At 61.3% G+C, this 89,167-nt stretch carries 85 protein-coding genes, 3 pseudogenes and 1 riboswitch (1 of these 89 cut by a window edge); of the genes and pseudogenes, 51 read left to right on the top strand and 37 right to left on the bottom strand.

The genetic code is table 11. From position 1 onward, the window contains the following. Nucleotides 1-21: 21 nt before the first annotated feature. On the bottom strand, nucleotides 22-1,083 hold the full coding sequence (gene hisC, locus ABDB87_RS01500; protein ID WP_345923441.1) for a histidinol-phosphate transaminase: 1,062 nt from the start codon (nucleotides 1,081-1,083) through the stop codon (nucleotides 22-24). 136 nt (nucleotides 1,084-1,219) lie between these two features. Here hisC and hisB point away from each other — a divergent pair, with 136 nt between their 5' ends. The 10 genes from hisB (at nucleotide 1,220) to tatC (ending at nucleotide 6,794) form a co-directional block, all read left to right on the top strand. Further along, nucleotides 1,220-1,807: an imidazoleglycerol-phosphate dehydratase HisB gene (hisB, locus tag ABDB87_RS01495; protein WP_345923440.1), complete on the top strand. Its 588-nt coding sequence runs from the start codon at nucleotides 1,220-1,222 to the stop codon at nucleotides 1,805-1,807. Nucleotides 1,808-1,912: 105 nt separating this feature from the next. After that, the gene (gene hisH / locus ABDB87_RS01490) at nucleotides 1,913-2,551 is read left to right on the top strand and encodes an imidazole glycerol phosphate synthase subunit HisH (RefSeq protein WP_345924657.1); all 639 of its coding nucleotides are present in this window, start codon (nucleotides 1,913-1,915) and stop codon (nucleotides 2,549-2,551) included. 79 nt (nucleotides 2,552-2,630) lie between these two features. Beyond that, entirely contained in the window at nucleotides 2,631-3,380 is a 750-nt protein-coding gene (gene hisA / locus ABDB87_RS01485; protein WP_345923439.1) for a 1-(5-phosphoribosyl)-5-[(5-phosphoribosylamino)methylideneamino]imidazole-4-carboxamide isomerase, read from the top strand. Nucleotides 3,381-3,383: 3 nt separating this feature from the next. Beyond that, nucleotides 3,384-4,142, top strand: a complete 759-nt coding sequence (hisF, locus tag ABDB87_RS01480) for an imidazole glycerol phosphate synthase subunit HisF (protein WP_345923438.1) — start codon at nucleotides 3,384-3,386, stop codon at nucleotides 4,140-4,142. Beyond that, nucleotides 4,139-4,543: a phosphoribosyl-AMP cyclohydrolase gene (gene hisI, locus ABDB87_RS01475; protein ID WP_345923437.1), complete on the top strand. Its 405-nt coding sequence runs from the start codon at nucleotides 4,139-4,141 to the stop codon at nucleotides 4,541-4,543. The genes hisF and hisI overlap by 4 nt, the downstream gene beginning before the upstream one ends. Nucleotides 4,544-4,557: 14 nt before the next feature. Beyond that, entirely contained in the window at nucleotides 4,558-4,881 is a 324-nt protein-coding gene (locus ABDB87_RS01470; RefSeq protein WP_345923436.1) for a phosphoribosyl-ATP diphosphatase, read from the top strand. Then, the gene (locus ABDB87_RS01465) at nucleotides 4,878-5,222 is read left to right on the top strand and encodes a histidine triad nucleotide-binding protein (protein ID WP_345923435.1); all 345 of its coding nucleotides are present in this window, start codon (nucleotides 4,878-4,880) and stop codon (nucleotides 5,220-5,222) included. Before ABDB87_RS01470 ends, ABDB87_RS01465 begins: the two co-directional genes overlap by 4 nt. 12 nt (nucleotides 5,223-5,234) lie before the next feature. Next, complete coding sequence (gene tatA, locus ABDB87_RS01460) at nucleotides 5,235-5,447, top strand: Sec-independent protein translocase subunit TatA (protein ID WP_345923433.1); 213 nt, start codon at nucleotides 5,235-5,237, stop codon at nucleotides 5,445-5,447. Between the two features lie 82 nt (nucleotides 5,448-5,529). After that, the gene (tatB, locus tag ABDB87_RS01455; protein ID WP_345923432.1) at nucleotides 5,530-6,069 is read left to right on the top strand and encodes a Sec-independent protein translocase protein TatB; all 540 of its coding nucleotides are present in this window, start codon (nucleotides 5,530-5,532) and stop codon (nucleotides 6,067-6,069) included. 5 nt (nucleotides 6,070-6,074) lie between these two features. Continuing rightward, nucleotides 6,075-6,794, top strand: coding sequence for a twin-arginine translocase subunit TatC (gene tatC / locus ABDB87_RS01450; protein ID WP_345923430.1), 720 nt, complete (start codon nucleotides 6,075-6,077; stop codon nucleotides 6,792-6,794). A gap of 16 nt (nucleotides 6,795-6,810) precedes the next feature. Here the strand turns inward: tatC and ABDB87_RS01445 are convergent, their stop codons facing one another. Then, on the bottom strand, nucleotides 6,811-7,983 hold the full coding sequence (locus tag ABDB87_RS01445) for a trypsin-like peptidase domain-containing protein (protein ID WP_345923428.1): 1,173 nt from the start codon (nucleotides 7,981-7,983) through the stop codon (nucleotides 6,811-6,813). 54 nt (nucleotides 7,984-8,037) lie between these two features. Here ABDB87_RS01445 and ABDB87_RS01440 point away from each other — a divergent pair, with 54 nt between their 5' ends. Further along, on the top strand, nucleotides 8,038-8,784 hold the full coding sequence (locus tag ABDB87_RS01440; RefSeq protein WP_345923426.1) for a Nif3-like dinuclear metal center hexameric protein: 747 nt from the start codon (nucleotides 8,038-8,040) through the stop codon (nucleotides 8,782-8,784). A 16-nt stretch (nucleotides 8,785-8,800) separates the two neighbouring features. Here the strand turns inward: ABDB87_RS01440 and ABDB87_RS01435 are convergent, their stop codons facing one another. Then, entirely contained in the window at nucleotides 8,801-10,951 is a 2,151-nt protein-coding gene (locus tag ABDB87_RS01435) for a type IV pilus assembly protein FimV (protein WP_345923424.1), read from the bottom strand. Nucleotides 10,952-11,392: 441 nt separating this feature from the next. On the opposite strand from ABDB87_RS01435, the gene sucC reads away from it, so the two are divergent. The 5 genes from sucC to ABDB87_RS01410 all read left to right on the top strand — a co-directional run bounded on the left by sucC (nucleotide 11,393) and on the right by ABDB87_RS01410 (nucleotide 15,992). Next, nucleotides 11,393-12,553 (top strand): ADP-forming succinate--CoA ligase subunit beta, encoded by a 1,161-nt coding sequence (sucC, locus tag ABDB87_RS01430; RefSeq protein WP_345923422.1) that lies wholly within the window; start codon nucleotides 11,393-11,395, stop codon nucleotides 12,551-12,553. Between the two features lie 23 nt (nucleotides 12,554-12,576). Continuing rightward, entirely contained in the window at nucleotides 12,577-13,470 is an 894-nt protein-coding gene (gene sucD / locus ABDB87_RS01425) for a succinate--CoA ligase subunit alpha (protein ID WP_345923420.1), read from the top strand. A gap of 132 nt (nucleotides 13,471-13,602) precedes the next feature. After that, the gene (locus ABDB87_RS01420) at nucleotides 13,603-14,328 is read left to right on the top strand and encodes a TerC family protein (protein ID WP_345923418.1); all 726 of its coding nucleotides are present in this window, start codon (nucleotides 13,603-13,605) and stop codon (nucleotides 14,326-14,328) included. 121 nt (nucleotides 14,329-14,449) lie between these two features. Further along, nucleotides 14,450-15,208 (top strand): FHA domain-containing protein, encoded by a 759-nt coding sequence (locus ABDB87_RS01415; RefSeq protein WP_345923416.1) that lies wholly within the window; start codon nucleotides 14,450-14,452, stop codon nucleotides 15,206-15,208. Between the two features lie 4 nt (nucleotides 15,209-15,212). Next, the gene (locus ABDB87_RS01410) at nucleotides 15,213-15,992 is read left to right on the top strand and encodes a 3',5'-cyclic-nucleotide phosphodiesterase (protein WP_345923414.1); all 780 of its coding nucleotides are present in this window, start codon (nucleotides 15,213-15,215) and stop codon (nucleotides 15,990-15,992) included. Nucleotides 15,993-16,057: 65 nt separating this feature from the next. Here ABDB87_RS01410 and ABDB87_RS01405 read toward each other — a convergent pair whose 3' ends face one another. Next, complete coding sequence (locus ABDB87_RS01405; RefSeq protein ID WP_345923412.1) at nucleotides 16,058-17,233, bottom strand: branched-chain amino acid ABC transporter substrate-binding protein; 1,176 nt, start codon at nucleotides 17,231-17,233, stop codon at nucleotides 16,058-16,060. A 199-nt stretch (nucleotides 17,234-17,432) separates the two neighbouring features. Here ABDB87_RS01405 and ABDB87_RS01400 point away from each other — a divergent pair, with 199 nt between their 5' ends. Next, complete coding sequence (locus ABDB87_RS01400) at nucleotides 17,433-18,359, top strand: malate dehydrogenase (RefSeq protein WP_345923410.1); 927 nt, start codon at nucleotides 17,433-17,435, stop codon at nucleotides 18,357-18,359. Between the two features lie 73 nt (nucleotides 18,360-18,432). Here the strand turns inward: ABDB87_RS01400 and gcvP are convergent, their stop codons facing one another. From gcvP to ABDB87_RS01375, 5 genes are all read right to left on the bottom strand, one after another. Further along, the gene (gene gcvP / locus ABDB87_RS01395) at nucleotides 18,433-21,315 is read right to left on the bottom strand and encodes an aminomethyl-transferring glycine dehydrogenase (protein WP_345923408.1); all 2,883 of its coding nucleotides are present in this window, start codon (nucleotides 21,313-21,315) and stop codon (nucleotides 18,433-18,435) included. 26 nt (nucleotides 21,316-21,341) lie between these two features. Next, a complete protein-coding gene (locus ABDB87_RS01390; RefSeq protein WP_345923407.1) occupies nucleotides 21,342-21,524 on the bottom strand; it encodes a hypothetical protein in 183 nt (60 codons plus the stop codon). A 58-nt stretch (nucleotides 21,525-21,582) separates the two neighbouring features. Further along, on the bottom strand, nucleotides 21,583-21,966 hold the full coding sequence (gcvH, locus tag ABDB87_RS01385) for a glycine cleavage system protein GcvH (RefSeq protein ID WP_345923405.1): 384 nt from the start codon (nucleotides 21,964-21,966) through the stop codon (nucleotides 21,583-21,585). Nucleotides 21,967-22,012: 46 nt separating this feature from the next. After that, on the bottom strand, nucleotides 22,013-23,098 hold the full coding sequence (gene gcvT / locus ABDB87_RS01380; RefSeq protein ID WP_345923403.1) for a glycine cleavage system aminomethyltransferase GcvT: 1,086 nt from the start codon (nucleotides 23,096-23,098) through the stop codon (nucleotides 22,013-22,015). A gap of 192 nt (nucleotides 23,099-23,290) precedes the next feature. Continuing rightward, a riboswitch (glycine riboswitch) is annotated at nucleotides 23,291-23,376 on the bottom strand. A 64-nt stretch (nucleotides 23,377-23,440) separates the two neighbouring features. Further along, on the bottom strand, nucleotides 23,441-24,271 hold the full coding sequence (locus ABDB87_RS01375) for a CPBP family intramembrane glutamic endopeptidase (protein ID WP_345923401.1): 831 nt from the start codon (nucleotides 24,269-24,271) through the stop codon (nucleotides 23,441-23,443). Between the two features lie 57 nt (nucleotides 24,272-24,328). Here ABDB87_RS01375 and ABDB87_RS01370 point away from each other — a divergent pair, with 57 nt between their 5' ends. The 13 genes and pseudogenes from ABDB87_RS01370 to pnp all read left to right on the top strand — a co-directional run bounded on the left by ABDB87_RS01370 (nucleotide 24,329) and on the right by pnp (nucleotide 38,254). Beyond that, a complete protein-coding gene (locus ABDB87_RS01370; RefSeq protein ID WP_345923399.1) occupies nucleotides 24,329-25,171 on the top strand; it encodes a 3',5'-nucleoside bisphosphate phosphatase in 843 nt (280 codons plus the stop codon). A 33-nt stretch (nucleotides 25,172-25,204) separates the two neighbouring features. After that, nucleotides 25,205-25,828 (top strand): L-threonylcarbamoyladenylate synthase, encoded by a 624-nt coding sequence (locus ABDB87_RS01365; RefSeq protein ID WP_345923397.1) that lies wholly within the window; start codon nucleotides 25,205-25,207, stop codon nucleotides 25,826-25,828. A 9-nt stretch (nucleotides 25,829-25,837) separates the two neighbouring features. After that, the gene (locus ABDB87_RS01360; protein WP_345923395.1) at nucleotides 25,838-26,491 is read left to right on the top strand and encodes a site-2 protease family protein; all 654 of its coding nucleotides are present in this window, start codon (nucleotides 25,838-25,840) and stop codon (nucleotides 26,489-26,491) included. 41 nt (nucleotides 26,492-26,532) lie between these two features. Next, a complete protein-coding gene (locus ABDB87_RS01355; protein WP_345923393.1) occupies nucleotides 26,533-27,354 on the top strand; it encodes a segregation and condensation protein A in 822 nt (273 codons plus the stop codon). A 79-nt stretch (nucleotides 27,355-27,433) separates the two neighbouring features. After that, a complete protein-coding gene (scpB, locus tag ABDB87_RS01350; RefSeq protein ID WP_345924655.1) occupies nucleotides 27,434-28,063 on the top strand; it encodes an SMC-Scp complex subunit ScpB in 630 nt (209 codons plus the stop codon). A gap of 52 nt (nucleotides 28,064-28,115) precedes the next feature. Then, nucleotides 28,116-28,997, top strand: a pseudogene (rluB, locus tag ABDB87_RS01345) (23S rRNA pseudouridine(2605) synthase RluB); the annotation flags it as partial. A 452-nt stretch (nucleotides 28,998-29,449) separates the two neighbouring features. Next, entirely contained in the window at nucleotides 29,450-29,878 is a 429-nt protein-coding gene (rimP, locus tag ABDB87_RS01340) for a ribosome maturation factor RimP (RefSeq protein WP_345924653.1), read from the top strand. Nucleotides 29,879-29,905: 27 nt separating this feature from the next. Then, the gene (nusA, locus tag ABDB87_RS01335; RefSeq protein WP_345923391.1) at nucleotides 29,906-31,378 is read left to right on the top strand and encodes a transcription termination factor NusA; all 1,473 of its coding nucleotides are present in this window, start codon (nucleotides 29,906-29,908) and stop codon (nucleotides 31,376-31,378) included. Nucleotides 31,379-31,396: 18 nt separating this feature from the next. After that, entirely contained in the window at nucleotides 31,397-34,192 is a 2,796-nt protein-coding gene (gene infB / locus ABDB87_RS01330; RefSeq protein ID WP_345923389.1) for a translation initiation factor IF-2, read from the top strand. Between the two features lie 62 nt (nucleotides 34,193-34,254). Further along, the gene (gene rbfA / locus ABDB87_RS01325; RefSeq protein ID WP_345923387.1) at nucleotides 34,255-34,653 is read left to right on the top strand and encodes a 30S ribosome-binding factor RbfA; all 399 of its coding nucleotides are present in this window, start codon (nucleotides 34,255-34,257) and stop codon (nucleotides 34,651-34,653) included. After that, nucleotides 34,650-35,570, top strand: coding sequence for a tRNA pseudouridine(55) synthase TruB (gene truB, locus ABDB87_RS01320; RefSeq protein ID WP_345923385.1), 921 nt, complete (start codon nucleotides 34,650-34,652; stop codon nucleotides 35,568-35,570). The genes rbfA and truB overlap by 4 nt, the downstream gene beginning before the upstream one ends. Before the next feature lie 58 nt (nucleotides 35,571-35,628). Beyond that, nucleotides 35,629-35,898: a 30S ribosomal protein S15 gene (rpsO, locus tag ABDB87_RS01315; RefSeq protein ID WP_345923383.1), complete on the top strand. Its 270-nt coding sequence runs from the start codon at nucleotides 35,629-35,631 to the stop codon at nucleotides 35,896-35,898. 232 nt (nucleotides 35,899-36,130) lie between these two features. Further along, nucleotides 36,131-38,254 (top strand): polyribonucleotide nucleotidyltransferase, encoded by a 2,124-nt coding sequence (gene pnp / locus ABDB87_RS01310; RefSeq protein WP_345923382.1) that lies wholly within the window; start codon nucleotides 36,131-36,133, stop codon nucleotides 38,252-38,254. Nucleotides 38,255-38,402: 148 nt separating this feature from the next. Here pnp and ABDB87_RS01305 read toward each other — a convergent pair whose 3' ends face one another. Further along, complete coding sequence (locus ABDB87_RS01305) at nucleotides 38,403-39,179, bottom strand: SDR family NAD(P)-dependent oxidoreductase (RefSeq protein WP_345923380.1); 777 nt, start codon at nucleotides 39,177-39,179, stop codon at nucleotides 38,403-38,405. 111 nt (nucleotides 39,180-39,290) lie between these two features. On the opposite strand from ABDB87_RS01305, the gene ABDB87_RS01300 reads away from it, so the two are divergent. Genes ABDB87_RS01300 through ABDB87_RS01285 form a run of 4 tightly spaced genes read left to right on the top strand, consistent with a single transcriptional unit; the run spans nucleotide 39,291 to nucleotide 43,062 of the window. Then, complete coding sequence (locus ABDB87_RS01300) at nucleotides 39,291-40,661, top strand: MATE family efflux transporter (RefSeq protein WP_345923377.1); 1,371 nt, start codon at nucleotides 39,291-39,293, stop codon at nucleotides 40,659-40,661. A gap of 51 nt (nucleotides 40,662-40,712) precedes the next feature. Then, on the top strand, nucleotides 40,713-41,360 hold the full coding sequence (locus ABDB87_RS01295; protein WP_345923375.1) for a DedA family protein: 648 nt from the start codon (nucleotides 40,713-40,715) through the stop codon (nucleotides 41,358-41,360). Then, nucleotides 41,360-42,001 (top strand): phosphoribosylglycinamide formyltransferase, encoded by a 642-nt coding sequence (gene purN / locus ABDB87_RS01290; protein ID WP_345923373.1) that lies wholly within the window; start codon nucleotides 41,360-41,362, stop codon nucleotides 41,999-42,001. The genes ABDB87_RS01295 and purN overlap by 1 nt, the downstream gene beginning before the upstream one ends. 8 nt (nucleotides 42,002-42,009) lie before the next feature. Beyond that, a complete protein-coding gene (locus ABDB87_RS01285; protein WP_345923371.1) occupies nucleotides 42,010-43,062 on the top strand; it encodes a hypothetical protein in 1,053 nt (350 codons plus the stop codon). 2 nt (nucleotides 43,063-43,064) lie between these two features. On the opposite strand, the gene trhA is transcribed toward ABDB87_RS01285, so the two are convergent. Continuing rightward, nucleotides 43,065-43,718 (bottom strand): PAQR family membrane homeostasis protein TrhA, encoded by a 654-nt coding sequence (gene trhA, locus ABDB87_RS01280; protein WP_345923369.1) that lies wholly within the window; start codon nucleotides 43,716-43,718, stop codon nucleotides 43,065-43,067. A 463-nt stretch (nucleotides 43,719-44,181) separates the two neighbouring features. After that, nucleotides 44,182-45,552 (bottom strand): chloride channel protein, encoded by a 1,371-nt coding sequence (locus ABDB87_RS01275; RefSeq protein ID WP_345923367.1) that lies wholly within the window; start codon nucleotides 45,550-45,552, stop codon nucleotides 44,182-44,184. A gap of 186 nt (nucleotides 45,553-45,738) precedes the next feature. Here ABDB87_RS01275 and ABDB87_RS01270 point away from each other — a divergent pair, with 186 nt between their 5' ends. Genes ABDB87_RS01270 through ABDB87_RS01255 form a run of 4 tightly spaced genes read left to right on the top strand, consistent with a single transcriptional unit; the run spans nucleotide 45,739 to nucleotide 49,460 of the window. Further along, a complete protein-coding gene (locus tag ABDB87_RS01270) occupies nucleotides 45,739-46,446 on the top strand; it encodes a TetR/AcrR family transcriptional regulator (protein ID WP_345923365.1) in 708 nt (235 codons plus the stop codon). Continuing rightward, the gene (locus ABDB87_RS01265; protein WP_345923363.1) at nucleotides 46,433-47,380 is read left to right on the top strand and encodes an HlyD family secretion protein; all 948 of its coding nucleotides are present in this window, start codon (nucleotides 46,433-46,435) and stop codon (nucleotides 47,378-47,380) included. The genes ABDB87_RS01270 and ABDB87_RS01265 overlap by 14 nt, the downstream gene beginning before the upstream one ends. After that, nucleotides 47,377-48,324, top strand: coding sequence for an ABC transporter ATP-binding protein (locus ABDB87_RS01260; protein WP_345923361.1), 948 nt, complete (start codon nucleotides 47,377-47,379; stop codon nucleotides 48,322-48,324). Before ABDB87_RS01265 ends, ABDB87_RS01260 begins: the two co-directional genes overlap by 4 nt. Beyond that, the gene (locus ABDB87_RS01255; protein WP_345923359.1) at nucleotides 48,321-49,460 is read left to right on the top strand and encodes an ABC transporter permease; all 1,140 of its coding nucleotides are present in this window, start codon (nucleotides 48,321-48,323) and stop codon (nucleotides 49,458-49,460) included. The genes ABDB87_RS01260 and ABDB87_RS01255 overlap by 4 nt, the downstream gene beginning before the upstream one ends. 3 nt (nucleotides 49,461-49,463) lie before the next feature. Here the strand turns inward: ABDB87_RS01255 and ABDB87_RS01250 are convergent, their stop codons facing one another. The 10 genes from ABDB87_RS01250 to ABDB87_RS01205 all read right to left on the bottom strand — a co-directional run bounded on the left by ABDB87_RS01250 (nucleotide 49,464) and on the right by ABDB87_RS01205 (nucleotide 56,557). Beyond that, complete coding sequence (locus ABDB87_RS01250) at nucleotides 49,464-50,192, bottom strand: SDR family oxidoreductase (RefSeq protein WP_345923357.1); 729 nt, start codon at nucleotides 50,190-50,192, stop codon at nucleotides 49,464-49,466. A 16-nt stretch (nucleotides 50,193-50,208) separates the two neighbouring features. Continuing rightward, nucleotides 50,209-50,649, bottom strand: a complete 441-nt coding sequence (locus tag ABDB87_RS01245; RefSeq protein WP_345923355.1) for a GlcG/HbpS family heme-binding protein — start codon at nucleotides 50,647-50,649, stop codon at nucleotides 50,209-50,211. A 15-nt stretch (nucleotides 50,650-50,664) separates the two neighbouring features. Further along, entirely contained in the window at nucleotides 50,665-51,108 is a 444-nt protein-coding gene (locus tag ABDB87_RS01240) for a pyridoxamine 5'-phosphate oxidase family protein (protein WP_345923353.1), read from the bottom strand. A gap of 54 nt (nucleotides 51,109-51,162) precedes the next feature. Next, nucleotides 51,163-51,882: a DUF554 domain-containing protein gene (locus ABDB87_RS01235; RefSeq protein WP_345923351.1), complete on the bottom strand. Its 720-nt coding sequence runs from the start codon at nucleotides 51,880-51,882 to the stop codon at nucleotides 51,163-51,165. 60 nt (nucleotides 51,883-51,942) lie between these two features. After that, entirely contained in the window at nucleotides 51,943-52,557 is a 615-nt protein-coding gene (locus tag ABDB87_RS01230) for a UbiX family flavin prenyltransferase (protein WP_345923349.1), read from the bottom strand. Between the two features lie 10 nt (nucleotides 52,558-52,567). After that, on the bottom strand, nucleotides 52,568-54,067 hold the full coding sequence (locus ABDB87_RS01225; RefSeq protein WP_345923347.1) for a UbiD family decarboxylase: 1,500 nt from the start codon (nucleotides 54,065-54,067) through the stop codon (nucleotides 52,568-52,570). Nucleotides 54,068-54,331: 264 nt separating this feature from the next. Further along, nucleotides 54,332-55,228 carry a LysR family transcriptional regulator gene (locus ABDB87_RS01220; RefSeq protein WP_345923345.1) on the bottom strand — a complete coding sequence of 299 codons (897 nt, stop codon included), beginning with the start codon at nucleotides 55,226-55,228 and terminating at the stop codon, nucleotides 54,332-54,334. 120 nt (nucleotides 55,229-55,348) lie between these two features. Beyond that, nucleotides 55,349-55,777: a Fur family transcriptional regulator gene (locus ABDB87_RS01215; protein ID WP_345923343.1), complete on the bottom strand. Its 429-nt coding sequence runs from the start codon at nucleotides 55,775-55,777 to the stop codon at nucleotides 55,349-55,351. 10 nt (nucleotides 55,778-55,787) lie between these two features. Beyond that, complete coding sequence (locus tag ABDB87_RS01210) at nucleotides 55,788-56,075, bottom strand: DUF3861 domain-containing protein (protein WP_345923341.1); 288 nt, start codon at nucleotides 56,073-56,075, stop codon at nucleotides 55,788-55,790. Between the two features lie 17 nt (nucleotides 56,076-56,092). Then, nucleotides 56,093-56,557 (bottom strand): PadR family transcriptional regulator, encoded by a 465-nt coding sequence (locus tag ABDB87_RS01205; RefSeq protein WP_345923339.1) that lies wholly within the window; start codon nucleotides 56,555-56,557, stop codon nucleotides 56,093-56,095. 413 nt (nucleotides 56,558-56,970) lie between these two features. On the opposite strand from ABDB87_RS01205, the gene ABDB87_RS01200 reads away from it, so the two are divergent. Further along, nucleotides 56,971-57,849 carry an NAD-binding protein gene (locus tag ABDB87_RS01200; RefSeq protein WP_345923337.1) on the top strand — a complete coding sequence of 293 codons (879 nt, stop codon included), beginning with the start codon at nucleotides 56,971-56,973 and terminating at the stop codon, nucleotides 57,847-57,849. Between the two features lie 4 nt (nucleotides 57,850-57,853). Here the strand turns inward: ABDB87_RS01200 and ABDB87_RS01195 are convergent. From ABDB87_RS01195 to ABDB87_RS01125, 15 genes and pseudogenes are all read right to left on the bottom strand, one after another. Beyond that, nucleotides 57,854-58,540, bottom strand: a pseudogene (locus ABDB87_RS01195) (IS5 family transposase); the annotation flags it as partial. An 851-nt stretch (nucleotides 58,541-59,391) separates the two neighbouring features. Then, nucleotides 59,392-59,686: pseudogene (locus ABDB87_RS01190) on the bottom strand (transposase); the annotation flags it as partial. Between the two features lie 431 nt (nucleotides 59,687-60,117). Beyond that, the gene (locus tag ABDB87_RS01185; protein WP_345923335.1) at nucleotides 60,118-61,071 is read right to left on the bottom strand and encodes a hypothetical protein; all 954 of its coding nucleotides are present in this window, start codon (nucleotides 61,069-61,071) and stop codon (nucleotides 60,118-60,120) included. After that, nucleotides 61,037-61,408, bottom strand: a complete 372-nt coding sequence (locus tag ABDB87_RS01180) for a hypothetical protein (RefSeq protein ID WP_345923333.1) — start codon at nucleotides 61,406-61,408, stop codon at nucleotides 61,037-61,039. Before ABDB87_RS01180 ends, ABDB87_RS01185 begins: the two co-directional genes overlap by 35 nt. A gap of 32 nt (nucleotides 61,409-61,440) precedes the next feature. Continuing rightward, the gene (locus ABDB87_RS01175) at nucleotides 61,441-61,926 is read right to left on the bottom strand and encodes a hypothetical protein (RefSeq protein ID WP_345923331.1); all 486 of its coding nucleotides are present in this window, start codon (nucleotides 61,924-61,926) and stop codon (nucleotides 61,441-61,443) included. Continuing rightward, complete coding sequence (locus tag ABDB87_RS01170; protein WP_345923329.1) at nucleotides 61,910-63,730, bottom strand: LysM peptidoglycan-binding domain-containing protein; 1,821 nt, start codon at nucleotides 63,728-63,730, stop codon at nucleotides 61,910-61,912. The genes ABDB87_RS01175 and ABDB87_RS01170 overlap by 17 nt, the downstream gene beginning before the upstream one ends. Nucleotides 63,731-63,747: 17 nt before the next feature. After that, entirely contained in the window at nucleotides 63,748-66,954 is a 3,207-nt protein-coding gene (locus ABDB87_RS01165) for a type VI secretion system Vgr family protein (RefSeq protein ID WP_345923327.1), read from the bottom strand. 142 nt (nucleotides 66,955-67,096) lie between these two features. Then, complete coding sequence (tssH, locus tag ABDB87_RS01160) at nucleotides 67,097-69,793, bottom strand: type VI secretion system ATPase TssH (protein WP_345923326.1); 2,697 nt, start codon at nucleotides 69,791-69,793, stop codon at nucleotides 67,097-67,099. 31 nt (nucleotides 69,794-69,824) lie between these two features. Then, nucleotides 69,825-70,886: a type VI secretion system baseplate subunit TssG gene (gene tssG / locus ABDB87_RS01155; protein ID WP_345923324.1), complete on the bottom strand. Its 1,062-nt coding sequence runs from the start codon at nucleotides 70,884-70,886 to the stop codon at nucleotides 69,825-69,827. Next, a complete protein-coding gene (tssF, locus tag ABDB87_RS01150; protein ID WP_345923322.1) occupies nucleotides 70,883-72,724 on the bottom strand; it encodes a type VI secretion system baseplate subunit TssF in 1,842 nt (613 codons plus the stop codon). The genes tssG and tssF overlap by 4 nt, the downstream gene beginning before the upstream one ends. Before the next feature lie 3 nt (nucleotides 72,725-72,727). Continuing rightward, nucleotides 72,728-73,219: a type VI secretion system baseplate subunit TssE gene (gene tssE / locus ABDB87_RS01145; RefSeq protein WP_345923321.1), complete on the bottom strand. Its 492-nt coding sequence runs from the start codon at nucleotides 73,217-73,219 to the stop codon at nucleotides 72,728-72,730. A 66-nt stretch (nucleotides 73,220-73,285) separates the two neighbouring features. After that, nucleotides 73,286-73,786: an Hcp family type VI secretion system effector gene (locus tag ABDB87_RS01140; RefSeq protein WP_345923318.1), complete on the bottom strand. Its 501-nt coding sequence runs from the start codon at nucleotides 73,784-73,786 to the stop codon at nucleotides 73,286-73,288. A gap of 26 nt (nucleotides 73,787-73,812) precedes the next feature. After that, nucleotides 73,813-75,303, bottom strand: coding sequence for a type VI secretion system contractile sheath large subunit (tssC, locus tag ABDB87_RS01135; protein ID WP_345923316.1), 1,491 nt, complete (start codon nucleotides 75,301-75,303; stop codon nucleotides 73,813-73,815). A 3-nt stretch (nucleotides 75,304-75,306) separates the two neighbouring features. Then, entirely contained in the window at nucleotides 75,307-75,813 is a 507-nt protein-coding gene (gene tssB / locus ABDB87_RS01130) for a type VI secretion system contractile sheath small subunit (protein ID WP_345923314.1), read from the bottom strand. 36 nt (nucleotides 75,814-75,849) lie between these two features. Beyond that, nucleotides 75,850-76,389: a tetratricopeptide repeat protein gene (locus ABDB87_RS01125; protein WP_345923312.1), complete on the bottom strand. Its 540-nt coding sequence runs from the start codon at nucleotides 76,387-76,389 to the stop codon at nucleotides 75,850-75,852. A 508-nt stretch (nucleotides 76,390-76,897) separates the two neighbouring features. On the opposite strand from ABDB87_RS01125, the gene tssJ reads away from it, so the two are divergent. The 12 genes from tssJ to ABDB87_RS01065 all read left to right on the top strand — a co-directional run. Beyond that, nucleotides 76,898-77,488 (top strand): type VI secretion system lipoprotein TssJ, encoded by a 591-nt coding sequence (gene tssJ, locus ABDB87_RS01120; protein WP_345923310.1) that lies wholly within the window; start codon nucleotides 76,898-76,900, stop codon nucleotides 77,486-77,488. Between the two features lie 24 nt (nucleotides 77,489-77,512). Next, entirely contained in the window at nucleotides 77,513-78,862 is a 1,350-nt protein-coding gene (tssK, locus tag ABDB87_RS01115; protein ID WP_345923308.1) for a type VI secretion system baseplate subunit TssK, read from the top strand. After that, nucleotides 78,859-79,629, top strand: coding sequence for a type IVB secretion system protein IcmH/DotU (icmH, locus tag ABDB87_RS01110; RefSeq protein WP_345923306.1), 771 nt, complete (start codon nucleotides 78,859-78,861; stop codon nucleotides 79,627-79,629). The genes tssK and icmH overlap by 4 nt, the downstream gene beginning before the upstream one ends. Nucleotides 79,630-79,650: 21 nt before the next feature. Next, nucleotides 79,651-82,428, top strand: coding sequence for a type VI secretion system Vgr family protein (locus ABDB87_RS01105; RefSeq protein ID WP_345923304.1), 2,778 nt, complete (start codon nucleotides 79,651-79,653; stop codon nucleotides 82,426-82,428). Nucleotides 82,429-82,461: 33 nt separating this feature from the next. After that, nucleotides 82,462-84,162 (top strand): esterase/lipase family protein, encoded by a 1,701-nt coding sequence (locus tag ABDB87_RS01100; protein WP_345923301.1) that lies wholly within the window; start codon nucleotides 82,462-82,464, stop codon nucleotides 84,160-84,162. 68 nt (nucleotides 84,163-84,230) lie between these two features. Then, complete coding sequence (locus ABDB87_RS01095; protein WP_345923299.1) at nucleotides 84,231-85,190, top strand: T6SS immunity protein Tli4 family protein; 960 nt, start codon at nucleotides 84,231-84,233, stop codon at nucleotides 85,188-85,190. Between the two features lie 41 nt (nucleotides 85,191-85,231). Then, nucleotides 85,232-85,477: a hypothetical protein gene (locus ABDB87_RS01090; RefSeq protein WP_345923297.1), complete on the top strand. Its 246-nt coding sequence runs from the start codon at nucleotides 85,232-85,234 to the stop codon at nucleotides 85,475-85,477. A gap of 68 nt (nucleotides 85,478-85,545) precedes the next feature. Beyond that, the gene (locus tag ABDB87_RS01085; RefSeq protein WP_345923296.1) at nucleotides 85,546-86,511 is read left to right on the top strand and encodes a T6SS immunity protein Tli4 family protein; all 966 of its coding nucleotides are present in this window, start codon (nucleotides 85,546-85,548) and stop codon (nucleotides 86,509-86,511) included. A gap of 41 nt (nucleotides 86,512-86,552) precedes the next feature. Next, nucleotides 86,553-86,798 (top strand): hypothetical protein, encoded by a 246-nt coding sequence (locus ABDB87_RS01080; protein ID WP_345923294.1) that lies wholly within the window; start codon nucleotides 86,553-86,555, stop codon nucleotides 86,796-86,798. 68 nt (nucleotides 86,799-86,866) lie between these two features. Next, nucleotides 86,867-87,832, top strand: a complete 966-nt coding sequence (locus ABDB87_RS01075) for a T6SS immunity protein Tli4 family protein (protein ID WP_345923292.1) — start codon at nucleotides 86,867-86,869, stop codon at nucleotides 87,830-87,832. 250 nt (nucleotides 87,833-88,082) lie between these two features. Further along, complete coding sequence (locus ABDB87_RS01070) at nucleotides 88,083-88,637, top strand: hypothetical protein (protein ID WP_345923290.1); 555 nt, start codon at nucleotides 88,083-88,085, stop codon at nucleotides 88,635-88,637. Nucleotides 88,638-88,708: 71 nt separating this feature from the next. Continuing rightward, on the top strand, nucleotides 88,709-89,167 hold the 5' portion of the coding sequence (locus ABDB87_RS01065; RefSeq protein ID WP_345923288.1) for a hypothetical protein. The gene runs 426 nt beyond the window's last position; the window shows 459 of its 885 coding nt (coding positions 1-459); the start codon lies at nucleotides 88,709-88,711; its stop codon lies beyond the right edge, outside the window.

The following is an 89,167-nucleotide window of genomic DNA, read 5'->3' as shown; positions in this document are numbered from 1 at the left end:
TTTCATTGATCCGGGCGGTCTTCAGCCAAGGATCTCCTCGAGCGCCGAGAGCAGTGCGTCGCATTGCTCGTCAGTGCCGATCGTGATTCTCAGGAACTGGTCGATGCGCGGTACGCGGAAGTGACGCACGATGATGCCCCGTTCGCGCAGGGCGGACGCCAGTTGGCCGCCTTCTCGCGCGGGATGCCGGGCGAAGATGAAGTTGGCGGCTGAGGGCAGGACCTCGAAGCCTGCCGACTGCATGCGGGCTACCAGCCGCTCGCGGCTGGCCATGACCTTCTGCCGCGTGGCATCGAACCACTCCGTGTCGTCCATGGCTGCTGCCGCACCGGCGATGGTCATGCGATCAAGCGGGTAGGAGTTGAAGCTGTTCTTGACGCGTTCGAGCGCCTCGATGAGGTCCGGATGTCCGATCGCGAAGCCTGCACGCAAGCCTGCGAGCGAGCGGCTCTTGGACAAGGTCTGGATCACGAGCAGGTTCGGATGGCGTTGGGTAAGCGATACGGCACTCTCGCCGCCAAAGTCGATATAGGCCTCGTCGATGACCACGACGATTTCCGGTTTTCCGGCGACCAGACGCTCGATTTCATCGAGCGGCAGCAGTCGGGAGGTGGGGGCGTTCGGATTCGGGAAGATGATCGCGCCGGCGTCGGCTGCGAGGTAGTCATCCACCCGGATGCGAAACTGTTCATCCAGCGGAATCGTGCGGTAGTCGATTTCGTAGAGGCCGCAATAGACCGGATAAAAACTGTAGGAGATGTCGGGAAACAGCAGCGGCTTGTCATGCCGGAGCAGGCCGAGGAAGGCGTGCGCCAGGACTTCGTCCGACCCGTTGCCGACAAACACCGAACGTGCTTCGATGCCGAAATGTCGCGCTACGGCCTGCCGGAACAGGTCGGAGTTCGGATCCGGATAGAGCTTGAGTGCCTCGCCGGTTTCCGCGGCAATGGCGGCAAGCGCTTTGGGCGAAGGGCCGTAGGGGTTCTCGTTGGTGTTGAGCTTGATCAGCCGGGCGATCTTGGGTTGCTCGCCGGGCACGTAAGGAGTCAGGCGACTGACGACGTCGCTCCAATAGACACTCATCGGGATGCTCTCAGAATACGGGGAGGGGCTCGAAACGCGTCTGGACGGTCGTTCCGGGCATTGCCAATGCTATCATAGGCCCCGCCTCCGGCTGCTTGCACGGCAGGCCAATCCATCATCCCTACAGGGTCATGCCATGAGGCAAGCCGAAGTCAGTCGCAATACGCTTGAAACGCAGGTTACCGTCAGCATCAACCTCGATGGTTCCGGCAAAGCCCGTCTCGAGACAGGCGTGCCATTCCTGGATCACATGCTGGACCAGATCGCGCGGCACGGTCTGTTCGACCTCGATATCGTGGCGAAGGGCGACCTGCATATCGATGCACACCATACGGTGGAGGATGTCGGTATCACGCTGGGTCAGGCCTTTGCAAAAGCGGTGGGCGACAAGAAAGGGCTGGTGCGCTATGGCCACAGCTATGTCCCCCTGGATGAAGCGCTCTCACGTGTCGTAATCGATCTTTCCGGCCGGCCCGGGCTGGTCTTCAATGTGGATTTCACCCGCGCCCGGATCGGAGACTTCGACGTCGACCTGACCCGCGAATTCTTCCAGGGCTTCGTCAATCATGCATTGGCCACCCTGCATGTCGACAATCTGCGCGGCATCAACGCCCATCATCAGTGCGAGACAGTCTTCAAGGCATTCGGACGTGCGCTCCGCGCTGCATGCACGATCGATGAACGCGCAGCAGGCGCCATGCCCTCCACCAAGGGCAGTCTTTAACCCGCGGACCGAGTTGCCCGGCGGGCGCTTGAGGCGCAGCATCAGGCTGGTGATGTCAGCCCGAGCGACTCCCCGGTTTCAGTCCCCAGTCTTCGCTATCGTCTGATCATGAAAATCGTTGTTGTCGATTACGGCATGGGCAACCTGCGCTCGGTTGCCAAAGCCATTGAGAAGGTGGCTCCTGCAGGGGCCTCCGTCCGCATTTCGAGCGAAGCCGGCGAGATCACCGCGGCCGACCGCGTGGTGGTACCTGGCCAGGGCGCGATGCATGATTGCATGCGGGAGTTTCTCTCCCGTGACCTGCGCGAAGCCGTTCATCAGGCCGCACGGAGCAAACCCTTTCTGGGGATCTGTGTCGGCATGCAGATGCTGTTCGATCACAGCGAGGAGGGCGATACGGCCGGGCTCGGGTTCATTCCCGGCCGGGTTCGCCGCTTCGCGGACGGCATGCTTGGGCCGGACGGTGTTCGCCTGAAGGTGCCCCACATGGGCTGGAACGAAGTCCGGCCAGTGTCGGATCATCCGGTCTGGCAGGGCATTGGCGAGGGTGAGCGCTTCTACTTCGTGCACAGCTATTACTGCGAGCCTGCCGATCCGGTCGCTACGGCGGCGAGTACCGAGTACGGACTGCGCTTTACCTCGGCTGCGGCCCAAGCTAACATTTTTTCAGTACAGTTCCACCCGGAGAAGAGTGCTGCAGCAGGTTTGCGACTGCTGTCGAACTTCCTGAACTGGCAACCCTGATCTTTCACCCAAGCATCCGCCAATGGCCGGATGAATTCTTTTTTTGTGCGCTTTGCACGCCTGATCCCCTCATACCATCATGCTGCTCATTCCTGCGATTGACCTCAAAGACGGCCACTGTGTTCGCCTGCGTCAAGGCGAAATGGACGATGCCACGGTTTTTTCCGAAGACCCGCGTGCCATGGCCCGCATCTGGCTCGACAAGGGCGCCCGCCGCCTGCATCTGGTAGACCTCAATGGAGCATTTGCCGGCAAGCCCCGGAATGAAGCCGTCATCAAGGCGATCTGCGAGGAGGTCGGCAATGACATCCCCGTGCAGCTCGGCGGCGGAATCCGGGATCTCGATACCATCGAACGTTATCTGGATGACGGCATCAGCTACGTGATCATCGGTACGGCTGCCGTGAAGAACCCCGGCTTCCTGCATGACGCCTGCAGTGCCTTTCCCGGCCACATCATCGTCGGTCTGGACGCCAAGGACGGCAAGGTGGCGGTCGACGGCTGGTCCAAACTGACCGGACATGACGTGATCGACCTGGCAAAGAAATTCGAGGACTACGGCGTGGAGTCGGTGATCTACACCGACATCGGTCGTGACGGCATGCTCTCCGGCGTGAATATCGAGGCCACGGTCAAGCTTGCCCAGGCTTTGCGCATCCCGGTGATTGCCAGCGGCGGCGTGACCGATCTGAAGGATATCGACGCGCTCTGTGCGGTCGAATCCGAAGGCATCATGGGCGCGATTACCGGCCGGGCCATCTATGAAGGCACGCTGGACTTCGAAGCGGCCCAGGCGCGCGCTGACGAACTCAATGGCGAGGCTGACTGATCAATGCTCGCCAAACGCATCATTCCCTGTCTCGATGTCACGGCGGGCCGTGTCGTCAAGGGGGTCAATTTCCTTGAGCTGCGTGACGCAGGCGATCCGGTCGAGATTGCCCGTCGTTACGACGACCAGGGAGCTGACGAGCTCACCTTTCTGGATATCACCGCGAGTTCGGACGAGCGCGACATCATCCTGAATATCGTGGAGCAGGTTGCCAACCAGGTTTTCATTCCGCTGACCGTGGGCGGCGGCGTTCGCAGTGTGGCGGACGTGCGCAGGCTGCTCAATGCCGGCGCGGACAAGGTGAGCATCAACAGTGCGGCGGTCAATAACCCCGAGCTCGTCGCTGAAGCGTCTGGCAGGGTCGGCAATCAATGCATCGTCGTCGCGATCGATGCCAAGCAGACCGCGCCCGGGCAGTGGGGCGTGTTCACCCATGGCGGGCGCAAGCCTGCCGGGCTTGATGCCATCGAGTGGGCCCGCAAGGTGGAGTCTCTTGGTGCAGGTGAAATCCTGCTGACCAGCATGGATCGGGACGGAACAAGGATCGGATTCGATCTTGCGCTGACCCGGGCCATTTCCGATGCAGTGAATATCCCGGTCATCGCGAGTGGCGGTGTCGGTAACCTGGACCATCTTGCCGAGGGTGTGATTGAAGGCCGCGCTGATGCGGTGCTGGCCGCCAGCATCTTTCACTACGGCGAATATACGGTCCGGCAGGCCAAGGAAGTCATGCGTGCGCGTGGCGTGGAGGTCAGGCTGTGAGCAGCACGAAGTGGTTGAACGAGGTGGTGTGGGACGAGCAGGGACTCGTGCCGGCCATCGCACAGGATGCGGAAACCGGCGAGGTGCTGATGTTCGCCTGGATGAACCGTGAAGCGCTGGCCTTGACTGCCGAGCGCGGCGAAGCCGTGTACTGGTCACGCTCGCGTCGCAAGCTGTGGCACAAGGGTGAAGAGTCCGGCCATACCCAGAAAGTGCGCGAGATCCGCATGGATTGCGATGGTGATGTCATCCTGCTGCGCATCGAGCAGGTCGGCGGCATCGCGTGTCATACCGGGCGTCGCAGCTGTTTCTTCAACCGCCATGTTGCGCAGGGCGGGTGGGAAGCGGTGGATCCCGTCATCAAGGATCCCGCCGATATCTATACCAGGAAGCAATCCTGAAACAGGAGTCTGTCATGATCGACCCGGAAGTGCTGCAAAGGCTTTCCGCTACGCTGGCGCAGAGGAAGTCTGCTGCGCCGGAATCGTCTTACGTTTCCAGCCTGTACGCAAAAGGCACCGATGCGATCTGCAAGAAGGTGGCGGAGGAGGCTGCAGAAACCATCATGGCTGCGAAGGATGGAGATCTGCGTCACATCGTTTATGAAGTGACTGATCTCTGGTTTCACTCGCTGATCCTGCTGAGTCAGTTCGGTTTGTCTGCCGACGATGTGCTGGGGGAACTCCGACGCCGCGAGGGTATCTCAGGTATTGAAGAAAAGAATGCACGCAAATCATGAGTGACTGCATTTTCTGCCGGATCATCCGGGGCGAGATTCCCTGCAGCAAGGTCTATGAGGACGATGAAATCCTCGCTTTCAGGGATATTCATCCGCAGGCTGCGGTGCATGCGTTGATCATCCCGAAAAAGCATGTTGCCACGCTGGCCGATGCTTCACCGGAAGACGCGGAAGTACTCGGCCGCATGCTGGTGCTGGCTCCGCGCATCGCGAAGGAACTGGGGGCTGGCGAGGGTTTTCGCAGCATCATCAACACCGGAAAGCATGGCGGACAGGAGGTGTATCATCTGCACATGCACATTCTTGGCGGGCAGCAGATGCCGGCCATGATCAAATACTGAGGAGAAGTTTCAATGGGTTCATTCAGCATCTGGCATTGGTTGATCGTCCTGGTCATCGTGATGCTGGTTTTCGGTACCAAGAAACTGCGCAATATCGGTGAGGATCTTGGTGGGGCGGTCAAGGGCTTCAAGCAGGGCATGAAAGACAGTGAAGCCGAAGCCAAGCCCGCGCAATCGAGTGGCTCACAGACGATTGAAGGCCAGGCTCGCGAAAAGAATGATTGAGCCGGGCTTCGAGCATGAGAAGGGCGCGCAGGCTGCGCGCCTTTTTTTGTTTTCCGTTCCCGTCTGAAAATGCAGGTTGAACATGTTTGACATCGGATTTTCCGAACTGGTACTGATCGCCATTGTCGGCCTGGTTGTGTTCGGCCCCGAAGAGCTGCCGCGCGTTGCCCGTACGGCAGGCCACCTGCTCGGACGTTTGCGCCGCTATGTGGCCGATGTGAAGTCGGACATCAGCCGCGAGATGGAGGCTTCGGAGATGAAGAGCCTGGTGTCTGACGTGCAGGAGTCAGCGCGGGCCTTCCAGAGCTCCATCAACGAGCAGGCCGCTGCGTTCAAGGCTGAGTTCAGCGAGGTCGCGAGTCTGCCCGAACAAGCGAAGGCCACGCTGGAGGCATCGTTTGCTGCTGAAACCTCTACCGACACTGCAGCAACAGCTTCGCCGGAAGCCGTGCAGGACAGCATCGGTGTGGCGAGTGGCATTCCCGAGGTCACCCCGCCTGTGGAGACTGCAGCATGCGTGCCCGAAGTACAGGCGGCGCCTGCGCCGGAGCCGACTCGGGATGAAAACCAACTGGACCTTTTCGGCGAGCCGCCAACCGTTCGCAAAGAGCAGAAAGAATGAATCCGGTGGATCAGCAAGAAAGCTTCATTTCCCATCTCGTTGAACTGCGCAACCGCCTGATCAAGTCCTTGGTGGCGGTGCTGGTGGTGTTCCTTTCCCTGGTCTGGTGGGCCAAGGACCTTTATGCCCTGCTGGCCGCGCCCCTGCTTGCCGTGTTGCCGCAGGGCGGCCAGATGATTGCGACCGATGTGGTGGGGGTGTTCCTCGTACCGGTGAAGGTGGTGGCCTGGCTGTCCCTGCTGATCGCGATGCCGGTCGTGCTCTATCAGGCCTGGGCGTTCGTGGCGCCAGGGCTTTACGCGCATGAAAAGCGTTTCGCTGTGCCGGTCATGATTGCCAGCTGCATCCTGTTCGTCATCGGGATGGCTTTTGCCTATTTCGTGTTCTTCCCCGGCATGTTCAAGGTCATGGCGAGCTTTACACCGCAAGGTGTGGCCTGGATGACCGACATCGACAAGTATCTCAGCTTCGTGATGGGGATGTTCCTCGCGTTCGGCGCAGCCTTTGAAGTGCCGGTGGTAGTGGTGCTGCTCGTGCTGATGGGGATTGTCAGCACTGCGAAACTGGCCGAAGCCCGCCGCTATGTCATCGTCGGCGCTTTTATCGTGGCAGCTGTGGTGACGCCACCGGATGTAGCCTCACAGTTCATGCTGGCCTTTCCGATGTGTCTGCTCTACGAGCTCGGGATTCTGGTCGGTCGGCTGCTGGAAAAACGCCGGGACTGAAGCCTCCGCAAGCCTCTTACTCCGACGAGTCACGGCTGACGCTCGGCAGCGGGCGTTGAGCCACCTGGACGACAGGCTCCATCTTCTTGCCGTTGCGCAGGATGGTTGCCTTGGCGAGCTGCCCGGGCGGGAGTGCCGCGACGTTTTCAAGCACGCCGTGAGCGTTGTTGATCGGTTTGCCGTCGATGGCAATCAGCAGATCACCCGGCCGCATTCCGGCTTTGGCCGCGGGGCCATTGCGTGAAAGCCCCGTGATCAGCGCGCCCTGCTGCGGCAGATCGAAAGCCTTCGCCAATTCTGGCGTGACTTCCTGAATCTGGATGCCGATCCAGCCGCGCGTGACCTGCCCTGTCCTGATGATCTGCTCCATGATGCTGCGTGCAGAGCTCGCCGGAATGGCGAAGCCGATGCCTTGCGAGCCGCCCGAACGCGAGTAGATCGCGGTGTTGATCCCAACCAGATTGCCCTGGGTGTCGATCAGCGCGCCGCCCGAGTTGCCCGGATTGATAGCGGCGTCGGTCTGGATGAAATTCTCGAAGGTGTTGATGCCGAGTTCTGAGCGCCCCATCGCGCTGATGATGCCCATGGTCACGGTCTGGCCGACGCCGAATGGATTGCCGATGGCGAGCACGACATCACCGACCGCGACCTGCCCCTGCGCGAAACGGATGGCCGTTAGCGGTGTCTTGCTGTCGATGCGGAGAACGGCAAGGTCGGACTCTGGATCCCGGCCGACGATGCGGGCGGCATACTTGGCGCCGTCATTGAGTGCCACTTCGATGGCGTCAGCGGACTCGATGACATGGTTGTTTGTCAGGATGTAACCGTCTGCGCTCACGAGCACGCCCGAACCCAGTCCGGAACGGCGCTGTGGGGTGTTCTGTTCCGGAGTGCCGAAAAAACGCCTGAAGAACGGGTCTGCAAGCAGCGGATTGCGCGGGGTCGGAATTTCAGCGCTGGTGAAAATGTGTACCACCGAGGGCAGTGCGGTCTGCGCGGCGGCAGCATAACTGCCATTGGCAGGAGCAGCGGGGGCCGGCAGGGCTCCCGTTGCCGGCGCGAATTCGTGCTGGACGGCCTCGACGACGGCGGGGCGGCTGACCCATTCTGGTTTGAGGGTGCTCACCACGAACAGCACCGCCATGGCAATGGTTGCCGTCTGGGCAAAGATCAGCCAGAGCCGTTGCATAATCTTCCGATTGCGGACAATGTCCGCCGATATCCAGGTTGAAAGGACCCAAGCGTGAATCGAAATGCCCTTCAGATGCTTCTGGAATCATTTCTGGACTGCGCTCGTTTCAGCGATTATTCCCCAAACGGTTTGCAGGTGGAAGGTCGTGAAGAGATTGCTCGCGTTGTTTGCGGCGTGACGGCCAGTCAGGCGCTGATCGAGCACGCCGTGGAGGTCGGTGCCGACGCGATCATCGTTCATCACGGCTGGTTCTGGCGTGGCGAAGACCCCTGCCTGACGGGATTCCGGCGCAAGCGCGCAGCGACGCTGATGGCGCATGACATCAATCTGTTTGCCTATCACCTGCCGCTCGATGCCCATCCCGAGCTGGGCAATAACGCCCAGCTCGGCAAGCTGCTGGGCTGGCGTTTCGAGCGTCTGGGCGCGCGGCAGCCGCTGGTGCATCACGGGGTTTTGCCACACCCCTTGCCAGCGGGCGAACTGGCTCGCCAGCTGGCTGCCCGCCTTGCGCGGGAGCCGCTGCTGGTCGGGAATCCGGAGCGGCTGATCCGTCGGGTGGCATGGTGCACCGGCGGTGCCCAGGCTTACTTCGAACAGGCCATTCTCGAAGGCGCAGAGCTCTATCTCTCGGGGGAGATATCCGAGCAGACCGTGCATCTTGCCCGCGAGACGGGCGTTCCTTACATCGCCGCCGGGCACCACGCCACTGAGCGATATGGCATCCAGGCACTTGGCGCCTGGCTGGCCCGCGAACATGGGCTTCAAACCAGCTTCGTTGATCTGGACAACCCCGTCTGACTGAAAACCGGCCGTGTCAGCGCGGCGGGTTTTCTTCGTCGGCGGAACCGATCTGGTCCAGATCGATGTGCAGGGTCTTGCTCAGATCGGTCATGTCCAGGTCGAAATCGAGCTGGTTGCTGTCGTAGGGCCGGAAAGTGTCTGGCGCCTGCTTTTCATCGTTAAGCACCACGCTCATCGAGAGCGCTTCGTCGTCAATGATCGGTGGTACGGCGAGTTCGACAGTCGGGATGGCTATCGACCGGCTCATGGCACGTGTGGAGGGCTCGGGTTTTGCCGGGTCTGTTGCTTCAGGTCGGTAAGGGCCCAGCTGACGTTCCAGAATGCTCAGCAGGAGCAGGATTTCATCGATGATGGCCAGCGGAAAACCCGATCGCGTGCCTTGCCGGTTGTCGCGCAAAAGCGTGTGCAGGAAGGCCTGGCATTCCCGGCGGCCCCAGGACTCCGTGAGGCGGCTTACGATATGCGGCAGGTTTTCGAGCGAATCGGGTGCCTGGCGGGCCAGCTCGAATTCATCCCAGGGTGCCGGCCGCACGTTGAAGGTCTTGTTCAGCCGGGAACACAGGGCCTCGTATTCCGGGCGCATGTCTGCTGCGCGATAGACCTCCAGCAGCTTGATCCAGGGCTTGACCGCCTGTTTCGGATTGACGCGGATGAAGTCGGCGAGCGTCTGGGCCGCACCCTGGACGCGTCCGAAGGACATCATGATGTCGGCCAGTTCCACGGCCGAATCGTGCTCTTCAACATCGCCTTCGACGATCTGGAGGATGGAGGGCGGGCCGAATCCGGTAGCGCTGAGGCTGCTCAGCGCGCCTTCCAGACTCCTGGGGGGCAGGGCAGAGGCTTTTGGGGCCTGACCTTGCTCGTCAGGCCAGATATCGGCTTCTGACAAGGGCTCGATCAGTGCCGCGTCAAGGCCGCCTGCCGGGTCCGCAGGCGCTTCGGCGACGAGTGCTGAGCCTGCTCGCTTCCTTCGCCAGATCAGCATCCCGGCCAGCAAAAGAGCAAGGAGCAGGGCTGCAATGCCTGCAAGCCAGTTCTGCAGGTCCGAGAGTGCCGTCGTGGTCTGCTCCGGCGGGGTGGGCAGAGGCGAGCGAGCCGCAACCGGCACCGCGGTTTGTGAGGCGGCCGGTCCGGGGGCTGACTGTGCTGTCCTGAGTTCGTGCTCCAGGCGATCAGCATCCTCGCGGAGATGATTCTGCAGGGCTTCAAGCTGCCTGAGGCGCTCCGCAAGTTCGAGTTGCGTCGCGATCTTTTCATCGAGTGCGGCCAGCAACTGCATTTCGGTACGCAGGCGCTCGCGCTGGGGCTCACTCAACTCGCGGCGATGTGACAGGGCGCCGGAAAGCTGCAGGGGCGAGGTTTCGGCGTTACCGCTGACAATCAGGCGGTTTCTTTCCTGCGCTCTGGGCTGGTCTGAAGCACTTCGACGCTCAGATGCAGGTGCTTGCCTCGCAGGACGTGGTTCCGTTTGCGCGCTGGCCGGCACGGGCGCTTCCGTCTGCGGGGAGAGGCGCGGAATGATGAGCTCGATGCCTGCTGGCAGGCGGTCCAGCGTTCCACGTGGCCGGTCGCTGAGTGCCGCCTGGTTTTCTGTCAGCAAGGCTCGTGCGAGGCGTCTCTGGGCGGCGGCGTCGCCAGGCCGGAGCCGGTTTGCGATGCTGCGGGCGCTGTCGCCCTCCTGGGTCGTGGTGCGCTCCGGCATGCCTTTGCCGGCTTCTCCGGTGACAGGTGCAGGGGGCTGCGGAACAGGCGCGGCGGCCTGAGGCGCCGGAGGGGTCTTGGGATCCTGCGTGTCCCGAATGAGCGGCGGATCCAGCAGGATCGTGTAATCGCGGCGAAAAGCCGTGTCGCAGCGGATCAGCACCCCAAGCATGATGACGGGCTGACTTGTTGCCGGCGCCGAGATGACCAGCAGCGCTTGCCCATTGTGCGTTTCGAGCGTCAGCTTCGCCTTGCTCAGCCAAGGCAGGTCGTCCGTACGATTGACGGGCTGTGAAGCCAGGCTCACGCACTGCAGATCGACGGACTCGGCAGAGCCTGACTGGATGGGAATTTCAATCCGTATCGGGCTGTCGACGCGGCTTCGTGTGCTTGCCGAGCCGAGCCCGAGCGCGTGAGAGGCGGGTGTCAGGCCCAGCATCAGGATGCTTGCGGCACCTGCCATGAACGGATGGCGCCGGACAAGCGCTGGTTTGGCCCGGCGTGGGTAAATGCGATGTGTGGTGTCTGGGAACGGCGCTTTCATGTGCTGGAGATTTTACCGGTTTTGCAGCTCCTGCCAGTTCTGACGGCCGATCCGCCGTGTCTTTTTACTCGGTTTTCACCAAGCTACCATCGATTCGGGCTTGCTGGGGGTGAAGCAAGGGGCAGGTTGCCGGATACCCGGATGTGGCCCGGACGCTCGCTGGCGTACTCTTATATATGATTCAGTTCGGTATAGAATCCACCTACCCTGCAGAGATGCACGAGTCCTCAGCTTGCCGGTATTGCCGGCGATCCGGGGGAGATCGTGAGCCCGGGGTTCCGTCGTGTTTCAGTTCATTGACGACTCAATCCGCGCCTGCCATTCCGGACTGTCTGGCAGCGCGAAACAAGGGCAAGATAAATGAAAATCCATGAGTACCAAGCAAAAGAGATCCTGCGCAAGTATGGGGTTGTAACGCCGAGAGGCATCCCGTGCTTCAGCGTGGAGGAGGCTGTCAAGGCCGCTGACGAACTTGGCGGTTCGATCTGGGTAGTGAAGGCCCAGATTCACGCCGGCGGTCGCGGCAAGGGTGGTGGCGTGAAGCTGGCCCGCTCCAAGGAAGAAGTGAGCAAGATCGCCGGCGAGATCCTCGGCATGCAGCTCATTACCCACCAGACTGGCCCGGAAGGTCAGAAGGTGCGCCGCCTGATGATCGAAGAAGGCGCCGACATCAAGAAGGAATATTACGTTGCCGCGCTGACCGATCGCGCCACCCAGAAGGTGGCCATGATGGCCTCCTCCGAAGGTGGTATGGACATCGAGGAAGTCGCGCACAACACCCCGGAAAAGATCATCAAGGTCTTCGTCGATCCGGCTACCGGTCTGACCGATGCGCAAGGTCTGGAGCTGGCGAAGGGTATCGGCGTGCCGGAAGGCTCACTCGACAAGGCGGTCGATACCTTCAAGAAGCTCTACACCTGCTACATGGAAACCGATGCCTCGCTGGCGGAAATCAACCCGCTGATCCTCGAAGGCAATGGCAACATCAAGGCGCTGGATGCCAAGTTCAACTTTGATTCGAACGCGCTCTTCCGTCACCCGGAAATCGTCGCGTACCGCGATCTGGATGAAGAAGACCCGGCCGAGATCGAAGCCTCCAAGTTCGATCTGGCCTACATCTCGCTCGACGGCAACATCGGTTGCCTGGTCAATGGCGCTGGTCTTGCGATGGCGACCATGGACACCATCAAACTGTTCGGCGCCGAGCCGGCCAACTTCCTCGACGTGGGCGGCGGTGCCACCACCGAGAAGGTGACCGAAGCCTTCAAGATCATGCTCAAGAACCCGGCAGTTAAGGGCATTCTGGTCAACATCTTCGGCGGCATCATGAAGTGCGACACCATCGCCAACGGCGTGGTGACGGCCGCGCGTGAAGTGAAGCTAGCCGTGCCGCTGGTGGTGCGCATGAAGGGCACCAACGAGGATCTGGGTAAGAAGATCCTTGCCGAGTCCGGCCTGCCCATCATCTCTGCCGACACCATGGCAGAGGCCGCCCAGAAGATCGTTTCCGCTGTGGCCTGAGGCCGGAGCCAGGAGTTCAATACATGTCCATCTACATCAACAAAGACACCAAGGTCATCACCCAGGGCATTACGGGCAAGACCGGTCAGTTCCACACCGAAAAGTGCCAGGAATATGCCAACGGCAAGAACTGTTTCGTGGCCGGTGTGAATCCGAAGAAGGCTGGCGAGTCCATCTTCAATATTCCGATTTTCGGTACGGTGAAGGAAGCTGCCGCTGAAACCGGTGCAACCGTGTCCGTGATCTACGTGCCGCCCGCTGGCGCTGCCGCTGCCATCTGGGAGGCCGTCGAAGCCGATCTGGATCTGGCGATCTGCATCACCGAAGGCATTCCGGTGCGCGACATGCTGGAAGTGCGCAACCGCATGAAGGCCAAGGAAGCCGCCGGCGGCAAGCGCACGCTGCTGCTGGGGCCGAACTGCCCGGGCCTGATCACGCCGGACGAAATCAAGATCGGCATCATGCCGGGCCACATCCATCGCAAGGGCCGCATCGGCGTCGTGTCGCGTTCGGGCACGCTGACCTATGAAGCCGTGGCACAGCTGACCGAAATCGGTCTGGGCCAGTCTTCCGCAGTGGGTATCGGTGGTGATCCCATCAATGGCCTCAAGCACATCGACGTGATGAAGGCTTTCAACGATGACCCCGATACCGATGCCGTCATCATGATCGGCGAAATCGGCGGTCCGGACGAAGCCGAAGCAGCCCAGTGGTGCAAGGCCAACATGAAGAAGCCGATCGTAGGCTTCATCGCTGGCGTGACGGCTCCGGCCGGCAAGCGCATGGGCCATGCTGGCGCGCTGATTTCCGGTGGTGCCGACACGGCTGACGCCAAGCTCGCCATCATGGAGGAGTGTGGTTTCAAGGTGACGCGCAATCCGTCAGAAATGGGCAAGCTGCTCAAGAGCCTGATCTGAGCAGTGCTCCCTGAAGTCAATGCAAAAGGCCGCGCACGCGGCCTTTTGCATTCAGCGAGCCATCGCGCAGCGAGCGGGAAGCGGCGTGCTGCGGTAAGCTCACGGCTTTGACGCGTCACCGGGTTGTTTCGAATGGATTTGTTGCTGCACACCGAATTCTGGCTGGCTGTTGGCCAGATCATCATGATCGACATCCTCCTTGGGGGAGACAACGCCGTCGTCATCGCGCTCGCGTGCCGGCAGCTGGATCCCTCGTTGCGGACCAAGGGCATTGTCTGGGGTACGGTTGGCGCGATCATCCTGCGGGTGATCCTCATCTTCTTCGCGCTGACGCTGCTGAAAATCTCCTTCCTTAAACTGGTCGGCGCAATTCTTCTCGTCTGGATCGGTGTGAAGCTGCTTTTGCCCGAGGAGGATGACGGACACGGCAACATCAATGCGAGTGACCGTCTCTGGTCCGCGGTCAAGACCGTGATCGTTGCCGACTTCGTCATGAGTCTCGACAACGTCATCGCGATAGCCGGGGCGGCCGAGGGCGCTGGCGGCGATCACAAGATGCCGCTCGTGATATTCGGTCTGCTGGTGAGCATCCCCATCATCGTCTGGGGCAGCCAGCTCGTAATACGCCTGATGGATCGATTCCCGACGATTGTCGTCTTCGGCGGGATGCTGCTGGGCTGGATTGCCGGCCATATGGCCGTGACAGATCCGGTTCTGCTCGAGTGGACGGCGGATGAAGCCGGCGTGGTCCGCAGCAGCGTTTCCTATACCGCCAGTGGGGCCGGGGCGCTGATCGTGCTCCTGCTGGGCAAGTTGCTTGGACGTCACGCCGGAGCAGAGCGCCGGGGAAAATCCTGACACAATCCGGAATGTTTCGATCCAGGCGTGGTCTGATGCCGCTACGCGGTGCGATACTGGCTGATGATCCGGCCAGTGAGCCTTCAGGGCAATTTCGGGGAAAGAGTGTGGTGAGGTCAAGATGGCAAAGCTGATTCTGAGTATGGACGGTCTGGTGCTGAAGGAGATTCCTCTCGTGAAGGAGCGGACAACCATCGGTCGCAAGCCGCACAACGACATCCAGATCGACAACCTCGCGATCAGTGGCGAGCACGCCGTGATTGTGTCCATCCTCAACGATGCTTTTCTGGAAGACCTCAACAGCACCAATGGCACGTATGTGAATGGTCAGTCGGTCAAGAAGCATGTGCTCAAGGAAAACGATGTTGTCGAGCTCGGCAAGTACCGAATCAAGTTCCTCAAGGACGCTCCTGATACCAACTTCGGAGCAACGTTCGACAAGGCATTTTCCACAGCGCCTGACGCCGTGAAGCTGGGGGCCAGCCCTCGCGCGCACACGGAAACCATGGTGGGTTTCGGTGCCGAAGCCTCGATCACCAGCGGAGAAGGCTGGACGGCACCGGCCGAGGTAGCGCCGGTCGTGACCGGCACCGAGCAGCTTGGTGTCGTGCAGATCATCAGCGGACGCAATGCCGGGCGAGAGCTCGAGCTTTCCAAATCTCTGACCACGCTTGGCAAGCCGGGCGTGCAGGTGGCGGTGATTACCCGGCGGCCGCATGGCTACTTCATCACGCATGTGGAAGGGGACTCCTTTCCGATTCTCAATGGCAAGCATCTCGATGCGCAGGCCCACCTGCTTGGAGACCATGACGTGATCGAACTGGCCGGCGTGAAGATGGAGTTCTACCTGCGCACGGATGCGGGCGCGGGCAAGAGCTGAGCGAATGCGGGTTGAAGTCCTGGGGTGCAGCGGCGGGATCGGTGGTGCAGGTTTCCTGACGACCAGCCTTCTTGTTGACGAGGACATCCTCATCGATTGCGGGACGGGCGTCGGCCAGCTGTCACTGGAAGCGCTGCTCAGGATCGAGCATATTTTCCTCACTCATGCGCATCTCGATCACATCGCGATGCTGCCCATGCTGATCGATACCATCGGCGATTTGCGCTCGCGGCCGATCATCGTGCATGCCGGTCGGGAAACGCTCAAGGTGCTGCGCGAGCACGTTTTCAACTGGCTCGTGTGGCCCGATTTCACCGTGATTCCGGGTTATGTGAATCCGATGCTGCGGCTCGAGGAAATCCGTTGCGGCCAGACCCTGAATCTTGCGGGGCGCATGATTACCCCCATTCCGGCCCGGCATGCGGTGCCGGCAACCGGCTACCTGATCGACTCGGGCAACGGCAGCCTCGCATTCTCGGGCGATACCGCGATCTGCGAGGAACAGATTGCCGCGCTGAACGCGATTCCCGATCTGCGCTACCTGATCATCGAGGCGGCTTTTCCGGAGTCGCAGCGGGCAATGGCCGAGGTGTCCTGTCACCTGTCGTCCGGCATGCTGCATGAAGTCCTGCGGCGGCTTACTGTGAGACCCGAGGTTTTTGTCACTCACCTGAAGCCCGGTTATGCCGAAGAGATTGCCCGCGAGGTACTGAATTACCCTGGCGATGCCGAGCTCCGGCTGCTGGCGGCCGGGCAGCGCTTCGAGCTCGGCCAGCAGGCTTGACGCCTGCGGGGCAATGAAAACAAAAAAGGCCGTCTTCGTGACGGCCTTTCCGGTTTCAGGGCTTGTTACTTTCCGCCCAGCGTTTCCATGACTTCCCATTTCCCGCTGCGAACCTGGTAGACAGTGATGCCGCCGTTGGCGAGGTCACCCTTGTCGTCGTAGGAAATATCCGGGGCAGTGACGCCGGCGTGATGGATCGAAGCCAGCACCGGCAGGTACTTGGCGGGTTCGCTGGAGTCCGCCTTGAGCATGGCTGCAACCATCACACGGGTCGCATCGTAGCCATAGGGAGAATAGATCTCGGGTTCGCCGAAACGCTCCTTGAAGCGCTTCAGGAAGTCAGCGCCCCCCGGCATCTGCTCCATCGGCACGCCTGCGAGCGAAGCAATGGTGCCCTCGGCCGCGTCCCCCGCGAGTTTGATGAAGGTGTCCGAGCGGGTCATTTCACCCGAGATCAGCGGGGACTTGAGACCGATCTGGGTGAGCTGCTTCGCGAGCGGTCCGGATTGCGCATCGGTGCCGCCGAAGAAAATGGCGTCGGGCTTGCGGCTCTTGATCCGTGTCAGGATGGCCATGAAGTCGCTGGCCTTGTCATTGGTGAATTCGCGTGCAACGACGTTGCCGCCGGCAGCCTTGGCGGCTTTCTCGAACTCGTCCGCCAGGCCCTGACCATAAGCGGTACGGTCGTCGATGATCGCGATCTTCTTCGCGGCCAGTTTCTCCACGACAAAGCGCCCCATGACCGAGCCTTGCTGCGTGTCGGAGGTCATCGAGCGGAAGGTAGTCTTGAAACCCTGCTGGGTGAAGGCCGGCGCGGTTGCCATCGCGATCTGCGGCATGCCGGCGTCCGAATACACCTTGGATGCAGGGATGGAGGTGCCGGAGTTGAAGTGGCCGATCACGCCGGACACCCCGCCGTCGAGCACGCGTTGCGCGACCTGGGTGGCGGTCTTGGGGTCGGCCATGTCGTCTTCGGCCACGAGCACGAACTTGACCGGCTTGCCGCCGAGCGTGGGGTTCAGCGCGTTGGCATCGTCGAGTGCGAGCTGCACGCCGTTCTGGTAGCCCTTGCCATAGTGCGCCTGGGGCCCGGTCAAGGGTGCTGCGAAGCCGATCTTTACCTGCGTTGCAGTGTCGGCGGCGCCGGGGGTGCCCTGGCTTTCCTGCTTCTGGCCGCAGGCACCCAGCACGAGTGCAATGCCCAGCGCAGCGGCCATGACCGGATTGAAATGACGAGACATGTATGAACTCCCGGAGATGGAAATGAAGGGGCGTACGCAAAAAAGAACGCGACGCCGACAGAAGTGGATTGGGGCAACTCTGCCTTGGGTTTAGACTCCTTGCAAGGCGTCGCCGGCCTTTTGATGGCAAAAGGATTGCTGCGCGGGATTTTCTCGCACAAGGTCATGCAGCGGGGCGCCCTCATCCATGGAGAAGTGAATGAAGGTATCGGTGATCGGCATGGGCGCAGTGGGAACGGAAATCGTCGGATTCCTGGTCCATATGAGCGAGGTGACCGAAATCGTTGCGGTAGACAAGGCCAGGGCCAAGGCGGAGGCCGAGATCTGGGATTTTTCCCACACCACGCCTTTTACCTATGCCAAGAATCCCTTGCTCATCGCGGGCGACTATGCCGACACGGCGGGCAGCAACATCGTTGTCATCACCGCTGGCGCCCAGCTGCAGCAAGGGCAGACGCGGGACGACCTGGTGCGCGTCAACAGCGCGATACTGCGCGAGATCATCCAGCAGGTGGAGCGTTATTCACCCGGTGCCATCGTCATCAACGTGACCAACCCGGTGGACGTGATGACCCAGGTCATGCTGATGGCATCAAGCTATCCCGCCGGCAAACTGATCTCGGCCGGCACGCTGATCGATACGGCGCGCTTCCTGCGCATCCTGAGTGATCATGTGAAGATCGATCCGAAAAACATCTACGGCTACATGCTGGGTGACCATGGTGCGACCGGCTTCATCCCCTGGAGTCTGTGCAAGGTGTGTGGTCTGGATGTCGACAGCTATTGCCGTCTCAACGGCCTGCCTCCGATTGATCGTGAAGCCGTTCGCCAGCAGACGCTGGAGGCGGGTTTCCGCATCTTCGAGCGCAAGGGCAACACCAACCACGGCATAGCAGCCAGCGTGTTCCGCATCATCCGGGCCATCGAGGGCAATGAGCAGTCCATCCTGCCGCTGGGGGTAATGCTCAAGGGGGAATACGGCGTGAACGGACTGGTGATGAGCGTGCCCTGCGTGGTCGGGCGCAACGGCGTCGAGCGCGTGCTGAGCTACGAGTTTTCGGACGAGGAAATGGCCGGCTTCCGTCGGTCCGAATCACATCTGCGCGAGCTGCTCGCACTGACCTGATTCCGGCGGCCTTGTCCAGACAAAAAGGGCCACGCACAGCGTGGCCCTTTTTGTTCGAGACCCGTGACGGGTTTCAGCTTGCGTAGTCTTCCATGGGCACGCAGGCGCAGAAGAGGTTGCGGTCACCGTACACATCGTCGATGCGATTCACGCTGGGCCAGAACTTGTTCTCGCGCACAAAGGGCAGCGGGAACACCGCCTCGTCACGCGTGTAGGGACGGGTCCATTCGCTGCTGATCACGTCGCTCTGCGTGTGCGGTGCATGCTTGAGCGGATTGCTGTCGGCCGGCAGCTCACCGGCTTCCACGCGGCGGATTTCCGCGCGGATGGCGCGCATTGCGGCGATGAAGCGATCCAGCTCGCCCTTGTCTTCCGATTCGGTCGGTTCGACCATGATCGTGCCAGCCACCGGGAAGCTCATGGTGGGGGCGTGGAAGCCGTAGTCCATCAGGCGCTTGGCGATGTCGACCTCGCTGATGCCGGTGGCGGCCTTGATCGGCCGGATATCCAGAATGCATTCATGGGCCACCCGTCCCTGGCTGCCCATATAGAGCACCGGGTAGTCGTCCTTCAACTGACTGGCGACATAGTTGGCGTTCAGGATGGCGGTTTCGGTAGCGAGCTTCAGCCCGGAGCCACCCATCATGCGGATGTACATCCAGCTGATCGGCAGGATGGAGGCTGAGCCGAAGGGGGCCGCGGACACCGCCCCCTGACCCGCGTTCGGGCGTTCTGCCGAGCCGGTGGCTGCCACGACGTGGTCAGCCATGAAGGGCGCGAGGTGCGCGGCCAGTCCGATCGGGCCCATGCCAGGCCCGCCGCCGCCGTGCGGGATGCAGAAGGTCTTGTGCAGGTTCATGTGGCTCACGTCCGCGCCGATGGTGGCGGGCGAGGTGAGGCCGACCTGAGCGTTCAGGTTGGCGCCGTCCATGTACACCTGCCCGCCTGCGGCATGTACCAGCGCACAGATTTCCTTCACCGCCTCTTCGAATACGCCATGCGTGGAGGGGTAGGTGATCATCAGCGCGGCGAGCTGGCTGCCGTGATCCGCGATCCGGGCTTTCAGGTCGGTCACGTCCACGTTGCCATTGTCATCACAGGCCACGACGACCACTTCCAGCCCGCACATCTGCGCGGTGGCCGGATTGGTGCCGTGAGCAGACTTCGGAATCAGGCAGATGTTGCGATGCGCTTCGCCGCGCGAGGCGTGGTAGCGGCGAATCGCCACCAGCCCGGCATACTCGCCTTGAGCCCCCGAGTTGGGCTGCATGCAGATGGCCGGGAAGCCCGTGACGGCGCGCAGGTAGTCAGCCAGTCCTTCGATCATCTCGAGGTAGCCGGCGGCCTGGTCACGCGGCACGAAGGGATGCATGGCGCCGAATTCGGGCCAGGTCACCGGGATCATCTCGCTGGTGGCGTTGAGCTTCATGGTGCAGGAGCCCAGCGAGATCATCGAGTGGTCCAGCGCCAGGTCGCGGTTCTGCAGACGCTTGAGGTAGCGCAGCATCTCATGCTCGGTGTGATGCGTATTGAATACCGGATGGGTGAGGATGGCATCGGTGCGCAGCAGGGCGCCGGGCAGCAGCGTACCGGACACCGCCTGATCGAGCGCGTCAATGTCGGCGCTGACACCGAAGGCCGAGAACAACTCGGCCAGATCGGCACGGGTATGCGTCTCGTCGAAGCTCACGCCGACCCGGGTTGCGGACACTGGGCGCAGGTTGTAGCCGGCACCCAGTGCGGCCTGCATGACGGCTGCGGTGTCTTCGCCAGTCTCGATGTCGAAGCTGTCGAAGAAATTGTCGGTAGCGAGCGCGTAGCCCGCTTCGCTTAGCCCCGCGGCGAAAATCTTGGCCAGGCGATGGATGCGGCGGGCAATCGTACGCAGCCCTTCCGGGCCGTGATAGACCGCGTAGAAACCTGCCATGTTGGCCAGCAGGACCTGCGAGGTGCAGATGTTGGAGTTGGCCTTCTCGCGGCGGATATGCTGTTCGCGTGTCTGCAGGGCCATGCGCAGTGCGGTCTTGCCGCGGGCGTCTTTCGAAACCCCGATGATGCGGCCGGCCATGCTGCGCGAGTTGGCTTCACGGGTGGCAAAGAAGGCGGCATGCGGACCGCCGAAGCCCATCGGCACACCGAAGCGCTGGGCCGAACCGAAGGCGATGTCGGCACCCATTTCGCCGGGGCTTTTCAGCAGCACCAGCGCCATCAGATCGGTGGCCACCGCCACACAGCTGCCACGCGCCTTGCAGGCCGCAATCAGGGCGGCGTGATCGGCCACGGCACCGCTGACGTCGGGGTACTGCAGCAGTACGCCGAAGGCATCGTGATCCGCGGCCTGTGCTGCCGGCGCAATGACGAGTTCATAACCGAAGTAGGCCGCGCGGGTCTTCACCACATCAATGGTCTGCGGGAAGCAGGCCGCATCGATGAAGAACACGTTGCTCTTCGACTTCGACACGCGTCGGGCCATGGTCATGGCTTCCGCGGCGGCCGTCGCCTCGTCGAGCAGCGAGGCGTTGGCGAGCTCCAGACCGGTCAGGTCGATGATCATCTGCTGCCAGTTGAGCAGTGCTTCCAGCCGGCCCTGGGCGATTTCGGCCTGGTAGGGAGTGTAGGCGGTGTACCAGCCCGGGTTCTCCATCACGTTACGCAGGATGACGGCCGGCGTATGCGTGCCGTAGTAGCCCATGCCGATCAGGGATTTCTTGAGCACGTTCTTGCCGGCAATGGCCTTCAGGTCGGCCAGCGCCTCCTGCTCCGGCGTGGGGCCGGCAATGGCCAGGGGGGCGGCCAGGCGAATGCCGGCGGGCACGGTCTGGGCGATCAGCTCGTCGAGGCTCGCGACGCCGAGACTTGCGAGCATCTCGGCCTGTTCGGCCGGGCTGAGTCCGAGGTGGCGGGCCAGGAAGGCGTCACGGGCTTCAAGCGTGGAGAGCGGGATGGGGTGGTGCATGGCGTTCTTTCAGGAGGGGCGGGGCGTCAGGGTTTTTTCTGGTCGGACTTGCGCTTGAAGCGCAGCAGCACGAAACCCAGCCAGACGGCGATCAGCAGCGCGGTGAGCCACTTGCCACGCGTGAGCACGAGCATGACAAGGCACATGCCGCCAGCGACGATGGCGTACTTCAGCAGCTCGTCGATCGGGTTGCGTGGGGGCCTGGACATTCAGGGCCGGGCGGCAGCCCGTGGCGCGTTGCCACAGGCTGCATTGCCCGCGACAGGATCAGGCGGCGTCCACGACCCGGGCGTAGCCGGCCGCGTCGAGCAGCGCATCGATGTCGTCCAGGCTGGCCGGCTTGAGCTTGAACAGCCAGGCGCCGTAGGGATCGGAGTTGACCGTGTCCGGGGCATCGACAGCTGCCGTGTTGGCTGCAATGATTTCGCCGGCCACCGGTGCGTAGATGTCGGAGGCTGCCTTGACCGATTCGACGACCGCGACTTCCTCGCGGGCCTTCACCACGCGGCCGGCTTCCGGCAGTTCCAGGAACACGATGTCACCCAGCGCGCCTTGCGCATGGTCGGTGATGCCGATGGTCAGCGTGTTGTCCGGCTCCTTGCGGACCCATTCGTGCGATTCGGTGTAACGCAGGTTGGCGGGAATACTCATGTCTTGCTCCTTGGTGAAATTCGGGACGGGATGAATTCGGGATGTGTCAGACCAGCACCTTGCCACGCCGCACGAAGGGCATCTTCACGACGCGGGCGGGCAAGCGCTTACCACGGATGTCCACTTCGACAGTGTCGCCGATCGCGACGGCCGCCGGAACACGCGCAAAGGCGATGGAGGCGTTCATGCTGGGGGCGAAGCTGCCGCTGGTGGTCTCGCCTTCGCCGTGGGCGGTAAAGACCTGCATGTGGCTGCGCAGGACGCCGCGGTCCTGCAGCAGGATGCCGACCAGCTGGCGTGCGGGCGGCGTGGCTTCGAGCGCCTTGCGGCCGATGAAGTCGCGCTCGCCGGAGAAGTCGACCGTCCAGGCCAGGCCCGACTCCAGCGGGCCGATGCTTTCGTCCATGTCGGCGCCATAAAGATTCATGCCGGCTTCCAGACGCAGCGTATCGCGCGCGCCGAGACCGATGGGGGCCACGCCTTGCGCGGCCAGGGCTTGCCAGGTCGCCACGGCGTGTGAGGCGGGCAGGATCAGTTCATAGCCGGCCTCGCCGGTGTAGCCGGTGAAGCAGATCATCAGCTCGCCCATGCGTGCTGCCTGGAAATACTTGAGCGAGGCCGCGACGGCCTCGCTGCCGGGAATGGCGGCCCAGACCTTGGCCTGGGCATTCGGGCCCTGCACGGCGATGATGGCCAGGTCGCGGCGCGGCGTGATCGTGACATTGCCGCCACCGGGCAGTTGGCGGGCGACTTCGCGCATCCAGGCCACGTCCTTGTCGGCCGTGCCGGCATTGACCACGATGCGGTAGTCGTCGGATGCGAAGAAATAGACGATCAGGTCATCGATGACACCGCCATCTTCCCGGAGCATGCAGGAATAAAGCGCCTTGCCGGGTTCGCTGAGCTTGGCCACGTTGTTGGCCAGCAGCTTCTGCAGGAAGGCCTGCGCGCCCGCGCCGGAAATGTCGACCGGCAGCATGTGGGAGACGTCGAACATGCCGGCGTCGGCCCGGACGATTTTGTGCTCTTCGAGCTGCGAACCGTAATGAATGGGCATGTCCCAGCCGGCAAAGTCGACGATCTTGGCGCCGGCGGCGGCATGGACGGGGTAGAGCGGAGTCTGCTTGGCCATGTTTCTCTCAGGGGCAAATGAAAAAGGGCCGGGTGCACGGTGTGCATCGGCCCCCATCTGTCCTTGGTACCTGAGAGATTGCGTCTGGCTGCTCCATCAGGTGGCGAGAAGTCGGCCTGCCTGTGAAGTGCCCGGTCATCTGACGCGTGCCCCTTCGGTGGATGTCTCGCGGACATCGCTCTCCAGATCTGTACTCTTCGTCCGGTCCTTCTGCCTGAGCGTTCCCGGGGGGTTACGCCTTCGGCGGCTGCAGGGCAGCACTCTCCCGAACGAGCGGCGAATGTAACCTGCCGATGCGCCGAACTCAACGCCCCGATGAATTTATTTTTCCGGCGCGTCTCTTCAGCCCAGTGGGCTGCGGGTAAGCAGCAAAAATCCTGCATTGGTCAGGAAGTGCACGGCAATGGCCGCGGACAGGGCCTGCCGCGCGCCGGCCATGAATCCGTAGAGCAGGCCTGCGACAAAAGCCATTGCGGCAAAGGCCGGGCCCCAGGGCAGATGCACGAGCGCGAACAGCACGGCAACAAGGACCACGATCAGCGGGAAGGGCAGGCGTGAGGCCAGACCCTCGCGAAGCCCGCCCTGGATCAGACCGCGGAAAAACGCCTCTTCCGCAAACACCGTGAGGAAGAGGTTTCCGGCCAGCCACACGAGCGTGCCGCTCTGCCAACGCGGATCCAGGTCGGCCAGGCCGCCGAGGAGGGCGAGTATCGGCAGGGCCAGCCCGGCCGGCAGCAGCAGGGCGAAGCGAAGGCGATCCGGCTTGCCTTGCCTGGGCAGCGCAAGCAGCAGTAAGAGCCCGGCCAGCCCTTTGTCGTAGTGCCAGCGTAGCGGCAGCGTGCCGCTCCGTCCGAAACCTTCGCTCCATAGGTGCGGCGAGAAACCAGGGAGCAGGTGCAGGGCTGCGGCCAGTGCCCATACACCACAGGCGGTCAGCAACAGCGTGCGCTGCGCGGTGGTCGTGGCGGGACGTCGGGCCAGCCAGGCCAGTCCGAATGCCGGAAGCGTCAGGGCCAGAGCCATCGGGTCGAGCACGCCTGCCAGACCGGCCAGGATGAGCGAGACGATTCCGATGAGCATTGCCGGCGCGTGTGCCCGTTCGACGAGACTGGCTCCGAGGGCGGCAAAGAGGCTCAGGAAAGCGGCGAGGGCGAGAGGGGAGGGCGAAAGCATGGTGCATCCTTGGCTTGTGCGTGTCGGACGTCAAGCGCCGGCTGCTAGACTGGAGGCATGAACGATGTCCTGAACGCAGATCTGCACTGCCATTCCACTGTCTCGGACGGCCTTCTGCCGCCTGTCGGGCTTGTCCGTCGAGCTCATGCCAACGGCGTACAGATGATGGCACTGACCGATCATGACGAGCTCGGTGGGCTGGCGGAGGCTCGCGCCGAAGCGGAGTCGCTCGGCATCCGTTTCGTCAATGGCGTCGAGATTTCCGTCTCCTGGCAGGATCAGTCGGTGCACATCGTCGGATTGGGGGTGGATACCGCCTGCAGTGCGCTGGTCGAGGGGCTGGCCGGCGTGCGTTCAGGACGCGATACCCGGGCTCGCCGGATGAGTGACGGCCTGGCGGCGATCGGCATTCGCGGCGTGTACGAGGGCGCGCTGAAATACGTGGGCAATCCGGCACTCATCTCACGCGCGCACTTTGCCCGCTATCTGGTCGAAATCGGCATCGCGCGGGATATGCCGACCGTGTTCGATCACTATCTGGTGCGCGGCAAGCCGGGCTTTGTCGATCACGAGTGGGCGAGTCTCGAGGAGGCGCTGGGCTGGATCCATGCCGCGGGCGGCATTGCGGTGGTGGCCCATCCGGGGCGAACTCGGGTCAGCAAGAGTGGCATGGAGTCGCTGTTCAATCGTTTTCGCGATCTGGGGGGCGAAGCCATCGAGGTCGTCTCGGGCTCACAGTGCGGTGCCGAGGCACTCGAATTCGCGCGTGTTGCGCGCCGTTACGGCTTTCTGGCTTCCCGTGCCTCGGATTTTCACGGGCCGGGCGAGAGCGTGGTGGATATCGGGCGCGCCGAGCGTCTGCCGCCCGACCTCAAGCCGGTGTGGGAGCGTTTGGTGTAAGGTGCCGCCTTTGCCGAACGGCTTGGATCCATCATGGCCCAGTATTTCGAAATTCATCCCGAGCACCCGCAGCCGCGCCTGATCCGGCAGGCCGCGCAGATCCTGCGTGAGGGCGGCCTGATTGCCGTGCCGACCGAATGCGCCTATGCACTGGTCGGGCTTACCGGTGATGCCGATGTGCTCGACAGGATCCGCAAGATCCGCGGCGTGGGTGAGCGTCATCACTTCACGCTGATGTGCCGTGACCTGTCTGAAATCGCAACCTATGCGCGGGTGGACAATGTCCAGTACCGCCTGCTCAAGGCGACGACACCCGGCCCCTACACCTTCATTCTGGAGGCCACCAAGGAGCTGCCGCGCCGGGTGCTGCACCCCAAGCGCAAGACCATCGGCCTGCGTGTGCCGGAGCATCCGGTCGTGAGTGCCTTGCTGGCGGAGCTGGGGGAGCCGTTGCTGACCTCCACGCTGATGCTGCCAGACGAGGACGTGCCGCTGACCGAGGCTGACGATATCCGGGCCAGGCTGGAGAAGCAGCTGGATCTCGTCATCGAGGCCGGCGCCTGCGGGCTGGAGGCCACTACGGTGGTGGATCTGAGTTCCGGCGAGCCGGAACTGCTGCGCGAGGGCAAGGGGCCGTTGGCGCCGCTTGGCCTGTAGAATCGGCGCATGAACGACATCCTGATCAACATTGTCATCTGGGCCATTCCGGTGCTGTTGGCAATCACCTTGCATGAAGCCGCGCATGGTTATGTGGCGCGCATGTTCGGCGATCCGACTGCCCATCTCATGGGTCGGATCACGCTCAACCCGCTCAAGCATGTGGATCCCGTCGGGACCCTGCTGGTCCCGGGCGGCATCGTGCTGATGAACGCGGTGACCGGGGCGAGCTTTCCGCCTTTTGGCTGGGCCAAGGCGGTGCCGGTGGATTTCAGTCGCTTGCGTCGCCCCAAGGCCGACATGTTCTGGGTGGCGGCGGCCGGGCCCGCAGCCAACTTCGCTCAGGCGATCATCTGGGCTGTTCTGCTCGGGCTGGCGGTCCGGATGTCGGCGCCGGGAAGCGTCTGGCTCGAAATCTGCCAGCGGGGCATGCTGGTGAATATCGGTCTGATGGTGCTCAACCTCATTCCGGTGCCGCCACTCGACGGCGGCCGTATCGCGGTCAGCCTGTTGCCGATCCGCCAAGCGATTGTCTGGGCGAAAATCGAGCCCTACGGTTTCTTCATCGTGATCGGTCTGCTCTATTTCGGCATGCTGGATATCGTCTACCGCCTGGTGGCGCCGCCCCTGATGCGTTTCCTTCTGCTCTTTTCAGGCGTCTGAGGCCGGATGCTGCAGGAAGCCGCCTTGCGCGTGCGTGGGTCATGAACGACAGCGCTCCGGTGCAGGGCGAGCTGGTTCTCGCCCGGATTCACGGTGAGCCGATGCTGGAAATGCCGGCGGATCTCTACATTCCGCCGGACGCGCTTGAGGTCTTTCTCGAAACATTCGAAGGCCCGCTTGATCTGCTGCTCTACCTGATCCGGCGGGCCAATCTGGATGTGCTCGACATCCCGATGGCGCCGCTGACCGAGCAGTATCTGGCCTACATCGACGCGATGCGTACCGGTAATCTGGATCTCGCTTCGGATTACCTGCTGATGGCGGCCACGCTGCTCGACATCAAGTCCCGCATGCTGCTGCCCCGCCCTCCGAAAGAAGGTGCGGAGGTGGAAGAAGAGGATCCACGAGCGGAGCTGGTGCGGCGCCTCGTCGAATACGAACGCATCAAGCGCGGCGCGGCACTGCTCGACAGCATTCCGCGCGTCGAACGCAACTTCGAGTGGGTGGTGGTGCACGTGGCCGAGAAAACCGTCGAGCGCCTGCCGGATGTGAGTCTGCTTGATCTGCAATCTGCCTGGCTTGCGCTCATGCAGCGCGCCAGACTGAACAGGAATCACCGCATTCAGCGCGAAGAGCTGTCGGTGCGCGAGCACATGACCGGCATCCTGCGCCGGCTTGGCGGGCAGGGTGATGTGGCTTTCGAGGAACTGTTCGAGTTCACGCACGGCATTTCCAGCCTGGTCGTGGGCTTTCTCGCCGTGCTCGAACTCGTCAAGGAAGGACTGGTCTTGCTCAGTCAGAATGCTCCGATGGAGCCCATCTATGTCCGACTCAAGGAGTCCGTCAGTGTCGAATCCGCTTGAGCCGGAGAACGCCTCGGTGCAGGAGGATGTGCTGGAGGCAGAGGCCGTCAGTACCGACGAGCAGCTTGCTGCCAGTGGTATCGATGTCGTGTTCGCCAAGCAGGTGCTGGAAGCGGCTTTGCTGTCGGCAACCGAGCCCATGCCGCTTTCCGTGCTGCGCAGGGTTTTCGAGCCCGATATCGGAACGCCGACGCTGCAGCGCCTGGTAGCCGATCTGCAGCAGGACTGGGCGGGTCGCAGTGTCGAGCTCGTCCGGCTCGCGACGGGCTGGCGCTTTCAGACCCGTGCCGAACTTCAGCCCTGGCTCGATCGGCTCAAGGAGACCCGTGCGCCGCGTTATTCGCGAGCGGTGCTGGAAACATTGGCCATCATCGTGTATCGTCAGCCCGTCACGCGCGGGGATATTGAAGAAATCCGCGGCGTAACCGTTTCCAGCCAGATGATCCGGTTGCTGGAAACCCGAGGCTGGATCGATACGATCGGCCATCGCGACACTCCGGGCCGCCCGGCCCTGTATGCCACTACCCGAAAATTCTTGGATGACCTCGGCTTGCGCAGCCTGACTGAGCTGCCCCCTTTGGCCGAGTTGGAAGGAGTACTTGATCTTGTCGACACCGCAGAAGCCGCGTCGCCCGCGTTCGCCCAACAAAAAGAAGAACAGCCCGCTGCGCAGACCGGCTCAGGTCATTCAATCAGCGCCGGAGATTGATTTCGATTCGCCAGACTTCGTCGAGGGCGAACACGACGGACAGCTGGCTTTCATGGGGCGTCTCGAGCAGTCCCGTGATCTGGATCTCGGTCTTCCCACCGGTAGCGGCCGCTGGGGGCGTGGCGGTGGTCGCGGTGCCGCGGCGAATGTCGTGATGCAGCCGGGCGAGCGGATCCAGAAAGTACTTGCCGAGGCTGGTTACGGGTCGCGTCGGGAAATCGAGGAGTGGGTGGTTGCCGGCCGGGTGAGCGTGAACGGCGAGCCCTCTTTTCTGGGGCAGAAAATCGGCCCCGGTGACCGCGTGAAGGTCAACGGCAAGCTGGCCAATCTGCGTTTCGCGGCGGAGCAGAAAAAGCGTGGTCCGCGTGTCCTCATGTACCACAAGCCGGAGGGCGAGATCGTTTCAAAGGACGATCCGGAAGGCCGTCCGAGCGTTTTCGAGCGACTGCCCGCTATCAACAAGGGCCGCTGGATTGCCATTGGCCGCCTCGATTTCAACACTTCCGGCCTGCTGCTCTTTACTGACAACGGCGAGCTGGCCAATCGCATGATGCATCCGCGCTACGAGATCGAGCGCGAATACGCGGTACGTCTGCTGGGCGAGCTCACTGACGAGCAGAAGCAGCAATTGACCGAGGGCATCACGCTGGATGACGGCCCGGCACGCTTCACGACACTGTCGGATGAAGGTGGTGAAGGTGCGAATCACTGGTACCGCGTAACGCTTTCCGAAGGGCGCAATCGCGAAGTGCGCCGGATGTTCGAAACCATTGGCCTGACCGTGAGCCGCCTGATGCGCGTGCGATATGGCAAGGTCGAATTGCCGAGCCGTCTCAAGCGCGGCATGTACGAGGAAATGGCGCCGGAGCAGGTGGCGCAGCTTTCTGGCGTGCCGCTCGAGAAGCGTCAGCAGCGGCCGGAAGAAAAGCGTCGTGCCGCGAACGCACGGGGGCCTCGCAGCACCAAGCCGCATGTGCGCGAGGCAGGACCTCGTCCGGAAAAGACCGAGACGGAGGGGCGCAGTGGAGCGCCGCGACGTCGTCCGCGCCGCAACAAACCGCGCCCTGAAGGCGTGGCGGCAAACGGAGCGGGTGCCATGGTTTCAGCACCGGAAGCAAGCAACGCTACGCCAGCTGCTGATGCAGGGGCTGTTCCGGCTGCAGCCCGGAAGCCACGCCGTTCGCGTGGTCCGCGCCGTGCAAAGGCGGCGCCCGCAGGCGAGGCTTGAGCGTCAGGGGAGGGCTGCCTTGGGGTGGTCTCTGCCGGGATTTTACGCGGGCACGTGAACGTGCTAGAATCCCGGCGGTTTGTTGATTCGGATCGGGCGTTTTGCCTGAATCGGGTATCGGATGGGCGTTTCGCCCATTTTTTATTTGTGGCGCCGGAATGGATCTTTTTAGTCTTGTTGAACAGACGCTCGCAGGCATGGGCTACGAGCTGGTGGATATCGAAATGTCGCCCGGTGGGCGGCTCTTGAGGATTTTCATCGATATCGAACGCGGCATCAATGTGGATGACTGCGCGACGGTGAGCAACCAGCTTCAGCGCGTTTTCGAAGTGGAAAACGTCAATTATGACCGCCTCGAGATCTCTTCTCCCGGCCTGGATCGCCCGCTGAAGCGGCAGGCTGATTTCGAGCGTTTTGCTGGCCAGGAAGCTCAGATCCGTATTCGCCTGCCCATCAACAATCAACGCAATTTTGCAGGGGTTCTGGGTGGCGTGCGCGATGGCGCAGTCGTGCTCCAGACCGAAAAAGGTGAGGTCGCTTTGCCACTCGATCAGGTGGAAAAGGCGCGCCTGGTTCCGAAGTTTTGATGAATTCGCTTTCAGGGGATTGAAACAATGAGCCGCGAGGTTTTGCTGCTTGTAGACGCTCTGGCACGTGAAAAGAACGTTGCCAAGGAAATCGTCTTTACCGCGCTGGAAATGGCGCTGGCTTCTGCCACCAAGAAGCGGATTCATGATGACGCTGATGTTCGCGTGACGATTGACCGCGAAACCGGTGATTACGAGTCTTTTCGCCGCTGGGTGGTCATGCTCGATGCCGAAGTGGAAAACGACGAAGCCGAGATGGGGATCATCGACGCTCGCGAACAATTTCCGGATATCGAGATCGGGGAATTCGTCGAAGAACCGCTCGAACCGATCGATTTCGGCCGGATCGGTGCCCAGGCGGCCAAGCAGGTCATCCTGCAGAAGATCCGTGATGCCGAACGTGAGCAGATCCTCAACGATTTCCTTAATCGTGGTGAGCATCTGTGTACCGGCAGCATCAAGCGCATGGAGCGTGGCAATGCGGTGGTCGAGGTCGGCCGCCTGGAAGCCCTGCTGCCGCGGGATCAGCAGATTCCGAAGGAAAACCTTCGCGTCGGTGACCGTGTGCGCGCTTTCCTGCTGCGCATCGACCGTGGGGCTCGCGGGCCGCAACTGATCCTGTCGCGCAGTGCGCCGGACTTCATTTCCCGTCTCTTCGAACTCGAAGTTCCGGAGATGGAAGACGGTCTGCTCGAGATCAAGGCCGCCGCACGGGACCCTGGTCTGCGTGCCAAGATTGCCGTCAAGTCCAACGACCAGCGCATTGATCCGATCGGCACCTGTGTCGGCTTGCGTGGCTCCCGTGTAACGGCAGTCCGCAACGAACTGGGTGGCGAGAACGTGGATATCGTGCTGTGGTCGGCCGAGCCGGCCCAGTTCGTGATCAATGCGCTGGCACCGGCCGAAGTCAGTTCCATCGTGGTGGATGAGGAAACTCACACGATGGAAGTCGTGGTGGATGAAAGCAACCTCGCCATGGCGATCGGGCGCGGCGGTCAGAACGTCAAGCTCGCTTCCGAACTGACCGGCTGGAACATCAATCTGATGACCGAACAGGCCGCGGCCGAGAAGACCGAGGCCGAACGCAGCGTATTGCGTAACCTGTTCTGTGAAAAACTCGATGTGGACGATGAGCTCGCCGACATCCTGATCGACGAAGGCTTCTCCTCGCTTGAGGAAGTGGCGTACGTGCCCCTGGCGGAAATGCTCGAAATCGAGGCTTTCGACGAGGACACCGTCAATGAGCTGCGTCAGCGTGCGCGTAACGTGCTGCTGACAGAGGCCATCGTCAACGAGGAGCAGCTCGAAGGAGTTGCTGAAGATCTCCTCTCGCTCGACGGGATGGAGAAGTCTCTGGCAGCCAAGCTGGCCCAGGGCGGGGTGAAGACCCGCGATGACCTGGCCGATCTGGCTGTGGATGAGCTGATGGAACTGGGTGGTCTGGACGAAACCAGTGCCAAGAATCTGATAACCAAGGCGCGTGCGCACTGGTTCGAGTAAGCGGGGGAGAAGCACACAATGGCGCAAATGAGTGTGGCGGAGTTTGCCACCGAACTTAAAATGCCGGCCCCGGTCCTGCTGGAGCAATTCGTCAAGGCCGGCGTGGTGAAGTCGGGCCCGAATGATTCCGTGAGCGAACAGGACAAGGCACGACTGCTGGATTACCTGCGCAAGTCGCATGGAGAAACCGCGGCAAAATCGAAAATCACGCTGACCCGCAAGCAGACCACTGAAATCCGCGCAGCGGATGCGTCCGGCAAGGCCCGCACGATTCAGGTTGAAGTGCGCAAGAAGCGGACTTTCGTCAAGCGTGACGATATCGACCTCGCCGGTGAAGCGGTGGCTGAGTCTCTGGCTGACGAGGGCGCTCTGCCTGAGGCCGAAGTGCCTGCTGAAGCTCCCGTGGTGGAAGTCGTTGCCGCTGTCGCGCCCGAAGTTGTCCCGGAGCCGCAGCCTGAGCCCGAACCCGAACCTGTGGTGGAGCCGGAGCCCGAGCCGGAGCCCGAGCCCGTGGTCATTCCCGAGCCGGAGCCGGTCGTGGAGCCCGAGCCGGCGCCGGCACCCAAGGCGCCGGAAGTCGCTGCCCCCGTACAAGTGGCAAAGCCGGTTGTGGCGGAAGTCGAAACCCCGCGTCAGCGCGAAGAGCGCCGTCATCGCGAGTTGCTTGAGCGCCAGGCGGCTGACAAGCTTGCCCGCGAAGCAGAGGCTGTTGCCCGCAAGGCCGCCATTGAGGCGCGTGCCAAGGCAGAAGCCGAGGCGGCCGCCGCAGCTGCCGCAGCCGCAGTGAAGGCCAAGGAAGCCGGGGCACGCAAGGAAACCTCGAACACGCTGCACAGGCCTAACAAGCCCGCTGCAGGCGATGCGCCGAAAAAACCGGGGCAGGCAGCCAAAGCGCCTGCTGCACGGGATGATGACGCCCGTAACAAGCGTGGTGGCCTCAAGACCCGTGGCGACACCAATACTGGCAGTGGCTGGAGAAGCGGTCCAAAGGGTCGTCAAGGCGGCAGGAATTCCGGTCACGACAGTGCCCAGAACTTCCAGGCTCCGACCGAGCCCGTCGTGCGCGAAGTCCATGTTCCGGAAACCATCTCGGTTGCCGATCTGGCTCACAAGATGTCCGTGAAGGCGACCGAAGTCATCAAGAAGATGATGATGCTGGGCCAGATGGTAACCATCAACCAGGTGCTGGATCAGGAGACGGCGATGATTGTCGTCGAAGAGCTCGGGCACACTGCGGTGGCTGCCAAGCTTGACGATCCGGAAGCTTTCCTGGCCGAGGGTGATGAAGCGGCGGACCTGAAGCTCGAGCCGCGTGCGCCGGTTGTGACCATCATGGGTCACGTCGACCACGGCAAGACTTCGCTGCTGGACTACATCCGTCGCACGAAGGTGGCGGCGGGCGAAGCGGGCGGCATTACCCAGCACATCGGTGCTTATCACGTGGAAACGCCGCGTGGCGTGATCTCCTTCCTGGATACCCCGGGTCACGAAGCCTTTACGGCGATGCGTGCCCGCGGTGCCAAGGCTACCGACATCGTCATCCTGGTCGTTGCAGCCGATGACGGCGTGATGCCGCAGACCAAGGAAGCGATCCACCATGCCAAGGCTGCAGGCGTGCCGATCGTCGTGGCCGTCAACAAGATCGACAAGCCCGAAGCCAACCCCGAACGCGTCAAGCAGGAGTTGGTCGCGGAAGGTGTTGTGCCTGAAGAGTACGGCGGCGATTCGCCCTTCTGTCCGGTATCCGCCAAGGCGGGGACGGGGATTGATTCCCTGCTGGAAAACGTGCTCTTGCAGGCCGAAGTGCTCGAACTCAAGGCTCCGGTTGATGCGCCTGCCAAGGGTCTGATCATCGAAGCGCGTCTCGACAAGGGGCGTGGCGCGGTGGCAACGATGCTCGTTCAGAGCGGTACCCTGCGCCGCGGCGACATGGTGCTGGCGGGTGCGGCCTTCGGTAAGGTTCGCGCGATGCTTGACGAGAACGGCAAGCCCATCAACGAGGCTGGTCCGTCCATTCCGGTCGAGATCCTCGGCCTGTCCGAGGTGCCGGCGGCCGGTGACGAAGTCATGGCCATGTCTGACGAGCGCAGGGCGCGTGAAATCGCACTGTTCCGGCAGGGCAAGTTCCGTGACGTGAAGCTGGCGAAGCAGCAGGCCGCGAAGCTCGAAACCCTGATGGACCAGATGAAGGAAGGCGAGGTCAAATCGCTGCCCCTTATCGTCAAGGCCGATGTGCAGGGTTCTCAGGAGGCGCTGGTTCAGTCGCTGCAGAAGCTGTCCAACGACGAAGTCCGGGTCAACGTCATCCACGCAGCAGTGGGTGGCATCTCCGAGTCGGATATCAACCTGGCTCAGGCTTCGCAGGCGGTTGTCATCGGCTTCAATACCCGGGCAGATGCCGGGGCGCGGAAGCTGGCGGAAACCTTCGGAGTGGATATCCGCTACTACAACATCATTTACGATGCGGTAGATGAGGTGAAGCAGGCGTTGTCCGGCATGCTGGCGCCCGAGAAACGCGAGCAGATCATCGGCTCTGTCGAGATCCGTCAGGTCATCGTCATTTCGAAGGTCGGTACCATCGCTGGCTGTTACGTGCTGGATGGTGTGGTCAAGCGTAGTTCCAGGGTCCGTCTGCTGCGCAACAACGTTGTCGTGCATGACACCGAGCTCGAATCGCTCAAGCGCTTCAAGGACGATGTCAAGGAAGTGCGCGCTGGCTACGAGTGTGGCCTGTCGCTGAAGAACTACAACGACATCCAGGAAGGTGACGTGCTGGAAGTCTACGAAATCCAGGAAATTGCCCGTTCGCTGTAACCGGACAGATTGCCTGGTTGATCAAACGGGCCCTTCGGGGCCCGTTTGTGCTGGAGGAATAGATGGCCAAGGAATTTTCCCGCAGCGCTCGCGTTGCGGAACAGATCAAGCGCGAGCTTGCCGAGTTGATCCGGCTGGAGGTAAAGGATCCGCGCGTCGGCTTCATCTCGCTGACTGATGTCGAGCTGACACCCGACTATGCGCACGCGAAGATCTTCTTTACGTCGATGCAGGGCGAAGAAGGTTTGGATGCGATCCTGACGGGGCTGCGTCGTGCCAGTGGTTTCCTGAGAAGGGAACTGGGGCGGCGTGTCCGCATTCACACTACGCCCGAGCTGCATTTCGTGTATGACCGCTCGGTCGAGCATGGCAGTTACATGTCCGCGCTGATTGACAGGGCTGTTGCCGACGATGCGGAGCGTGGCGGCGAGCTTGATGAGCAGGACGGAACGAAGGCATGACGCAGGCCCCGCAGCGCAAGCGCTGGCAGATCGTGGACGGCGTGCTTCTGCTCGACAAGCCCGGAGGCATGAGTTCCAACGATGCGTTGCAGAAAGCGCGGCGCTTGTTTTCGGCTGCGAAGGCGGGGCATACCGGTACGCTGGATCCCATGGCGACCGGGTTGCTGCCGCTCTGTTTTGGCGAGGCGACGAAGTTTTCGAACCGGCTTCTTGACGCAGACAAGACCTACGTCGCCACGCTGCGCCTCGGCGTGCGTACGACGACGGGAGACGCCGAGGGTGAGCCGCTCGAAACGCGCGAAGTGCTGTGTGACGAAGGCGCGGTCCGGCAGGCCTGCTTGCGTTTTCTGGGCGAAATCGAGCAGGTACCCCCCATGTATTCCGCGCTCAAGCACCAGGGCAAGGCGCTGTACGAGTATGCCCGGCAAGGGGTCGAGATCGAGCGTGCTTCAAGGAAGGTTACGATTTACGCTCTGGAGGTCCGTCGCATCGCCTTGCCTGAGGTCGAGTTCCTGGTCCGCTGCAGCAAGGGCACATATGTCCGGACTCTGGCGGAGGACATCGGCGAGATCCTGGGCTGCGGCGCACATCTGACGGCTCTTCGCCGTACTTCGATCGGCTCTCTGGATGTCGCCAGCGCCCTGACGCTTGAAGGCATTGCCGGACACGAAGAGGCGGGTCGCCATGCTCTGCTGGCATCGCCCGATACGTTGCTTGCCCATCTGCCGGCGGTGACGCTGGCAGAAAACGAAGCCTCCCGCTTTCTTCACGGTCAGACCGTGCGGAACCCGGGTGAGGTTTCTGAGGTTCGGGTCTATGGCCCGGATTTTATTGGTCTTGGCGAACGCAACCTTGCGGGGGAGCTCAGGCCCGTACGGTTGGTCGTCTTCAACGCGCCTGCGCGTACTTGTCAATGATCCTTGCGCTGCCGTATAATCGCGGGCTTGCTAAAGGACAACCTTAAGAGACTCAAGAATGGCTATTTCGATCGAACAAAAGGCTCAGATCGTTTCTGACTTCCAGCGCGCCCAGGGTGACACCGGCTCGCCCGAAGTTCAGATCGCATTGCTGACCGCACGCATCAACGGCTTGACCGACCACTTCAAGGCCAACGTCAAGGATCATCACTCCCGCCGTGGCCTGCTCAAGATGGTCAGCCAGCGTCGCAAGCTGCTGGACTACTACAAGAGCAAGAACTTCCAGGGCTATCGCGCCCTGATCGAGCGTCTCGGCCTGCGCAAGTAATTCGCATGGCGAGGTGCCTGCTGTGCGCCTCCTGCGCGGAGACGCACTGAAAGACCAGCAAAGCCGGCGGGCCGAAGGGGCTTGGCCGGCTTTGTTTTGGGCGCTTGTCCTTCACGCCCCTCGCACCGGCTCTGCCGGAGCGCTCATTTCACCCGTAGTAAGACTGTCGTGCCCGCGGCGTGTGCCAGCGGGCGAATCGCTTCATGTGAAGCGCATCCAGAAAGGATAAATCGTGCCTACTGCAATCAAGAAGAGCTTCCAGTACGGTCAGCATACCGTGACCCTCGAGACCGGCGAGATCGCCCGTCAGGCTCATGGCGCTGTCATCGTGTCCATCGACGATACCGTCGTGCTCGCAACGGTTGTTGCTGCCAAGGACGCCAAGCCGGGTCAGGACTTCTTCCCGCTGACCGTGGATTACATGGAGAAGTTTTACGCAGCCGGCCGCATCCCGGGCGGTTTCTTCAAGCGTGAAGGTCGCCCGACCGAGAAGGAAACGCTGACTTCCCGCCTGATCGATCGTCCGATCCGCCCGCTCTTCCCGGAAGGTTTCTATAACGAAGTCCAGGTGGTTGCCACCGTCCTGTCGCAGAACCCGGAAGTGGATGGCGATATTCCCGCCATGCTGGCCGCGTCGGCTGCCCTGGCGATTTCCGGAGTGCCTTTCAATGGCCCGATCGGTGCTGCGCGCGTCGGCTATGTCGATGGCCAGTACATCCTGAACCCTACCACCACCCAGCTGGCTTCCAGCAAGATGGATCTGGTGGTTGCCGGTACCGAAGCAGGCGTGCTGATGGTCGAGTCGGAAGCGGATCAGCTGTCTGAAGACATCATGCTTGGCGCTGTTGTTTTCGGTCACCAGCAGATGCAGGCCGCCATCGCTGCCATTCACGAACTCGTTGCTGAAGCCGGCAAGCCCGAATGGGAATGGGCTGCTCCGGTCAAGGACGAAGCACTGATCGCACGCGTCAAGGACGTTGCCCAGGCTGATCTGGAAGCGGCTTTCGGCACGACCAGCAAGTCGGTACGCAGCGGCATGCTGAAGGAAGCGACCAAGAAGGCTGTTGCCGCTCTGGCAACCGGCGAAGAAGGTGCGCCGAGCGAGAAGGCCGTCAAGGACGTGCTCTTCGAACTCGAATCCGCCATCGTTCGTGGTCGCATCCTGGCCGGTGAGCCGCGCATCGATGGTCGCGACACCCGCACCGTGCGCCCGATTTCGATCCGCACCGGCGTGCTGCCGCGCACGCACGGTTCCGCGCTGTTTACCCGTGGCGAAACACAGGCTCTGGTCGTGACCACGCTGGGCACCGGTCGCGACGAGCAGATCATTGATGCCATCGCCGGTGAGTACAAGGAGCGCTACATGCTCCATTACAACTTCCCCCCGTACTCGACCGGTGAAACCGGCCGTGTCGGTTCGCCGAAGCGCCGCGAAATCGGCCACGGTCGTCTGGCCAAGCGTGCACTGGCTGCCGTGCTGCCGGACGCCAAGGAGTTCGGCTACACGATCCGTGTCGTGTCCGAGATCATGGAGTCCAATGGTTCCTCCTCGATGGCGTCCGTCTGCGGTGGCTCGCTGTCGATGATGGATGCCGGCGTGCCGCTGAAGGCGCCGGTGGCAGGTATTGCCATGGGCCTGATCAAGGACGGCGGCCGTTTTGCCGTGCTGACCGACATCCTGGGTGATGAAGATCACCTCGGCGACATGGACTTCAAGGTGGCCGGTACCACCAACGGCATCACCGCGCTGCAGATGGACCTGAAGATCGACTCGATCTCGCCGGCCATCATGAACAAGGCGCTGGAGCAGGCCAAGGAAGGCCGTCTGCACATTCTGGGTCTGATGCAGGAAGCCCAGGGCGACCCTGCTGAACTGTCTGCCTACGCACCGCGCATGATGAGTTTCAAGATCAATCCGGAAAAGATCCGTGACGTGATCGGCAAGGGTGGCGCCGTGATCCGTGCGCTGACCGAAGAGACCGGCTGCGTGATCGACATCCAGGACGACGGTACCGTGACCATCTCCTCGGCCGATCAGGCCAAGTCCGACGAAGCCAAGCGCCGCATCGACCAGATCACCGCCGAAGTGGAAGTGGGCAAGGTCTACGAAGGCCCGGTGCTGCGCATCCTCGACTTCGGTGCGATCGTGAACATCATGCCGGGTCGTGATGGCCTGCTGCACGTCTCGCAGATCGCCAAGGAGCGCGTCAACAACGTGTCCGACTACCTCAAGGAAGGTCAGGTCGTGCGCGTGAAGGTGCTCGAGACCGACGAGAAGGGCAAGGTCAAGCTGTCGATGAAGGCGCTGCTGAACGAAGAAGCGCCCGCTGCGGCACCGGCACCCGCCGCCGAGTAATCCTCGCGCTGGCTACGAAAAAGGACGCTTCGGCGTCCTTTTTTCTTGCCCTTGCGTTCCCGGGAAGGATCACAGGGCGGGGGTGAAGCACGGTGTTGGGGACGGGGGCTTGGTAACGCCCCCTTCCGGCCGGCCGCCAGGAACGCCGTCAGGGCATGAACTGGCCGCCGTTGACGTCCAGTATCTGACCGGTAATGTAGCCTGAGCAGGCGTGCGAGGCAAAGAACAGGAAGGCCGGTGCCATCTCTGCCGCACTGCCGAAACGCCCCATCGGGATACCGGCGGAAATGCGCGCGCGGACTTCTTCCGTCTTGTCGGCATGGAAGGCGGTATCGACCGTGCCGGGCGAGACGATGTTGAAACGGATCCGGTCTGCCGTGTGATAGTCGACCCAGTTCTTCTGGACGTTGTGCAACCAGGCCTTGGCCGCGCCGTAGAGCGATGCGCCCGGGCCGCCGCCGGTATGCCCGGCAATCGACCCCACACTGATGACGGCCGCGGTTTCGCCGCTGGCTCTCGCAGATGCGGCGAGATGGGGCCGCGCTGCCTGAGTGCACATCAATGCCGAGCGCATGTTCAGATCGGTGACCGCATCGAAAAACGCATCATCGATCTCCGGCAGAGGCTTTCGTCCGACCAGGCCGCCGGCGTTGTTGATCAGCACATCGATTCCACCGAAACGCGCCACGAAGTCTTCGACGAGTGTGCGGCAGGCGGTGCTGTTGCTCAGATCCGCAGCGAAGAATGTGGCTTCACCGCCGTCCTGTCCCATATCGGCGAGCAGTGTCGAGAGATTTCCGGGTGCACGGCGGCCGTTGATGCCGACTTTTGCGCCACAGCGGGCGAAGGCCTGGGCTGCGGCGAGACCGATACCCATGGTCGAGCCGGTGATGAGGACGCGTTTGTTGCGCAGATCGTTGAACATGGTGGTGCAGAACCCTGACGGAAAGCAGCAAGGATAGCGGTGAGGGCGGGGCAGGTGAATCCTTCCGGTTGTTTGTCAGACAACCCCTGGGGCGCAGTGTAGACTCTGCACATGAATCCGCCTGCCCGCCTGCGTCTGTTCGCCATTACCTGGCCCATTTTCGTCGAGAACCTGCTGATGGTCGTGATGGGGCTGTTCGGCCTGTGGCTGACCAGCAGGATTTCGACGGGCGCAGTCGCGACCTATGGGCTGGTCAATCAGGTCTTCGGCGCCCTGCAGATCGTTTTCCGGGTTGTCAGCATCGGCACCAGCGTGGTGGTCACCCAGCATCATGGCGCAGGAGACGAGGCCGGCGCGCACGCCGTAGCGAGGACCGGGCTGGCGGCCTCCGCGTGGCTGGGGCTGGCCTGTCTGCTCACTTTGCTGTTAGCCGCGGGCGGCCTGCTCGCCTTGCTGAACCTGCCTTCCGGCCTGATGCCTCTTGGGGAGCCTTACATGCGCTGGCTGGGGCTGGCGCTGATGTTCGACGCGGTCTCGATGACCATGATTGCCGTGTTGCGCGCCTATACGCACACGACCGAATCGATGAAGATCGTGCTGGCCATGAATCTTGTCCAGATCCTGCTGAGCGTGCCGCTGATGCTGGGCGTGGGCAGCTGGTCCGGCTGGGGGCTGGAGGGGCTGGCGATCGCGATGGCCCTCTCGCGCGTGGCGGCCATCGGCCTCGCCTGGCGAGCCTGGCGCGAACATCTGGTGATTCATGTCCGATTGCCCGATTGGTTGCGTCTGGCGCGCCGGCCGCTTTCATCGATCCTGCATATCGGTCTTCCCGGTGCAGGTGAGAAAGTGGCCTTCAGAATCAGTTTCATCATCAGCATGGCGATGGTGGCGAGTTTCGGGCAGAGCGCCCTGGCGACCCATGCCTATGTCTGGCAGGCCGTGCAACTGGTCACGCTATTTACCAACTCCGTGGGCTTCGGTACCGAGATTGTCGTCGGCCACCATATCGGCGCAGGTCGTCTGCATCGTGCCAACCAGGTGCTCTGGCGGGCGACGGTCTGGGGCTTCTGCATCATGCTGGCCTGTGCGCTGGCGAGTTTCGTACTGACGCCGCTGGCGGTGGCCCGCGCGGGCGCGGACGAGTCCGTTCTTCGGCTGGTTGGCCTGATCGTGCTGATCGAACTGGTGCTGGAGCCGGGGCGGTCCTTCAATACGGTCGTGACCAGCGGTTTGCGGGCGGCCGGCGATGCGCGTTTTCCCGTCAAGGTCAGCATGGTGTCCGTGTTCCTGTTCGGGGTGGGACTTGCCTGGCTGCTCGGCGTGCATGCCGGAATGGGGCTGGTCGGCGTCTGGATCGGGTATGCGGCTGACGAGTGCAGCCGCGGGCTGACCATGCTCTGGCGCTGGCATTCGCTGGGCTGGGTGCCATATGCCCGGCGCGCACGGCGGCGCATCCTGGCGCACATGCGCAGCGAGGCCTGAGCCCGCTTCCGGTATCATTGACGCCGGTCAACGGCCCGGATTCAAAGGCACATGGAATTCATCTCCCATTTTCTCGACATCATCCTGCACCTCGACAAGTGGTTGCCGCAGATGGTGGCGCAGTACGGCAACTACATCTACATCATCCTGTTCCTGGTGATCTTCTGCGAGACCGGTCTGGTCGTGATGCCCTTCCTGCCGGGGGATTCGCTGCTCTTTGTGGCAGGTGGCGTGGCCGCTGCCGGCGGCATGGATATCACCCTGCTGTCGACCTCGCTGTTTGTCGCCGCCGTGCTGGGTGACAACCTCAACTACTGGGTGGGCCGCACTCTGGGCAAAAAGGTTTTTGCATGGGAGCAGTCCCGCTTCTTCAACCGCAAGGTGTTCGACAAGACCCATTCCTACTTTGAGCACCACGGCGGCAAGACGATCATCATTGCCCGCTTCATGCCTCTGGTGCGCACCTTCGCGCCCTTCGTGGCGGGCGTGGCGCGCATGGATTACCGCCGCTTCGTCGGACTGGATCTGGCTGGTGGGGCACTCTGGATCTATTCCCTTACGCTGGCCGGCTACTTCCTCGCCAACGTGCCGTTCGTGAAAAACAACCTCATGTTCTTCATCGTCGGCATCATCGTCGTCTCGATGCTTCCGGTCTTCATCGCCTGGATCCAGGCGCGCGGCAGCAGGGCGGTGTCCTGATGAAGCAAGTGGTCATCCTCATTTCGGGGCGCGGCAGCAACATGGAAGCCATTGCCCGTGCCGGCATTCCGGGAGTGCGGATCGCTGCGGTGATTTCCAATCGGCCGGATGCGACCGGACTTGAGGTCGCTCGCCAGCTCGGCATCGAGACCCGTGTGCTGGATCACAAGGGCTTCGACACGCGCGAGGCATTCGACGCGAAGCTCGCCGAGCTGATCGACTCCTTCGAGCCCGATCTGCTCGTGCTGGCCGGCTACATGCGCATTCTCGGCGAGGCCTTCGTGCGCCGCTTCGAGGGCCGCATGCTGAACATTCATCCGTCCCTGTTGCCAGCCTTCACCGGTCTGCATACCCACCGTCGGGCGATCGAGGCGGGCGTGAAGGTGGCTGGCGCCACCGTGCACTTCGTGACGGCGGAGCTGGATGTGGGGCCCATCGTGATTCAGGCCGTCGTGCCGGTGTTGCCGGACGATGATGAGGCTGCGCTGGCGGCGCGCGTCGTTGTCCAGGAGCACCGGATCTATCCGCAGGCCGTGCGATGGTTCGTGGAAGGGCGCCTGCAGCTGACGGACGGGCGGGTGCATCTTCTCGACGCCAGGACAGCGTCGAGTGACTGGACGGCGCCGCCGGTGGAGCGCTGAATGCCGGCATGCGGCGAAGCCTGAGCACGGCCTTCCTTCTTTCAACAGCAGTTCATCTGGTGGCGCTTTTCTGGCCCGGTGTGGAGGTGCCCGAAGCGCCGGAGCCGCCCGGCGAGGCGCGCAGGCTTGAGGCCCGTTTCCTGCCTCCGCCCGTGCTGCAGGCGGCTCCCCGGGCAGCCCCCGCCGCGCCAGCTCCCCGGCCCAGACCGAAGCCCGCCGCCGCGAGCGTGACCTTGCCCGGTCAGGATGCGTCCGCACCGCAAGCAGCGGCTTCCACGCCTGCGGAGGCCATTCCGGCAGCTGAAGCCTCTGCTCCGGCCTCCGCCGTGGCCGCCACCGCTCCGCTCCCGGACGCGTCTGGCTCGGCGGAAACCCCTTCAGAAACGACCGCGGTGGCTTTTCTGCTGCCGCGACAGGGGCGGGTGGTGTATTCCGGCTCGGCCGGCGGGGCGATCGGACTGCAGGCTTACGGGGAAGCCAGCTGGACCCATGACGGGCAGACGCTGGAAAGCCGCCTGGCTGCCGGGCTGAACTCGACCGACAGCGCGCTGGATTTCCGCTCCGTGTCGCGCCTCTCCGGGCCGCAGATCATCAGCGAGCGCACGGATGACCGGCGCATGAGCAAACATGCCACGAGCCAGATCGATCAGCGCGCCGGCCTGGTCCACATGCAGCGCGCGCAAGACTCGCGCGAGCGTGAGATCAAGGGGCTGGCCGTCGCCTTGTCTGCCCTGCCGCAGATGCTGGCCATGCTTGATGAGTCGGTGCAGAAAGCGGCCTTCTTTGTGGTCGGCGATTTCTGGGTCGAGGACTCGCTGCTCATCGCGTTGGGGGAAGAGGAGCAGCGCCTGCCTGTCGGCCGGGTCATGACGCGGCACTACCAGTCGCGCACGGCCAACGACAAGCTCATCGACATCTGGCTTGCGCCGCAATGGAAGAATGCGGCCGCACGCATCCGCATCCGCTTCGACGGCTATACGGTGGATCTCAGGGCGGCTCAGGTCGAAATCGACGGCGTGACCCTGGTCAGTGAGCCCGGGGCGCTGCCGCCTGAGCAGTAGATTCAGGCGATGCTGGGCGTGCAGCCCAGCAGCACGGCAAAGAAGTGGCAGGCTGCCCCTGCAAGCACGAACAGATGCCAGATGAAGTGCCCGTAGCGCAGGCGGCTGTCGAGCAGATAGAACACGATGCCGCCGGTGTAGGCGAGACCGCCCGCAATCAGCCAGACACTGCCGGTCAGCGAGAGATTGCGGAACAGGGGCACGGCTGCCACGACGACCAGCCAGCCCATCAGCAGATAGAGCGCACTGGAGAGCCATTCGCGCTGCAGACGGTTGCTGAACTTCAGGAACAGGCCGAGCGCGGCGAGTCCCCAGATGACACCAAACAGCGACCAGCCCCAAGGGCCCGCCAGTACGCTGAAGGTGAAGGGGGTGTAGGTGCCGGCGATCAGGAGGTAGATCGCCGCGTGATCGATCTTGCGCAGGATCTCCTTGGCACGTCCCGGAGTGAGCATGTGATAGATCATGGAGGCCGCGAACATCAGCACCATCGTGCTCGCATAGACGCTGGCGGCTACGATGTTGAGCGTACTGCCATGGCGCACGGTGGCGACGACCAGTACCGGGAAGGCGGCGATCGCGGCGGCGAGCCCGATGCTGTGGCTGGTCCAGTTGGCGATTTCCTCGCCTCGGGTCTGGGCGCGTGTCTGAGTCATGTGAAGCTCGTTGCTGCTGGGGAGTCGTGACACTGTAAGCCAGATCGAGGCGTTCCTGCACGCTTCATCGAGACATTCGACGGACGGAAAAGGAAACGCCGCATTGCGCGGCGTTTCGTTCGGTGGTCTATCCACCGGGTCGGGTGTTTTACCCATTCAGGTCTTGTTGGATCTCAACAGATGCGCTGTAGCGATAGGGAGCTCCTCTTCTCGTCGCAGCTGAGCCTGCAATGTTTTTGTAGCCTGACTTCTGGCGGATTACAAAGCGCTTGATGATGGGATAGAAAAATTCGATCTCTGGCGTTGTCCGGTCTTCGCACGCACGAAGCACGGCATGGCGCGAAGCCGCGGGCGTGAGGTGCAGGCCGGGGCGCGATCCCGTGCCTGCCCAGCCTGCCCGCGAGCGGGGCGGACAGTCTTTCCTCCCCTGAGCCTTTTGAGCCCCCGTAGCGGGACGGCCCCTTCAGCTGGCGGGGGGCTGCCTGCTTTCGGCCGTTTCGTCCGGCGCGGGGGTTGTGGTCGTGGCCTGGCTCGGCCGGGCGCGTTCAAGCTGGAAATCGGCCAGCGCGCTGTAGAGCGGCCGGCCGAACATCCGCGAGACGAGGGAGGCCAGCATGGAGACCGCCATCAGGCTGATCACCATTTCGTGCCCGTCGATCATTTCCATGACGATGATGAAAGAAGTGAGCGGTGCCTGAGTGACGGCAGCCAGAAAACCCGCCATGCACAACGCATATACCGACACGGTACTGACGTCCGTGAGCAGCCCGTGCAGGTTGGCGCCGATCCCCACGCCGACCGCCAGACTCGGCGCAAAAATGCCGCCCGGAATGCCGCTCAGGAAAGAAAACACGGTTGCCATGAACTTCACTGGCGCGTAATACCAGGCCATGTTCATGCTTCCCACCAGCGTGTCGTGGGTCACGAGATAGCCTGAGCCATGCGACGCGCCATTCGAGACCAGCCCGAGCAGTGCGACCATCAGCCCGCAGAAGCCCGCCCACAGGAAAGGATGCGCCCGCCGCCAGAGTCCGAGCCGGGAGTTGTCCGGCCGCGCGCCCTTGATCAGCATGCGGCTGAACAGCCCGCCGGCCGCACCGCACACGACCGCACAGACGAGAACCGGCCACAGGATGCGATAGTCCGCGCTCGAGACGGCCAGACGGCCGAAGTAGATGTAGTTGCCCTGGATCGAGATCGAGATGAGACCGGCCAGCACGATGGCCGAAATCAGCACGCCATTGGTTTTCTCTTCGAAACGCCGGCCCAGTTCTTCAATCGCGAACACGATCCCCGCCAGCGGTGTATTGAAGGCTGCCGCAATGCCGGCCGCGCCGCCCGCCAGAATCAGGTGGCGGCTGTAACGCTGGGCATGCTCGGGCAGGAAGCGGCCGAAAAAATGCATCACGCTGGCGCCCACCTGAACCGAAGGTCCTTCGCGCCCTGTCGAGAAGCCGGCCGCCACGCCGGCCACGCCCAGCGCGATCTTGCCGAAGGCGATTCTGAGCGAAACGTAGAGCCCGAGCTGCCGGTCGGGCAGTTCTTCCTTCAGCGCGCAGATCACTTGCGGAATGCCGCTGCCTTCCGCGCCGGTGAAATGGCGTCGGGTCAGCCAGGCGATGACCACACCGGCCAGCGGGCACATCAGGAGCGGAATCCAGTGACTGACCTCGCTGACGCGGGTGAAGAAAGCGATCGCGTGCTCGGTCAGCCGCGAGAAGAGCACGACGACCAGACCGGTCAGCGCGGCTGCCAGCCAGATGACGGCTCGTTCACGCCAGGCATTGCGGTCGGTGAGTCCGTGCTGATGCAGTGATTCGTAGATTTGGCGCATGGTGGCGGGGCGAAGCCCGGGGATGCATACCGGTGGTCGGGAGCTTGATGCTAACCCGTGTTCATGTCCGGATTTTAGGGGCAAATGCTTTCTGCATGATCCGGATGACACACATTGGCACCCGTTCTTTTGCAGGTGGGGAAAAATGCGCTTGAATATGGAAAAAATTTTCCATATAACGCCGATATGCCTGCGCTTCCCTCGAACTTCCTGCAGCAGTCTCCGCCTCGTCACGCGACCGGTGATGAAACCCGCGCCCGCCTGATCGTCGCGGCGACCGAGGTCTTCATTCAGGATGGATTCCGTGCAGCGCGCGTGCAGGACATCGCCCGGCGAGCCGGCGTTCGCCTCTCGGCCATCAATTACCACTTCGGCGGCAAGGAAGGGCTCTACCGTGCCGTGCTGGGGCACCACGCGAAGCAGGCGCTGGAGAGCCGGCCACTGTCCTCACCCGATGGCGAACGTTCGCTGCCCGAGCGATTCGGGTTTGCGGTGGAGGCGCTGGTGGGGCGGATGTTGGGCAATGGGGTTCAGACCGGTCTCGGCCAGCTCATGCTGCGCGAACTCATGAATCCGACCGATCTGCTCGAAACACTGATCGAACATTTCACGCTGCCCCAGGCACGGCAGATGCTCGCCCTGCTGCGCGAGGTGGTCGGGCCGCGCGTGCCGGATGAGGTGCTGTTCCGCTGCCTCATTTCCATTCTCGGGCAATGCGTGGTCTTCATGCCGGGCAGACCGATGATCGAGCGGATGGCGCCCGGCATTCTGCAGGGCGAGTCGGTGAATCGTCGCATTGCGCGGCATGTCGCCCGGTTCAGCTGGGCCGGGCTGATGGCGGTGCGAGAAGCCTGGACCGAACCCGGAGACAACGAAAACGATGCGACATCCTGAACGCCTGATGTTCTGTCTCATGCTGGTGGCATGCAGCGGCAAGAGCGAGCAAGTCTTGCCGGGCTATGTTGAGGCGGAATACACCCGGGTAGCTGCGCCAACGGGCGGGCGATTGATGGCGCTGCCGGTGCAGCGGGGGCAGAGTGTTGCGGCCGGTGCGCCGCTCTTCGTTCTGGAACAGACACAGGAAATCGCCGCGGTGGCCGAAGCCGGCGCGCGGCTTGCGCGGCAATCGGCCAGCGCTGCGGACCTCTCGCAAGGCAAGCGCCAGGATGAGCTCGCCGTGCTGAGCGCGCAGCAGGCTCAGGCCGAGGCGGCCGTGAAACTCTCGCAGGCGGATCTGGCACGTCAGCAGGCGCTGGCGGGGCAGGGCTTCCTGAGCAGTGCCGCGCTGGACGCGGCCCGCAGCCGGGTGAAGAGCGACGCCGCGCGGCTTGCGGAGGTGGTGGCCAGCCTGCGTGTGGCAAGGCTCGCTGCGCGCGGCGAGCAGCGTGAGGCGGCCGAGGCGGATGTGCGGGCGGCCAGGGCTTCGCTTGCACAGAGCGAGTGGCAGCGCGACCAGAAAGCCGTGAGCGCGCTGCGCGCCGCCCGCGTCGACGACACGCTCTACCGCGTGGGGGAGTGGGTGCCCGCCGGCAGCCCGGTGGTCAGCCTGCTCGAGCCGGACGCGCTCAAGCTGCGCTTCTTCGTGCCGCAGGCCGATCTGCACGCCTTCGCACCCGGTACCCGGGTCGAGGTGCGCTGTGATGGCTGCGCCGTACCGGTCATGGCAAGGGTCGAGCATGTCGCGCAGAGTCCGGAATTCACGCCGCCAGTCATCTACAGCAAGGAAAGCCGCGCGCGCCTCGTGTTCCTGGTCGAGGCGCGCCCCGAGCAGTCTGAAGGTCTGCGGCCCGGCCAGCCGGTTGATGTCCGAAGAATGCCTTCGTCATGAGCCCGGCAGTGCCCCTGGCCATCGATGTGCGCGGCCTCGTCAAACGCTTTGGCAGCCGGACCGTTGTCGATGATCTTTCGATGCAGGTCGCCGCAGGCGAAATCTTCGGCTTTCTGGGCCCGAATGGCAGCGGCAAGACAAGCTCGATCCGGATGATGTGCGGCCTGCTCACGCCCGACGGCGGCGAGGGCCATACCCTGGGGCTCGACATTCGCCGTGACGCCCTCGAGATCCGCCGTCAGGTCGGCTACATGACCCAGCGCTTCGGACTCTATGAGGATCTCAGCATTCGCGAGAACCTCGCCTTCGTCGCCAGGATCTTCGAGATGGACCACGCGCGCGAACGGGTACAGCATGCCCTGGCGCGCCTGGGGCTGGAGGCACGTGCCGGGCAGCTGGCGGGCAGCCTGTCCGGCGGCTGGAAGCAGCGGCTCGCCCTGGCGGCCTGCATGCTGCACGAGCCCCGCCTGCTGCTGCTCGATGAACCGACGGCAGGGGTGGATCCCAAGGCACGGCGTGACTTCTGGGAAGAGATTCATCGCCTGGCCGCCGAGGGCATCACGGTGCTCGTCTCCACGCATTACATGGACGAGGCCGAGCGCTGCCATCGACTGGGCTACATCGCCTATGGCCGGCTGATGGCACTGGGCACGCCGGCGGAGCTGATCGAGCAGTCCGGTCTGCATACTTGGCGGGTGGCGGGGGAGGGCGTCGCTGCCCTCGCGGCGGCGCTGCAAGGCAGGCCCGGTGTCGAGATGGTGACCCGCTTCGGCAACACGCTGCATGTGAGTGGCACTCAGCCTGCGGCACTGCAGGCTGCGATCTCGCCCTGGCAGGCGGATGCCGCGCTCAGCTGGACATCCGGACGCCCCGAGCTGGAAGACATCTTCATCCACCTCATGGCCCTGGCGCAGGACAACTTCCCGCCGGGCGGCCGCGCATGAGCGCCCGCGTCTTCAGCCTGCATCGCCTGTTTGCGGTGGTCGGCAAGGAGCTCATCCAGATGCGTCGGGACCGGCTCACCTTTGCCATGCTGGTCGGTATTCCCTTGCTGCAGTTGCTGCTCTTCGGCTACGCGATCAACAGCGATCCGAAGCATCTGCCGACCGCGGTGGTCGTGCACGAGCAGAATGATTTCTCGCGCAGTATCGTGGCGGCGCTGCAGAACTCTGAGTATTTCGCGGTGGTCTCCACCGGCAGCTCCGCGCGGGAAGCAGCGCGCTGGCTTGCGCGGGGCGACGTCCAGTTCGTGCTGACTGTACCGGCGGACTTCTCGCGACGCCTGATCCGCGGCGAGCGCGCCCAGCTGCTTCTGGAGGCGGATGCCACCGATCCGGCTGCCACCGGCAACGCGATCGCCGCCATCCAGCAGATGAGCGGCACGCTGCTTCGTCATGATCTGCGTGGCCCGCTCGCGGCACGTATCCAGGGGGCGGCGCCGTATGAAATTGTCATCCAGCGGCGCTACAACCCGGAGGCCATCACCAGCTACAACATCGTGCCGGGCCTGATCGGCGTGATCCTCACGATGACGATGATCATGTCGACCGCGCTGGGGCTCACCCGCGAGGTCGAACGCGGCACGATGGAAAACCTGCTCGCCATGCCGGTGCGGCCGCTGGAAGTGATGATCGGCAAGATCATTCCCTACATCGGCGTCGGCCTCTTCTCGATGGTGCTGATCCTTGCTGCTGCGCGCTGGCTCTTCGGTGTGCCGTTTGCGGGCAGTGTGCCGCTTCTGATCGCGATCATCCTGCTGTTCATCGCTGCCAATCTGGTGGTCGGCATTACCGTTTCAAGCGTGGCCCGCAACCAGATGCAGGCCCTGCAGATGACCTTCTTTTTCTTTCTGCCCTCGATGCTGCTCTCCGGCTTCATGTTTCCGTTTCGCGGCATGCCGCAGTGGGCGCAGTGGATCGGCGAAGTGCTGCCGCTGACGCATTTCATGCGCATGGCACGCGGCATCATGCTCAAGGGCAGTGGCCTGGCGGAGATCTGGCCGGAGCTCTGGCCGCTGCTGGTCTTTCTGCTGTTGATGATGGCCTTAGGGCTGGCCCGGTTCCGCCGCACGCTGGATTGAGGCTCAGCCGAGCATGACTCCGCCATCTACTGCCAGATGCTGGCCAGTGACAAAACCGTTGCGCATCAGAAAGAGGTAGGCGTCAGCCAGCTCATCAATGCTGGCCAGCCTGCGCGACGGAATGCGCTGTTCGAAATGTGCCTGCGTGTTGGCAAGCTGTGCGGGGGCCACGTCGCGCCAGAAAGGTGTCAGCGTCCAGGTTGGCGAGACGGCATTCACCCGGATCTGCGGAGCCAGTTCAGCCGCCAGACCTTCGACCAGCGCGTTGATGCCGAGATTGCCGACATGGCTCGCGCAAGCATGCTGGGCGCGGCCACCGGTGCCGGAGGTGAACACCATGCTGCCACCTGGCCGCAGGCGGGGAGCGGCGAGCTGGCCGATACGCACATTGGTGAAGAATTTCGACTCCATGACATGCCGGATCACGCTCATGTCGGCTGTCGCGAAGCCGCCACCCATGACGTCCCCCACCATCGAGACGAGGTGATCGAATTCCTGCAGGCCTGCGAAGAACCCGGCAAGCGAGGCGTGATCGTGGGCATCGAGCTGGATGACGCTCACCTTCTTCGCGCCGACGGCGAGCAAGCGGAGGTGAGCTTGGGCGAGCCGGTCCGGATTCCGGCCTGCGATGATCAGCTGCGCGCCTTCGGTGGCGGCACGCTCTGCGACACGCAGGCCGATGCCGGAGCTGCCGCCGATCACGAGCAGGGTCTTGCCGTCCAGGGATTGCAAGATGATGTCTCCGTGTTCAGATCAGTGCAGCCGCCGCTGCGCTGGCGACGCGTGTGTCGTTCGGACCATGTGCGCCACTGACGCCGACTGCGCCGATGAACTCATCCGCAAGTCGCAGCGGAATGCCGCCTTCCAGCGGTGTTACGCCCGGCGTACCCAGAAAGCTCGGTTGTCCGGCATTGATGAAGGCTTCGAACTCGCCGGATGGCGCCTGAAGAAGCGCCGCGGTGCGGGCCTTGCCGATGGCGACCTCCGGGCTGATGCCAATCGCGCCATCCATCTTCTCGAATGCGAGGAGCCCGCCGGCGCTGTCCACCACTGCAACGCTGATGCGCCAGCCTCCCGCCCTGGCCTCGGCGATCGCGGTCTGGATGACGCGTCGGGCGCCCTCTATCGTGAGGCATGCGATCGGGCGGGAGAAGGTGTTCCCGTGCGCCTCGGAGGATGCGTTTGTCATGTTCTGCCTTTCGTGTCAGCTGTCCGATTCCGTTTCGCGTTGCCACAGGGTCTTGCGACCGAAAACAAGACTGTTGTCGGTAAACTTCAACTCAGCGAGAAGCAGTTGCCAGACCGGCGCTGGCTTCAACCGGGCTGCCGGATGGCGTCGGCAGTAGAGCTGGCGTGCGTCAGTGGCGGCGCCGTTCGAAAGCAGGCTGGCGTGCGCGCGGAACTGGATGCCCTGGATGTCCGTGATGACCTGCGGTTGGCCTGCAATGGTGCCGGCGACTTCCTGATTGGCGTGCATGGCAAGTCCGTGCCGGGTCGAGGGCTCGGTGAGAACGATCAGCCGGGCGCCGTCTTCGTCGAACGCATAGAAGCAACTCGCGGCCCAGGGGCGTCCATCCAGAATCGTGGCGAGACTCAGAACGTGGTTTTCGCGGATGAAGCGGGCAATCACTGAAGGAATCGGGTGCATCGTCACAACCTTGCGGCCTGCCGGAGGCGGTGCGTCCGGCAGGCCACGCAGCGCTCAGAACAGGGTGGTCCAGAGGTGGGAAAAGGGCATGGCCAGCAGCAGGCCCGGCAGCATGTTGGCGACCGGGAAGGGCTTCACGCCGGCAATGCGGAAACCGGTCGCCAGCATGATCAGGCCACCGACGGCCGAGAAGTCCGCAATCATGCCGGGATCGGTCATCGGCATGATCCAGGTGGCGCAGAACATCAGCAGGATCTGGATGGCTACCTGCGGCAGGCAGACCGACGCCACGGCATAGCCGAGCGCAGTGGCGAAGATGCCGGAAGTGAAGAAATCCAGTATGGATTTGACATACAGGATGTCCGGGCTTCCGGTCATGCCTTCGTTCATCGCGCCGAAAATGCCGGTGCCGCTGGCACAGAAGAGTACCAGCACCGCGACGAACTTTTCGATGAACTCTTCCGGCGACAGCCCTTCTCGTGCGGGAAAGATCCGTTCGATGAGCCCCTTCGCTTTCGTGCCGACACGCCCGATGCTGCGCTCCAGATGAATCAGCTCTCCGATGATGGCACCTACGATCAGCGCCAGGATGACCGCTGGCAGATGCTGCAGCTTGATGATCATCGAGATGCCCAGGCCCATCGACGCGAGGCCGAAGGTCTGGGGCAGCGAAGTGCGCAGGCGCTCGGGCAGCTTCGTGCCGACAAAGGCACCGGCCAGTCCGCCGATGGCGACGGCCGTACCGTTAACATAGGGTCCGAGTGGAACGAACATGATGTGTCTCCTCAATGTGATGCGGGCCTGAGCGCAAAGGGCTTGAGCCCGTCGTGAATGTCAGGAATGGTCAGGCAGCGGTGCTGTGGCGGGTTCGGTGCCGGCTTCGATGCCCTCACCCCAGCGTTGCATCCGCGGCACTGCCAGACCGAACAGGTCCAGCGCGCGGGCGACGCTGTGGGTGATGACTTCGTCGAGGCTGGCCGGGCGCTGGTACATGGCGGGAACGGGAGGGAACACCACGCCGCCCATCTCGGTGACCAGTGCCATGTTGCGGATATGGCCCAGGTTGAGCGGCGTTTCGCGCACCATCAGCACCAGCCTGCGGCGCTCCTTGAGCACCACATCCGCCGCCCGCGTCAGCAGGTTGTCGGAGAGGTTGTGTGCGATGGCCGCGAGACTGCGCATCGAGCAGGGCGCGACCAGCATGCCCAGGGTTTCGAAGGACCCGCTGGAAATCGACGCGCCGAGGTTGCCAATGGCATGTACGGTGTCCGCCATGCCGATGACCGCCTCGCGCGGAATGCCGGTTTCCAGCGAGCGGGTGAGCTCCGCCCCCTTCGAGATGACCAGGTGCGTTTCCACGTCCATGGGCTGCAGGAGCTCCAGGGCTTTCATGCCGTACTGAAAACCGGATGCGCCACTGATGCCGATCACGATGCGCCGTCTGCTCATGCTGGGCTCCTCAGGCGAAGTCCGGCAGGAAGCGGCTCACGTCGACTTCCATGAACTTCGAACGCTCGAAATGCGCCTTCAGATGGAAGGGCACCGTGCAGTCGAAAATCGTCTTGCACGACACGCCGGGCTGCGGAATGGACGGGCTGAATTCGGGTGTCTGCGAGGGGTCCAGCGGATGGCAGCGCACGCCGGGAATGAAGACCGTGCTCACATCGCCCTGGTAGCGCGTCTGCATGGCCCACAGCACGTCGTCGGTATCGAAGATGTCGACGTCTTCATCGACCAGGATGACGTGCTTGAGCTCGGGGAAAGAGGAGAAAGCCAGCAGAGCCGCCTGACGCTGACGGCCTTCATCGACCGGCGAGGCCTTGCGGAACTGCATCACGGCCAGGAACTTGCCACCGCCGGAGGAGTGCGCAAACACGTTCTGCAGGCGGCCCGGCATCGCGCGGCCCACCATGTCGAGAATGCTCGCTTCCGTCGGGATGCCGGCCATGTTCACATGCTCTTCGCTCGGGCCGACCGTGGTCTGCAGGATGGGATTGCGACGATGAGTCACGGCCCTGACCTTGATGACCGGCAGTGCCTCCTTGGCTTCGCCGGTGTAGCCGGGGAACTCCGGCATGGCCTTGCCGGTGTTGGTGTTCTGGTCTTCGCGGACCCGCACATTCGGCAGCAACTCGCCTTCGATCACTACTTCGGCATGGGCGATGGCACGCTCGCGGATCGTGAGGCAGGGCGCGAGCTCGACCGGGCGGCCGCGCAGCGCGCCGGCAATGCTCAGCTCGTCAAACCCGAGTGGCGTGGTGGGCGGCTCGAAGCAGGCTGCGATTTCGATGGCGGGATCCACGCCGATGCTGATCGAGATCGGCAGGGGTTTGCCGGCTGCTTCGGCTTTCATGCGGAAGGCGTCGATATGACGTCCGGGTGTCAGCCACATCGAGAGCTCATCCTTGCTCTGAACGCACAGACGGTGGATGGTGATGTCGGATTCGCCGGTCTCGATGTCGGAGGCATAACACATGCCCATCGTGATGTAGGGGCCGGCATCTTCCGGCGTGTTGGTCGGGGCCGGGAGCAGCGTGCGAAGGTCGAAGTCCGGATCCGTGGCGTAATGGACCACTTCCTGGCACTGTGCCTTCTCCGGGCCGACGATCACCGGCTGGATCGGGTTGCGAACCGAGTCCTTGAGCAGGAAGCCCAGGCGTTCCGGTGCGCAGCCCAGCAGGTGGCCGACGCGCTGGCGGGTGGACATCAGCCCGATGGCCACGCGGAAGCCCTCGAAGCCTTTCACCCTGTTGAAGATCATGGCTGGTCCCTTGCGGGTGGGGCGCTGGCAGGTGCCACCGGCACCCACCTTGCGATAGACGCCGGAGAGTTCGGCGTTGGGATCGACTTCGACGTCTGTCGTCACGACTTCGCCGGGAATGCTGCGGAGGAATTCGAGTGCGGAGCGGAGGTCACGCACTTCGATCGCGGTCTTGCTGTCTGTCACGCTGTTCATCATGTCTCCTGGAGATCAAGGGTTTGCGTGAGCAATACTGGGCGTCCGCGGAGCAGATGAAAAATACCGTTTTCATGCTGCGGGCCATATCAAAACGGTCTGTGGCAGCATCCTGGAAGTTTGCGTTGCCTCAATGTGTCGTGCTGCCGGAGCAGGCACGCGCGAGAGGCAGCAACGAGGGTGAGCGGGCGCGAGCGCCGTCTTTCGCGACCACGCGCGGACGGTGCTCGGCCAGTCGAGCGGGAAATGACGAAGGGATTCTGCGGCTCAGCGAGCCCGATCCTGACGGATCCAGTCGGTGATGATGTCCTGCACTTCCGGCAGGGCGGCGCTGGTGGAGAGCCGTGCGGCAGCCGGCGAGAAAACGAGCGGATTGGGCGATACATCCACCGTGAAGAAGGCATCGGAGCGCGACGCGACGACTTCCGAGGCCGGCAGGAACACGACGGCCTCGATGCCGGACTCCAGCATCTCGATCGCGATGCTGGGGTCGGAGACATGCATCTTCACCTGGGGATGCACGCCCGCTTTGCGCAGGTGGTCGAGAATGCTTTCGAAGGAACCCACACCTTCGACACGCTTGAGCAGGATCAGCGGGAAATGGCCGATTTCCTCAAGGCGGAAGGCGCGCGCTTCATGCTGCGCCATGAGCCGGCGCGAGATCAGTGCCCTGAGTCCGGTCGGCGGCAGGTCGATCAGCTCGAAGCCTTCGGGGTTGTGCGGTCGCTGCATCAGCGCCACATCGATGCGGCCTCGCTGCAGGAGTGATTCGAGATGACTGGAGTCCGACACCGAAACCGCGATTTCGGCACGCGGGTTGCGCACGTACAGCTCCTGGATCAGTGGCTGGTAGTAGCGCAGGAAGAGGTAGGACACGCCGACCCGCAAGACACGACGTTCGCTGTGTGCGATCTCGACCGTCTTGCGCTTGGTGTCTTCCACCGTGCGCAGGATCTCGCAGGCGCGCTGGTAGAGATACTGGCCCGCTTCGGTGGGCTCGAGTCGCTTGCCCTTGCGGATGATCAGACTGGTTCCGACCTCCTCCTCAAGCTCCTGCAGGCGTTTGCTCAGCGGCGGCTGGGCGATGCACAGCAGTTGCGCCGCCTTGCTGATGGAGCCTTGCTCCACGATGGTGGAGAAATACCTGAGTCGCTTGAGATCCAAGATGTTCACCTCCTGCTGTCGTCCGGCTCTGCCATCGGCCGATACTGATCTGGCGCTGCCGGGTTCCGGATTCTATTTCGCCCCCGCTCGCGTCGAGTACCCCCTTGCAGCTCTTTACCTTCAGGGCGTTTCGGGGCGCACGTGCACGACCAGTTCGCTCTTCAGATACTCGAAGCCGGAGTCGTGAGCGAGCGCCGCCAGCCTGGCTTCCAGCCATGCGTCGCGGAATCGGATGACTTTGCCGCTGTCTGCAACCCGCATCTGATGCTGAGGGACCGCGCCGGGCAGGGCATAGGCGTGGCGCCCGTCAGGCTGGGTGCTGCGCTCGAGCGCCCCGTGCGACTCGAGCAGGGCGAGCGTACGGTAGACCGTACCGGGTGAGGCTCCGGCGCCTTCCTCCTTCAGCCGGAGATAGACCTGCTCTGCGCTCATCGCCAAGGCGCCATTCCCTGGCCTGAGCATGAGCTCTGCCACCCGCAGGCGCGGGCGGCTGAGCTTGAGACCGAGGGCTTGCAGCAGGGCTGCAGCGGTCTGATCGCGCAAAGCCATGATCGCGCCCTCAGTTGCCTGATTTGAGCTGCCTGATGAACTTGCCGAGATCCTGAGCCAGTTCGCCGAAAAGCGGCGTGTTGCGCTGCTCCAGCGCGATTTCGCCCAGCAGCTTCAGGCCGACCGCCATGGCCGCAGCGTCATCCGCGTCGAGCAGGCCACGCTGCCTGGAACGTTCGACGATTGAAATGATGTCGTCATGGCAGCGCGCCTGGAAGACCAGCGCTTCGGATTCATCCGGCAGGCCACATGCCCCGGTGAGTTTCTGTACCGAAATCCGGTAATGATGCTTTCTCATGGTGTGTTGCTCCTGTCTCAGCTGCGTTCGATGTCGCGTGCCGCGCGGTCGATGGCTTCTGCAATGCGCTGGGTGGCCTCGCTGTCGAGCGGCCCCTTCCCAAGACGCAGATGGAGTGCCATCTTGAAGTTGTGCATGGCTCGCTGAAGCTCGGGGATGCGCCGGGCGTCGGCCACCGAGCCTGCGGCACCGAGTCGCGCACGGATGCGTTCCAGCGTGTCCTTCTCACCCGCAATTTCCGCTTCGCCTTCAGCCGTGATGGCGTATCGCTTCTTGCCGTTGGCTTCACTGACGCTCGCGAAACCGGTTTCTTCCAGCAGCGTCAGCGTGGGGTAGATCACGCCGGGGCTCGGCGCATAGTCTCCGCCGGCCAACTCTTCAATCGCCTTGATGATTTCATAGCCGTGGCGCGCCTGCTCCTGCAGCAGACTCAATACGAGCAGGCGAAGATGCCCCTGCTCGAACATCCGCTTGCCACTCATGCCGCCTCCGCGGAACTCGCGTCCTTCGCCGCGCGGACCGCCGCGAAGTGCTTTCCCATGAAAGTGGCCTCGGCCAATGTGCATGCCTCGCATGTCGTTTCTCCTTGTCTGTCGGGGGGTGACATCTTTCTCGATGCCGTGTTTTAAAGATATATCTTAGACTGTCTTGGGTCCACTAAAAAGATATATCTTTACATTGCATTGGGGCGCGGCTACCACGAGACGCATGACGGCCAATCGGCCTGTGCCGTCGCTCCCCTCGCGGAAGAGGTCTTTTGAGACACGGAAGATCCAGGGCCGGTTCGAGGCGCTCCATTCCGGCATACCTGCCGGAAACCCTGATCCCGGTTTGATCAAGTCCGGGCGCGCCTGGCCGCTAAACCGCAGATACCGGAATCTGAACGAGGCGCGTCATGCCCAACCGCAGTGTGCTGGTGTCGATCTTTCTGCGTCTGATGGCGGTAGCGCGCTATCGATTCATTGCCGAGCTGCTGGTCGTGTTCGCCGTGGTCTGGGTGGGCTGCGCCTCACTCGTGTTCATGCTGGAGCAGGGCGTGAACCCCAAGATCCATGATTTGCCGAGCACGATCTACTTTCTGCTGGTGGCGATGATGACTTCCGGCGACTCGGCCGTCGTGCCACTGACAGGCGGGGGACGCTTCATCGTGAGTCTCGTACTCATCGCCAGCAAGCTGCTCACCGCCTTGCTGTGTGCGCTGGCGGCGGCTGTGCTGATCGAACGGAAGATGAAAGAAGAAATGGGGCTGAAGATGCATCGACTCGAAAATCACATCGTCATCGCCGGCTGGAACCTCAAGGGCAAGCAGATCATCACCACCCTCAGATCCGATCCAGCCCATCACGCCACGCCGATCCTGATCATGGCGGATCTTGATCAGAAGCCGAGTGACGATCCGCTCTGCTACTTCACCCGTACCGCCTTGCCGATGCGCGAGGACGCGATCGAGAAGGCCTGCCTCTCGAAGGCGCGCACGGTGGTGCTGCTCGCGAACTACGCTGAACGCCAGAACGCCGACGCGCTCACGGCGGTCAACTGCATGCTGGCCCGCCGTTTCTGCCCCGATGCCAGCATCATTACCGAACTCCTCGACCCTGCGCAGCGTTTCTACCTGGAAACCGCCGGCGCAAACGCCATCGTGGGAATCGGCGAAGTGGGCGGCTTCCTGCTCGGCGAAGCCGTCATCGGCAACCAGACCGCCCGCCAGCTGCTCGACTATGTGGCGGGCTCATCCGCCAAAGGGAGAACCGACTTCCCGCCGGCGGGGGCGTGATTGCACTTCCTTCTTTCCACTGTTGCGCATTTTTGCGCGCCGGAATCAGAGCATTTGCCTCTCGGCTGGCGATGGCCACATGACAGGCCTTCGTGTCATACGCGCCGTAGGCGCCGACACTGGCCAAGGCTTCTTCTGGCGGGATCTGTTCAAGCAGGACCGGCAGCATCGGTGCGTCGCCCACGCTGCTGGCGGTCACCTCGATAGCGCGCACTTCCAAGGTCTGTGCGTCGATGCCCAGATGCACCTTGCGCCACTGGCGGCGATAGTCCGCGCCATGCTTCTTGCGCTTCCACTCGCCTTCGCCCGGCATCTTGATGCCCGTGCTGTCGACCAGCAGATGCAGCGCCTCGCTACGACGCTGATGTGTCAGCGTCACCTGGAGATGCTTCTGGCGTCGACTCAATGTACTGACGTCCGGTACTTCCCAGTCCAGTCCCGCCAGGTTCATCAGGCTCCTGACCATGCCTATGGTCTGCCTAAGTGCGAGCCCGTACAAGTTCTTGATCATCAGGCAGAACTGGATGGCCGCATCGGAGAATGAGGTTGAGCGCCTCCGCTTGCCGCTGGGCAAACAGGCCCACTCCATATCCTTGTCTATCCACAGCAGCAACGCACCGCGCTGGCGCAAGGATTCGTTGTAGGCGGACCAGTTGGTGGTGCAGTACTTCGGCTTCGGCGGCTGGCTCATCCTGCAAGTCTATCGACTACGCACGGGCCGGCTGGCGATTTGTGCAACAAGGCCGACCTGACCCCTTTCTTTCCTGGAAAACCAAGCGATTCACGGGATAAACGGCATCCCGGCGGCTAGTCGCTACCGGGAAAGTAACGGGCTTGAAATGGCGTGTAGACGTGATTTGGACATGCGGACGGGGCTCCGGGAAATGTTGGAATGTTAGAACTGACTCCTTCTTTTTTGTATCACAAATTTCAAGTTCTCAAAATCTGTAGTCGAATAGTCCATGGAGCTAAATTTCCACTGTCCGTTGCTTCCTAAGATAAATTTATACCCATTTACATTCAAGCCGTACTTGATAATTCGAGAGTCAAAGCAGCCTTGTGTGTCTGTATATATTTTGCTGGACTCATACGACTTGTCTGTCGAATTATTTAATGCGTTAAATGAATAAACCGGCTGTCCAGGAGGGTTTTCAATAAATATCTCTCTAAAATGAGTAGATGTGGTGCTCTTGTTTAGTTTGAAAAGGTTTTTGTTTGGTTGTTGTAGGTCAGTAAGTGTTATTGGGAATTCTGATAATTGTGTTGCCAGCGTCACGTCACTTAATATTATCGCTTTTCTGAATTTAATCCAAAAAACTCCAAAATCTTCAATGTTTCCGTATTTGCAGTCGTTCGCGTCTGCGCAGAATGGGAAGGCTAAAAATAAAAAAAATATACATTTTCATGTCTATTGATCCAGTTTGTCTTTCTTTTGTGGCCAGCGATAGGAGACAAGGTGCTTGGTTGAGTCATCTTCTGCCAGAACTGGGCTTTGTTGCACAAATCAGCGCGAGGCCATAACTCCCCTGGCCTAAGACGGATTTATGCCACGCGCACGGTTTGAGGCGTGCCAAGCTGGGTGAGCGGTTGAGCAGCGCTGCGCGAATTTGCAGCTCGGCTACTTGCCGATCAAAGTCGCGAGCCATCACGCGCTCGCCGAGCAACTTGAAACAGCGCATCTTGGTTTCGACCAGGCTGCGTCGGTGGTAACCACTCCACTTCTTCCAGATTGCCCGGCCCAAACGGTAGGTGGTCCGGAGAATTTCGTTCCGGGCTCGCGCATCCCCACTTCCTTCCACGGTTTCGCATTCTTCCGCACGGGAATCAGCGCGCTCGCCAACCCAAGTCAAGAAAAAGCCAGGGTAAGCCGCATACGAAACAATGCTAATCACGAATAACGCAGCTGCTAGAATAGTAGTTCTTTCTCTTCCAAAATCCCCGACGGAAGCCCAGGTGAGCAGCGCCAGTGAGGCAGCAAGTGCGAGGGCTAGAAATGGAAAAGCCAACATCATTAGCCATCTTTTGGACATTAAAGAGCTTTTTATCTCCAAGAAGATCGCGTTAGATGCAGCTACCTCGTCGTCGAGTTTGGGCAGGCCGCCTTCAATGGTAGGCGTGTCTGCAGGAGGCAATGTTTTGATGACGCCAGAGCCAGCCGGTTCGAGGGGGGAGGAGTTTTGACCAGAGTCCTGCGTCCAGGGGCCAGTCTCCCAATTTGGTAGTGCCATATTTGTATTGCCTTGTATTGCCGAGACCTGACGTCAAAGCTCAGTCTGCGATTGAAATTTCATTGTCGAAGAATGCGGTTGGATCAGTTTTGTTAGGAAAGTATCGGATGTATACCGTGCCACGTTCGAATTTACGGGTATTCACCTCAAAACGCTTTTCCCACTGATATATCTTCGCGCTGCCATCTTCAACAGCTTTGTTTGTTCCTGCATCGACAAGCTCCGAGGCTTCAAAATCAAAACCTGGTTTACTAAGGGCAGTTGTTGTCTTATCTGCTATATAGAGGCCATTTGGAGGTTTCAGACTCTTCATCTCGCTGAGAGTGGCGCCATGAACATAGATAGAGCTAAGGCGATCACCTGTGCCCGATTCGCCGTGGAGTCGCAAACCCATCACAACTGCGTCTCCCCCATTGGCTGGTCGCTTGACTGAGATTTCGATTTCGTCGGTTTCTAGTGACAAAGCTGTGTCATGCCACTCCACTTGAATCACCAATTGTTTGCCAACCATTTCAAGCGCGTCGGCTTCAAGACGCTGGCTCAGGAACTTTCCCTCTGGACGCCGCCCGCTGCCAAATGAGCTACGATCAAGCCAAATTCCTATGGGAGTGTCTTCCGCCATGAAGGCCAAGTAGGCCAGAACGATACCGGCGCCGATACAGAGAATCAGTAAGCCCAGGGGGCCCAGCAGTGCAGTTACCCCGAGTGCAACGTTAAATCCTGCGTAAGCTGCCAACCCCGCGACGGCTGCGCCAATGCCGGCATATGCCGCTGCATTGTTGTCGCCCCTCTTGACGAGGGTATAGGCTTTCAGTGCTGATTGAATCGCGTCAGCAATCGAAGCTCCGACCCCAAGAAAGCCGCCTGCTTTGACAACCGTTGTCGCTTTTACGCTTATGCCAGCTAGTCGGATTGCGGCCTGTTCCCCTTTGATTGCCATCATAGCCTTGCCGCCAATATCAAGGGTGGGACTCCAGTGCGTTTCTTGCAACATCGTATTGCTTACCCACTGTACCGATGTCGGTCAGAAAGTCGCCGATTGATTTTTCGTCGGCAGATTGAAACCCTTTGGCCCACTTTTCCTGATTGGCCAGGATGCCCAGCACGGCATAGTGCTGTAGATCATCGGCTTTGCGCTGGAGCATTTCCGTCCAGGCTTTGAGGCTGTGCTCAGGGAGTACGCCGCCCGCGAGGACGCATGCGTCGAGTGCGGTGGCCTTGCAACCGATGATGATGTTGTTGCGGTCGTAGTCGGCTTTGGCGAGCTTGTAGCTGGCACTGGTGCTCGGGGCCTTCCGCGTGGACACGCCTTGGAGGAATTTCTCGGTCATCAGGCGTTCGGCCGCGGTGGGCGCAACTCAGGTCAAGGTGATTGAGTTGATTCAGGGAGGGCTATGCAGAACGCAGCCCAGAAGTTTTCTCGATCAGATGGTTTGGCTGATTTTATTGTTCGGACAGTATTTTCTCCTGATCTAAAATAATAAATAATAGGATCTGGATTTTCCCTATAAACCATTATTCCGTCGAAACCTAAATCTGCGTCTAAGAAAGGAGTTTTTAGATATTTGTTTAGTTTGGATATCGATTTTTTTTCATTGTAAAATATGGCGTGCTTGACAAATTCTTGAGAAACCCATTTTGGGTGGCTCTTCAGAAAGACAATGGCTGACGGTTGGCCGCACTTGTCTTTTTTGATATTAAAGTTTTCTTTAATTACTTTCGTGCTTTCGCTGCTTTGTGTTGTATCCAGCCAGATAACAAAAGGGCCGTCGGCGGATCCTCCTCTAGATACTCCGGAGTAAAAAACAAATGCAATGACTGTTAAAAGCAATTTACCGCGTGCTTTCATTTTTGTTGTCCTTTCCTTTAACTCCAATTTCTTTATTTAGATCGAGTGATGAAACGGGTTCTAGTTTTTTGTTTGACGATTTATGTGTTTTTGTGTAATGATTTGGGATGTAAAACTCAAGGTGGTTCGTTTTCTTTTTTTTCTTTCCGAGTGAAATCTCTTTTTCTTTTTCTGTGAATGGACTGAATTTTATGGTTTGCCCTTGATTTCCACCGAGCATGCATATTGAATCTTCTGATTCTCTTCCATACACAAAACCAACGTGCTGGCCGTGACCGCTTGGTGTCACAACAATGCCGATTGCGCCATACACAGGCTCATCAATTTTTTCGTACAGCGGGTTGTCGACAAATGGCACGTCCTTGTAATCCTGTTTCGCCTTGGTTCGAACCCCTCGCAGGTTTCTGAAACCCTCAGCTCTTCCTGTTGCGGCGACGCGATCCACAAAGCCCAATTCCTTCGGGTTCTGGATTGGATACCCTGCCTGCATCAGGCACCAGTTCGCAAACGCCGCGCACCATGCATTCAAGCTGCCAGACAGGCCTTTGATGCCGTCGTTGATTTGAGAGTGGTAATCGATGTCTTTTTCAATCACCGTCTCAGCCGCACCTTTGTGCCTTTTTGCCTCGGCTATAGCGTACTTCATCCAAGGCACTTGACCGTCTTCGGGCTGAATGAGCTGAATCGGCTCGCCAGATCCGGCTTTGCTTCTAGCTGGCGTGGTTTTCTGGCCTTGTAATGCCTTTGGCGGTTTTGCCTGTGGGGGGCTTTGTTGCCCCGTGCGCTCCGCGCTTGGCTGAGATGCGGGAGATTTGTGTGCGGCCTTTTTGGGCGGCGTAGGAGGAATCGTTGAAGGAGGTGGTGCATGAATTCCCAACACTTGTCCGGGGATGATGAGGTCACGCGCCAAGCTGTTGTCGTGTTTGAGCTGGGCTACGGTAGTCTGAAATTTGGATGCAATTTTGCTCAGACTGTCACCGGGTTGCACCGTATAGGTGAGGGAATGTTTTCTGGAGCTGGATGGCGTTGACACCTGATTGGCCGCTGTTCGACCCAGAAATTTCTCAAGTTTTGCGACCAGCGACATGTGCTGACTGCGGTCGGCGGGTAGCGTGCCCAGCGATTTGAGCTTGCCATCCGCTGTCTTATGCTTGATTTCTACAGGAGATTTGCCGTGCACGATCGGAGGGAACAGTCCTACGGCGTTTGATTTAAGCGTGACTTCTTTGCCATCGCTTTTGACGACAATCTCTTCGCCTTGAATCGGCCGAGTTCCATCCGATGCTTGTATTTTCGTGACGTTTACCCAGACCTCTTTTCGCGAGGCGGCATCGGCGTGATATCCCTCAATGCGCTCGATGCCATCCATGATCGACTCAAGCTGTTCGGGTGACATATCCCTTAGCTTGCTGTCCTTTGATACGCCGCTGAGCTTGCACAGGTTGGTGATGTATTGATCGGTGTCATTCTTGTCATGCTTTGGCGCATAGGCGCGAATGGTTTCACTGACCGTATGGTCGGCGTACTTTCTGTCCAAGGTGGCTTTGAGCTCAGCTCTACCGGTTTCATAGTCCGGAAAGATAAAGAAGTGATGTTCGCTTGCCCCCGCTTTCGCAAAGCCGATGTAGCCCTTGGTTTTCCTTGGGCAGGGGACGCCCTTGACGACTGGTGAGACGAGATTGCCGCCGTTGTTGAGTCGCCAACATAGGCTGCCGCCTGTCCTTAGCAGGTGACGCCCGTCATCTGAGATGAACTCGGCAGTCTTTAGTTCGGGGTGGTAGGTGGCTTTGATAAATTTTGGCATGGCTAATGTTTTTGGGCTTATTCAGCAGGGAGGTCAAGTGCTGCCCTGATCTGCTCCGGACTCAGGAATTCGTTTCCATGGTGACTGGTAGCGGCGAGTGTTTCTTGGTAGTACCGACTAGCGATGACTTTGGCTGTCTCACGTTCGAGCGCTGCCTCGTCGTGGTTCAGCGCATCCTCTTCGTCTGTCGCAGACGACGATGCTGATTGGGAACGGCCTTGGATTGGCTCCCATAGCGTTTCGTCAACGCTGCCCAGGACAAGCACGACATCTTCTGGCTTCTCGGTCGTTACACGGGGAAGGCGTCCGCTCTCTGGAATCACTCCTTTGGCGAGTGTTTTGCCATCACCATCGACGACAAGGTAGGGCTGATTGGCCCAAGCGCTATCCGCCAGTAAAGCGTCAGCGCCGAGAGCGGCGAAACGCACGCTGTGTGGGCCGGATTGCGGATGCGTGAGACTCAGTTCCCCAGGGGTTGGTAACGATGCTGGACGCATGTCACTTTTTCCACTCGTCAAATTCCGCTGACTCGCCAGCAACGACACCTTCCCCGGCGCGACAAGGGTGATGTTTCCACCCGAAATCTGGATGGCAGCACCGGCGGCGGTGAGTTGCAGATCGTTCTTGCCCTGTAGCAGCACGTCCTTGGTGGTGGATGTGAGGGTGATTTTCTTGTCGGCGTTGAAGTCGGCCTTGTCGGACTGGGCTTGTATCGAGACCTTGCCTTGTGCAGCGTGGAGCTTGAGGCCGGTGTCGCCGACGGGGCGTTTCGTGTCGGACTGCTTGCCATAGGTGTAGAGCACGATGCCATCTTTCACTGCCCAGGCGCTCTTGCCCTGGGCTGCCAGATGGATGTCGGCGGCGGTGAGGCTCAGGGTGTTGCCGGCGTTGAGGATCGCGTCTTTCGGGGTGAGGGCATTGATCCCGGCGGGAGACTCGATGGCGATCATCGGTTCGCTCCAGGCAGGCACGTTCGCGGCTGCCTCGGCCTTTTCCGTCGCTTTCTGCGTTTCCGTTGCGCTCAGTACTTCGTTGCTGTGTCCGAGTTGTTCGGTGACGGGCAGCTTGTCGGCTGCAGGGTCACCTTCGAGGCGGGCTTTCTGTTTCGCGGCCGACTCTGCCAGTGCCTGGACGAGTGCTTTTGCGGATTCGAGCTGGCTGGTTGCCAGGCGTGCATCCATTTGCATGCCGGAAGCATTACTTCGGGCGTCAGAGGAGAGCAGCAGGCCGCTGCCCGCGCGCAGGGCGCCCGACTCATCCGTGGCGAGTTCGGCGCCGTGACCCCGAAAGGCTTTGCGCTGGTTGTCGAACTGGTGCCGCAGGGTTCCGAGGTTCAGGCTGCTGGCATATTGCGTGCTGGCGAGCTGGGCGCGAGGTTCGCCAGGGGTGAGATCGAAAACGAGCTGATTGAAGCCGCCTGAGCCCGTCTGGCTGGCACTCATGGCTTGAGTTTTGATGCCGGCCAGGACGGCAGGGTGGGCATGACCTTCGCCGGCCGAGGTGGAGGACTGAGTATCCGTGCCGGCGAACCAGGCCGGCGCGTTGCCGGTTGCGACGCCGGCGCCGCGGGCGATCCGGTTGCCTTGCGCGGATTCCGCCCCCTGGCCGTTGTAGAGGCTCCCGACAACGATCGGGCGATCGATGTCTCCTTCGATGAACGAGACCAGTACCTCCTGACCCGCGCGCGGGACGAAGGCGGCGCCCCAGTTTGCGCCGGCCCATTGGCTCATCACCCGGACCCAGCTCCAGCTGCCGGTGCTGCCGGGTGCGTTGTCATCACCTGATGGCGTGGACTGCCTGCTGTGGCTTTGTGTGCCGCGTTGCCAGTGGAACTGGATCCGGATGCGTCCGTCACGGTCGGTGTGGACCGGCTGTCCTGCCTCGCCCACGACGATCGCACTCAGGCTTCCGCTGACGACGGGGCGAGGGCGGAGCAGACGCCCGCTGGCGTCGAGCGTCGCCGCGCGCCAGGGCAGGGCTGCAGGCAGAAGGACGAAGTCATTGCGATACAGCGCATCTTCGCTGCCGCCAGCAACCTCTACCGTCCCGGTGGCCGTGTGAAGCTCTGTCAGTCTGGAGGAGAGCGTTGTGCCGAGGTTGTTGCGTGCGTGGTGGCTGACACGGATTACCGCATAGCGATCGCGGTCAGCTTCGTTCCGGGCCTCGGGAGCGTCAGCATCGAAGTGGCCGAGCAGTGTGAAGCGCGTGCCCGGGCAGAGGGTTCGAACCGTGCTCTCGCCACTGAGGGTATGCTGCCGGGCATCGATGGCTTCCTGAAGACGGCGTGCCATGCGTTCGCCCGTTTCGCGATCTGGCCAGGCATACATGCCGGGCGCATCGAAGCGCGTCATGGGGATGTCAGCAGCATGTCCGTCGGCGGATCCGGCCGCGGTCGAGCTTCGTGCATCAAGACTGCGATAGTCCCAGCTTGCGAGGGTGACTGAATGGCTGGCCAGCGAACGTACACTGACAAGGTGCTGGATCGTGTCAGAGGTCTCGGTGGCGGCGGCACGATGAAAGCGGATCTGTGCCTGCGCGTTGTCCGGGAAGGCGTCCATCTGGTCCGCAATGACGAGGGTGTGACGGGCGTCGGCAGCGGAGCTGCCCGACGCGTGCTCGAACCAGGCGTACAGACCTTCTTCGGCCATCAGCCTGCTGATGAATGCCAGATCTGTTTCGCGATACTGGGTGCAGACCGAGCGCTTCCGGTAGACCGATGCGTCGGCCAGCACCCAGCGCCAGAGCGGATTCAGTGTTCCCTTGCTGCGCCAGTCTCCCAGTACCGCGTCAACGATCTCGATGACCGACATGTCGTGGAACACGTAGCTGTCGCGACGATAGGCCAGGAAAGCCAGCCACGGTTCGATCGTGAGCCGGTAGTGACCGAATCCTCCGTCGCCGGCAAGTGACTCGAAGGCGGTGACGTGACCCGAGAAGGGACGCAGTTCGCTGCGTGATTGCGCGGTCAGTAGTTCGACCAGAACGGGCTGGCCCAGCCAGGATTCAGGCGACAGGAAGGCGTTGCTGGACAGCACCCTCAGCTCGAACCGGAAGCCGGCCGAGGACTCCTGTGCGGGGATGATCTCCTCGAAGCCGTCGAGCCGCTCGACCATCAATGTCTCTGTGCTGTCGGCCGTCCTGAGGCGGATCAGGCGGCTGGCATCCGTATGGCCGGAAATCAGGCTGCGTAGCGCATCTGCGATGCTTGAAAGGCTGGCGTTCATGCTGGGAGCGATGTGTGTTGGGGCAGGTCAGGCGTGTTGCAACGAGGGACGCGGTCACTGATTGTGCTGCGGTCATGGCTTCAGGCCGGCATGCGTCCGGCGTGCGAGTCGTGCCGTCAGGCTGACGGCACGACGCGAGACCTCAGCTGATTGTGTACCGGAATTCTCCCTTGTCATTGGCGCTGAGCTTGATCTTGCGGATTTCCTTGCCCTCGGCCATGCGCGAGAGCACGGTTCCGGCGATTTCCGGCAGCATCGTGCCGTTGAGGATGTTGTCCACATTCCGCGCGCCGGAGTCCACCTCGGTGCAGCGCGCCAGCACCGCTTCGACCAGGTCATCGGTGTAGCTGAGGGCGGCGCTGTGGTTGGTCTCAACGCGCGCAGCGATGCGATCGAGTTTCAGGCGGATGATCTGTTCGAGCACTTCGTCGGCAATCGGGTAGTAGGGCACGACTTTCAGGCGCCCCAGGAAGGCCGGCTTGAAGGTCTTGTTCAGCTGGCCGCGGATCAGTGCGTCAAGCGCTTCCGGCGAAGGGATTTCCTCCGGGCTCTTGTTCAGGCAGGCCTGCATGAGTGTGGAAGAGCCCGCGTTGCTCGTCAGGATGATGATGGTGTTGCGGAAGTCGATTTCGCGGCCCTCGGCATCATCCATCACGCCCTTGTCAAAAACCTGGAAGAAGAGCTCCATGACATCCGGGTGCGCCTTCTCCACTTCATCAAGCAGCACGACGGAGTAGGGCTTGCGACGGACCGCTTCGGTCAGTACTCCGCCCTCGCCGTAGCCGACATATCCGGGGGGCGAGCCCTTGAGCCCGGACACGGTATGGGCTTCCTGATACTCGCTCATGTTGATGGTGATCAGGTTGCGCTCGCCACCATAGAGGGCCTCGGCCAGCGCGAGCGCGGTCTCGGTCTTGCCGACGCCGGACGGACCGACAAAGAGGAAAACCCCTTTGGGTTTGTTCGGGTCCTCGAGGTTGGCCCGTGCCGTGCGAACGCGCTGGCAGACCGCTTCGATGGCATGCGGCTGACCGATCACGCGAGCTTCGAGCGATTCCCTGAGTTTCAGTACGGCCTGAATTTCGTCTTTCACCATCTTGCCGAGCGGAATGCCCGTCCAGCTCGAAATGATCTCGGCGACGACATTGCCGTCGACCTGCAGCGGCACCAGCGGTGTTTCGCCCTGAAGACCACGCAGCGCCGTGGCCAGCGCGTCGAGTTCAACATGCGCTTCGCTCTTCGGCGTCTTTCTGCCTTTTGCCCTGCCGACTTCTTCGGTGCTGCCCGTGCTGCCGGCCTGCTGCTCGAGTGCAGCGCGTTGCGCACCGATCTTTTCCACCAGTTGCTTCTCCTGTTCCCAGCGGGCACGGTCTGCTTCGAGTCCGGCCTGAAGCGAGGCGCGCTCGGCTTCCAGCTCGCGCATGCGTTCGCCATGGTCGTGGCCGGTCGCATGTTCGCGGGCCAGTGAGCCCCGCTCTGCATCAATGCGATCGAGCCGCTTGACCGCGTCTTCAATGCGGGCGGGCGTGGCGCTCTGCCCCAGCGCGACTCTGGCGCATGCCGTGTCGAGCACGCTGACCGCCTTGTCCGGCAACTGGCGTCCGGTGATGTAGCGTGCCGAGAGGCGAACGGCTTCGGTGATGGCTTCGTCAAGAATGCGCACATTGAAATGGCGCTCCATCAGGCCCGACATGGCGCGCAGCATCGCGCTGGCCAGGTCTTCGCTGGGCTCTTCAACCTTGACGACCTGGAAGCGGCGGGCCAGCGCGGCATCCTTCTCGAAATACTTCTTGTATTCGCCCCAGGTCGTGGCGGCGATGGTCCGCAGCTCGCCGCGTGCGAGCGCCGGCTTGAGCAGATTGGCCGCATCGTTCTGGCCGGCCTGGCCGCCAGCACCGATCATGGTGTGCGCCTCGTCGATGAACAGGATGATGGGCGTCGGGCTTTTCTTGACCTCGTCGATCACGTTCTTGAGCCGATTCTCGAATTCGCCCTTTACGCTTGCACCGGCCTGGAGCAGTCCCATGTCGAGTGTATGCAGCGCCACGCCCTGGAGCGGTGGTGGAACGTCGCCCGCGGCAATGCGCAGGGCGAGACCCTCGACGACGGCAGTCTTGCCGACGCCCGCTTCGCCGGTGAGGATGGGGTTGTTCTGGCGGCGACGCATCAGGATGTCGACCACCTGCCGGATTTCGGTGTCGCGACCGATGACCGGATCGATCTTTCCTTCTGCGGCACGGCGGGTCAGATCCGTCGTGAACTGGTCCAGCGCGGGCGTGCGGGGCGCGCCGTTGCCTGCTGCGGCCATGTCACCGGCATCCGGCAGATCGTCATCGCGGGACGTGTTGCTGACCGCCTGAACGGCCTCGTCCGAGCCGACCGTCAGTTCGGTGAGTTTGTGCTTGATCTCGTCGAGCGGGAACTTCACGAAGAGCTTCGAACCCCGGAACGCCAGCTGCGAGAGATCCGGAGCGGTCAGCAGCGCCAGAAGCAGATGACCGGACCGGATCTGTGCATTGCCGGAGTCCAGCGAAGCAATCAGCCAGGCATGTTCGAACAGCGCGGGCAGATGCTGCGAGAAAACCGGCGTGCGGGTGTTGCCATTGCGGAAGCGTCCGATCTCAGTCGAAAGATCCCGTTCAAGTGCGGTCAGGCTGACATCGAACTTCCTGCACAGGCGGGAGAAGTCGGAGTTGTCGGCTTCGCAGAGCGCCAGGAAAAGGTGCTCCAGGTCGACCTCGAAATGCCCGGCCGACATGCAAAGGGCTGCTGCGCGCTCGGCGGCCTTGCGGCAGACAGGGTTGAGTTTGGTGATCAGGACCTTGAGATTGTTCGACATGATGTAGGCGTATCGTTGGGTGTTCGTTTGTTCAGTGAGTGGAGCCGTGCCGGATTTCGTAGGCGAGGTCCTTGCGGTCTTCGTGGGTGATGCGGGTCAGCATCCAGCTGTTGTGGCCCAGGCGTGCAGCGCTACCCAGCTGGGCGGGCCGTACATCCTGCCGGCGCAGGATGGGGCGGACGGTGCAGTCCAGCGTGACGCCGGTGAGCGTGGCCAGCAGCGCGGTGATGGCTTCGCTTGCTTCGCCGCCGGGCAGGAAACGTTCGAAGTCTTCGCGCGCGAGCGGCCCGATCTCCAGTGCGATGCCAGTCTGGCATTGCCACATCCGGCTGCCGCAGACCGTGTCGACGCCGAGGCTGGCGTTGGCGAGACCCAGCGTGGATTGCTGTGAGGGCGGAAGCTCATGCCAGCGCCCCACGAATTGCTGCAGTCGGACGGGGATCTGGAAGTAGTCGGCGACAATGCGTTCGATCAGGTGGGCAGGGCGTGCGCTCTGTCTCAGCGCGCCCGCGTAGTAGGCCAGCGTTTCGGCCAGCACGCGACGCTGCGGTTCGCAGACACGCTCCTGCATGCCGTTGTTGCCGGCTCCGATCAGGGACAGCAGCATCGGCAGGAAGCGTTCGCGTCGATCGCGTTCGTACTGGAAATAAAGGCGGTGTTTTTCCCAGGCCCGGTAGAAAAGCGCGATGGCGCGATTCGAGAAGATGTCGAGAAACGCCCGGCTTGCCTTGTCGCGCCGGATGCTTTCCTGCTCGATGAGGGATTCGGTATAGCTGCGTGGCAGGGTGCCGTTGTTGCCGGTCAGCCCGATGAAGCTTGGCGTGAGGTAGGCCGCGGTAATGCCGGCAGCATCCGGCAGCACGGCTTGCTGGGGCCAGGCGGCTTCCGCGACCGGCTCACCCTCGTAGTCGAACGCGAGCGACTCGATCTCGCTCGGCGCAAAGCCGATGTTCAGCGAGTTGCCGAAGCGGATACGTTCGCCCACGATGCGTGACGGTGCCTCGCCATGCTCTCGGCGGAAGTGAGTCGCCAGCACGCGGACCGCCTGGAAGAATTCGAATCTCCAGGGCGCCTCGCGCAGGCGTTCGATCACACCAGGATCTGGTCGCCGTTGCGGGGTGCGCATCGTACGATTTCCTCTCCGCTCTCATGATTGATCACGACGAGGCTGGTGAAGCTGTTGGTGTGAACATAGAGCCCGAAGAAGCGGTCGAGCAGGCGTGCGAATTGCTCCACGCTTGTTCCGACAAAGTTTTGGGGCAGTACGCCGAGCGTGATTTCCACACCTTTTACGAAGCTCGGGAAGGGATTGCCCGCGATGCGTGCCGTCACGACTTCATGCGCGATGGATTGCAGACCGTCGATGAGCTTGCGGGTGACGGCCGAGCGCGTGATGTCGTACAGCGCCAGGCTTTCCTTCAGGGTTTCCAGCCCGGCCTCCGTGAGCGACAACTGGCTCAGGGAGAGATGGGAGATCAGGCGCCAGTGCGACTTGCTGCGATCGATCCGCATGGTCTGGGTGGGCTTGCGCAGCAGCATGATGCTGCGCGCGAGCCCGCCGCCCTCCATGAACAGATCGCCACCGGCCATGCCGAAGGGCAGTTGCGCTGGCAAGTCACGATTGGTGCAGGTCAGTTCGATGGACAGGGTCTCGGTTTTTTCCGAGCGGGTATCGAAGTCCAGGTCGATGATGGAGATTTCGTATTCGAAGCCCGGACTCAGCTCGGCTACCTGTTCGTCACGTCGCAGATGGTAGAAGCGGCCGTTCTCGTCGAGGTTCTCGCCGTGGCGCAGGGCGTAATAGGGGCGGTAGTCGAGCAGGACTTCGCCGCGGGCGCTCTTCTCGATCTTCGAGACGGAGTTGATCGAGTAAAGCTCGAAGGCATGAGCGCGGCGCGAGTCGGGAACGACTGGATAGGCCGACTTCCGGTGCGTGACCCGGATGGGGTCCGCATTCTGGTTGAAGAGATTGACGACCGGCGTGCAGTGGGTGAGCAGGTTCGCCGCACTCATTCGCTCCAGCAGACGCGCGTCACGGCTGTCGTCCTGCTCGGAGCCGAGCACGAAGTGCAGCGTGCAGCGCTGAGTGCCTGCCGGCAGAAGCTGGCGAAGCCTGGCGAAGTCCAGATCGACGAAATTGAACTTCTCGGGGAAAGCGAAAAACTCCGACAGGAGACGATATGCCAGATGCGAACGGGCGTCGTAGTCGAAGAGTTCTTCGTCCAGATTGAAGCCGACAGGTTTTGTGAATCCCGTGTCGAGCGCATGCCAGCGATGCTGGCCCGGAATCTCAAGCGCGATGGCCAGCGCGCGTGACAGCATGGCCTCGCGGATCTGTTCGACCTGGGAGCTCTCGCCGTCCACGAAAAGACGGAACACATCGAGTGCTACGGCATCGAGTGGCAATTGTGTCGAGGCGCTGGCCAGCGTCAGGCTCATCAGGGCAGCGCTGCCGGAGGGCAAGGCAAATCCGCGTGGCGGGGTGAAGTTCTCGTTGTAGAGGGCTTCCTCGACTCGAACCGGAGCGAGCGAGACGTCGAAAGCCGTGCGGAACTTGCAGCTCACGCCTTTGACCGGGCGCGTCGTGAGGCCCGATCCGCGCTTGATCTGGCTGACGGCGGAGAGCTGGGCATCGGCGCCCGCCATGTCGAACCGTGCAATCGAGCAGGACGGGAGCGGGCGCAGGTAATGCGGGTAGAGCACGTCAATGAAGGAGGACGTGAACTCGGGAAAATCATCGTCGAGTTTTTTCTGGACTCGTGCCGAGAGCAGCGCGAACGATTCGATCATGCGCTCGACATGCGGGTCCTCGCAGGCATCGCCCGAAATCAGGAGGCGTGACGCTATCTTCGGATAGCGCTGGGCGAATTCTCTGGAGTGACGGCGCAGGAAGGTCAGCTCCTGCTCGTAGTAGGGAAGCAGATCACGCATGACCTAGCGCACTCCCTGAGTCGTACGGCCTTTTGCGACGGCGTACTGAAGCGTGTTGGGCTGGAGCAGCGCGTCGAAGGTGACGGGCTCGCTCGCGGGATTCACATGGAGCACGGCGTTGATGCCGAACTGCAGACAGCCGATGGCTGTGCGGTCTGCTTCCAGGCGGACGTCCACCTGGCGCAGACGTGGCTCGTGGTGGGCGATGGTGCGCTCAAGCGTGCGGCAGATCAGCTCGCGGTCTGCCGGGTTGGAAAGGCTCAATCCCACAAAGTCGCCCATGCCGTAGCTCGCCACGGATTTGCGGCTTTCCGGAAAGTCGTCGAAGCTGTCCGAGAACAAGGCACTGCGACTGTTGAGCAGACGCTCCAGATCACGGGCAACGGATTCCTTGAGTTCTTCGACGGACCATCGACGCATCGGGTCTGCTTCGTTGGAGCGGTGGGGCTGATCGTCGCGCAGACGTTCAAACAATGTCGGCAAGAATCCCGCCATGAGTCATTTCCGGTGAGGCTGTTCGGGCCGGCCACCGACCGGAGGAGCCGGCGGCCGGGTACTGCATTACACGTCGTAGGTCGGCGTGTTCTTGGCAAGGCTCCACTTGGCAATCTTGTTGCCCTTGGTACCGCCCTTGATGTCTTGTGCGGTGTAAGTCCATTGCACCGCGGCGTACTTCAGTGCGAATGCTTCAGTGGTACCTGCGTCGCTCACCGACGGGGTGACCGAAGCGATGAGCACGTTCTTCAGCTTCACTTCCAGATACTTCACGCGGCTGGTGCCATCTGCACGCATGAAATCAATCGTGACTTCGTCGAAGGTGTGACCTGCCGAACAGCCTTCCCACAGACGCGGGGAAGTCAGATCCAGATCCTTCACGAAAATCATTTCGCCGTGTTCGCAGCGCTCTGCGGTGTGACCGCCTGCCGTCGAAGCCGTAGCCGACTTCGGTTGCAGGATCTGGTGATGCCAGGAACCAACTTCGATCCACTCCTTGTGATCGTTGTCGCGGGACTCGCCCTTGACATCGAACTTGCCTTTGAACTGGACGTAGATATCCTTCACGTGCTGCTCCTTCTAGGGGAAATTGATTAAGCGCCTTTTGCGGATTGCGGAAGTTCGGCCACCAGGCGCAGCGAGACCGAAAGTTCATCGAGCTGGAAGTGCGGACGCAGGAACGACACGGCGCGATAGACGCCAGGCCTGCCGGGCACTTCCGAAACCTGAATGGATGCCTCGCGGAGCGGGAACTGGGCCTTGGCCTCCTGGGATGCGCCGTCATCCAGCAGTACGTACTGGGCAATCCAGTTGTTGAGATAGGTTTCAACGTTGCCGGCCGAGGCGAAGCTGCCGATCTTGTCCCGCATCATGGCCTTGAGGTAATGCGCAATGCGCGATACCGCAAAGATGTATTGCAGCTGGGACGAGAGGACCGAGTTGGCATTGGCCGAATCGGTGTTGTACTTCTTTGCCTTCTGCGCAGACTGTGCGCCGAAGAACGCCGCGTAGTCCGTTCCCTTGCAATGCACAAGCGGAATGAAGCCCAGATCGGACAGTTCCTTTTCCCGGCGATCGGTAATCGCGATCTCAGTCGGGCACTTCAGTGCGACTTCGCCATCATCGGTCTTGAAGGTGTGGGTCGGCAGGTCTTCGACCAGCCCGCCTCCTTCGACGCCGCGGATGGCTGCGCACCAGCCGAACATGTCAAATGCATCGGTGAGACGCGCTGCAAAAGCGTATGCAGCGTTAACCCAGAGGTACTTGTGGTGATCGCTGCCATCGACGTCTTCAACGTAGTTGAAACCCTCGACCGGTGTGCCATCCTTGGGGTGATACGGAAGGCGGCCCAGGAAGTGGGGCAGGGTCAGGCCGACATAACGGGAGTCTTCGCTCTCGCGGAAAGATTTCCACTTTGCATACTCGACCGTATCGAAAACCTTGCCGAGATCGCGAGGCTTGCCGAGATCAGTGAAGGATTCCAGGCCGAACAGCTCAGGGCTCGAGCCGGAAATGAACGGGGCATGCGAGGCCGCGGCCACATGTGACATCTGGTCGATGAAGTACATGTCCTCGGGCTGCCGGCCGATCTCGAAGTCTCCGATCAGCGCTCCGAAAGGCGCACCGCCGAAGGTGCCGAACTCTTCTTCATAAACCTTCTTGAAGAGCACGCTCTGATCGAAGTCGATGGCCGACTTGAAATCCTTGACCAGATCCTTCTTGTTGGAGTTGAAGACCTTGATCTTCAGTGTCGTGCTGGTCGAGGTCTGTTTGCACAGATACTCGAGACCTCGCCAGGTGGATTCCAGCTTCTGGAATTCCGGGGCGTGCATGATGGCCGATAGCTGACCCGAAATGATTTCGTCGAGTTCCGCGATGCGCGCATCGAGCGTTGCGGAGAGATTCTCCGAAATGACAACGGCCCCTTCCATCACCTGCGAAACGAGTTCGCTGATGAGGTCACGCGCGCGGCTGTGTTCAGCCTGGGATTTGGCGACCTTGCTGTCTGCAACGATGCGATCCAGCAGCGAAACCTGTTCAGTGGTCTGCGACGCAGCCTGAACGGCGGAGAGATCTGCGTTCATCGCTTATTCCTTCCCCGTCGATTCCTGGCTGAGCGCAGCCAGCTGGTCGGTACTGGTGAGTACCTGTTGCAGGATGTCGTCGAGTTTTTCGTTGCCGGCGAGCTTGCCGCGCAGATCTGCCAGCTTGCTGCGCGCTTCGAGCAGCTTCTTGAGCGGCTCGACCTGCTGAACGATGGACTCGGGCCGGAAATCCTCCATGGACTCGAACTTGAGTTCGACGCCGAGTTCGCCACCCTTTTCCGAAAGGGTGTTCTTCGCACGGAAAACCGTCCGGGGTGCCATGCCTTTCATGACATCGTCAAAGTTGTCACCGTCGATGCTGACGAACTTACGGTCGCGCAGGCGCGGCAGCGGGTTTTCCGGATTGCCGGAAAAATCGCCCAGGACGCCAACCACGAAGGGAAGTTCCTTCGCTTCGATGGCATCGCCGATTTCTACGTCGTAGGAGAGCTGAACGCGCGGCGGACGCACGCGCTGCAGCTTTTTCTGGATGCTTTCCGACTTGGCCACTTTTTCCTCCGATAGATAGTGGTGTGATGTCAGGGATCAGCGCAGCGCGCCGAAGGGATTGCCTGAGCTGCTGCCCGAGGATTTGGCCGGTGCTGCCGCTGCCGGAGCTGCCGTGACCGGGGCTGACGCGGGCGTTTCGCTGCTGCCCGTTTTGGCTGGAGCGCTGGCTGCCGGGCGGCGTGCCGGGGCGCGTTTGCCGGCAGATTGCTTGGGATCACTGATCGGGACGAGCTGGTCCTGAGCCAGTGTTTCGCGAAGTGCGCGAGCCAAGCGCTCGGCTTCCGATCGGCTCGAGCCACGCAGCAGGCTGTCCTGGTTCATATCCGAGAGTGCGCGGATCGCGACGCGAAGGCTGGCGACAACGGCGATGGCCTTTGCGTCCTTGTTGAGCGGATCGCGCTTCATGGCTTCATCGGAAGCCTGGATGGCTGCGGGGTAATTGTCGGCGTCGAAATAAACCTGGGCCTGTTTCAGCCAGGGCGCTGCATCCGACGGATTGGCCTTGGACGCGGTTTCAAGCAGTGAAACCGCGGTTTCAATTTTCCCGCTGTCGAGAGCAGCCTGGGATTCTTTCATGAGCTCGGCAGTGGTCTTGGGGGCCTGCTGAGGTGCGGTCACACAAGCAGAGAGAAGGGAAGCAGAAATGAATGCGGAAATAATCAGATTTGCGGTTTTCATGCGAGTTTTGCCTGTTTCTTTGAATTCAACAAAATCGACAGGATTTTGAAGACTGTGTGTTTTTGTTTTGTCAGCGGGGCGGATGTTATCACCAAATTTTTTTTGAAATTATGGATCAATGGGCATTGAATTATCCGTGCGGTTTGCGTGTATAGTCCGGTGCCGCTGAAAAGAATTTTTCCGTCTTGCGTAATTGATGATTCCGGAACGGGGTGATTCTGGTTATCTGTTTGATTTTAAAGGACGGCGTCCCTTTGTAAGTAATTGCTAATGGCGTGTTTGGTGTTTTTGTTGTTTTGATTTCTCGTTTTTCTGATTGACGATGATTTGGTCCGTATTGATGAGTGGTTTGTTTTTATCGACGAGCGTTTTTGATGATTTGATCGATTTGAAATAGAGAGACGGGATGAATCGTATTTGTGGTGTTTTTCTGATGATTTTGGTGTTTCTCTCCGGCTGTGCCAGTGAGGGACTTTCGAAAATCAAGGACGGCGCGTTGGGGCTGGTAGGAGCTTCGTCTGTGAATGAAAAGAAACTTCAGCCGGTCAGCCGCCAGGTGGAGCTGAAACTGTTCGCCGGGCGCAGCCTGAATGCCGATGATCGGGGCCGTGGCATGGCTGTCGTCGTTCGCTTTTATCGTCTGAAGGATCCCGCGGCATTCATGCAGGCTTCCTATGAAGTGCTTGCTGATCCGGCAAGGGAAAAGGCCGCGCTGGCGGCGGATCTGGTGGATGTAAAGGAAGTGGCGGTGAAGCCGGGCGAAGAACTTTCCCGGGTGGAGACACTTTCTGCCGAGGCGCCCTATGTGGGGGTTGTTGCGCTGTTCCGGACACCTGCTCCCGATCGCTGGCGTCTGGTGTTTGCCGGCGAGGACAAGGGGAATGCCAAGGGCATTGTGCTGGGGGCGCATGCGTGTGCGTTGACGGTTTCTCAGGGGGTTCCCTACAACGCGCAACTGGTCAATCCCGGCTCGCTGGGTGGTGTGACCTGCCGATGAATCAATGAGAAGGTTCTAGCGAACGTGAAGACCGTGCAGAAACTGATGTGGGGCGAAGGCCTGTTCCTCAAGCCCCAGCATTTCCAGAGACAGGATCTCTATCACGAGCAGCGCCTGGCGTCTGGCCTGAGGGCTGCGCATGCCTGCCTGTGGGGCGTGTCATCAATGAAGGTCGATCGCGAGGCGCTTGAAAGCGGCTTGCTGAGGCTGCTCGAGATACGGGCCATCATGCAGGACGGCGAGCAGATCGATGCGCCCTATGCCGATCCGCTGCCCGAGGCGCGTGCGCTTGCGGACCTCGATATTCCGGCGGACGGGCTGGTCTTTCATCTGGCGTTGCCGCTGTTGCGTCCCGAGGGTGGCAACTCCGCGGGCGCCGGTACGCGTCAGGTGGCGGCCAGTCGTTATGTGCTGGATAGCGAGCCGGCGGGCGACCTCTACACGAACGCCGTAGAGGGGGAGCTGACCGTGCTGCGCAAGCAGCTGCGTGTGCTCGCTGACTACGAGCCTCGAGAGCAATATCTTTCCTTTGCGCTGCTCAGGATTCGCAAGACTGCGAGCGGAGGATTCGAGGCTGACGCCTCTTTTCTGCCGCCTTGCATCAGCATCGCATCCTCTCCGGTCCTGACCGGTCTGTTGCGCAGGCTGATGGACATGCTGGAGGCAAAGTGCGAGGCGCTATACGGACATCATCGCGAACCTTCGCGCAATGTCATCGAGTTCCGTTCGGGCGATGTCGCCTCCTTCTGGCTGCTGCATACCGCCAGCTCAGGCTTCGCTGAGCTCTCTCACTACTTCCATCAGCCGGCGCTTCATCCGGAGCGTCTGTTCCAGAGTCTGCTGCGGCTTGCGGGGCAGCTGCTGACGTTTTCCAAGGCCTATTCCCTGTCGGATCTGCCTGCTTACCGCCACCAGGATCCACTGGCGGGGTTCATGGCGCTGGATCGCATCATCCGCGAACTCATCGATACGGTGATTTCCGCACGCTACGTGGGCGTAGCCCTGTCCGAACTCAAGCCCGGACTTTTCAACGGTCGCCTGGAGTCCGAAAAGCTTGGCGCCAACGCGCGTTTCTATCTTTCTGTGGGGTCAGACATGCCTCCGGCCGAGCTGGTCGAGGCCGTGCCGATGCGCCTCAAGCTCGGTGCTCCGGAAGATGTCGACAAGCTGGTGCTCTCTTCGATGCCGGGCATCAAGCTGATGGCTGCTCCGCAGGTGCCGGCAGCCATTCCGGTTCGCCCTGGCTGCTATTACTTCTCGGTTGAACCGCACGGGCCGATCTACGAACGCATGCTCCAGGCACAGAGCATTGCGATCTACGTCCCTTCCGGCTTCAAGGATCTCAAACTCGAACTCATGGCGGTGATTGAATGAGCCTCTCTGCTCCGACCCTTTTCGGCAACACTCCTGCACAGCCCCGGCAGGAAGCGCCTCGCGTTCCGCGCAGCCTGGCGGATCTCATGCATGACGGCTTCTACCTGCTCTTCATGTTGCGCAATCGCGCTGCGCCTGCAGACGCCAGTGTTTTTCGCGAGCGCATCCGTCGTTTTCTCGACGAGTTCGAGCGCAATGCGAAGCGGCAGAATGCCCTGCCTGACGACATCTACGACGTGAAGTACGCTTTCTGCGCCGCGGTGGATGAAGCGGTACTGGGCTCGCGCTTCTCGGTTCGGGACGAATGGGAGCGCCAGCCCTTGCAGCTGATGCTGTTCGGTGAGCAGTTGGCCGGCGAAGTGTTCTTCGAGAAGCTCGAGGCGCTCCGGGCGCAGGGTGCCCGCCGTGTGCAGGCACTCGAAGTTTTCCACCACTGCCTGCTGCACGGCTTTCGTGGCAAGTATCTGCTGGAGGGGCCGGAGAAGATCAACTACCTCATCGGCCGTGTGGGCGATGAGGTCGCGCATCACAAGGGCAAGCGCGCCGCCTTTGCTCCGCACTGGGCGGTTCCGGATCGCGTGAAACATGCACTGCGTACCGAGATTCCGGTCTGGGTGGTGGCGAGTGTCATGGCGGTCATGGCCGTGCTCGGCTTCATCGGCATGCGGGCCTATCTTGATCGGCACACCCAGGGAATGCTGGGTGCTTACTCCGAGCTTTTCAAACTCGCCCCGAAACAGGCGCGCGTCACCATCACGCTGCCTTGATCCTGCTCCCGGTCCCTGCTTATGGAAACACTGTTTTCGGGCGCCTCGCTGGCGTCCGGCATCGGAAGCCTGCTGCCTGACCGGGCGGACTTTCTGAAGTCCCTCTCGCAGCACGCGCGTCTTGTTACGCTGACGTCTCCTCTGCCCGATGCAGCTTTGCTGGTCGAGCAGATGAAAGGCCGGGAAGCCGTTTCGGAAGACTTCTGTTTCGACATTCAGTGCGTATCGTCTTCTGCGCATATCGAGCTGAAGAGCCTGATCGGGGAGGAGCTCACGCTCAGGGTACTGCTTGCAGACGGGCGCAGTACGCGCAGTTGGCATGGGGTGGTTATGGCCGCATCGCTTCTGGGAAGCGATGGTTCGCTGGCGAGATATGCAATACGCATTCAGTCATGGACGGCGCTCATGGCGATGCGTCGAACCAGCCGGATCTTTCAGGACAAGACCGTCGAAGATATCGCACGCGAGGTCCTGGCTGAATACCCGACAGGGAGGTGGAAGTTCGAGCTCTCGGAAGCCTTGCAGCGAGTTCCGCTCTGCATTCAGTATCGGGAGACGGATCGCGAGTTCCTGGATCGTATCCTGAGTGCAGAAGGCCTCTCGTACCGCTTCGAACATGAGCAGGAGGCGGGGCCTGTCGAGGCAGGGGCTCATTCCCGGCACGGGCTCGTGATCTTCGATGCAGCGGCGGAAAGCCCCGAGTGCAGGCAGACGACCATCCGGTTTCACGGCAGCAGCGCCACGGAATCGAGCGATACGATTCAGAGCGTGCAGTGCGAAGCGCGCGTTGCCAGCACGCACTACGTTCGGTCGAGCTGGGATTACCGCCAGCTGCTGGCGCCAGGCGGCAGCGCCGCGACGGCCAACGCGGCTTCAGGGCTCCCGGAGCTTGAGGATTATGACGCCCTGGCAGCGGCCTCGTTTCAGGATCCGGCAGCGGCTGAACGCTTTGCCGAACTTTGTGCTCGTCATGCGGCATTGTCTTCCGCCGCATTCAGGATCGCAGGTACGGTTCGGCAACTGGAAGCAGGCGCGGCCTTCACGCTGACCCAGCATGAAGCGTTCAGCGGTGAAGCTGCCCGGTTCAAGGTCTTGATCGTGGAGCATGAGGCCAGCAACAATCTGGACTCAGGCGCGCGGGACCCTGGTGCGCTGCTTTCACAGGCACGGCTGGAGCGGGGCATTTACCGCAACAGGGCCGTGTGTGCGGCGGCATCCGTGCCCCTCGTACCGCGTCCGATTGCGAAGCCTGCCGCTCCTGGGTTGCAGACAGCGCTTGTTGTCGGGCCGGTTGAAGCCGGAGCTGACCTGGCCACGGCAAGCGAGCGCAATGGGCGCGTACGCATCCAGTTTCACTGGCAGCGCGGAGGACGGCCCAATCCGGGCGGACTGGCGCACGAAACCGAGCGTGCCACCGGAGACAACTCCAATGGCATATGGGTTCGCGTGGCTGAAGCGCTGGCCGGCCCGAACTGGGGCAGCAGCTTCACGCCCAGGGTGGGCAGCGAGGTGCTGGTCGATTTCGATGCCGGGGATCTGGATCATCCCGTCATCGTGGGCGCGTTGTATAACGGTCAGGACACTCCACCTTGGCCAGCGGGTGAGGAAAGCGCCGCCAATCATGCCGGTGTCGTCGCAGGGTTTCATGCGAGCACGCTCGATGGCAGCGGCTGGAGCCAGTGGCAGATTGACGACGCCAGTGGCCAGTTGCGCACCAGGCTGGCGAGCAGCGCACACGCCAGTCAGCTCAACCTGGGCTATCTGATTCAGCATCAGCCCCTCGGTGGTCAGCGCGGTGCATGGCGAGGGCAGGGCTTCGAACTGCATACTGATGGCTGGCAGATCCAGCGCGCGGCCAAGGGCATGCTGCTCTCGGCAACGGCCCGGCAGAACGGCGCCTCGACCCAGCTCGACACCGCGGAAGCGGCTGCCCAACTCAAGGCTGCTGCCGACACCGCGCAGCGTTTGTCCGACGCCGCCGCACAGTCGGAGGCTGACGCCCTGGCGCAGCTTGCCGGCGTCGAACGCTTCCGTGACGTGATCCATCCGGAAGCGGCACCCGCAGACGGTACCGGCAGCCCGGAACGCGAACTGAAGTCGTTCTCCGCGCCGGCCATGCTGGCCGAAACCCCTTCCAGCCTGGTCTTTGCCACACCAGCCAGCACGACGCTCTTCGCCGGCGAGCAGCTCGCAGTGGTTGCGCAACATGACACCCAGCTCAGCGCGCAGCACACGGCCAGCCTTGTCAGTGGAGAAGCTACCAGTCTCTATACGCATGCCGGCGGCATCAAGGCGATCGCCGCCAATGCCCCACTCTCGATTCAGGCCCACGACGGCCCCCTTGAAGTGCTGGCCGACCAGAACGTCACCATCACCTCCAGCAACGACGAAATCCATGTTCTCGCCAACGAGAAAATCGTGCTGCAAGCGGGGCAGAGCTCCATCACGCTGGAGGGCGCAAACATTACCTTTGCATGCCCGGGGAAGTTCGAGGTGAAGGCTGCGCAGAAGGCGTTGATGGGTGGAGGGTGCAGCGCAGCGGAGCTCGAGATCTTGCCCGCCGGTTCGATGGGCGTTGCAAAACTCGATCCTCTTGGCCTGCCAAAATTCGATCAATTCTTCGTTTTGCGCTGGGCCAACTCCGGCAAGCCCGTAAGCAACAGGCGCTTCAAGATTCGCCGCCAGAGCGGTGCCATTCAGACAGGAAGCACAGATGCCGATGGGCGCAGTCCTGTCCTCGATACCGCCACTGCTGAGGAACGCTTGCGCGTACAGGTCCTGCGCGACGATCTTGCCTGAGCAACACCTGTTTTCCAATTTTTTCTCTCGGCCATGACTGATTCTCAAATCCTTGTCACAGAAATCAGCGACGACGGCAGTCAGATTGCACATGCCCTCAGCACGCCGTCGAGCGACCAGAGTGGTTGCGAGATGCATGTTCTGCCGGCTCGCACGATTCCCGTGGTATTCCTGCCTGGCATCATGGGATCGCACCTGAAGCTCAGCCAGGCGCGGCAGGACGAACTCAAGAAAAGCACGAATGTTTCATGGCGTCCGGAGGCCACGATGGAGACCATCGCCATGATCTTCAAGGATCCGCATCAGCGCCAGATGATCCTGGATCCGGAGGCTACCGAAGTTGATCGCTACGAGCCAGGCAATGAAACCTCGGACAAGCGCCACAGCAACGTCTCTAAGGTGGCCTACCTGAGCGGCGCCGGGTCGGCCACGCTGACCCAGGAGCAGCGTGACCAGCATGCACGCATTCGTGGCTGGAGCGAAGTATTCTTCGAGAGCTATGGCACCCTCCTGCAAACGCTGGAGAGCCAGCTTAATCAGATGTGCCGGGAGGGCAAGGCCAACACGTCATGGACTGAGGGTGCGCGCAAAGCGCTTGATGTATCACCCGCCGAATGGGGTGGGGACGGAGGCGACAAACTGACCGCAGACGAACTGGCAACGATCAGCGATGCGTGGTATCCCGTGCATGCCATCGGCTACAACTGGTTGCGCTCCAACGGAGACTCGGCCAAGGACGTGGCCAAGCGAATCCGCGAAATCATTCAGTATTACAAGGACCGGAAGTTCCAGTGTGAGAAAGTCATCGTGGTCACCCACTCCATGGGTGGGCTCGTCGGTCGAGCGCTCATTCATCCGGAATATGGCAATGCAATGGATGTGGTAGCAGGCATCGTGCATGGCGCCATGCCCGCAGTGGGCGCGGGGGCTGCGTACAAACGCATCCGCGTGGGCTTCGAAGGCAGCGGCCTGATGGGCTACATCTTCAGAAAAGTGGTGGGGGACACCGGCCCCAAGGTCACCGCGGTGCTCGCCAATGCCCCCGGCGGTCTGCAGCTTCTGCCTTCCGAACGCTACGGCGCGGACTGGCTCAAGGCCGAACTCAATGGTGAAGAAGTGCTCTCCCTGCCTAAGTCCGACCCCTACACCGAGATCTACACAGTGCAGGACAAGTGGTATCGATTGATTACGCCGGAGTGGGTGAATCCAGCGAACTCTGAGTCGTCGGGGTTGAAAAAGAGTTTTAATAAAATCAAACAATCCCGGGATTTTCACCAAGATATTGCAACGCACTATCATCCGCTAACTTATTTGAGTTACTGCGCCGACGATAAACAAAAAGCTTGGGGGGCGGTTGTCTGGCGCACGACCAAGGCGCCGTTGTTCGAGGGTGGTGCAGGCCAACGCCTCTGGCTCGAAAAGCTGAACGTCTCCCCACTGGCTTCGCAGTGGGCCACGCAGAGTGACGACGGCGAAGGGACTGCCATCATGACTGATGGCGTAGATAGCCAGCGCTTCGGTGTGCAGATTGCCTCGCCGGCGGATTTGGGCGATGGCACGGTGCCGGCTGAGCGCTCGGCACAAGACCCTGTGCGACAAGGGAAAGCACGTATCAGCTACAAGCAGACGGGCTACGAGCACCAAGGCAGCTACCAGGACAACAAAGTCATTGCGAGCACGCTGCACGGCATTTGCAAGATTGCACACGAAGCATTCACGTGGTGGGAGAAATGACTGAACGATTGTTCGCTGCACTGCTTTTGATAATCCTCTGTAACGCATGCCAGACTGAGGCAAGAACAATGAATACTTCTCCAAAAATTGATGCGTTGTTTTCGAAGACCAAGTCCGTTTGTTTCGGGCGGTTTGTGATGGATGTGCCGGCCAATGCTGATTTTATTTTTGGAGGGCAAGCGTTTGGGCCAAATATTGAAACGATCGAAGGCGGATCAAAAACGGTTCAAGATTTAGCAAAAAAAAAGAAGACAACGCTTGAGGCTGTTAAGCACAGAGAAGAGCCGGGCTCCTTGTTGCGGACTTTTTCCGACGGACCAACCAAAGGAAGTAGTGTCCTGACGTTTCGGGAAGACAAAAGCGCAACGTACACCATGGAGGTTTGGGGGTATCTAAATGCTTATCCTCACGCGTTTGTATATAAGGGAACAACTGGAGATAACAGAACGGTTGAGACTGAAGCAGAGCGCCTAACCTACGTCGCCAACAATCTCCGCGCTCGCCAATCCGACGAAGTTCCCACCGAGCCCGGCGTGTGTCTCGATCTGGGCTTCATCAAGGATGACAGTGGCAAATTCCAGGAGATATTCAACATTGGCTTGCGCTTCCCGAGTTTGCCGGATGTGAGCTTCTCGATCTCCTCCAACAAGGATGCGCGACGCGATACTTCATTCGAAGACCGGCGCAATGAGGCGAAGAAAGCGGCCTTGATGCATGCCCCGCTGGCTACGCTCTTCGGCAAGGTCAAGACACTGCGCGAGGGTAAGCATGACGTGTTCAGGTGGGAGGGCGACGAAGCGCTGTTCCGTCGTCCGCTGGATGATGAGCGGACAGGCGTGTGGCATGAGTTCCAATTCGAGTATCCCGGCATCCGCTACGACCACCACAATCCTGGTTGGGAAGCTGCGCTCTTTACGGGAGTCAAGGGCAATACCGCGGGCGCGCAAGCTTCGAGTCTTACCGACGACGAGGCTATCGCGCTTTGGGACAGGCTGCTAGCCACCGTGCGGCTACGTGTGCCCAACTGACGTTGGCTACAGAGAGTGACGACGGCGATGGGGCTGTCATCATGACTGATGGCGTAGATAGTCAGCGCTTCGGTGTGCAGATTGCCTCGCCGGCGGATCTGGGCGATGGCACAGTGCCGGCTGAGTGCTCTGCGCAAGACCCTGTGCGACAAGGCAAAGCACGTATCAGCTACAAGCAGACGGGCTATGAGCATCAGGGCAGTTACCAGAACGACAAAGTCATAGCCAGTACGGTGCATGGCATCTGCAAGATTGCACACGAAGCATTCACGTGGTGGGAAAAATGATTGGACGACTGCTCATCGCACTGCTCCTGATCCCCCTCTGTAACGCATGCCAGACTGAGGCAAGAGCAATGAATACCTCTCCAAAAATTGATGCGCTGTTTGCGAAGACCAGGCCCGTGTGTTTCGGGCGGTTTGTGATGGATGTGCCGGCTAATGCTGATTTGATTTTTGGGGGGCAAGCGTTTGGGCCGAATATTGAGACGTTTGAAAACGGATCCAAAGATTTGAAAAAACTAGCTTCTTCAAAAAAGACTGAGCTTGAGGCGATAAAGCATAGAGAAGAGGTAGGATCTTTATTCAGATCTGAAGTTGATGGACCCACAGAGGGAAGCTGGACTCTCCTGTTTTGGAGTTCTAGAAACTCGACTTACACCACCGACGTATGGGGTTATCTAAGTGCCCCTCCGCACGGATTTCTTTACAAAGGGTTAGCGTCTCCGATTGATGGCAGACCGTTGGAAGGGGAAGTGAAGAAACTGACCTATGTTGCCAACAACCTCCGCGCCCGCCAACCCGACGAAGTTCCCACCGAGCCCGGCGTGTGTCTCGATCTGGGCTTCATCAAGGATGACGGTGGAAAATTCCAGGAGATATTCAACATTGGCTTGCGCTTCCCGAGTTTGCCGGATGTGAGCTTCTCGATCTCCTCCAACAAGGATGCGCGACGCGATACTTCATTCGAAGAGCGGCGCAATGAGGCCAAGAAAGCGGCCTTGATGCATGCCCCGCTGGCTACGCTCTTCGGCAAGGTCAAGACACTGCGCGAGGGCAAGCATGACGTGTTCAGGTGGAAGGGCGACGAAGCGCTGTTCCGTCGTCCGCTGGATGATGAGCGGAAAGGCGTTTGGCATGAGTTCCAGTTCGAATATCCCGGTATCCGCTACGACCACCACAATCCTGGTTGGGAAGCTGCGCTCTTTACGGGAGTCAAGGGCAATACCGCAGGCGCGCAAGCTTCGAGTCTTACCGACGACGAGGCTATCGCGCTTTGGGACAGGCTGCTAGCCACCGTGCGGCTACGTGTGCCCAACTGACGTTGGCTACAGAGAGTGACGACGGCGATGGGGCTGTCATCATGACTGAAGGCGTAGATAGTCAGCGCTTCGGTGTGCAGATTGCCTCGCCGGCGGATTTGGGCGATGGCACGGTGCCGGCTGAGCGCTCGGCACAAGACCCTGTGCGACAAGGGAAAGCACGTATCAGCTACAAGCAGACGGGCTACGAGCACCAAGGCAGTTACCAGAATGACAAAGTCATTGCGAGCACGCTGCACGGCATTTGCAAGATTGCACACGAAGCTTTTACATGGTGGGAAAAATGAGTGGACGATTGCTAGCAGCACTGCTCCTGATCATCCTCTGTAACGCAAGCCAGACTGAGGCAAGAACAATGAACACTTCTCAGAAAATTGATGACCTGTTTGCGAAGACAAAACCCGTGTGCTTTGGACGCTTTGTGATGGATGTGCCGGCTAACGCTGATCTGATTTTTTGGGGGCAGGCATTTGGGCCGAATATTGAAACGATCCCAAATGGATCAAAGGCGATCAAAGGGCTTTCGGAAGAAGAGAAGACTGAGCTTGAGGCTGTTAAGCACCAAGAAGAGCCTGGCTCGCTGCTTCGCTCAGCAACTGACGGTCCAACGCCAGGCAGCAAAGTTTTGCAATTTAGAGAAAATGACACAGCAACTCGTGTTATGCGTATCTGGGGTTACTTCAATGTACCTCCACACGGTTTTGTTTACAAAGGTGCAACAGCCCCCAGTGAAGGCAGAACTGTTGAAACAGAAATGCAGACACTGACCTACGTTGCCACCAACCTCCGCGCCCGCAAACTCGACGAAGTCCCCACCGAGCCCGGTGTCTGCCTGGACCTAGGTTTCATCAAAGATGACATTGGCAAGTTCCAGGAAATCTTCAACATCGGCCTGTGTTTTCCGAGTCTGCCGGATGTGAGTTTTTCGATCTCCACCAACAAGGATGCGCGGCGCGACACTTCGTTCGAAGCGCGCCGCAATGAGGCGAAGAAAGCGGCCCTGTTGTCTGCGCCGCTTGCCACGCTCTTTGGCAAGGTGAAGTCCCTGCGCGAAGGCAAGCACGACGTCTACAAGTGGAAGGGGGACGAAGCGCTGTTCCGTCGCCCACTTGACGACGATCAGAAAGGTGCGTGGCACGAATTCCAGTTTGAATACGCGGGGGTGCGCTACGACCACCACAATCCTGGTTGGGAAGCTGCGCTCTTTACGGGAGTCAAGGGCAATACAGCAGGCGCGCAAGCTTCGAGTCTTACCGACGACGAGGCTATCGCGCTTTGGGACAGGCTGCTCTCTACCCTTCGCCTGCGCGTACCGGACTGATTCGAGGCGGCTGGCATCTACAGGCAAGGTTTGGTTGCGGATTTATGCACATCTTGTTTGCGCGAATATTGGCATGCGATTGAGCCTGTTTCCTGAACGTTTTGGTACCTGAATAAATCGGTGCCGGAATCTGAATGAATGTGTTGCTAGAGAGGATGTCATGAGTGTGCGGTGTTTTCTGTTGGGCTTGGGGATGCTTGTTGTGACGGGCTGTTCAGGCCTCGGGCCCTCCGGGCAGGACAGGGGGCGGGTGGAGATGCCGGAGCCTTTGCTGGGGATGAATGTGTTTGTGGCGACGGACCCGATGGCGATTCCTGCGACGGGGGTGGCGGCGCAGGGCGTGCCCAATCCTCGCAAGCCGATTCCGTTTGACGACAAGGCCGATCCGGCTGTGCAGCAGATGGTGTTCGGCTTCTCGATGGATCTTCGCGAAAGTGTGGAGCCTGTGTTTCGCAAGCAGTTTGAGCAGACCTGGAGTTATGTGGCGGGTGCCAGTTATCCCTGGGACGAACTCAGGCGTGACCAGCGCAATTACTCTTTGATTGTCTGGCCGACGCGCAGCAGTGCGCAGAGTCAGCAGATCGATGTCTACGCGGTGCTTGTTCACGAGGCGACGGGGCGCCGGGTCTGGCAGCAGATGTTTGCTGACCCGTATGGCACACGCAAGGCCCTGGCGGGCAGCTACTCGCGTGCCGAACGCCTGGCGATCGTCCGGGCCATGGCCGAGAAGATGATCGACGACATGAAGCGCAAGGGCGTGCTGGCGGGCTCCGGCGCGGCGCGTACCGACCTGGCCGTGTTCTGAGCAGGCTTACATGCAGCGGAAACGATATGCGAAATGAATTGAAATCAGGGCGCGCCGTTCAGCGTGCATCCTTGCGGCTTCTCCTCAGCCTGGTGCTTGCCTGCGGGGCCGGCGCGGTGCTGGCCGCTCCTGGCGGCGAGGCGGCGGAGCCAGCACAGGGCGAGCGTGAGGCCTGGCCTTTCCGTTACGTGCTGAAGATCGATACGCCTTACTTCTTCAATATCCGGGCGATGCGTGGACGCAAGAAACTCGCGAATCCGGTGTCCGGGCAAACGCAGGAGATCGAGGCCATTTCAGACCGGGTCAGGACCTATGTCGTCGAGACCCGGCAGCTTGAGCGTGAGGAGGTCATTTCCACGCTGCTGCTTGAGTTTGACCGTGAAGGCAAGTTGCTGACACCGGTGGACTGGCCGCGCAAGCTTGGTGGCCGGCTCGATGATGAGGACGAGCTGGTGCTGGAGGACGGCAGCGCGCGATCTCCGGTCTTCGCGCTCGGTTCATGGCTGACCGCCACCGACAAGGCCTCCAGT

Source organism: Uliginosibacterium paludis (genome assembly GCF_039631355.1).
GTDB classification, from domain to species: domain Bacteria; phylum Pseudomonadota; class Gammaproteobacteria; order Burkholderiales; family Rhodocyclaceae; genus Uliginosibacterium; species Uliginosibacterium paludis.
The sequence above is the reverse complement of the archived record's forward strand: the minus strand, read 5'-3'. Positions and strand labels throughout refer to the sequence as shown.

Bases quoted from the DNA above. Each gene is read 5' to 3' on its own strand.
- ABDB87_RS01095 (WP_345923299.1), top strand. From the start codon at position 84,231: ATGAATACTTCTCCAAAAATTGATGCGTTGTTTTCGAAGACCAAGTCC.
- ABDB87_RS01185 (WP_345923335.1), bottom strand. From the start codon at position 61,071: ATGTTGCAAGAAACGCACTGGAGTCCCACCCTTGATATTGGCGGCAAG.
- ABDB87_RS01415 (WP_345923416.1), top strand. From the start codon at position 14,450: ATGGCAAAGCTGATTCTGAGTATGGACGGTCTGGTGCTGAAGGAGATT.
- infB (WP_345923389.1), top strand. From the start codon at position 31,397: ATGGCGCAAATGAGTGTGGCGGAGTTTGCCACCGAACTTAAAATGCCG.
- ABDB87_RS01355 (WP_345923393.1), top strand. From the start codon at position 26,533: ATGAACGACAGCGCTCCGGTGCAGGGCGAGCTGGTTCTCGCCCGGATT.
- ABDB87_RS01230 (WP_345923349.1), bottom strand. From the start codon at position 52,557: ATGAGCAGACGGCGCATCGTGATCGGCATCAGTGGCGCATCCGGTTTT.
- ABDB87_RS01125 (WP_345923312.1), bottom strand. From the start codon at position 76,389: ATGAAAGAATCCCAGGCTGCTCTCGACAGCGGGAAAATTGAAACCGCG.
- ABDB87_RS01240 (WP_345923353.1), bottom strand. From the start codon at position 51,108: ATGCACCCGATTCCTTCAGTGATTGCCCGCTTCATCCGCGAAAACCAC.
- nusA (WP_345923391.1), top strand. From the start codon at position 29,906: ATGAGCCGCGAGGTTTTGCTGCTTGTAGACGCTCTGGCACGTGAAAAG.
- hisB (WP_345923440.1), top strand. From the start codon at position 1,220: ATGAGGCAAGCCGAAGTCAGTCGCAATACGCTTGAAACGCAGGTTACC.
- ABDB87_RS01235 (WP_345923351.1), bottom strand. From the start codon at position 51,882: ATGTTCGTTCCACTCGGACCCTATGTTAACGGTACGGCCGTCGCCATC.
- ABDB87_RS01265 (WP_345923363.1), top strand. From the start codon at position 46,433: ATGCGACATCCTGAACGCCTGATGTTCTGTCTCATGCTGGTGGCATGC.
- tssJ (WP_345923310.1), top strand. From the start codon at position 76,898: ATGAATCGTATTTGTGGTGTTTTTCTGATGATTTTGGTGTTTCTCTCC.
- ABDB87_RS01175 (WP_345923331.1), bottom strand. From the start codon at position 61,926: ATGAAAGCACGCGGTAAATTGCTTTTAACAGTCATTGCATTTGTTTTT.
- ABDB87_RS01405 (WP_345923412.1), bottom strand. From the start codon at position 17,233: ATGTCTCGTCATTTCAATCCGGTCATGGCCGCTGCGCTGGGCATTGCA.
- ABDB87_RS01365 (WP_345923397.1), top strand. From the start codon at position 25,205: ATGGCCCAGTATTTCGAAATTCATCCCGAGCACCCGCAGCCGCGCCTG.
- ABDB87_RS01370 (WP_345923399.1), top strand. From the start codon at position 24,329: ATGAACGATGTCCTGAACGCAGATCTGCACTGCCATTCCACTGTCTCG.
- ABDB87_RS01295 (WP_345923375.1), top strand. From the start codon at position 40,713: ATGGAATTCATCTCCCATTTTCTCGACATCATCCTGCACCTCGACAAG.
- ABDB87_RS01435 (WP_345923424.1), bottom strand. From the start codon at position 10,951: ATGGCAGGTGCCGCAAGCATCCTGATGCTGGGCCTGACACCCGCCTCT.
- gcvP (WP_345923408.1), bottom strand. From the start codon at position 21,315: ATGCACCACCCCATCCCGCTCTCCACGCTTGAAGCCCGTGACGCCTTC.
- ABDB87_RS01080 (WP_345923294.1), top strand. From the start codon at position 86,553: ATGACTGAAGGCGTAGATAGTCAGCGCTTCGGTGTGCAGATTGCCTCG.
- tatA (WP_345923433.1), top strand. From the start codon at position 5,235: ATGGGTTCATTCAGCATCTGGCATTGGTTGATCGTCCTGGTCATCGTG.
- ABDB87_RS01260 (WP_345923361.1), top strand. From the start codon at position 47,377: ATGAGCCCGGCAGTGCCCCTGGCCATCGATGTGCGCGGCCTCGTCAAA.
- ABDB87_RS01360 (WP_345923395.1), top strand. From the start codon at position 25,838: ATGAACGACATCCTGATCAACATTGTCATCTGGGCCATTCCGGTGCTG.
- ABDB87_RS01420 (WP_345923418.1), top strand. From the start codon at position 13,603: ATGGATTTGTTGCTGCACACCGAATTCTGGCTGGCTGTTGGCCAGATC.
- hisF (WP_345923438.1), top strand. From the start codon at position 3,384: ATGCTCGCCAAACGCATCATTCCCTGTCTCGATGTCACGGCGGGCCGT.
- tatB (WP_345923432.1), top strand. From the start codon at position 5,530: ATGTTTGACATCGGATTTTCCGAACTGGTACTGATCGCCATTGTCGGC.
- ABDB87_RS01205 (WP_345923339.1), bottom strand. From the start codon at position 56,557: ATGAGTGGCAAGCGGATGTTCGAGCAGGGGCATCTTCGCCTGCTCGTA.
- sucC (WP_345923422.1), top strand. From the start codon at position 11,393: ATGAAAATCCATGAGTACCAAGCAAAAGAGATCCTGCGCAAGTATGGG.
- ABDB87_RS01285 (WP_345923371.1), top strand. From the start codon at position 42,010: ATGCGGCGAAGCCTGAGCACGGCCTTCCTTCTTTCAACAGCAGTTCAT.
- truB (WP_345923385.1), top strand. From the start codon at position 34,650: ATGACGCAGGCCCCGCAGCGCAAGCGCTGGCAGATCGTGGACGGCGTG.
- ABDB87_RS01275 (WP_345923367.1), bottom strand. From the start codon at position 45,552: ATGCGCCAAATCTACGAATCACTGCATCAGCACGGACTCACCGACCGC.
- rimP (WP_345924653.1), top strand. From the start codon at position 29,450: ATGGATCTTTTTAGTCTTGTTGAACAGACGCTCGCAGGCATGGGCTAC.
- icmH (WP_345923306.1), top strand. From the start codon at position 78,859: ATGAGCCTCTCTGCTCCGACCCTTTTCGGCAACACTCCTGCACAGCCC.
- tssH (WP_345923326.1), bottom strand. From the start codon at position 69,793: ATGTCGAACAATCTCAAGGTCCTGATCACCAAACTCAACCCTGTCTGC.
- ABDB87_RS01105 (WP_345923304.1), top strand. From the start codon at position 79,651: ATGGAAACACTGTTTTCGGGCGCCTCGCTGGCGTCCGGCATCGGAAGC.
- gcvT (WP_345923403.1), bottom strand. From the start codon at position 23,098: ATGGCCAAGCAGACTCCGCTCTACCCCGTCCATGCCGCCGCCGGCGCC.
- ABDB87_RS01470 (WP_345923436.1), top strand. From the start codon at position 4,558: ATGATCGACCCGGAAGTGCTGCAAAGGCTTTCCGCTACGCTGGCGCAG.
- hisC (WP_345923441.1), bottom strand. From the start codon at position 1,083: ATGAGTGTCTATTGGAGCGACGTCGTCAGTCGCCTGACTCCTTACGTG.
- ABDB87_RS01170 (WP_345923329.1), bottom strand. From the start codon at position 63,730: ATGCCAAAATTTATCAAAGCCACCTACCACCCCGAACTAAAGACTGCC.
- ABDB87_RS01465 (WP_345923435.1), top strand. From the start codon at position 4,878: ATGAGTGACTGCATTTTCTGCCGGATCATCCGGGGCGAGATTCCCTGC.
- ABDB87_RS01075 (WP_345923292.1), top strand. From the start codon at position 86,867: ATGAACACTTCTCAGAAAATTGATGACCTGTTTGCGAAGACAAAACCC.
- trhA (WP_345923369.1), bottom strand. From the start codon at position 43,718: ATGACTCAGACACGCGCCCAGACCCGAGGCGAGGAAATCGCCAACTGG.
- ABDB87_RS01390 (WP_345923407.1), bottom strand. From the start codon at position 21,524: ATGTCCAGGCCCCCACGCAACCCGATCGACGAGCTGCTGAAGTACGCC.
- rpsO (WP_345923383.1), top strand. From the start codon at position 35,629: ATGGCTATTTCGATCGAACAAAAGGCTCAGATCGTTTCTGACTTCCAG.
- ABDB87_RS01270 (WP_345923365.1), top strand. From the start codon at position 45,739: ATGCCTGCGCTTCCCTCGAACTTCCTGCAGCAGTCTCCGCCTCGTCAC.
- purN (WP_345923373.1), top strand. From the start codon at position 41,360: ATGAAGCAAGTGGTCATCCTCATTTCGGGGCGCGGCAGCAACATGGAA.
- ABDB87_RS01090 (WP_345923297.1), top strand. From the start codon at position 85,232: ATGACTGATGGCGTAGATAGTCAGCGCTTCGGTGTGCAGATTGCCTCG.
- ABDB87_RS01200 (WP_345923337.1), top strand. From the start codon at position 56,971: ATGCCCAACCGCAGTGTGCTGGTGTCGATCTTTCTGCGTCTGATGGCG.
- rbfA (WP_345923387.1), top strand. From the start codon at position 34,255: ATGGCCAAGGAATTTTCCCGCAGCGCTCGCGTTGCGGAACAGATCAAG.
- ABDB87_RS01375 (WP_345923401.1), bottom strand. From the start codon at position 24,271: ATGCTTTCGCCCTCCCCTCTCGCCCTCGCCGCTTTCCTGAGCCTCTTT.
- tssC (WP_345923316.1), bottom strand. From the start codon at position 75,303: ATGAACGCAGATCTCTCCGCCGTTCAGGCTGCGTCGCAGACCACTGAA.
- hisA (WP_345923439.1), top strand. From the start codon at position 2,631: ATGCTGCTCATTCCTGCGATTGACCTCAAAGACGGCCACTGTGTTCGC.
- ABDB87_RS01410 (WP_345923414.1), top strand. From the start codon at position 15,213: ATGCGGGTTGAAGTCCTGGGGTGCAGCGGCGGGATCGGTGGTGCAGGT.
- ABDB87_RS01400 (WP_345923410.1), top strand. From the start codon at position 17,433: ATGAAGGTATCGGTGATCGGCATGGGCGCAGTGGGAACGGAAATCGTC.
- ABDB87_RS01165 (WP_345923327.1), bottom strand. From the start codon at position 66,954: ATGAACGCCAGCCTTTCAAGCATCGCAGATGCGCTACGCAGCCTGATT.
- ABDB87_RS01255 (WP_345923359.1), top strand. From the start codon at position 48,321: ATGAGCGCCCGCGTCTTCAGCCTGCATCGCCTGTTTGCGGTGGTCGGC.
- gcvH (WP_345923405.1), bottom strand. From the start codon at position 21,966: ATGAGTATTCCCGCCAACCTGCGTTACACCGAATCGCACGAATGGGTC.
- ABDB87_RS01210 (WP_345923341.1), bottom strand. From the start codon at position 56,075: ATGAGAAAGCATCATTACCGGATTTCGGTACAGAAACTCACCGGGGCA.
- ABDB87_RS01225 (WP_345923347.1), bottom strand. From the start codon at position 54,067: ATGATGAACAGCGTGACAGACAGCAAGACCGCGATCGAAGTGCGTGAC.
- ABDB87_RS01100 (WP_345923301.1), top strand. From the start codon at position 82,462: ATGACTGATTCTCAAATCCTTGTCACAGAAATCAGCGACGACGGCAGT.
- tssE (WP_345923321.1), bottom strand. From the start codon at position 73,219: ATGGCGGGATTCTTGCCGACATTGTTTGAACGTCTGCGCGACGATCAG.
- ABDB87_RS01085 (WP_345923296.1), top strand. From the start codon at position 85,546: ATGAATACCTCTCCAAAAATTGATGCGCTGTTTGCGAAGACCAGGCCC.
- ABDB87_RS01245 (WP_345923355.1), bottom strand. From the start codon at position 50,649: ATGACAAACGCATCCTCCGAGGCGCACGGGAACACCTTCTCCCGCCCG.
- ABDB87_RS01215 (WP_345923343.1), bottom strand. From the start codon at position 55,777: ATGGCTTTGCGCGATCAGACCGCTGCAGCCCTGCTGCAAGCCCTCGGT.
- ABDB87_RS01300 (WP_345923377.1), top strand. From the start codon at position 39,291: ATGAATCCGCCTGCCCGCCTGCGTCTGTTCGCCATTACCTGGCCCATT.
- tssF (WP_345923322.1), bottom strand. From the start codon at position 72,724: ATGCGTGATCTGCTTCCCTACTACGAGCAGGAGCTGACCTTCCTGCGC.
- sucD (WP_345923420.1), top strand. From the start codon at position 12,577: ATGTCCATCTACATCAACAAAGACACCAAGGTCATCACCCAGGGCATT.
- ABDB87_RS01305 (WP_345923380.1), bottom strand. From the start codon at position 39,179: ATGTTCAACGATCTGCGCAACAAACGCGTCCTCATCACCGGCTCGACC.
- ABDB87_RS01180 (WP_345923333.1), bottom strand. From the start codon at position 61,408: ATGACCGAGAAATTCCTCCAAGGCGTGTCCACGCGGAAGGCCCCGAGC.
- ABDB87_RS01445 (WP_345923428.1), bottom strand. From the start codon at position 7,983: ATGCAACGGCTCTGGCTGATCTTTGCCCAGACGGCAACCATTGCCATG.